The sequence below is a fragment of the Xanthobacter nonsaccharivorans genome (assembly GCF_043194755.2).
Lineage (GTDB): Bacteria > Pseudomonadota > Alphaproteobacteria > Rhizobiales > Xanthobacteraceae > Xanthobacter > Xanthobacter autotrophicus_G.
In genome coordinates, this window is record NZ_CM195526.1 from 4,828,134 (window position 1) to 4,938,357 (window position 110,224).

At 68.5% G+C, this 110,224-nt stretch carries 107 protein-coding genes, 1 tRNA gene and 3 riboswitches (2 of these 111 only partly in view); of the genes, 50 read left to right on the plus strand and 58 right to left on the minus strand.

The window, feature by feature from the left end; translation table 11 throughout:
- Window positions 1-989, plus strand: the 3' portion of a protein-coding gene (locus V5F59_RS22050; protein WP_393980749.1) for a hypothetical protein. The gene continues 88 nt to the left of window position 1, outside the view; only the last 989 of its 1,077 coding nucleotides appear in the window; its start codon lies off the left edge, out of view; its stop codon occupies window positions 987-989.
- Between the two features lie 205 nt (window positions 990-1,194).
- Here V5F59_RS22050 and V5F59_RS22055 read toward each other — a convergent pair whose 3' ends face one another.
- The 3 genes from V5F59_RS22055 to V5F59_RS22065 all read right to left on the minus strand — a co-directional run bounded on the left by V5F59_RS22055 (window position 1,195) and on the right by V5F59_RS22065 (window position 7,781).
- Complete coding sequence (locus V5F59_RS22055) at window positions 1,195-1,662, minus strand: hypothetical protein (RefSeq protein ID WP_393980747.1); 468 nt, start codon at window positions 1,660-1,662, stop codon at window positions 1,195-1,197.
- 310 nt (window positions 1,663-1,972) lie between these two features.
- Window positions 1,973-6,874 carry an NACHT domain-containing protein gene (locus tag V5F59_RS22060; protein WP_393980745.1) on the minus strand — a complete coding sequence of 1,634 codons (4,902 nt, stop codon included), beginning with the start codon at window positions 6,872-6,874 and terminating at the stop codon, window positions 1,973-1,975.
- Between the two features lie 541 nt (window positions 6,875-7,415).
- Window positions 7,416-7,781, minus strand: a complete 366-nt coding sequence (locus V5F59_RS22065) for a hypothetical protein (protein ID WP_393980743.1) — start codon at window positions 7,779-7,781, stop codon at window positions 7,416-7,418.
- 373 nt (window positions 7,782-8,154) lie between these two features.
- Here V5F59_RS22065 and V5F59_RS22070 point away from each other — a divergent pair, with 373 nt between their 5' ends.
- The gene (locus tag V5F59_RS22070; RefSeq protein ID WP_393980741.1) at window positions 8,155-8,562 is read left to right on the plus strand and encodes a hypothetical protein; all 408 of its coding nucleotides are present in this window, start codon (window positions 8,155-8,157) and stop codon (window positions 8,560-8,562) included.
- 141 nt (window positions 8,563-8,703) lie between these two features.
- Complete coding sequence (locus tag V5F59_RS22075; RefSeq protein WP_393980739.1) at window positions 8,704-8,925, plus strand: helix-turn-helix domain-containing protein; 222 nt, start codon at window positions 8,704-8,706, stop codon at window positions 8,923-8,925.
- Between the two features lie 330 nt (window positions 8,926-9,255).
- On the opposite strand, the gene V5F59_RS22080 is transcribed toward V5F59_RS22075, so the two are convergent.
- From V5F59_RS22080 to otsB, 3 genes are all read right to left on the minus strand, one after another.
- Window positions 9,256-9,342, minus strand: a tRNA-Leu gene (locus V5F59_RS22080).
- Window positions 9,343-9,627: 285 nt separating this feature from the next.
- A complete protein-coding gene (gene otsA, locus V5F59_RS22085; RefSeq protein WP_393980737.1) occupies window positions 9,628-11,103 on the minus strand; it encodes an alpha,alpha-trehalose-phosphate synthase (UDP-forming) in 1,476 nt (491 codons plus the stop codon).
- Between the two features lie 5 nt (window positions 11,104-11,108).
- Entirely contained in the window at window positions 11,109-11,828 is a 720-nt protein-coding gene (gene otsB / locus V5F59_RS22090; protein ID WP_393980735.1) for a trehalose-phosphatase, read from the minus strand.
- Between the two features lie 284 nt (window positions 11,829-12,112).
- Here otsB and V5F59_RS22095 point away from each other — a divergent pair, with 284 nt between their 5' ends.
- From V5F59_RS22095 to V5F59_RS22130, 8 genes are all read left to right on the plus strand, one after another.
- Window positions 12,113-12,484 carry a hypothetical protein gene (locus tag V5F59_RS22095; protein ID WP_393980733.1) on the plus strand — a complete coding sequence of 124 codons (372 nt, stop codon included), beginning with the start codon at window positions 12,113-12,115 and terminating at the stop codon, window positions 12,482-12,484.
- Between the two features lie 48 nt (window positions 12,485-12,532).
- Window positions 12,533-12,802: a YMGG-like glycine zipper-containing protein gene (locus V5F59_RS22100; RefSeq protein WP_393980731.1), complete on the plus strand. Its 270-nt coding sequence runs from the start codon at window positions 12,533-12,535 to the stop codon at window positions 12,800-12,802.
- A gap of 301 nt (window positions 12,803-13,103) precedes the next feature.
- Complete coding sequence (locus V5F59_RS22105; protein WP_393980729.1) at window positions 13,104-13,334, plus strand: hypothetical protein; 231 nt, start codon at window positions 13,104-13,106, stop codon at window positions 13,332-13,334.
- 142 nt (window positions 13,335-13,476) lie between these two features.
- Window positions 13,477-13,791, plus strand: a complete 315-nt coding sequence (locus tag V5F59_RS22110; RefSeq protein WP_393980727.1) for a hypothetical protein — start codon at window positions 13,477-13,479, stop codon at window positions 13,789-13,791.
- 193 nt (window positions 13,792-13,984) lie between these two features.
- The gene (locus V5F59_RS22115; RefSeq protein WP_393980725.1) at window positions 13,985-14,221 is read left to right on the plus strand and encodes a NepR family anti-sigma factor; all 237 of its coding nucleotides are present in this window, start codon (window positions 13,985-13,987) and stop codon (window positions 14,219-14,221) included.
- A 422-nt stretch (window positions 14,222-14,643) separates the two neighbouring features.
- A complete protein-coding gene (rpsA, locus tag V5F59_RS22120) occupies window positions 14,644-16,356 on the plus strand; it encodes a 30S ribosomal protein S1 (protein WP_393980723.1) in 1,713 nt (570 codons plus the stop codon).
- A gap of 259 nt (window positions 16,357-16,615) precedes the next feature.
- Complete coding sequence (locus V5F59_RS22125; RefSeq protein ID WP_393980721.1) at window positions 16,616-17,023, plus strand: EF-hand domain-containing protein; 408 nt, start codon at window positions 16,616-16,618, stop codon at window positions 17,021-17,023.
- Window positions 17,024-17,186: 163 nt separating this feature from the next.
- A complete protein-coding gene (locus tag V5F59_RS22130) occupies window positions 17,187-17,414 on the plus strand; it encodes a hypothetical protein (RefSeq protein WP_393980719.1) in 228 nt (75 codons plus the stop codon).
- A 10-nt stretch (window positions 17,415-17,424) separates the two neighbouring features.
- Here the strand turns inward: V5F59_RS22130 and V5F59_RS22135 are convergent, their stop codons facing one another.
- The 5 genes from V5F59_RS22135 to thiO all read right to left on the minus strand — a co-directional run bounded on the left by V5F59_RS22135 (window position 17,425) and on the right by thiO (window position 21,452).
- The gene (locus V5F59_RS22135; RefSeq protein ID WP_393980717.1) at window positions 17,425-18,177 is read right to left on the minus strand and encodes a carbonic anhydrase; all 753 of its coding nucleotides are present in this window, start codon (window positions 18,175-18,177) and stop codon (window positions 17,425-17,427) included.
- A gap of 245 nt (window positions 18,178-18,422) precedes the next feature.
- A complete protein-coding gene (locus V5F59_RS22140; protein ID WP_393980715.1) occupies window positions 18,423-19,070 on the minus strand; it encodes a thiamine phosphate synthase in 648 nt (215 codons plus the stop codon).
- A gap of 6 nt (window positions 19,071-19,076) precedes the next feature.
- A complete protein-coding gene (locus tag V5F59_RS22145) occupies window positions 19,077-19,856 on the minus strand; it encodes a thiazole synthase (RefSeq protein WP_393980713.1) in 780 nt (259 codons plus the stop codon).
- Window positions 19,857-20,010: 154 nt separating this feature from the next.
- Entirely contained in the window at window positions 20,011-20,244 is a 234-nt protein-coding gene (gene thiS, locus V5F59_RS22150) for a sulfur carrier protein ThiS (RefSeq protein ID WP_393980711.1), read from the minus strand.
- A 5-nt stretch (window positions 20,245-20,249) separates the two neighbouring features.
- Window positions 20,250-21,452 (minus strand): glycine oxidase ThiO, encoded by a 1,203-nt coding sequence (gene thiO / locus V5F59_RS22155; protein ID WP_393980709.1) that lies wholly within the window; start codon window positions 21,450-21,452, stop codon window positions 20,250-20,252.
- Window positions 21,441-21,540, minus strand: a riboswitch (TPP riboswitch). It overlaps the preceding gene by 12 nt.
- Window positions 21,541-21,656: 116 nt before the next feature.
- Between thiO and V5F59_RS22160 the strand changes: the two genes are divergently transcribed.
- The 5 genes from V5F59_RS22160 to V5F59_RS22180 all read left to right on the plus strand — a co-directional run bounded on the left by V5F59_RS22160 (window position 21,657) and on the right by V5F59_RS22180 (window position 24,759).
- A complete protein-coding gene (locus tag V5F59_RS22160; RefSeq protein WP_393980707.1) occupies window positions 21,657-22,265 on the plus strand; it encodes a glutathione S-transferase family protein in 609 nt (202 codons plus the stop codon).
- Window positions 22,266-22,298: 33 nt separating this feature from the next.
- Window positions 22,299-22,775 (plus strand): NUDIX domain-containing protein, encoded by a 477-nt coding sequence (locus V5F59_RS22165; RefSeq protein ID WP_393980705.1) that lies wholly within the window; start codon window positions 22,299-22,301, stop codon window positions 22,773-22,775.
- 156 nt (window positions 22,776-22,931) lie between these two features.
- The gene (gene sppA, locus V5F59_RS22170; RefSeq protein ID WP_393980703.1) at window positions 22,932-23,903 is read left to right on the plus strand and encodes a signal peptide peptidase SppA; all 972 of its coding nucleotides are present in this window, start codon (window positions 22,932-22,934) and stop codon (window positions 23,901-23,903) included.
- A 226-nt stretch (window positions 23,904-24,129) separates the two neighbouring features.
- Window positions 24,130-24,414 (plus strand): integration host factor subunit beta, encoded by a 285-nt coding sequence (ihfB, locus tag V5F59_RS22175; protein ID WP_024277130.1) that lies wholly within the window; start codon window positions 24,130-24,132, stop codon window positions 24,412-24,414.
- Between the two features lie 15 nt (window positions 24,415-24,429).
- The gene (locus V5F59_RS22180) at window positions 24,430-24,759 is read left to right on the plus strand and encodes a lipopolysaccharide assembly protein LapA domain-containing protein (RefSeq protein WP_393980700.1); all 330 of its coding nucleotides are present in this window, start codon (window positions 24,430-24,432) and stop codon (window positions 24,757-24,759) included.
- A 182-nt stretch (window positions 24,760-24,941) separates the two neighbouring features.
- Here V5F59_RS22180 and cysW read toward each other — a convergent pair whose 3' ends face one another.
- The 3 genes from cysW to V5F59_RS22195 form a co-directional block, all read right to left on the minus strand.
- Window positions 24,942-25,814 (minus strand): sulfate ABC transporter permease subunit CysW, encoded by an 873-nt coding sequence (gene cysW, locus V5F59_RS22185; protein ID WP_393980698.1) that lies wholly within the window; start codon window positions 25,812-25,814, stop codon window positions 24,942-24,944.
- 1 nt (window position 25,815) lies between these two features.
- Window positions 25,816-26,733 (minus strand): sulfate ABC transporter permease subunit CysT, encoded by a 918-nt coding sequence (gene cysT, locus V5F59_RS22190; RefSeq protein ID WP_393980696.1) that lies wholly within the window; start codon window positions 26,731-26,733, stop codon window positions 25,816-25,818.
- 187 nt (window positions 26,734-26,920) lie between these two features.
- Entirely contained in the window at window positions 26,921-27,256 is a 336-nt protein-coding gene (locus V5F59_RS22195) for a hypothetical protein (RefSeq protein ID WP_393980694.1), read from the minus strand.
- A 263-nt stretch (window positions 27,257-27,519) separates the two neighbouring features.
- Between V5F59_RS22195 and V5F59_RS22200 the strand changes: the two genes are divergently transcribed.
- A complete protein-coding gene (locus tag V5F59_RS22200; protein ID WP_393980692.1) occupies window positions 27,520-28,554 on the plus strand; it encodes an aspartate-semialdehyde dehydrogenase in 1,035 nt (344 codons plus the stop codon).
- Window positions 28,555-28,613: 59 nt separating this feature from the next.
- On the opposite strand, the gene V5F59_RS22205 is transcribed toward V5F59_RS22200, so the two are convergent.
- On the minus strand, window positions 28,614-29,513 hold the full coding sequence (locus V5F59_RS22205) for a DMT family transporter (protein WP_393980690.1): 900 nt from the start codon (window positions 29,511-29,513) through the stop codon (window positions 28,614-28,616).
- A 418-nt stretch (window positions 29,514-29,931) separates the two neighbouring features.
- Here V5F59_RS22205 and V5F59_RS22210 point away from each other — a divergent pair, with 418 nt between their 5' ends.
- The gene (locus V5F59_RS22210) at window positions 29,932-30,144 is read left to right on the plus strand and encodes a Trm112 family protein (protein ID WP_393980688.1); all 213 of its coding nucleotides are present in this window, start codon (window positions 29,932-29,934) and stop codon (window positions 30,142-30,144) included.
- Between the two features lie 36 nt (window positions 30,145-30,180).
- Here the strand turns inward: V5F59_RS22210 and V5F59_RS22215 are convergent, their stop codons facing one another.
- Window positions 30,181-31,473 (minus strand): ubiquinone biosynthesis hydroxylase, encoded by a 1,293-nt coding sequence (locus V5F59_RS22215; RefSeq protein ID WP_509211140.1) that lies wholly within the window; start codon window positions 31,471-31,473, stop codon window positions 30,181-30,183.
- 303 nt (window positions 31,474-31,776) lie between these two features.
- Between V5F59_RS22215 and tesB the strand changes: the two genes are divergently transcribed.
- The 9 genes from tesB to V5F59_RS22260 all read left to right on the plus strand — a co-directional run bounded on the left by tesB (window position 31,777) and on the right by V5F59_RS22260 (window position 43,876).
- Window positions 31,777-32,649: an acyl-CoA thioesterase II gene (gene tesB / locus V5F59_RS22220; RefSeq protein ID WP_393980684.1), complete on the plus strand. Its 873-nt coding sequence runs from the start codon at window positions 31,777-31,779 to the stop codon at window positions 32,647-32,649.
- Between the two features lie 318 nt (window positions 32,650-32,967).
- Window positions 32,968-33,306, plus strand: coding sequence for a P-II family nitrogen regulator (locus V5F59_RS22225; RefSeq protein WP_203195262.1), 339 nt, complete (start codon window positions 32,968-32,970; stop codon window positions 33,304-33,306).
- Window positions 33,307-33,335: 29 nt separating this feature from the next.
- Entirely contained in the window at window positions 33,336-34,832 is a 1,497-nt protein-coding gene (locus V5F59_RS22230) for an ammonium transporter (RefSeq protein WP_393980682.1), read from the plus strand.
- Window positions 34,833-35,183: 351 nt separating this feature from the next.
- Entirely contained in the window at window positions 35,184-38,225 is a 3,042-nt protein-coding gene (ileS, locus tag V5F59_RS22235) for an isoleucine--tRNA ligase (protein ID WP_393980680.1), read from the plus strand.
- 473 nt (window positions 38,226-38,698) lie between these two features.
- Window positions 38,699-39,229: a signal peptidase II gene (gene lspA, locus V5F59_RS22240; RefSeq protein ID WP_393980678.1), complete on the plus strand. Its 531-nt coding sequence runs from the start codon at window positions 38,699-38,701 to the stop codon at window positions 39,227-39,229.
- Between the two features lie 14 nt (window positions 39,230-39,243).
- Window positions 39,244-39,978: a hypothetical protein gene (locus V5F59_RS22245; RefSeq protein ID WP_393980676.1), complete on the plus strand. Its 735-nt coding sequence runs from the start codon at window positions 39,244-39,246 to the stop codon at window positions 39,976-39,978.
- A gap of 121 nt (window positions 39,979-40,099) precedes the next feature.
- Window positions 40,100-41,482 carry a M16 family metallopeptidase gene (locus tag V5F59_RS22250; protein ID WP_393980674.1) on the plus strand — a complete coding sequence of 461 codons (1,383 nt, stop codon included), beginning with the start codon at window positions 40,100-40,102 and terminating at the stop codon, window positions 41,480-41,482.
- A gap of 77 nt (window positions 41,483-41,559) precedes the next feature.
- Window positions 41,560-42,855 (plus strand): M16 family metallopeptidase, encoded by a 1,296-nt coding sequence (locus tag V5F59_RS22255; protein ID WP_393980672.1) that lies wholly within the window; start codon window positions 41,560-41,562, stop codon window positions 42,853-42,855.
- Window positions 42,856-43,036: 181 nt separating this feature from the next.
- The gene (locus V5F59_RS22260) at window positions 43,037-43,876 is read left to right on the plus strand and encodes a hypothetical protein (RefSeq protein WP_393980670.1); all 840 of its coding nucleotides are present in this window, start codon (window positions 43,037-43,039) and stop codon (window positions 43,874-43,876) included.
- Window positions 43,877-43,892: 16 nt separating this feature from the next.
- Here V5F59_RS22260 and V5F59_RS22265 read toward each other — a convergent pair whose 3' ends face one another.
- Both V5F59_RS22265 and V5F59_RS22270 read right to left on the minus strand, forming a co-directional pair.
- Window positions 43,893-44,543 carry a hypothetical protein gene (locus V5F59_RS22265; protein ID WP_393980668.1) on the minus strand — a complete coding sequence of 217 codons (651 nt, stop codon included), beginning with the start codon at window positions 44,541-44,543 and terminating at the stop codon, window positions 43,893-43,895.
- Complete coding sequence (locus V5F59_RS22270; protein WP_393980666.1) at window positions 44,540-44,722, minus strand: hypothetical protein; 183 nt, start codon at window positions 44,720-44,722, stop codon at window positions 44,540-44,542. The genes V5F59_RS22265 and V5F59_RS22270 overlap by 4 nt, the downstream gene beginning before the upstream one ends.
- A 341-nt stretch (window positions 44,723-45,063) precedes the next feature.
- Window positions 45,064-45,162, plus strand: a riboswitch (glycine riboswitch).
- A 3-nt stretch (window positions 45,163-45,165) separates the two neighbouring features.
- Window positions 45,166-45,281, plus strand: a riboswitch (glycine riboswitch).
- A gap of 70 nt (window positions 45,282-45,351) precedes the next feature.
- On the opposite strand from V5F59_RS22270, the gene gcvT reads away from it, so the two are divergent.
- The 6 genes from gcvT (at window position 45,352) to V5F59_RS22300 (ending at window position 52,241) form a co-directional block, all read left to right on the plus strand.
- Entirely contained in the window at window positions 45,352-46,497 is a 1,146-nt protein-coding gene (gene gcvT / locus V5F59_RS22275; RefSeq protein ID WP_393980664.1) for a glycine cleavage system aminomethyltransferase GcvT, read from the plus strand.
- A 3-nt stretch (window positions 46,498-46,500) separates the two neighbouring features.
- A complete protein-coding gene (gene gcvH, locus V5F59_RS22280; RefSeq protein ID WP_393980662.1) occupies window positions 46,501-46,878 on the plus strand; it encodes a glycine cleavage system protein GcvH in 378 nt (125 codons plus the stop codon).
- A gap of 13 nt (window positions 46,879-46,891) precedes the next feature.
- The gene (locus tag V5F59_RS22285; RefSeq protein WP_393980660.1) at window positions 46,892-47,365 is read left to right on the plus strand and encodes an OsmC family protein; all 474 of its coding nucleotides are present in this window, start codon (window positions 46,892-46,894) and stop codon (window positions 47,363-47,365) included.
- 18 nt (window positions 47,366-47,383) lie between these two features.
- Entirely contained in the window at window positions 47,384-48,724 is a 1,341-nt protein-coding gene (gene gcvPA, locus V5F59_RS22290; RefSeq protein WP_393980658.1) for an aminomethyl-transferring glycine dehydrogenase subunit GcvPA, read from the plus strand.
- Complete coding sequence (gcvPB, locus tag V5F59_RS22295) at window positions 48,724-50,289, plus strand: aminomethyl-transferring glycine dehydrogenase subunit GcvPB (protein ID WP_393980656.1); 1,566 nt, start codon at window positions 48,724-48,726, stop codon at window positions 50,287-50,289. The genes gcvPA and gcvPB overlap by 1 nt, the downstream gene beginning before the upstream one ends.
- A 71-nt stretch (window positions 50,290-50,360) precedes the next feature.
- Complete coding sequence (locus V5F59_RS22300; protein ID WP_393980654.1) at window positions 50,361-52,241, plus strand: ABC-F family ATP-binding cassette domain-containing protein; 1,881 nt, start codon at window positions 50,361-50,363, stop codon at window positions 52,239-52,241.
- Here V5F59_RS22300 and V5F59_RS22305 read toward each other — a convergent pair.
- From V5F59_RS22305 to V5F59_RS22405, 21 genes are all read right to left on the minus strand, one after another.
- Window positions 52,210-53,148 (minus strand): LysR family transcriptional regulator, encoded by a 939-nt coding sequence (locus V5F59_RS22305; protein WP_393980652.1) that lies wholly within the window; start codon window positions 53,146-53,148, stop codon window positions 52,210-52,212. The genes V5F59_RS22300 and V5F59_RS22305 overlap by 32 nt on opposite strands.
- A 104-nt stretch (window positions 53,149-53,252) precedes the next feature.
- Window positions 53,253-54,317, minus strand: coding sequence for a YeiH family protein (locus V5F59_RS22310; protein WP_393980650.1), 1,065 nt, complete (start codon window positions 54,315-54,317; stop codon window positions 53,253-53,255).
- Between the two features lie 419 nt (window positions 54,318-54,736).
- A complete protein-coding gene (locus V5F59_RS22315; protein ID WP_393980648.1) occupies window positions 54,737-55,510 on the minus strand; it encodes a ferredoxin--NADP reductase in 774 nt (257 codons plus the stop codon).
- Window positions 55,511-55,520: 10 nt separating this feature from the next.
- Window positions 55,521-55,856, minus strand: a complete 336-nt coding sequence (fdxA, locus tag V5F59_RS22320; RefSeq protein WP_393980646.1) for a ferredoxin FdxA — start codon at window positions 55,854-55,856, stop codon at window positions 55,521-55,523.
- A 243-nt stretch (window positions 55,857-56,099) separates the two neighbouring features.
- Window positions 56,100-56,975 carry an ABC transporter ATP-binding protein gene (locus V5F59_RS22325; RefSeq protein WP_393980644.1) on the minus strand — a complete coding sequence of 292 codons (876 nt, stop codon included), beginning with the start codon at window positions 56,973-56,975 and terminating at the stop codon, window positions 56,100-56,102.
- A 22-nt stretch (window positions 56,976-56,997) separates the two neighbouring features.
- Window positions 56,998-57,954, minus strand: a complete 957-nt coding sequence (locus V5F59_RS22330) for an ABC transporter permease (protein ID WP_393980642.1) — start codon at window positions 57,952-57,954, stop codon at window positions 56,998-57,000.
- A gap of 85 nt (window positions 57,955-58,039) precedes the next feature.
- Window positions 58,040-59,470 (minus strand): ABC transporter substrate-binding protein, encoded by a 1,431-nt coding sequence (locus tag V5F59_RS22335; protein WP_393980640.1) that lies wholly within the window; start codon window positions 59,468-59,470, stop codon window positions 58,040-58,042.
- A 177-nt stretch (window positions 59,471-59,647) separates the two neighbouring features.
- Window positions 59,648-60,424: a Crp/Fnr family transcriptional regulator gene (locus V5F59_RS22340; protein ID WP_393980638.1), complete on the minus strand. Its 777-nt coding sequence runs from the start codon at window positions 60,422-60,424 to the stop codon at window positions 59,648-59,650.
- 262 nt (window positions 60,425-60,686) lie between these two features.
- Window positions 60,687-61,109 carry a F0F1 ATP synthase subunit epsilon gene (locus V5F59_RS22345; protein ID WP_393980636.1) on the minus strand — a complete coding sequence of 141 codons (423 nt, stop codon included), beginning with the start codon at window positions 61,107-61,109 and terminating at the stop codon, window positions 60,687-60,689.
- Window positions 61,110-61,158: 49 nt separating this feature from the next.
- Complete coding sequence (locus tag V5F59_RS22350; RefSeq protein WP_393980634.1) at window positions 61,159-61,392, minus strand: hypothetical protein; 234 nt, start codon at window positions 61,390-61,392, stop codon at window positions 61,159-61,161.
- Window positions 61,393-61,426: 34 nt separating this feature from the next.
- Window positions 61,427-62,863 (minus strand): F0F1 ATP synthase subunit beta, encoded by a 1,437-nt coding sequence (gene atpD / locus V5F59_RS22355; RefSeq protein ID WP_393980632.1) that lies wholly within the window; start codon window positions 62,861-62,863, stop codon window positions 61,427-61,429.
- A 33-nt stretch (window positions 62,864-62,896) separates the two neighbouring features.
- The gene (locus V5F59_RS22360) at window positions 62,897-63,772 is read right to left on the minus strand and encodes a F0F1 ATP synthase subunit gamma (RefSeq protein ID WP_393980630.1); all 876 of its coding nucleotides are present in this window, start codon (window positions 63,770-63,772) and stop codon (window positions 62,897-62,899) included.
- A gap of 39 nt (window positions 63,773-63,811) precedes the next feature.
- Window positions 63,812-65,341 (minus strand): F0F1 ATP synthase subunit alpha, encoded by a 1,530-nt coding sequence (gene atpA, locus V5F59_RS22365; RefSeq protein ID WP_393980628.1) that lies wholly within the window; start codon window positions 65,339-65,341, stop codon window positions 63,812-63,814.
- A complete protein-coding gene (locus tag V5F59_RS22370) occupies window positions 65,341-65,871 on the minus strand; it encodes a F0F1 ATP synthase subunit delta (RefSeq protein ID WP_509211141.1) in 531 nt (176 codons plus the stop codon). Before V5F59_RS22370 ends, atpA begins: the two co-directional genes overlap by 1 nt.
- Before the next feature lie 499 nt (window positions 65,872-66,370).
- The gene (locus tag V5F59_RS22375; protein WP_393980626.1) at window positions 66,371-67,096 is read right to left on the minus strand and encodes an amino acid ABC transporter ATP-binding protein; all 726 of its coding nucleotides are present in this window, start codon (window positions 67,094-67,096) and stop codon (window positions 66,371-66,373) included.
- Window positions 67,074-67,733 carry an amino acid ABC transporter permease gene (locus V5F59_RS22380; RefSeq protein WP_393980624.1) on the minus strand — a complete coding sequence of 220 codons (660 nt, stop codon included), beginning with the start codon at window positions 67,731-67,733 and terminating at the stop codon, window positions 67,074-67,076. The genes V5F59_RS22375 and V5F59_RS22380 overlap by 23 nt, the downstream gene beginning before the upstream one ends.
- On the minus strand, window positions 67,730-68,404 hold the full coding sequence (locus tag V5F59_RS22385) for an amino acid ABC transporter permease (RefSeq protein WP_393980622.1): 675 nt from the start codon (window positions 68,402-68,404) through the stop codon (window positions 67,730-67,732). Before V5F59_RS22385 ends, V5F59_RS22380 begins: the two co-directional genes overlap by 4 nt.
- A gap of 128 nt (window positions 68,405-68,532) precedes the next feature.
- The gene (locus V5F59_RS22390) at window positions 68,533-69,351 is read right to left on the minus strand and encodes a transporter substrate-binding domain-containing protein (protein ID WP_393980620.1); all 819 of its coding nucleotides are present in this window, start codon (window positions 69,349-69,351) and stop codon (window positions 68,533-68,535) included.
- 239 nt (window positions 69,352-69,590) lie between these two features.
- A complete protein-coding gene (locus V5F59_RS22395; RefSeq protein ID WP_393980618.1) occupies window positions 69,591-70,949 on the minus strand; it encodes a S41 family peptidase in 1,359 nt (452 codons plus the stop codon).
- The gene (locus V5F59_RS22400) at window positions 70,946-72,313 is read right to left on the minus strand and encodes a murein hydrolase activator EnvC family protein (protein ID WP_393980616.1); all 1,368 of its coding nucleotides are present in this window, start codon (window positions 72,311-72,313) and stop codon (window positions 70,946-70,948) included. The genes V5F59_RS22395 and V5F59_RS22400 overlap by 4 nt, the downstream gene beginning before the upstream one ends.
- 110 nt (window positions 72,314-72,423) lie before the next feature.
- Window positions 72,424-74,286 (minus strand): M3 family oligoendopeptidase, encoded by a 1,863-nt coding sequence (locus tag V5F59_RS22405; RefSeq protein ID WP_393980614.1) that lies wholly within the window; start codon window positions 74,284-74,286, stop codon window positions 72,424-72,426.
- A gap of 309 nt (window positions 74,287-74,595) precedes the next feature.
- Between V5F59_RS22405 and V5F59_RS22410 the strand changes: the two genes are divergently transcribed.
- The 3 genes from V5F59_RS22410 (at window position 74,596) to mepK (ending at window position 79,238) form a co-directional block, all read left to right on the plus strand.
- The gene (locus V5F59_RS22410; protein ID WP_393980613.1) at window positions 74,596-75,294 is read left to right on the plus strand and encodes a response regulator; all 699 of its coding nucleotides are present in this window, start codon (window positions 74,596-74,598) and stop codon (window positions 75,292-75,294) included.
- Between the two features lie 120 nt (window positions 75,295-75,414).
- Window positions 75,415-77,349 carry a L,D-transpeptidase family protein gene (locus tag V5F59_RS22415; RefSeq protein ID WP_393980611.1) on the plus strand — a complete coding sequence of 645 codons (1,935 nt, stop codon included), beginning with the start codon at window positions 75,415-75,417 and terminating at the stop codon, window positions 77,347-77,349.
- A gap of 395 nt (window positions 77,350-77,744) precedes the next feature.
- A complete protein-coding gene (gene mepK / locus V5F59_RS22420; RefSeq protein WP_393980609.1) occupies window positions 77,745-79,238 on the plus strand; it encodes a peptidoglycan L,D-endopeptidase MepK in 1,494 nt (497 codons plus the stop codon).
- Window positions 79,239-79,281: 43 nt separating this feature from the next.
- Here the strand turns inward: mepK and V5F59_RS22425 are convergent, their stop codons facing one another.
- Window positions 79,282-79,542, minus strand: coding sequence for a DUF2312 domain-containing protein (locus V5F59_RS22425; RefSeq protein ID WP_393980607.1), 261 nt, complete (start codon window positions 79,540-79,542; stop codon window positions 79,282-79,284).
- 246 nt (window positions 79,543-79,788) lie between these two features.
- On the opposite strand from V5F59_RS22425, the gene V5F59_RS22430 reads away from it, so the two are divergent.
- Together V5F59_RS22430 and V5F59_RS22435 are read left to right on the plus strand one after the other, a co-directional pair.
- Entirely contained in the window at window positions 79,789-80,763 is a 975-nt protein-coding gene (locus V5F59_RS22430) for a DMT family transporter (RefSeq protein ID WP_393980605.1), read from the plus strand.
- A 19-nt stretch (window positions 80,764-80,782) separates the two neighbouring features.
- A complete protein-coding gene (locus V5F59_RS22435; protein ID WP_393980603.1) occupies window positions 80,783-81,307 on the plus strand; it encodes a DUF1036 domain-containing protein in 525 nt (174 codons plus the stop codon).
- Between the two features lie 153 nt (window positions 81,308-81,460).
- On the opposite strand, the gene V5F59_RS22440 is transcribed toward V5F59_RS22435, so the two are convergent.
- The 6 genes from V5F59_RS22440 to V5F59_RS22465 form a co-directional block, all read right to left on the minus strand.
- The gene (locus tag V5F59_RS22440) at window positions 81,461-82,114 is read right to left on the minus strand and encodes a tetratricopeptide repeat protein (RefSeq protein WP_393980601.1); all 654 of its coding nucleotides are present in this window, start codon (window positions 82,112-82,114) and stop codon (window positions 81,461-81,463) included.
- Window positions 82,115-82,412: 298 nt separating this feature from the next.
- Entirely contained in the window at window positions 82,413-82,538 is a 126-nt protein-coding gene (ykgO, locus tag V5F59_RS22445) for a type B 50S ribosomal protein L36 (protein ID WP_012114086.1), read from the minus strand.
- A gap of 171 nt (window positions 82,539-82,709) precedes the next feature.
- Window positions 82,710-83,192 carry a 23S rRNA (pseudouridine(1915)-N(3))-methyltransferase RlmH gene (gene rlmH, locus V5F59_RS22450; protein WP_393980598.1) on the minus strand — a complete coding sequence of 161 codons (483 nt, stop codon included), beginning with the start codon at window positions 83,190-83,192 and terminating at the stop codon, window positions 82,710-82,712.
- Between the two features lie 44 nt (window positions 83,193-83,236).
- The gene (gene rsfS / locus V5F59_RS22455; RefSeq protein ID WP_393980596.1) at window positions 83,237-83,599 is read right to left on the minus strand and encodes a ribosome silencing factor; all 363 of its coding nucleotides are present in this window, start codon (window positions 83,597-83,599) and stop codon (window positions 83,237-83,239) included.
- A gap of 110 nt (window positions 83,600-83,709) precedes the next feature.
- Entirely contained in the window at window positions 83,710-84,336 is a 627-nt protein-coding gene (locus V5F59_RS22460) for a nicotinate-nucleotide adenylyltransferase (RefSeq protein ID WP_393980594.1), read from the minus strand.
- 62 nt (window positions 84,337-84,398) lie between these two features.
- Window positions 84,399-85,640 (minus strand): glutamate-5-semialdehyde dehydrogenase, encoded by a 1,242-nt coding sequence (locus V5F59_RS22465; protein ID WP_393981171.1) that lies wholly within the window; start codon window positions 85,638-85,640, stop codon window positions 84,399-84,401.
- 400 nt (window positions 85,641-86,040) lie between these two features.
- Between V5F59_RS22465 and V5F59_RS22470 the strand changes: the two genes are divergently transcribed.
- Window positions 86,041-86,892 (plus strand): FG-GAP repeat domain-containing protein, encoded by an 852-nt coding sequence (locus V5F59_RS22470; protein WP_393980592.1) that lies wholly within the window; start codon window positions 86,041-86,043, stop codon window positions 86,890-86,892.
- A gap of 193 nt (window positions 86,893-87,085) precedes the next feature.
- Here the strand turns inward: V5F59_RS22470 and V5F59_RS22475 are convergent, their stop codons facing one another.
- The 3 genes from V5F59_RS22475 to obgE form a co-directional block, all read right to left on the minus strand.
- On the minus strand, window positions 87,086-87,511 hold the full coding sequence (locus V5F59_RS22475; RefSeq protein ID WP_393980590.1) for a hypothetical protein: 426 nt from the start codon (window positions 87,509-87,511) through the stop codon (window positions 87,086-87,088).
- A gap of 608 nt (window positions 87,512-88,119) precedes the next feature.
- Window positions 88,120-89,280, minus strand: coding sequence for a glutamate 5-kinase (gene proB / locus V5F59_RS22480; RefSeq protein ID WP_393980588.1), 1,161 nt, complete (start codon window positions 89,278-89,280; stop codon window positions 88,120-88,122).
- Between the two features lie 173 nt (window positions 89,281-89,453).
- Window positions 89,454-90,488, minus strand: a complete 1,035-nt coding sequence (gene obgE / locus V5F59_RS22485; RefSeq protein ID WP_393980586.1) for a GTPase ObgE — start codon at window positions 90,486-90,488, stop codon at window positions 89,454-89,456.
- Window positions 90,489-90,591: 103 nt separating this feature from the next.
- Here obgE and V5F59_RS22490 point away from each other — a divergent pair, with 103 nt between their 5' ends.
- From V5F59_RS22490 to pdeM, 3 genes are all read left to right on the plus strand, one after another.
- On the plus strand, window positions 90,592-92,766 hold the full coding sequence (locus V5F59_RS22490) for a primosomal protein N' (protein ID WP_393980584.1): 2,175 nt from the start codon (window positions 90,592-90,594) through the stop codon (window positions 92,764-92,766).
- A gap of 11 nt (window positions 92,767-92,777) precedes the next feature.
- Window positions 92,778-93,287 (plus strand): NUDIX hydrolase, encoded by a 510-nt coding sequence (locus V5F59_RS22495; RefSeq protein WP_393980582.1) that lies wholly within the window; start codon window positions 92,778-92,780, stop codon window positions 93,285-93,287.
- A gap of 64 nt (window positions 93,288-93,351) precedes the next feature.
- Complete coding sequence (gene pdeM, locus V5F59_RS22500) at window positions 93,352-94,059, plus strand: ligase-associated DNA damage response endonuclease PdeM (RefSeq protein WP_393980580.1); 708 nt, start codon at window positions 93,352-93,354, stop codon at window positions 94,057-94,059.
- A 6-nt stretch (window positions 94,060-94,065) separates the two neighbouring features.
- On the opposite strand, the gene V5F59_RS22505 is transcribed toward pdeM, so the two are convergent.
- The 3 genes from V5F59_RS22505 to V5F59_RS22515 all read right to left on the minus strand — a co-directional run bounded on the left by V5F59_RS22505 (window position 94,066) and on the right by V5F59_RS22515 (window position 96,676).
- Window positions 94,066-94,659 (minus strand): Smr/MutS family protein, encoded by a 594-nt coding sequence (locus V5F59_RS22505; RefSeq protein ID WP_393980578.1) that lies wholly within the window; start codon window positions 94,657-94,659, stop codon window positions 94,066-94,068.
- Entirely contained in the window at window positions 94,656-95,840 is a 1,185-nt protein-coding gene (mltA, locus tag V5F59_RS22510) for a murein transglycosylase A (RefSeq protein ID WP_393980576.1), read from the minus strand. Before mltA ends, V5F59_RS22505 begins: the two co-directional genes overlap by 4 nt.
- Before the next feature lie 116 nt (window positions 95,841-95,956).
- Complete coding sequence (locus V5F59_RS22515; protein ID WP_393980574.1) at window positions 95,957-96,676, minus strand: Tim44/TimA family putative adaptor protein; 720 nt, start codon at window positions 96,674-96,676, stop codon at window positions 95,957-95,959.
- Window positions 96,677-97,118: 442 nt separating this feature from the next.
- Between V5F59_RS22515 and V5F59_RS22520 the strand changes: the two genes are divergently transcribed.
- Window positions 97,119-98,060 (plus strand): glucokinase, encoded by a 942-nt coding sequence (locus tag V5F59_RS22520; RefSeq protein WP_393980572.1) that lies wholly within the window; start codon window positions 97,119-97,121, stop codon window positions 98,058-98,060.
- 100 nt (window positions 98,061-98,160) lie between these two features.
- On the opposite strand, the gene V5F59_RS22525 is transcribed toward V5F59_RS22520, so the two are convergent.
- Window positions 98,161-99,024: a LysR substrate-binding domain-containing protein gene (locus V5F59_RS22525; protein ID WP_393980570.1), complete on the minus strand. Its 864-nt coding sequence runs from the start codon at window positions 99,022-99,024 to the stop codon at window positions 98,161-98,163.
- Window positions 99,025-99,109: 85 nt separating this feature from the next.
- Between V5F59_RS22525 and V5F59_RS22530 the strand changes: the two genes are divergently transcribed.
- Entirely contained in the window at window positions 99,110-100,066 is a 957-nt protein-coding gene (locus tag V5F59_RS22530) for a DMT family transporter (protein ID WP_393980568.1), read from the plus strand.
- Here V5F59_RS22530 and V5F59_RS22535 read toward each other — a convergent pair.
- Window positions 100,054-100,851: a hypothetical protein gene (locus V5F59_RS22535; RefSeq protein ID WP_393980566.1), complete on the minus strand. Its 798-nt coding sequence runs from the start codon at window positions 100,849-100,851 to the stop codon at window positions 100,054-100,056. The genes V5F59_RS22530 and V5F59_RS22535 overlap by 13 nt on opposite strands.
- A 248-nt stretch (window positions 100,852-101,099) precedes the next feature.
- Between V5F59_RS22535 and V5F59_RS22540 the strand changes: the two genes are divergently transcribed.
- Both V5F59_RS22540 and V5F59_RS22545 read left to right on the plus strand, forming a co-directional pair.
- The gene (locus V5F59_RS22540; protein ID WP_393980564.1) at window positions 101,100-101,882 is read left to right on the plus strand and encodes a Bax inhibitor-1/YccA family protein; all 783 of its coding nucleotides are present in this window, start codon (window positions 101,100-101,102) and stop codon (window positions 101,880-101,882) included.
- 120 nt (window positions 101,883-102,002) lie between these two features.
- Entirely contained in the window at window positions 102,003-102,545 is a 543-nt protein-coding gene (locus V5F59_RS22545; RefSeq protein WP_393980562.1) for a GNAT family N-acetyltransferase, read from the plus strand.
- 133 nt (window positions 102,546-102,678) lie between these two features.
- Here the strand turns inward: V5F59_RS22545 and argB are convergent, their stop codons facing one another.
- Window positions 102,679-103,584, minus strand: a complete 906-nt coding sequence (gene argB, locus V5F59_RS22550; protein WP_393980560.1) for an acetylglutamate kinase — start codon at window positions 103,582-103,584, stop codon at window positions 102,679-102,681.
- A 290-nt stretch (window positions 103,585-103,874) separates the two neighbouring features.
- Between argB and V5F59_RS22555 the strand changes: the two genes are divergently transcribed.
- The 3 genes from V5F59_RS22555 (at window position 103,875) to V5F59_RS22565 (ending at window position 107,081) form a co-directional block, all read left to right on the plus strand.
- The gene (locus V5F59_RS22555; protein ID WP_393980558.1) at window positions 103,875-105,446 is read left to right on the plus strand and encodes a hypothetical protein; all 1,572 of its coding nucleotides are present in this window, start codon (window positions 103,875-103,877) and stop codon (window positions 105,444-105,446) included.
- Between the two features lie 77 nt (window positions 105,447-105,523).
- Window positions 105,524-106,654 carry an alpha-D-ribose 1-methylphosphonate 5-triphosphate diphosphatase gene (locus V5F59_RS22560; RefSeq protein WP_393980556.1) on the plus strand — a complete coding sequence of 377 codons (1,131 nt, stop codon included), beginning with the start codon at window positions 105,524-105,526 and terminating at the stop codon, window positions 106,652-106,654.
- 31 nt (window positions 106,655-106,685) lie between these two features.
- Window positions 106,686-107,081 (plus strand): SH3 domain-containing protein, encoded by a 396-nt coding sequence (locus tag V5F59_RS22565; RefSeq protein WP_393980554.1) that lies wholly within the window; start codon window positions 106,686-106,688, stop codon window positions 107,079-107,081.
- A 19-nt stretch (window positions 107,082-107,100) separates the two neighbouring features.
- Here V5F59_RS22565 and V5F59_RS22570 read toward each other — a convergent pair whose 3' ends face one another.
- On the minus strand, window positions 107,101-108,165 hold the full coding sequence (locus V5F59_RS22570; protein ID WP_393980552.1) for a DUF2125 domain-containing protein: 1,065 nt from the start codon (window positions 108,163-108,165) through the stop codon (window positions 107,101-107,103).
- A gap of 112 nt (window positions 108,166-108,277) precedes the next feature.
- Here V5F59_RS22570 and V5F59_RS22575 point away from each other — a divergent pair, with 112 nt between their 5' ends.
- Window positions 108,278-108,967 carry a gamma-glutamylcyclotransferase gene (locus tag V5F59_RS22575; RefSeq protein WP_393980550.1) on the plus strand — a complete coding sequence of 230 codons (690 nt, stop codon included), beginning with the start codon at window positions 108,278-108,280 and terminating at the stop codon, window positions 108,965-108,967.
- Between the two features lie 13 nt (window positions 108,968-108,980).
- Here V5F59_RS22575 and V5F59_RS22580 read toward each other — a convergent pair whose 3' ends face one another.
- Together V5F59_RS22580 and V5F59_RS22585 are read right to left on the minus strand one after the other, a co-directional pair.
- The gene (locus tag V5F59_RS22580; protein ID WP_393980548.1) at window positions 108,981-109,391 is read right to left on the minus strand and encodes a hypothetical protein; all 411 of its coding nucleotides are present in this window, start codon (window positions 109,389-109,391) and stop codon (window positions 108,981-108,983) included.
- A gap of 33 nt (window positions 109,392-109,424) precedes the next feature.
- A protein-coding gene (locus tag V5F59_RS22585) for a lysophospholipid acyltransferase family protein (protein ID WP_393980546.1) crosses the window boundary here: on the minus strand, window positions 109,425-110,224 show its 3' portion. The gene runs 28 nt beyond the window's last position; the window shows 800 of its 828 coding nt (coding positions 29-828); its start codon lies beyond the right edge, outside the window — the gene reads right to left on this strand; it ends in the stop codon at window positions 109,425-109,427.

A 110,224-nucleotide genomic window follows, 5' to 3' on the forward strand; every position in this document is an offset into this window, starting at 1 on the left:
AGATTGTATACCTTGATCCCCGGGCCGTAGACGGCCGCTCTCTATTGATGATGCCCCTCTGGGATGGGTTCACATGGCATCTGTGGACCGAGGCACCTCCCGGTTCGATCATCAAACTTCAGGTCGTCGATGCCATTCATTCCAACTACGTTGCCAAACAGCCTGCTCACGAGACGGATATTTGGATAGAATTCGTCGATCATATGTGGCAGCGGGCAAGTTGGCCTGAGGTCAGTCAGATCATCCTTGGCATTCAAGATGACTTCCATCTGCTCGCAACAAGTGTTGCAAAGCTTCGCCACTTCTTCGACACCCGGGACAAAATCGGCCAGACGCTTATCAGTTCGTTCGTTAAGACCGAACTGGAATATCTCATTACGGTCGCGAGATCAGTGTTCGATTTGCTTCAGGAAGCTCTAGCCGCCATTTGGAACAACCGGGTCAACTTGCTCGACGCGGCGCAAGAAGCGATCAGAAAACGGCACAAGCTACCCGATAAGTTTACGAAGATGGCTATTCAGGGACGTGAAACAGCTAGGCCGATCGAGGAACTGACAGGCCAATATGCGATACCGCCTGTCCTGGCGGAGCAATATCATCGCTTTGCGCCATTCTACGTATCTCTCCTGAAGGCGCGCGACAAGATCATTCACGGTGGCGGGAGTGTTGAAACAATTTTCGTCACCGAAAAGGGCTTTTGCGTTGATCGTAATGCAAAGACCTTCGCGGATTTCGAATGGAAGCCTGACCATAATTACAATGACACGCTGGTATCGTTGCTGCCATGGGTCGCTCACGTTGTATTTGGGACCATCCAAGCCTGCAACCACGTTATGGGCGCTTTCGCCTCCGTGATCTCGATGCCGCCTGAAATTGCGCCGGGTTATCACGTCTTCATTCGCGATCCGGCGAATGGTGCGCTCAGCCAACTCGCCAATGCCGTCAATGGAAACCTTGTCTGGTGGTCAGACACGATGCCAAGCTCGTAGATGACTGTTGACCTAACGAGAGCGCTTGCCTGATCCCTATGTCAAACCGGCCTTTCCGCTCCCGGCCCCAAGTCGGACGCTCGCCAGCGCGCAGCCAACATAACTGGAAGCGGACGCTCCCGATGTCCACCTTGGGTCGTCCGCACGGGCGCTGCGGCCGCCTGCGCCAATCGCGGAACTTGGATTCGCTCCAGATTCCGCACCTTCAGACCGAGGCTTCGGCTACACCCAGCTTTCTTCTCCACCACTCGTTCGCGCTCTCGACGAGCTCCGTCACGAGCCACAACGTGCCGTCGGGCGATGTTTCCACCATCACCTCGACTCCGTTTATTGGCCACCCACAACGAAGGTTCCCCACCTCGACCTCTTGAGTACCGAGGTCTTCGTACCTGATGCCCGGACCACTGCGGATGACGTGCTTGGTCGCGTTAGCGATGTCGTTCACTTGACCAACCGCCCAATTTTCCCTGCGCGAACTGAGCCTGAGCTCTTTGACGCTCGACTTGGTCTCCGACGCCTCTGCCGTCGCGTGCACATAGTGTTCGGCTAACGCCGAAAGGCAGAGACAAGCCAAACATGCGAGCCGTTTGTCGCTCGGATCAGCGAAGAATTCGGTCACGGTTGGTTCGACTATCTGCTGGTAAAACTCGATTGCTACCGCTGGTGAGTCCATGAGCCCTCCTACTCGCTATTCATTTTATAATATCGACCCGATCTGTGACCGCTGCCAAGTGGGTTCGCTCATACGCCATGCGGGCTTCGGCGAAGGCCCATGAGTCGAGCTCACTGGCCTTTGGTATAATTTGCGTGGTGGGAGGTGGTACGGCTCGCGTCAGTTGTGAAAGTTGGCCGCCGTCCGAAGAGCAGACCTTTGCAGCGAACCAAAAGGACATGCGTGATTGGGGGAGTTGCAATACATCCAGGGCGCGCGCACCCATGATGCAGCACGACTTGTATGCGGTCACCCCTGCGGCAGAATGAGATCAGGCTTCGTCCCTGAGCAGTTCTAGCAAGCGCGACCGGACCGGCACCGTGGCGCCCATCCAGACGTCGAAAGCAAAGGGGCTGATCGGCGCATCCTGGGATTTCCTCAACTCTTGTCGACACCAGGCGGACAATTCGCCGCCTATGCCACGCGAGCCGGCGAGCAGCGAGGCAAAGCTCATGCGGACTGGCGGAACGCTTGCGTCGCTCGAAAGCTGAGACATAAGCGCGGCGGCGACCTCGTCGTCACCCCGGATCCGACGGCTCATCGTCGGGAGCCAGAAAGGGATGGCGTCCCAATATCCGCCGCGCATTTCGGTTGCTGCCGCGCCGAGATTGCGCAGGACGGCGGCACACTTCGATTTCGTCGCGACCACCTTGAAGATCGATGCGTGGTCGAGGTGCCGCTGATGCTGCTCGGGATCGTTCACAAGCTTCTGGAAGATTTCTTCCAGCAAGTCTGAATCGGGCCAGCCGTCGCAAAGGGCGGCAAGAGGGCCGGACCAAATCCCGTGTTCGAGCATTCGCGCAAGTTCATCCAGAACCCCAGGATCGCCGGTGAACGCGTTGGCCAGCAGTTCGGCGGCGGTGAGTTCCATTTGTCGGGTCGTCCAGTTATCACCGTGTCCGGCGATCACCATGAGGCATCGGTCCATCAGCGACCGTGACTTCGGCTGGTTGGTGGCCATGAAGCGCAACGAAGCGGACGTCTGTTTTCCCGCCGCCCAGGCCTGAGCATCGACGATCTCAAGTGCTTTGCGAAGGCTGGGCGTCCGGTCTGCGTACTCTGAGAAGCGCTCGATGAATTGGCCCGGCTCAAAACTAAGGGCTTCCTGGATCTGCTCGATGGAAAAGGCCTGCTCGACGCGGTTCCAGTTGGCCGCTAGAGCCTCATAGGCGAGCCTGTTTTCCTGCAGCCGATCGGTCATCCCGATGTGAAAGAACGTTTCCCCCGCCATCACTTCAGCGGGCAGATGGGGCCAACCCGCGATGATCGACGCCGTGAAGGCGCCCAGCCGGCGACCGTCCATCCGTGGGCCAATGGCCCTGAGTTCACGGCCAAGATACGCCTTGTATTGGGGCGTGAGTTCGTCCCGGGCCGCACGAGTTCGAGCTATTGCGATCGCCGACGCCACGACGACGCCCCGGGCGACCTCATCTTGTCCGGCGGCCAAGAGGTCGCGGGCGAATGCGTCGTCGACTGCCCGCGCCTGCAATAGTGGCGTCAAGACGACACGCAGGGGAGTGGAAAGCGGCGCCACGACCTCCAGGATCGCTCTTCGGACCGGCTCGTGGTGCCCCATTAAGAGGGTGATCACGCTGGTGAGGCCGATGGCGTGGCGGAGCGCTTTCACGGCAAACGCCACGACTCTCGGGTCATTCGGTGCCGCTTCGATGAGGCGCATGGCCGTCAGGCTGTTCACGAAGAAGTCGCCAAAGAGGTCCATCTTCAGGATATCCCCGAGGATGCTCGAGTCCTCGTCAATGGCGTCGATCGCCTTCAGGCCCTTTAGGGCCATGTCGCCCCGCATTCGGACGTTGGTGGCGGCCTCGGAGACCATCTGGCGCAAGAGGGGCTTGGCGGCTTCCGCGCCGAGGATCTCGGGCAACCGGTCGGCCACGCCGCTCATCGTCTCCAAGTCCCAGTCCGCGACGCGGCGCAATGCGGTTGCGATATCAGGGTCGTCCATGCCCCAGAGATCGAGCAGCGCATCGACGGTCCAGAAGATCAGGTATTCAGGCTTCTTGAGGGTGGCGGTCAGCGCGGCCTTCAGGGCCGGTGTTGGGAAAATGGCGGCCGCGCGGGCCAGTTCGTAGGGTTGATCCCGTTCTTGCGCCCACGTATCGACCAATGCCGCCATCTCAGGATGACCTCGGAAATTCCGGGCCAGATCCTCGAAGAACTCATGCCGGTCCAACCCGCCGAAGCGATCCGGCAAGTCCTGGCGCAGCTGGGCGGCAACCTCATCGTCTTGTGGATACATCGCGGCTAGAGCGCGCAGCACCGCTTGACCGTTTCCCTCTCCGTTCCGCTGCGCCGACAATAGGATTTGCTTGACCGTTTCGTTGCCAGACCACCCGAGTGCAAGCACGGCCAAGTAGTCATCGAGCGCAACCCATTCCCGAGCTGTGACCTGCTCCAACAAGCGATCACGATCAGAATCACGGACGTCTCTGAGAACGACACGCGCGCGAATACCGATTAGGAACAAGACCGGATCGTCCGCTTCAGCGCAGGCGTCGACCGCCGCCTTGGTCGATGGCGTCTTCGGCCAACCGTTCGCCAGCGCCCAGACCGCCGCGGCGGCCACTCCCGGCGCGGACGTGGTCTGCGCGAGCTTGAGGATACGCGCGCGCCAATCGTCGTTGCCGGCGCACCGCGCAGCGAGTCCAGCGGCCGCGTTCATGCGCAGGTTGGCATCATCATCCTGCAACACGCGCCAGAGCACCTGATCGACGGCAGGATCCTCAGGCCATGCCGCGATCAGCTTGATGGCGTCACGGCGATTGAAGTCTGACCAGGCCGGGAACCAGGTGGAGAGGCGCGGCCGCACCAGGTTGGCGGTCTGCTCGTTCGAGAGCCCGGCGACCACGCGCCGGAGAATTTCCGCTCGCTCGGAAAGGTCGGGTCCCGTCTCCACCAGCTCGCAGAACGACTCGGCCAAACGTTGCGTAAGGGCGATCGGGCGGCGTGCGTCACTGAAGGTGATATCGGCCAGCAGTAGCGTCACGGACCAATCGGCCGGGGTCGCGGCATCGCGCGCGGCTTCCAGCGCCTCCACTAAGATCTGGACTTCGGTAGCCCGGGGTGCCGCTTCCACCACGAAGAGGAGGACGTCTCGCCAGCGCGGATCTGTGGCCCACGCGCCCATAATGGCGACCTGCTCGTCCAGAGAGAGGCCAGTGATATGCTGGGCGGCTAGAAACTCCTGGAAGGCACGATGCAGGAAACCGATCTCCTCCGGCGACTTCCGAACCAAGATGCCCAACGCTTCCTCGCCGACTGCTAGGAGCCTCCGGGCGCGAGCCTCCGCGTCGTGGGGCTGAAGAGCAAGGTCCGCAACCAGGAAGTTGTGACAAATCTGGCGGGCAGCCCCAAGCCGAACCGCATCCAGGCTGCTGTCCGACGTCGGGTTGGCCTGTACGGCATAGGCGAGACCAGCGAGGACTTTCTCCCGCGTCGCCGGATCGAGATCGTCGGCCTGCTCTGCGGCCATCGCGGCGCGCCCGCGCGCCATCGGATGGCTCTCCAGCATGCGGCTACAGAGCTCCCGATACGACCGGTAGCGGCTTCGGGGGAGCGCCGCGCCGGAAATCGAGAGCGCCAGCAATCCGGCCAGCAGCAAGGGCACTTCTGCAAGGGGCACGATCTGTGGCGACCGATGGATATCGGCGACGAGAGTCTCTGCACGTTCGCGGGCCCGGGCTGGTGCTGCGGTCAGATCGGTGGGGGCTGGCAGCAGGTGTTGCAGCCAGGCCGACACGAAATCGACCTGTTGCGAGATCGAGAAAGGGGCCATCTCGAAGCGTGCCCAGGTCGTGTCCAGGCTGGCGAGCAATCGCGCGCCATAGGGCCGGCTGGTGACGACGACCGGTAGCTTGCGCACGCCCACGAAGGTCTGCAGTAAGGTGACTGCCGTGGCGGCCGAAGTCTCGTCCACCCATTCGTCAATGCCGTCGACTAACAACAAGGTTCGCTGGTCTTCGATCGCGCGCAGGAGCAGCGGAACGAGCTCTGGCTCGCCGTGGGCCTCAAGCCAGTCCGTGACCACCCCCTGAACCGAAACCTGCGCACCGGCCTGCACACGCTTGATCTGACGGGTCCAGAACGGAAACGAGATCCACACCGGCAGGGCCGCGGGGAACTGTTCGCGCAGGCCGCCGAGGCGCGGCGAGTCCGAGAGCATGTCAAGGGCGAGGAACCGCAACAGTGTGCTTTTCCCGGCGCCGGGTGGGCCGACGACGACAGCTCGGTCAAGATCCCGCGACCAAGTCTCCAACGACACCGTGCGGGGATCGCGACGCTGGGTCAGGATGATGCTCGGTGCGGAAGGGTCGGCGAACCATGAGGAGCCGGATTTTGTGTCTGTCTTCGGCGCCTGAATGACTGTCGTCGTCCAGCCCTCGCTACCCTGTTCGGCCGAGGACACAAGATCTGGCGGGATGAACCGAGCGGCCAGGGCCAATGGCGGCCGCAACGCTACCGTCGTTGCCGCAGCGGCTCGGATGACTCCCGGATCGACGGCCGCGAAGTGCTCGGCATAGAGGCGCCCCAGCCGTTGCTTCAGATCGCTGAACTCATGGCCGTCGAGTCGCTCGCCTAACTTGCTCGCCGCGTCCTCGCCGCAGAAGGCCGTCACCCATCCACGCCCGAAGAAGTCATCGACCAGGTCAGAATGGTCCTTCATTGCCTCGGACAGCTTGGCTTCATCGCGCGTGTCGAAGACGATGTTCTTCTCGCGCAGACGGGCCGCCTGCGCCTCAATCGCATCGGTGACGTCCGTCTCGGTCAGCGATGCGGAAGTGCACAGCACGAAGCGCGTTGACCGTTGGGCCCAGCTCCCCGCGAGGAATTTGTCGACCGCCTGCTTCACCTTCGCGGGGCTGAAGGTCCTGTGGCGCTTCGACTGCCAGACTACATAGCCGTCCGGCGCAGCTTGCCGCACCAGGATGTCGATGCCGCCCTGGGATTGGCCGGCCGTCCCATACAGCTGCCAATGTTCTGGATCGCCATCCAACCGGGCCAACCGCAGGCAGAGGCGCTCGAAGTCCTGCCAGGACAGTTCGCCGAAAGGCAGCAGCTGACGACGCGTCACCACCGGGGGCGCGACCTTCGGCTCAGGGGCGTCGAGCAGCCAAAGCGGCTTGTCGACGACGGTTAGCAGCGCAGCGGAGGGCATGTTCGGACCCAGACTACCATAGGGGAAACGCCGCGACAGTTCGGAGTCTTAGGACCGGCGCCGCGGGCTTAGACACAGTCGCGGAGAACAAGTCGGCGTGGACGGACGTCAGGTCAAGCCGACACTCGCTGCCGGAGCGATGAATGGTAGACGCGGTGAATTCAGAATTTAACGGGCGCGGAAATGGACCTTCTCAAAGCCGCTGTAGAGTCAGCCCTCTGCTCACGGCGGAGTTTGAGTGGACGCCTGAAAGCGGAACGTCTGAGAGTCCGCTATGGGTCATTTCGACAATTTCGGCGAGGATTGTTGGTTGGTTGATGTCCACTCCTGTCCGTATGCGCCGTACCAGGACCGGGCCAGGAGCGTTGCGGTTAGCCCGGCGCCGTGATTCAAGCTCCAAACTGGGGGCTCGAATCGTGCGCTACGAACTCCCCGATCATGAATGGACTGCCATTAAGCCGATGCCGCCGAACAAGCCGCGTGGCGTTCCTCGTGTAACTTGCATCGATTGGGCTGCGGCTGCGCGTTAATGAGCCGCGTCCTAGCTTGCAAACCGACGCGCCCGCCGATCGTAAATACGGCTTACAACGTACATAATAGATGCAATCCCGATACCAATTAGACCAAAATCGATAGCCATTTCCAAAAAGAAATCCAGAGCAGCTCCGGGATTTTTATATATTGCGCGCAACACACCGTCGCCGCCTGACCACAAACTCAACCAAACTAGCACATTGATCGCTGACAATAATGTAGATATGAAAATTATAAATGGGAACCCCAGGATTCCGACCACCCATCCAGGCGACAATATTCTTGCAAACCGCCAAGCCGCGACGCCAGCGACGAATGCCAACAGGGCATTCATCATTAACAAATTGCTAACAAGATATTGATCATACGTCATAAGTCCCCCCCAGCAATAATTTGCGTGAACTCAGGCAACGCAGTGCCCGCGCGAATAGCCAGTGCGCTCTACACCTACAATTCAATGCATGGCTGTTTTCCCGGCCATTGAGTCCAGACGCTATCGGGGGGCTGACCTGCGAACCCATCCAGAGGCATCCCATGATATCGCTATAGTTGCCGTCCGAGCGCCGTGCGTTCGGCTCCAGCAGCTCTGTACGCAGTCCCGTTTAGACGAGCGCCGATGACGTGTTGAGATAATCACATCGCCGACATGAAAACAGAAATGTTGCAAAATTCGCAACAAAATCAGGTATTTACATTGGTGGATCGGCATGGCATTTAGGGAATAAGAATTGGGATTTCAAATGTAGATGCCGGACGATCGGAAACGCGGGGGAAAACGCGAAGGTGCGGGGCGTCCGAAGGGTAGCCTCAACAAGCGCTCGATCGAGGCGATAGAAGCCGTTGTCGCGAAGTACCCGGATTGGACGCCGTTGCTCCACTTTGCAACAGTCGCAAATGACACGTCGATGCCCGCTGATATTCGCCTTGATGCAGCAAAGGCGGCAGCTCCATTTTTCCATCCGCGTCCCAAGAGTGTCGAGCTTGATCCTGATGCCCTTGTGACGCTGGAAGGCCGTATTGCGGCCGCTCGCGCCTCGGCCACGTTGAAGGAGACGGGTGAGCATTTGGGTGGCCTGGGAGATCGGCTGCTTAGAGCGATGGCGCGCGCTGATGATCTCTTGCCGTCCGTCACCGTGGTAGATCGCGGCGATTAAGCCAAGCACCCGATTTGCGGATATCGTCATCAGCATCGCCCTCTCTCGAACTACGGCACGCGGCTCCGCTTTTGGCGGATCTGCGAGAATACATATTATAGTTGATAATCCAAGCCACGGCGAATTGCCATCCCTGTCCGCATGGATATGCGGAAGCTGGTTGGCCGGAATTTCGCGCGCCTGCGTCATGAGAGGGGTCTCACCCAGGAGGACGTTGAGGCCCGTTCTGGATTCAGTCAGCAATATCTGAGCGGGCTTGAACAAGGTCGGCGCAATCCAACCGTCATCACCCTGTACGAGCTATCTCAAGCGCTGGGTGTCACGCCCATGGATTTGATTCGCTCTGACGACTGCACAGGGTAGAGCGGCCGTGGGTCACGATAGAGTGGCCAGAAATCATTGAGCTGGCTATCGCGCCCCCTGGCTCCCCACCTTCGCTTTGATGAAATAGCCCCTAAACAGCTAGGTATGCCCGGGCCATTTTCGACAGTCTGCCCCTACCGCTGATGGCCATGGTGGCGGCAGCGGGCTGAACCCTAACGACCCGCCCCGTCCCCTACAATGTATGACGACCTGCTCGGCCCTCGCCATAAGACGAGGCTCCAACGCCCTTGCAAATGTGGATGCAGGTGTGGATTGCGACCTCTCCGAATCCGCTAACTATATGATAAAAAATAGATATTTTTATAAGAATGGTGCGGGCGGTCGGACTCGAACCGACATATCCGTAAGGACGGCGGATTTTGAATCCGCTGCGTCTACCAATTCCGCCACGCCCGCACATGGCCGCCAATTCTAACCTCCACGCTCTGCACCTATTCTGCACCTAGCGTTCTTTGAGGTTTCCTCGGCAACCTTCCTCGTACCCCATCAACCAATTGGCCTAAAACAGACTTTAAACACGTCGCGATATTCCGTCGCATGGTAGACAAACCACTTTTTGAGTCCGCTGCGTCTACCAATTCCGCCACGCCCGCATTCCGGCGGATTGCTATAGCCGCAAAGGGCCGTCGGCAGCAACGGGGGAATGGCGCTGTCCCCGGCCGCCAGGGCAGCAGCCCGGCCTCAGGCCCCGCGGAGCAGAAGATCGCGCGCCCAGGTCGCCGGCAGGCGGACCACGCTGCGGATGGCGGCGCGCGGCAAGGCGATTGCCCGGCGGGCGGATGTTTCCTCCGGCACGAGGGCTTCGAGGAAGGCCTCCGCCCAGTGGTCGATGTCCCTGGCCTCGAGCACCCGCATCATGCGGGAATGCCGCTCGCGCCGCTCGGCGAGGGGCATCTCCAGGGCGCGCTTGAGGGCAGCAGCCATGCTTTCCGTGTCGTGCGGGTTCACCAGCAGGGCGCCAGCCCCCAGCTCCGCCGCAGCCCCGGCGAATTGCGACAGCACCAGCACGCCGGGATCACAGGGGTCCTGCGCCGCCACGAACTCCTTCGCGACGAGGTTCATGCCGTCGCGCAGGGGTGTCACCATCGCCGCGTCCGCCACCCGGTAGAAACCGGCCAGCGCCGAACGGGAATAGGTGCGGTTCACATAGCGCAGGGGCGTCCAGGTCACGTCGCTGTAGGCGCCGTTGATCTGGCCCGCCTTGTGGGACACGTCGCGGTCCATCTCCTGATATTCGGGCACGTCGGTGCGGCTCTTGGGCGTGATCTGCACGTAGGAGACGCGATCATGCCACTCGGGCACGGTGCGCAGGAAATGCTCGTAGGCATCGAACCGGTTGGGGATGCCCTTGGAATAATCGAGCCGGTCGACACCGATGATCAGCTTGCGGTCCGACAGGCTCTCGCGGAAGGCCTTGACGTAGCGGGTCCGGTGCGCGTGCCGGGCCCGCCGCGCAAAGGCCGCCGTTTCGATGGCGACCGGGAAGGTGCCGAGCGTCACCTGTCGCCCGCCGATGTCGCAGCCGGTGCCGTCCGGGGTGATCCTGCCGCCCGAGAATTCGAGATAGCGGGCGAAATTGTCCCGGTCGCCGTCGGTCTGGAAGCCGACCAGATCGTAATGGGCGAGCGCGCCCACCGTCTGCGCATGCTGCGGCACCGCCTGGATGATGTCCGCCGGCGGCATGGGAATGTGCAGGAAGAAGCCCATGCGGTTCATGTGCCCGCGCTCGCGCAGGTGCCGGGCGAGCGGCATCATGTGATAGTCGTGGATCCACACGATGTCGTCCGGCTTCAGGATGCGGGCGAGATGATCGGCGAACATCCGGTTGACACGCATGTAGCCGGAGAGGTCCGCCCGGCTGAATTCCGCGAGGTCCGCCCGATAATGCAGCACCGGCCACAGCACCCGGTTGGCGAAGCCATTGTAATATTCCTGGTAGTCCTCGCCGGTGAGGTCGATCACGGCATAGGTAATGCCGGCCCGGTGCGTCACCTCCGGCGCATCGGACGGCTCGGGCGCCACCCGGCCGCTCCAGCCGAACCAGATCCCGCCTTTGTCCTTCAGCGCCGCATTGACCGCCACCGCCAGCCCGCCGGCGCTGCCGCCGGACTTCTGCGGCAGCGCCACCCTGTTGGATACGACCACGATGCGAGACACGAGGGTCACCTCCCGCGTTGGTGCGGCTGCGCCGCGAGGTGGGTGAGAAAACGGCGCACATCGGATGGGTCGGGCAGAACCGCCGCCGCACCGGCGCGGGGCGCGCCCACGGCGATGGCGAGGCCTCCCGCCGCGAGGACCGCGCGGAAGGCCGCTTCGTCCGTGACGTCGTCGCCGATGAACACCGGCGTGCGTCCGGCGAAGGGAGGATGCCGCATCAGGGCCTCCACCGCCGACCCCTTGTCGTAGCCCGCGCGCTTCGCCTCGAAGACGAAGTGACCGGGCAGGAGCACGAGGTCCGGAGCGGCCGCGGCGACCTCTTCAAGGGCGAGGCGCAGGTGCGGCGCCTGCGCCGGGCAGGCGCGATAGTGGATGGCGAGCGACGGGCCCTTGTCCTCCACGAACACGCCGGCGAAGGCGAGGGCCGCCCGCTTCAGCGCTTGGGCGACCTCGGGATCGAGGTCGGGCACCGCCTCGACATCGTGCCCCGGAGCGTGGCGCAACTGGGCGCCGTGGCTGCCGGCGGCGGCGAACCGGGCCACGCCGAACAGGCCGTCGAGCCGCTCGATCGTCCGCCCGCTCACCAGCGCCAGCGCGCCGGACGCAGCCTCGGCGAGGCGGGCAAGGGTGCGCGGTAGATCGTCGGGCACCACCACCGCATCCGGGTGCGCAGCGAGATCGATGAGGGTGCCGTCGACATCGAGGAAAAAGGCATGCGCCCCCACGCGGACCGCCCGCAGCGCTGCCGGCCAGGGCGCGTGCGGGTGAGGTCCGCGCGAAGGCGCATGTTCCGTTTCGGCACAGATGTCCGGAAGGGCAGACGGCACGTGGATCTCCCTGGGATCTGGGTCGGTTCTCCGTATCCTTTTACAGCCGGACAACGCAGCAGCACTGTCGTGGTTCCCCGGCGGCAGTGTCTCATTCCTGCCACGGTGGCGGCATTCCGAGGCGTTTGCCGGAACCGGAGGCGTTGCCGGGCGTTCGACCCACCGTGAGGGAGATGCCACGCATGCTCGAAACGGAAACGCAGGTCGCGACGGCGGCAGTCTCACGCCGCATCGCGGCGCTGAAGGACCAGCTGGAGGAGCTCCAGGCGACGCTCGCCCCGCGGGAGGCCACGCTGGAACGCCTCGCCACGGATGCGCGGGATTGGATCTCCAGCCGCGCCGCATCCTTGCCCCTTCCGTTCCTTGCCTCCCCCGCGAAGCGCGCACCGCTTTCCGTGCCCGGCGGACCGCTGGCAGTGGCTGCCGCGGCAGTGGTGGTGGGCGTCGGGGTGGGCTGCGTGCTATATGCCCTAACGTCGGGCTGCAGATCGCACCCGGCTCCGACCTCGTCGAAGGGCGGCGTGCGCCGGCCGTCGACAAAAATTTCGGATTGATGGTTTTGCGAAGCCGGCCCCGCCGGACGCAGGGCAAGGGAGAACATTATGAAAGCGGCTCTCATTGTGTGCGCGATGGCTCTCGCGCTGGGCGGTTGCAGTGAGTATTCCCGCCAGGACCGCGCCGTGGGCGGCGCGGCCATTGGTGCCGGCACGGGTGCGCTCATCGGCGCCGCTGCAACGGGAACCGGCACGGGCGCTCTGGTGGGTGGCCTCATCGGCGCCGGCACCGGCGCCATCATCGGTGCCGAGACCACCCCGCGCGCCTGCTGGGCCCGCGACGCCTACGGCAACCGCTACCGGGTGCAGTGCCCCTGAGGCCCTGACCGCCTGACGACAAAAGGGCGCCGCATGGCGCCCTTTTTTTGTGCCCGGACGATTGCCCCCGTTTTCCACTGCGGCGGTTCCTGGCACGGCGAATAAACCAGAGGTTTACCCTGAGTGGCGAGGATCACCCCATCTCCAAGCAACTGGGGCCGGGCGCTTCGCGCGTCCCGGCCCCTCCTTTTTTCCGGCCGCACGATGCCGCCGATCATCACGGAAGCGTGAGCGAAAGCCCGCGACCCGGCCCGCCACCCATCACGGTACCGACCGGCCGCCCCCACGCCGCATGACCCCCATGACGGCGAGGATCAGAAAAAAGGATGATCGCAACGAAGAAAATGATCTTCGCGATCTCGATGCCGTTCCGGTGATGCCGCCGAACCCGAGCGCCGCCGTGATCAGATCGATGACAGGGAAGGTCAGAGCCCGGATCAACATCAAGGCCTCCTTTCCATCGACCGCAGATCCTCTGGATATTCCCGGGATAACGTCATCCACGCATCGATCGATGACTGCGATCTATTAGTCACATGAACGATGTTGGAGCACGGCCGGGTCCCCAGGCGACGGCAAAAGTCCTCCTGCCATCGGCTACCGGAACAAATCCGGCGAACCCGCGTTCTGAAAGTCAATCGGATCACCATCGACGCATCGCGCGGAGAATCAGCATGACCGGACCGCGAGAAGGCGAGCCGCGAAGCGGCACACACGGCGACACGCCGCCCACCACCGCGGCGCGCGCGACACCCCATGGCTATGATCGCGCGGAGTTTTCTCCGGGTGAAAGCCGGCGCGATTTTCCCCGCCGGCGCCGCCCGGGACCGGACGAGGAGCGCCGCCTGCTGCGGGAAGCGGAAGCAGCCTTCGAGGGCCCCGATCGTCGTCACGATGCGGATGTCCCCCGCCCCGCCCGCTGGGACCGCGACGCCGGCGAGCACCTCGGCAGCGGCAAGGAGGCCTCCCGACGGCTCTATCGCGAATGACCCGTGCCCCATCCCATGCGCCGGCGCCGGTTCGGTCCGGGGTGGAGCATTTACCTTGTTGCAACGCACGCGGCGGAGTGCGACACCTCATCTTCGCCCGCGCCGGTATCGAAGAACAGCCATGCGAACGGCACGCCCTGAAGGCCCCCCTGACACGTCCGTGACGACCCAGCACCAGAAAGAGGCAGGCGGCATGCGAACGCCTCATCGTCGTGACATCTCCGCGCGTCAGGACCTGCTCGGGCGGGAGCTGCGCAAGCTGTTCGACGATTTCACCCAGGAGGATGTGCCGGACGAGCTGATGAAGCTTGCCGCGCAGCTCCAGTCCGCTTTCGCGGAGCGCAAGGATGAGGAGGCGCCGGAGAGCGAAGGCGCCGGGACCACCAGCGTCCTTGCGGAAAAGCGCGAGAACGAGGGCGAAAAGGCCTGACATCGCACCGATCCGGCCAACTCCGGGGGTGATCCCGGGCGCGTGATGCCTCCGCCTTGGCCGACGGCCGGCGGCGGGACCGTGAAAGAGCCGCCAGCCCTTGCCTTCCGGGGCTTCTTGCACTATTTGAGCTGCGTCCGAGGCCGCGCTCCCTTCAAAGCAGGGAGCCGCCTGGGCGGGCAGGGGCCAGCGGGATACGCGGCTCCGTTCGACGGAGGCAGCCCGCCCTGGCTTTCGCTGAGCGCGCATCGGGACGCCCGTTTCATCGGGATATTCAGAATCATCGTCCGTGCCGCCCGGCTTTCGCGCCGGCCCGCCAGTCTTCTGGCGGCCGTCCGTCTTTCCTTCATGGAAGGCCGGACATCCCGAGCGGTTCGGGCATCGCAACTCGTGATGCCGGCGCAAAGAAGTCTGGAGCGTGAATGTCCGCTGTAGAAACCACCCGTGAGGATTTCGCCGCCCTGCTCGACGAGAGCTTCGGCCGCGCCGATGTGAACGAAGGTGCCGTCGTCAAGGGCATCGTGGTCGCCATCGAGAAGGACCTCGCGATCATCGACATCGGTCTGAAGACCGAAGGCCGCGTGGCCCTGCGCGAGTTCGCCGGCCCCGGCCGCGAGAGCGCCATCAAGGTGGGCGACGAGGTCGAGGTCTATCTCGAGCGCGTCGAGAACGCCATGGGCGAAGCCGTCCTCTCGCGCGACAAGGCGCGCCGCGAAGAGAGCTGGGTCAAGCTCGAGAAGGCCTTCACGGCCAACGAGAAGGTCTTCGGCGTGATCTTCAACCAGGTGAAGGGCGGCTTCACCGTCGATCTCGACGGCGCCGTGGCCTTCCTGCCGCGCTCCCAGGTGGACATCCGCCCGATCCGCGACGTCGGCCCGCTGATGCACAATCAGCAGCCCTTCCAGATCCTCAAGATGGACCGCCGCCGCGGCAACATCGTGGTCTCCCGCCGCACCGTGCTGGAAGAGACCCGCGCCGAGCAGCGCCACGAGCTGGTCCAGAACCTCGAGGAAGGCCAGGCCATCGACGGCGTGGTCAAGAACATCACCGATTACGGTGCGTTCGTTGACCTCGGCGGCATCGACGGCCTGCTGCACGTCACCGACATCGCCTGGCGCCGCGTGAACCACCCCACCGAAGTGCTGAACATCGGCCAGACGGTGAAGGTGAAGATCATCAAGATCAACCACGAGACCCACCGCATCTCGCTCGGCATGAAGCAGCTCCTGGGCGATCCCTGGGAGGGCATCGAGGCCAAGTATCCGGTGGAGGCCCGCTTCAAGGGTCGCGTCACCAACATCACCGACTACGGCGCGTTCGTGGAGCTGGAGCCCGGCATCGAGGGCCTCATCCACGTCTCCGAGATGTCGTGGACCAAGAAGAACGTCCACCCCGGCAAGATCGTCTCCACCTCCCAGGAGGTCGAGGTTCAGGTGCTGGAAGTGGATTCGGCCAAGCGCCGCATCTCCCTCGGCCTCAAGCAGACCCTCCAGAACCCCTGGGAGGCCTTCGCCGAGAAGTATGCGCCGGGCGCCGTGGTGGAAGGCGAGGTCAAGAACAAGACCGAGTTCGGCCTGTTCCTCGGCCTCGACGGCGACGTGGACGGCATGGTCCACCTCTCCGACCTCGACTGGAACCGTCCGGGCGAGCAGGTGATCGACGAATACCGCAAGGGCGACATGGTGAAGGCCGTGGTGCTCGACGTGGACGTCGAGAAGGAGCGCATCTCCCTCGGCATCAAGCAGCTCGCCGGCGATCCCTTCGCCGAGGCTGGCGAAGTGAAGAAGGGCGCCATCGTCACCTGCGAAGTCACCGACGTGAAGGACGGCGGCATCGAGGTGAAGCTCACCGGCACCGACCTCTCGGCCTTCATCAAGCGCTCCGAGCTTGCCCGCGACCGCAACGACCAGCGCCCCGAGCGCTTCTCGGTGGGCGACAAGCTGGATGCCCGCGTCACCCTGTTCGACCGCAAGGCGCGCAAGGTGCAGGTGTCCGTCAAGGCGCTCGAGATCGCCGAGGAGAAGGAGGCCGTGGCCGCCTACGGGTCGCAGGACTCGGGTGCGTCGCTCGGCGACATCCTGGGCGCCGCCCTGAAGCAGCGCGCGGCCGCCGACGAGGGCGAGAAGGAAGACTGATCGCCCCTCGCGGTCATCAGCGAATGGAAAGGGCCGGCCATGTGCCGGCCCTTTTTCTTTTCCGGCGCGCCGACGCCCCGCACGGCTCGTCCATTGCCCTGCGCGAGAGCGAAGGAGTACACAACCAGGGGAGCCGGATCCGATCGGCCTGTGTCGGTCGGAGCGTGCTCTTTCCCGAGGTCCGGGGCGGTGTCACCGGCCGGCTTGCTGCCATCTGGCTGCTCCCCGCTCCGGCGCGAGAACACAGGGAGGTCATTCCATGGTGCGTCAGCTGGCTCGCCTCGGCATCGTCGCCGCCGTTTCGCTCGCCGCGCTGGGACCCGCCTTCGCCGGCATGTCCGGCAAGGAGGCCCTCGCCAAGTTCAACAAGGACGGGGACAACACGCTGGAAATCGTCGAGGTGATCGACCTCGGCACCAAATTCTTCAAGACGATCAATACCGACAACGACAAGACCCTGGAGAAGTCCGAGACCAAGGACCGCCTCACGGACGAGGATTGGGCGGCCGTCAACAAGGACGGCGACCAGACGCTGGAGCTCGACGAGTGGCTGGTCATCGTCCGCAACCGCTTCAACGATGCGGACGCCAACAAGGACGGCAAGCTGACCGCTGCGGAGCTGGATGCGCCCGCCGGACAGAAGCTGCTGCTGCTCCTCGTCAAGTGATCCGAACGCGCAGGCAGGACCAGACCAGCGGCGCGCGCCGGAAGGATCGACGTGCGGCGCGCGGTCGACAGAACATCCAAGGGCCGGTGGAGGCGCCGGCCCTTGCATTTGCGTGAAGACGGGTGAAGCTCCACACCTCAACCTGTAATTGTGGAGCTTTCCCATGTTCGACCGCTACACCAAGGCCATCCTCACGATCATTGCCGCAGCCCTCGTGGCTGGGGTCGTTCAGCGGGCGGTGACCCCCGCAGACGCCGAGCCCGCGCAGTGCGGGGACGTAAAGACCCCCTGCGTCGTGGTGCTCGGCGTCTGGGACAAATTCGCCGCCCAGGCCAAGCTGTGCGGTACGGACCTGCGCATTCCCTGCATGGCCGTTGTCACCCAGCCTTGACTGCGCCGCCTTAGTTGAGCCGGAGCAGGAATCGCCGGTTCACCGCCTGCAGCGGGCGGGCGTTCATGGGGAAGATGGCGCGGAAGGCATCGATATCCGCCTGCGCCACCTCAAGCGGGCTGGCGAGAACGTTCCAGTCCACGATCTCGGAGCACGGCGGCGTGGTCAGCGAGCCCTCGTAGCGATAGGTGCCCCGCGCCGCCGGCAACAGGCCGGCCGGATCGACCGGCGCGCCCATCACCTTCTCGCCGGGCTTGCGCGGCGCCGCCGCCATCACGGACGAGAAGGCGGCATTGGCCGCGCCCGGCTTCATGAACACGCCCACCACCAGCAGCCCGCCCTCGGGGGCGGCATGGACGAAGTGCGCCTCCATGGCCGTGCGCTGGCCATCGATGGCGTGCTCGCTGGGGGCATGGAAATGGAACTGCTTGAGCGCGTACGTCTTGCCGCCCTGGGTCGCGGTGCCGCCGTCGCCGGTCACGTCGGCCTGGATGGTGTGGCCGTTATTGACCACCTTGTAGGCGAGGGGCTTCCAGGCGAGCACGGGGCCCGCGCTTTCCGCCCTCACGGCGCCTTCGAGATTGATGGGTGATTGCTGGGTCCCCACCGCGCAGGCGGCGAAGCCTTGCTCCAGCTTGCCCCACTCCTGCGGCCCGCCGTGTCCCTCATAGGTCCAGTGGGCCTGGTCGGCGGCACGGGCGGCTCCGGCGCAGACCGGGCACGCTGCAAGGCCCGCGAGCAACGTGCGACGATTGATCTTCATGTTACCCCCCTAGCTTGCGGAGCCGGGGCCGGCTCCGGATGCGGCGGTTTCCCCGCCTTGCCCAAGCCTAGAACGCAATCCAGCAAGGTGGAAACAGCTTTTGCTTCCACCTGCGGCTGAAACACCTCTCTCTAACTTGAGGAATAGAACGCTTTATCCGATCAGATGACCGTGCAATCCGATCGGCGCGCGCGGACGGAGGCGCGTGATGCGGGCGAAGACCGGACAGATCCCGCTGGCCGGGCTCAGCGCGCGGGCCGGGCCAATGCGCCCCGCAGCTCCTGGATTGCCGCAGCCGCATCCTCGGCCCGCATCACCCCGCCCATGACGGCGATGCCGTGCGCCCCTGCCCTGAGGCACAAAGGCACCGTCTTCGCCTCGATCCCGCCGAGCCCGATGACCGGCACGGGGGATGCCGCGACGAAGGCGGCGAGGCCCTCCGCGCCGAGGGCCGGGCCGTAGCCGGGCTTCGACGCGGTAAGAAAGACAGGGCTCGCGGAGATATAGTCCACCAGCGCCGGGTCCGTCGCCGCCGCATCCTGCGGACGATGCACGGAAATCCCCACCAGCGTGCCCGGCCCGAGCAGTTCCCGCGCGGCGGCCGGATCGCCGCCATCGGGCAGGTGCGCCCCATCCGCTCCGGCCGCCAAAGCGAGAGCCGGTGCGCCGTGCAGGGTCAGCCGGGCGCCGAACGGGCGCGTGACCTCCCTGAGCCGGGCGAACAGGGCCAGCTGCTCCGTCTCGGGAAGGTCCTTCTCCCGCAGGCTGACCCATCGACAGCCACCGGCGCAGGCGCGCGCCACCACGTCCGCCAACGCGCCCCGCGCCTGCGCCCGGTCGGTGATGAGCAGCAGCGGCGGCACGGGCAAAGGCAACGCGGATCGCGCCGGCACCGGCCGTCAGCTCCCGACGAGGCCGAACTCGGGGCTGGAGGCCTCGGCATGCAGCTTCTTGGGAATGCGGCCGGACAGGCGGGCAAGCCGACCGCCTTCCACCGCGTAACGGAAGGCAGTGGCCATCCGCACCGGATCGAGCGCCTTGGACACCGCCGTGTTCAGCAGCACCGCTGAGCAACCCAGCTCCATGGCGAGCGCGGCGTCGGAGGCGGTGCCGATGCCCGCGTCCAGCACCACCGGCACCGGCGAGCGGGCGCAGATCAGCTCGATCATGTGCGGATTGGCGATGCCGAGGCCGGTGCCGATCATGGAGCCGAGCGGCATCACCGTCGCCGCGCCGAGATCGGCGAGCTTCTGGCAGGTGACGGGATCGTCGTTGCAATAGGGCAGCACCACGAAGCCGCGGGAGACCAGTTCCTCCGTCGCCTTCAGAAGCTCTTCCACATTGGGATAGAGCAGCTCGCGGTCGCCGATGACCTCCAGCTTCACCCAGTCCGTCTCCAGCGCCTCGCGGGCGAGCTCGGCGGTCAGCACCGCGTCCTTCGCCGTCTGGCAGCCGGCGGTGTTGGGCAGGATGTGCACGCGGCCGGTGAGGAGGTCCGTCAGGCTCTCCTCATAGCCGGCGAGGCTGATGCGGCGGATGGAGGCGGTGGCCATCTGCGCGCCGGAGGCCTCCAGCGCATCGAGGAAGATCTTCTGGTTGGGATAGCCCGCCGTGCCGAGGAACAGGCGCGACTGGAAGGTGCGCCCGGCGATGACGAGGGGATCGGAAAATGTGGTCATTCTGCTTCATCCCGGCGCCGCTGGCGGCGCCTCCCGGTGTTTCATCCCGGGCGCCGCGCAGGCGCCTTATGGTTATGCCGGGGCATCGGGCGCCCCGGATGCTTTCGATTGCGGGGCGGTTAGCCGCCCTCATTGGCCTTTCATTGCAGGGCGGCTAGCCGCCCTGCTTGGCCTCGATGATCTCCACGGCGTCGCCGGCGGCAAGGGTGGCCTGCGCCCAGATGCGGCGCGGCACCACCGACCCGTTCACCGCCACGGCGATGCCCTTGCGCTCGGGATCGAGGCCCTTGGCGCGCAGCAGGTCGGCCACGGTCGTGGCTTCCAGCGCCTCGGGCAGGCCGTTGACCTTGAGGGGCAGGGTGCGCGCGGCGGCGGTCGCGGTCTGCATCGGGCTCACTCCGCCGCCTGCCGCGGCCGGAAGCGCTCGGCGCCGAACGGCACCGCCACCTCGGCCATGCGGCCCTCGAGCACGAAATCGGCGATGACCTGCGTGGTCACGGGCAGGAGCAGGATGCCGTTGCGGTGATGGCCGGTGGCATAGACGAGCCCCTCCACCTCCGCGCTCGGACCGAGGATGGGGGCATCATCCCGGCTGCCGGGGCGGAAGCCCACCCATTGCTCGTCGATGGAGAGTTCCTCCAGCGTCGGCAGGGCGCGCCAGGCGTGGGTCAGCAGGGCCAATTGGCCGCCGGCGGTGAGATCGGGATCGAAGCCCTTCTCCTCCGTGGTGGCGCCGAGGATGAGCCGCCCGTCGCGCCGCGGCACGAGGTAGGAGCCCGGCGCCCACAGCACGTGGGAGAGGATGGGCGCGGCCGGATCCATCCGCAGGGCCAGCATCTGCCCCTTGATGGGACGCACCGGCAGCGGCGCGGCGGGGCTGATGTCCACGCCCCGGCTCCATGCGCCGGCCGCCAGCACCACCACGTCGGCGGGATGGAGCGCCCCGCCGCAGATGACGCCGGCGACGTGGCCGCCCACGGTCTCCACCTTCGCCACGGCGGACCGCTCGTGGATGCGTACGCCTGCCTTGAGGGCCGCCACCTTCAGCGCGGCGGCGACCTTGCGATTGTCCACTTGGTGGTCCTCGCGGGTCAGGATGCCGCCGGCGAGCTTCGGCGAGAGATAGGGCTCGCGCCGCCGCACCTCCGCCGCCGAGAGCCACTCCACCGGCAGGCCGAGGGAGGTCTGGAAGGCGAAGAGGTGGCGCAGCCGCGCCAGGTCGTCGGCGGTGAGCGCGATGGTGATGGTGCCTTCCGTGCGCAGGTCCACGCCTGTGCCGGATGCCGCCTCCAGCTCGGCCGCGAAGGCCGGCCAATAGGTCTGGCTGGCGCGGTTGAGGGTGAGCAGGCCCTCCTCCCCCGGCTCCGCCTCGGCGCAGGCGGCGAGCATGCCGGCGGCGGCGCGGCTGGCCCCCTGCCCGGTCTCGCCGGCGTCGAACAGCTCCACGGGGCAGCCCGCGGCGGCGAGCCGCCAGGCGATGGCAAGGCCGATGACGCCGCCACCGACAACGGCGACGCGCGGACGCGCCTTGCCCGCCGATGGCGAGCCGGCTGAAGAGGAAACGGATGAATTGACAGTCGACAAGCTCTCGCTCATCGGCATCTCCCTACGCTGGCATGATCCAGACAGGTTCGATGGGTGTGATCTCAGCCGCGCATGATGCACGGCACCCCAGGCCGTCCTGGTATTATCCATGCCTCGCACCGAACCGCAAGGCCCGCCCCCTTTGCCCGCCGCCCCGAGCGGCTGGACTCGCATGAATGTTCACTTTATGTTCCATCTCAAAACCGGGAGAAGAGCATGCTGAAGCTGTACTGGGCGCCCCACACCCGCGCCTTCCGCATTGTGTGGATGCTGGAGGAGACGGGCCTTCCCTACACGCTCGAACATGTGGACATCCGCAGCGGCGCGCAGGACGATCCCGCCTATCGCGCCCTCAATCCCATGGGCAAGGTTCCGACCCTGGTGGACGGTGCGGCGATCCTCTCGGAGAGCGGCGCCATCTGCGCCTGGCTGGCCGAACGGGCCCCGGACGCCAGGCTCGCGCCTGCGGTGGGTGATCCGCTGCGCGCGCGATACCTCCAAACGCTGTTCTTCTCCGTGGCCTGCATGGAGCCCGCCTTCCTGCAGAAGATGAAGGCCATCGAGATTCCCAAGTCCGCCGCCGGCTGGGGCAGCTTCGACCTCGTGATGGAGACGGTGGAGAAGGCCGTGGCGGAAGGGCCCTATCTCCTCGGCGCGTCGTTCAGCGCCGCCGACGTGATGCTGGGCACGGACCTGTGGTACGGGATCAACCTGCTCAAGGTCATCGCCCCCACGCCCGCCGTCGCGGCCTATGTGGAGCGCGTGACATCGCGCCCCGCCTTCAAGCGGGCGGAGGCGGCGGAGGCCGCCCGCCTGCCGGCCTGAGGCGCCGCGCATCCCGGCGCATGCGGCACCGGGATGCGCTATGCTCGCGGCATGGCGCCTCTCAACCTGCAGTCTCTCCTCAATGTGGTGCGCCGGGTGCACCACGGCATGACCCTTGGCGTGCGCGTGATGGCTCGCGACGGGGAGGGGCGCCTGCTGCTGGTGCGGCACACCTATATCGCCGGCTGGCATTTTCCCGGCGGCGGCGTGGACCTCGGCGAGACGGCGGAGGCCGCCGCCCGGCGGGAGCTGCGCGAGGAGGCCAATGTGGAGGCGGAGGGGGCGCTCGCCCTCGCCGGACTCTTCTTCAATCCCCGCGTGGGCGGGCGCGACCACGTGGCCCTGTTCCATGCGGAGCGGCTCGCCATCGGCCCCCGCCCCGCTCGCAACACCGAGATCGTCGCCGCCGACTTCTTCCCCCTCGACGCCTTGCCGGACGGGGTTTCCCCCGCCACGGCGCGGCGCATCGCCGAATGGCGGCAGGGCCTGCCGCCCGCCGACCGGTGGTGACGCCCCCCGCCTGCGCACGTCGGGCCGAGGCTCTGCCGGCGCGCCGCCCGCTCCTGCCCTCCCGGCCTTGCGCGAGCGCCTTGCCAAGCGGGCCGCAGCCCGCTTAAGTCCCGCCGTCGCACCCGCCGCACGCGGCGCGTGAACAGGAGAATTCAGATGTCCATCGACGCCGACCAGATCGTCGAGCGCCGCCGCCTGAGGCGGAAGGTCACCTTCTGGCGGACGCTCGGCATCCTCGCGGCGGTCGCCGCCGTGGCGGTGGGCGTCGCCACGGTGCTCGGGCGCACCATCCCCGCCTCCTCCCCCCATGTGGCCCGGGTCATGATCGGCGGCCTCATCCGCAACGACCGGGAACGGGTGGAGATGCTGGAGGAGATCGGCCGCTCGCGGGCGAGCGCGGTGATCCTCTCCATCGACAGCCCCGGCGGCACCGTCACCGGCTCCGAGCAGCTCTACGACGCGCTGCGCCGCCTCGCCCAGAAGAAGCCGGTGGTGGCGGTGGTGGAGGGGGTCGCGGCCTCCGGCGCCTATATCGCCGCTTTGGGTGCCGACCATATCGTCGCCCGGCGCAACGCGCTGGTGGGCTCGGTGGGCGTCATCTACCAGTATCCCAACTTCACCGAGCTCATGAAGACCCTCGGCGTCGCCATGGAGGACATCAAGTCCTCGCCGCTGAAGGCCTCGCCCAACCCCTTCAGCCCAACCACCCCCGAGGCCCGCGCCGCCGTGGATTCGCTGGTGAAGGACAGCTACGCCTGGTTCAAGGGCCTCGTCTCCGAGCGGCGCAAGATCTCCGATCCGCGGCTCGCCGAGGTGTCGGACGGGCGCGTCTTCACCGGCCACCAGGGCCTCGACCTCCAGCTGGTGGACGAACTGGGCGACGAGCGCACCGCCCGCGCCTGGCTCGCCAAGGAGAAGGGCGTGCCGCCGACGCTCAAGGTCCGCAACTGGCGCAGCGGGCAGGTGGGGGACGAATTCGGCTGGCTGCTCGGCGCCGCGCGCGGGGTGGTGAGCGCGCTCGGCTTCCCCCAGGCGGCCGCCCTCTTCGGCGACACCGCGCGCAGCGCTCTGGAACGCAGCCAGCTTGACGGCCTTCTGGCCCTCTGGCACCCTCGATCCGATGGGTGACAAGGGCTTGCCGATCAAGCAATAACGCCAGTTCGACGCAACCGGTCGACACCAAGGCGAGGTCCGTCCGCGGGGCGTTCAGCGGATCGGTTCCAGAGTGCGATCCGGTCAGATTGAATCAATCTGACCGGTGAATCGCCCTCTAAACGCAAGGAAGAGAACGCGTGACCCGATCCGATTGCGGAGCAATCAGGTCGGCGCGTACTCCAAAGGAAGTGCGGCCACGATGATCAAGTCCGAGCTCGTCCAGAAAATCGCCGAAGCCAACCCGCATCTCTACCAGCGGGACGTGGAGAACATCGTCAACGCCATCCTGGAGCAGATCGCCTCCGCCTTGGAGCGCGGCGACCGGGTGGAGCTGCGCGGCTTCGGCGCCTTCTCGGTGAAGAAGCGCGACGCCCGCGTCGGCCGCAACCCGCGCACCGGCAAGCAGGTGGACGTCTCCGAGAAGACCGTGCCCTATTTCAAGACCGGCAAGGAGATGCGCGAGCGTCTCAACACCGGCAAGTAGGGCCGGGCGACCGCCGTGTCCCGCCTTCTCGCCATCCTCATCGGGCTGCCGCTCTCGGTCCTCGCCGTCGCGCTGGCGGTGGCGAACCGCAAGCCGGTGACGCTCTCCCTCGATCTCTTCTCGCCGGACGCGCCCGCCCTGTCGGTGACGCTGCCCCTGTTCGCCATCGTCTTCGCGGCGCTGATCGTCGGCGTCGCGGCCGGGGGGCTCGTCACCTGGCTGCGGCAGGGCCGGTTCCGCAAGGAAGCGCGCCGCGCCCGCCGCGAGCTCGACCGCGTGGCTGCGACCCGGCCCGCCGAGCGGGCCACCTCCGGGGGCCTCAGCCTGCCCGCCCCGCGCGGCTGACCGTCCGCCCGGCTTCATCCTGCCTCGAACCACCGAACGCCAGGCCACGCCGGGCGTTTTCGTTTCCTGGCTTTCGTTACCGCACGCCCAAGGCCAGCGCGCGCGACCCCGGGCCCCTGGTCGAGCCCGCGCGGCAGCTGGACGAAGCCACCTGACATCTTAAGCGCCCCGGCCCGGTCGGATCAGTGCCCCGGCCGGCGGACGGGCACGATCTCCTCGCGCTTCCTCTGCGCCCGCTCGATGAGAAACTTCGCCACCAGCGTGAACAAGGCGACGCCGGCCAGCAGGGTGGCGGCCGCAAAGGCCGCGAGCACGTGGCTGTCCTGGTAGAGCAGCTCGATCTGCAGGGGCAGGGTCGAGGTCTTGCCGCGGATGTTGCCCGAGACCACCGAGACGGCGCCGAACTCGCCCATCACCCGCGCGTTGCACAGGGCCGCGCCGTAGAGCAGAGCAAAGCGCACGTTGGGCAAGGTCACCAGCCGCAGCACGTCGAAGCCCGAGGCGCCGAGGCTCACCGCCGCCTCTTCCTCCTCGCGGCCCTGGGCCATCATCAGCGGCACCAGCTCGCGCACCACGAAGGGCGCGGTGACGAACAGGCTGGCGAGGAGGATGCCCGGCACGGCGAACATGATCTTGATGTCGTGCGCCTCGAGAAAGGGGCCGAGCAGCCCCTGCCCGCCATAGACGAACAGATAGGCGACGCCGGCCACGATGGGTGAGACGGAGAAGGGCAGCTCCACCACCGCCAGCAGCAGGTTGCGGCCAGGAAAGCTGAATTTGGTGACCGCCCAGGCGGCGGCGATGCCGAAGGCGACGTTCACCGGCACGCAGACCACCGCCGCCAGCACGGTGAGGCCCACGGCGTGGAGCGTGTCGGGCCGCGCCAGGGCCTCCAGATAGGCGGGCACGCCCCGCGCGAACGCCTCGGTGAAGATGACGGCCAGCGGCGCGATGAGGGCGACAGCCGTGAGGGCGAGCACAAGGGTGAGGATGACCAAACGGGTCAGCACCCCGTCCCCCACCCGGATGCGGTTGCGATTGAGCGAGGCCGCCATCTCACCCCTCTCCCAGGGCGTGACGCTGGTGCCAGGCCTGGACGGCGTTGACCACCAACAGCATGAGGAAGGCGATGGCGAGCATGGTCACGGCGATGGCCGCGGCGGCGGCATAGTCATATTCCTCCAGCCGGATGAAGGTGAGCAGCGCCACGATCTCGGTGCGGAACGGCTGGTTGCCGGCGATGAACACCACCGCCCCGAACTCGCCCAGCGAGCGCGCGAAGGCGAGGGAGGTGCCGGCGAGGAAGGCGGGGAACAGGGTCGGGAAGATCACCTTGCGGAAGATGGTGAGGTCCGAGGCCCCCAGCGTCGCCGCCGCCTCCTCCAGCTCCGGCTCCATGTCCTCCAGCACCGGCTGCACCGTGCGCACCACGAAGGGGATGGAGGTGAAGGCCATGGCGCAGACGATGCCCGCCGGCGCATAGGCCACCTGGATGCCCCACAGCGCGAGCGGGGCGCCAAACCAGCCGTTCTTCGCGAACAGGGCGGTGAGGGCGAGACCGGCGACGGCGGTGGGCAAAGCGAAGGGCACGTCCACCATGGCATCCAGCAGGCGCTTGCCGGGAAACTCGTAGCGCACCAGCACCCAGGCGAGGCCCAGGCCGTAAACCGCGTTGAACAGCGCCGCGATGGCCGCGGTGGTCAGCGTGACCTGAAAGGAGGCGAGGGTCCGCGGCGACGTGAGGATGGCGATGTAGCCGAGAAAGCCCACGTCCGCCGCCTTCAGCAGCAGCGCCCCGATGGGCAGGAGCACGATCAGCGCCAGATAGAGGAGGGTCACGCCCAGGGACAGGCGGAAGCCGGGAATGACGCTGCGCCGCGCCCGCCGTTGGGGGCGCGACGGGCGGCCCGGTGGGGCGTCGCTCTGGGCTTCGCCGCCGGATGCCGGGGCAGCGAAGGTCGAAAGGCGGGGCATGGCACGGACCTTAGAGGGTCTTGCGGCGGCTCCGCCGCCGGTGGAGCGCCCTTATGCCGGCAATTCCACCTAAAGTCATGTCCTTTGCGGAAGACCCGCAGAACAACAAAATATAGATGTTATATAGGCAGCCAAAAAAGGGCCGCGGCGAGCGGCCCTTTGCCTTGCGCTGTGCTGCGGCGCAGCCTCAGTAGCCCGGCAGGTCGAACTGGCCCGGCAGCGGCCAGCGGATGCCGGTGATGGGGCCGGGGCCAGCGGCGCCGCCCTGGCCGTAGCCCGGATAGAACCAGCCCGGCGGGAGCGCGTAGTCGAGATAGGACTTGGAGCCCGGCTTCACCACCGTGCCGGCATCCAGGTACGAGCGCTTGGAAAGCTCGATGCGGGTGCGCTTCTTGGTGGTCTGCTGAGCCTGGGCGCTGTCCGCCCCGAGGAGGGAGACGGCGCCGGTCAGCGCCACCGCGGACGTCACCGCGAGCGCCACCCGAAAGGCAGCGGCGATGGTGAAGGACGGCGCGACACGCATGGAAACCTCCCGAGGCGGCCGGAGCGTCCCGCAAGTCACCGGGGCGGTCACGGGGCCGACTGTGACTGGATTAGGGCACTCTGGCGCCCCGTGCAAGGAAACGAGTGGCACGGGCGGCATGTTCCCCTCTTCTGGACCCGCCTGCGTTGCGCTGGCGCAACAGTTTTGGGGCGACCTCGCGAATCAGCGATTTGCATGCCTGCGCCGTTCGGCCTAAAAGCTGCGTTCCCGGCCAGCAGGGCCGGCAGATCCCGAGGAATGACATGGGTTACAAGGTCGCCGTCGTCGGCGCCACGGGCAACGTGGGCCGGGAGATTCTCTCGATCCTCGACGAGCGGGGCTTCCCCGCGGACGAGGTTGTTGCACTCGCCTCGCGCAAGTCGCAGGGCGTCGAGGTCTCCTACGGTGACAAAACCCTGAAGGTGAAGGCGCTCGAGACCTACGACTTCTCCGATACCGACATCTGCCTCATGTCGGCCGGCGGCGCCGTGTCCAAGGAATGGTCGCCGAAGATCGGCGCGCAGGGCTGCGTCGTCATCGACAATTCGTCCCAGTGGCGGACCGATCCGGACGTGCCGCTGATCGTTCCCGAGGTGAACGCCGATGCCATCGTCGGCTTCACCAAGAAGAACATCATCGCCAATCCCAACTGCTCCACGGCGCAGCTGGTGGTGGCGCTGAAGCCCCTGCACGACGCCGCCACCATCAAGCGCGTGGTGGTCTCCACCTACCAGTCCGTCTCCGGCGCCGGCAAGGACGCCATGGACGAGCTGTTCTCGCAGACCCGCGCCGTGTTCGTCTCCGATCCGGTGGAGCCGAAGAAGTTCCCGAAGCGCATCGCCTTCAACCTCATTCCGCAGATCGACGTCTTCATGGACGACGGTTTCACCAAGGAAGAGTGGAAGATGGTGGTGGAGACCAAGAAGATCCTCGATCCGAAGATCAAGCTGGTGGCCACCTGCGTGCGCGTTCCGGTCTTCATCTCCCATGCGGAATCGGTGAACGTGGAGTTCGAGAAGGAGCTCTCGGCGGAGGACGCGCGCAAGATCCTGCGCGAGGCCCCGGGCATCCTGGTGGTCGATACCCGCGAGCCGGGCGGCTACACCACCCCGCACGAGGCGGCGGGCGAGGATGCCACCTACATCTCGCGCCTGCGCGACGACCCGACCGTGGAGAACGGCATCGCCTTCTGGTGCGTGTCGGACAACCTGCGCAAGGGCGCGGCGCTCAATGCCGTGCAGATCGCCGAGGTGCTGGTCAACCGCAAGCTCATCACCGCCCGCTCCAAGGCGGCCTGAGCCCGGATCATCGCAAACGTGGAAACGGCCCTCCCCGGAGGGCCGTTTTCGTTTGTGCCTCACCCGCCCCCCGGCGGGCGGGGGCGGCGGACGGCCACACGCTGGGCGATGGCCACCACCAGCACCACCGCCACGGCGAAGCCGATGGTCTCCGGGTCCGGCTTCTCGCCGTTCACCGGCCAGGCCAGCGCCACCGTCACGAAGGTCTGCAGCAGCTGCATCTGGCCGACACGGGCGATGCCCCCCATGGCAAGGCCGGCGTTCCAGAAGAAGAAGCCGATGAGCTGGCTGAACAGGCCGAGATAGGCGAAGGCCCCCCACACCGGCACGGAAACGCTCGCCCCCCAGGGAAAGGTGAGGAGCGCGAGGGGCAGCGTCACCGGCAGGCAGAGGATGAGCATGAAGGCGATCACCTCCCAGCCCGCCATCCGCCGGGCGAGGCGGCCGGAGATGCCGTAGCCCGCCGCGCACACCACCACGCCGAGGAACAGCAGGGTATCCCCCGTGCCGAGCCCGCCTGCTCCGCCGTTGCGCAAGGCGAAGGTCGCCACCAGCCCGGCCCCCACCGCGCTCGCCGCGAACAGGGGAAGGCCTGGCCGCTCCCCGGCCACCACCACCGCGGCGATGGCGGTGAACAGCGGCAGCAGCCCGAGCACGATGCCCCCGTGGGAAGCCGGCACCGTCCGCGTCGCGATGGCGATGAAGATGGGAAAGCCGAAGATGAGCGCGACGCTCGACAAGGCAAGGTCCCGCACCGTGGCCGGGGCGCTGAACGGCCACGGCCGGCGCATCACCAGGACGAGAGCCAGGGCGGCGATCCCGGCCAGGGCCGCCCGGCCGAAGGTGATGAACCACGGATTGAGCTCCCCCAGGGCGAACCGGGTCATGGGCAACGTGCCGCCGAACATGAGCACCGCCACGAAGCCGAGGAAAAGCCCGAGGGACAAGCGACGATCCATGACGGCCTTCGGGGGTTCCAACTGTCGTCCGCGCCCGGAGATGGCGCCTTCGGGGCGGAGATGAGAGGGGACATGGGGAGGGACGGGCGCCCGGCCTGCTTACGGCAAACGGCCCGGTTCGCGACAATGAAATCGGGTGATGGGCGCGAAATGGATCGTGATGGGACGGCCCCGGCGGCCCGGACGCTTCCCCGCTTCACGGCATCGGGGAAGCGCTCCGCCTCGTTGTGCAGACGCGCTTTCTTCACGCGCGCCGGCTTCCGCCGCGCCGTTCGGGCTGCTGAAGAGAGGCGGATCCGGCTCAAGGGTGGACGCGGCGGCGGCGGTCGCTATGGTGCGCCCGGAACAGGAGCGGCACCGCCGGCCGGCGGCGGCTCCGGAAGATGGCCCAGCAAAACGGCCCTTGGAGGTTGACGCGATGATCCAGTCCCAGCGCCCCGGCCACGAGGTGGACCCGAAGCTGCTCGAAATCCTGGTGTGCCCGCTCACCAAGGCGCCGCTGGAATACGACCGCGACCGCCAGGAGCTGATCTCCCGCGCGGCCCGTCTCGCCTATCCGATCCGCGACGGCATTCCGATCATGCTCGCCGACGAGGCCCGCAAGCTCGACGAGAGCGAGCTCAACCGCTGAGCGGGGTGCGCCGGCCCGGCGGCCGGCGCCGCGCCCTCAAAGCGCCTCGCCGCGCATCAGCTTGGGCACGGCACCGGTGAGGCCGGCGGCATCGCGGATGAACAGGCCCTTGAGGCGCGGCAGCCGGTCCACGAGGCCGAGGCCGACGTCGCGGATCGCCCTCAACGCATCCGAATGGTTGGAGAACAGGCGGTTGAGCCCGTCCGTCGCCACTCCCATGGCCAGGGTGTCGAACCGCCGCCAGCGCTGGTAGCGCTCCAGCACCGTGGGCGAGGCGAAGTCGAGGCCCACCCGCGCTGCGTCGGTCACGCATTCGGCCAGCGCCGCCACGTCGCGCAGGCCCATGTTCAGCCCCTGCCCGGCGATGGGGTGGATGAGGTGGGCGGCATCGCCCACCAGCGCCAGGCGATCGCCGATGAAGGAGCGGGCCATGGCGAAGCCCAGCGGATAGGCCTTCGGCTGCGTCGCCACCTTCACCCAGCCGTAGCGATGGCCGAAGCGCTGCTCCAGCTCCTCCTGGAACACCACGGAAGGCAGCGCGAGGAGTCGCTCGGCATCCGCCGTCCGCTCGGTCCACACCACGCAGCAGCGGTTGCCCGGCAACGGCAGGGTGGCAAACGGGCCGGCGGGCAGGAAATGCTCCTCCGCCCGGCCCTCGTGCGGGCGCTCGTGCTCGGCCACGAAGGTGATGCCGCTCTGCCCATAGCCCCAGGCCACGTTGCCGATGCCGGCCATGGAGCGGATGCGCGAGCGCGCCCCGTCGCAGGCGACGAGGAGCTGCGTCCGGAGCGGCCTGCCCGTCCCGGAGGCGAGGGTCACGCCGCCGCGATCGGCCTCGAAGCTGTCCACCGCCGCAGCCCGCAGGTCGATGCCCGCCTCCCGCGCCGTGTCGATCAGCGCCTGCTGGAGGGCGGCGTTGGGCACCATGTGGGCAAAGGCCTCGCCGGGCTCCACGTCGCCGTCGAAGGTGAGGAAGGTGGGCCGCGCCACGTCCTTGGTGCGGCTGTCGGTGATGACCATGGAGCGGATGGGCTCGGCCTCGCGGCTGATGCGCTCCCAGGCGCCGATGGTGGTGAGCAGGCGCCGCGCGCCGGCGGCGATGGCCGAGGCCCGGCCGTCGTCGATGAAGTCCTTCGCCAGCGCCGGGTCGTACAGGACGATGTCGGCGTCCGGCCCGAGCCCCTGGCGGAGCGCGAGGGCGAGGCTGAGGCCGGCGAGGCCGCCGCCGACGATGGCGACATCCGCGCGCTCGGCAGCCGCCGCGGCGGCAAAGCCGGCGCCGGCCTCCGGCCTGGTGGCATCGAGCGTGGCCATGACATGACCTTCCATGGACCCGACTCCCATGACGTTACACCCCTTGCACCCTCGGAGGCGTCCCATGCCGCAGCGGCGGGAGCCTCGCCATGTGGGCGCCGCGAGGCGCCCGGCCTTGATCACGTTGCGGAATCGGCCCGCAGCGCCTTCTACGTAGCACGACCCGGAGCCGATGGGCGGGGGCACGCCCCATCGTCCTATAGGAGAGGGCACTACCGTAAAGGGGGTTGACCTTTGCGGCGGCACCGTGGCGTGTTCGACCCATCCCCCTTCCGCCCGAGCGCGCCGCGCGCGACGGCGTTCCGCGAGCAACGCCGCATGACCGGATCATCGTCCGACGTGAACACCCTTCTTGGCATCCTCGATCTCGAACCTTTGGAGATCAACCTGTTCCGCGGTCGCACCCTGACCCCCGACGGCGGGCGCGTGTTCGGCGGGCAGGTGGTGGCGCAGGCCCTGGTGGCGGCGCGCCGCACCGTGGACGCCGACCGCGTGACCCACTCGCTGCACGGCTATTTCCTGCTGGGCGGCGACCCGCGCGTGCCCATCATCTTCGACGTGGACCGCATCCGCGACGGCCGCTCCTTCACCACCCGGCGGGTGGTGGCCATCCAGCACGGCAAGGCCATCTTCAGCATGTCCGTGTCGTTCCAGGTGGATGAGGGGGGCCTGGCCCACCAGGGCGTCATGCCCGACGTGCCGAAGCCGGAGGACCTGCCCGACGACACCGCCTGGCGCGAACGCCTGCTCGCCCGCTTCCCCGGCGCCGCCAAGCGCGACTGGATGGCCCTGCGCCCGCTGGAGGTGAAGCCCACGACCCTCGACCCCGCCTATCTCGGCGCGCCCGGCGCCCGGCCCAGCATGTGGGTGCGCGCCCGCGGCCGCCTGCCGGACGATCTGCCTACGCATCAGGCGGTTCTTGCCTATGCGTCGGACCTGTCGCTGCTCCAGGCCGCGCTGCTGCCCCACGGCCGATCGGTGTTCGACCGCGACCTGCAGGTGGCGAGCCTCGACCACGCGCTGTGGTTCCACCGGTCGTTCCGGGCCGACGAATGGCTGCTTTACACGCAGGAAAGCCCTGCCGCCTTCGGGGCGCGCGGCTTCTGCCGCGGCGAGCTCTACACGCAGGACGGCGTGCTGGTCGCTTCCGCGGCGCAAGAAGGCCTGATGCGGCAGGTGGAGCCGCGCTGAGGCCGCGGTTCCGCACCCGGCCACCAGCTCCCGCATCCATTCCCCATGGTTATGGCTGGCGAATGGGCGGAGAGATTATTTTTTAGGCACGAAAAGCGGCGACCTGGGGGCAAAGCCCGGGTCGCACGCCGCATGGCGTAAAAATAAGCACCAGACTCTCGCATGTGCGAAGTCTTGGCACGGTACTTGATTCCCCTCCAGGCAGGCTTGCCAGCCGCGGCGCGGATCTCCCCGACCCGCTCGGCGAAGCCGCCGCGAGAAAACACCGCGTGAAGCCCGTTCCGGGCGGCAGCGGCATCAGGGGACAGGGACCGATCCATGAAGATCGTCATGGCCATCATCAAGCCATTCAAGCTGGAGGAGGTGCGCGACGCCCTCACCGGTATCGGTGTCCACGGTCTGACCGTGACCGAGGTGAAGGGATATGGGCGGCAGAAGGGCCACACCGAAATCTACCGCGGCGCCGAATATGCCGTGAGCTTCCTGCCGAAGCTCAAGATCGAGGTCGCCGTGGCCGCCGACCAGGTCGCCAAGGTGGTGGAGGCGATCACCGCTTCCGCGAAGACCGGGCAGATCGGCGACGGCAAGATCTTCGTTTTCCCGATCGATCACGCCGTGCGCATCCGCACCGGCGAGACCGACGCCGACGCCCTTTGAGCCATCCTCATTCGACGGAGCTTTCATCCATGACGTCCAAGACGTGGTCCCGCGTGGGGCTTCCCGCGCTACTCCTGGCGACGGCATTCGCCGTGCCGGCGCTGGCGCAGACGGCTGCCCCCGCCGCCGACGCCACCACCACTGCCGCCGCGGCCGCCGCCGCCCCCACCGTGAACAAGGGCGACGTGGCGTGGATGCTCACGTCCTCCCTGCTCGTGCTGATGATGTCGGTGCCGGGCCTGTTCCTGTTCTACGGCGGCCTCGTGCGTGCCAAGAACATGCTCTCCGTGCTCATGCAGGTCGCCTACTGCGTGTGCGCCGTCGGCCTCATCTGGGTGCTGTACGGCTACTCCCTCGCCTTCACCGGCGGCTCGCCCTTCGTCGGCGGCTTCTCCAAGGCGTTCCTCTCGGGCGTGACCGGCGATTCGCTGGCGGCCACCTTCTCGGTGGGCGTCGCCATTCCGGAGTTCGTGTACATCGCGTTCCAGATGACCTTCGCGATGATCACGCCGGCGCTCATCTTCGGCGCGTTCGCGGAGCGCACCAAGTTCATCGCCGTGGTGCTGTTCGTGCCGCTCTGGGTGACCTTCGTGTACTTCCCGATCGCCCACATGGTCTGGTACTGGGCCGGCCCGGACGCCATCGACGCCGCCGCCAAGGCGCTTGCCGCCGCCGCTGACGGCACCGCCAAGACCGCCGCCCAGACCGCCCTCGACGCGGTCCTCGCCGACGCCGGCTACATCTTCTCCCTCGGCGCCATCGACTTCGCGGGCGGCACCGTGGTGCACATCAACGCCGGCATCGCCGGCCTCGTGGCCTGCATCATGGTGGGCAAGCGCCTCGGCTACGGCAAGGAAGCGCTCTCCCCCCACTCCCTCACCCTCACCATGGTCGGCGCCTCCCTCCTGTGGGTCGGCTGGTTCGGCTTCAACGCTGGCTCGAACCTCGAAGCCAACGCTGTGACCGCCCTCGCCATGATGAACACCTTCATCGCCACCTGCGCCGCCGCCATCTCCTGGATGTTCGTGGAATGGCTGGTGAAGGGTAAGCCCTCCATGCTGGGCCTCGCCTCGGGCATCGTCGCCGGCCTCGTCGCCGTCACGCCGCCGTCGGGCTTCGCCGGCATCATGGGCTCGCTGGTGCTGGGCCTGATCGTCTCCCCGATCTGCTTCTTCTTCTGCACCGCCATCAAGAACGCGCTCGGCTATGACGACGCGCTCGACGTGTTCGGCGTGCATGGCATCGGCGGCATCGTCGGCGCCATCGCCACCGGCATCTTGGTCAGCCCCGCCCTCGGCGGCACGGGCATCTTCGACTACACCACCGGCAAGGTCGCCGATTACGACATGGCCACCCAGGTCATCGCCCAGATCAAGGCGGTGGGCGTCACCGTCGTGTGGTCCGGCGTCGGCACCGCGGTGATCCTGTTCATCATCTCGGTCATCGTCGGCCTGCGTCCCTCCACCGACGTGGAGCGCGAGGGTCTCGACATCAACGAGCACGGCGAGCGCGCCTACCACTCGTGATCCTGGCGGGGCGGCCTCGCCGCCGCCCCGTGGTTCCTTAAAAGAGGGGAACCAAGAAGAGCCCCGGCACCTCGGTGCCGGGGCCTTTTTGTATCTGCGCCCCGCCCCGCATCTTCCATGGGCGGGCCCCGGCGGCCCGGCGGTGCGCCGATCTGCGGGCTTTTCCCGGCTCCCCGCGCCTGCTAGAAGCCGCTCCATGAGCGGATTTCCTCAGTTTCGCGGGTCCCTGCCCCGCCGCGCCCGCCCCCTCGCGGCGCGAATTATCGGCCCGGCCCCCCGCCGGCGCAGCTGAGCGCGCGGGGGCTGCCGGGATTTTTCCGCCCGATCCTGCCTTTATCCCCCGAGCGTTCCATGACCGAGAAGCCCGAGACAAAGCCGTCCGCCGAAGCGTCCGCCCCGGATTATTCCAAGACCCTGTTCCTGCCGCAGACCCAGTTCCCCATGCGTGGCGGCCTGCCCCAGAAGGAGCCGGAGCTGCTGGAGCGCTGGGCGCGCCTCAAGCTTTATGAGCGCCTGCGCGAGACGGGGCGGGGCCGCGACCGCTTCGTGCTGCACGACGGCCCGCCCTATGCCAACGGCAACATCCACATCGGCCATGCGCTCAACAAGATCCTGAAGGACGTGGTGACGCGCTCCCAGCAGATGCTGGGCTACGATTCCAACTATGTGCCCGGCTGGGACTGCCACGGCCTCCCCATCGAATGGAAGATCGAGGAGGAGCACTACCGCAAGAAGGGCAAGGCCAAGCCCGACTTCTCGGACGCCGCCGCCATGGTCGCCTTCCGGCAGGAATGCCGCGCCTATGCCGAGCACTGGCTGAACGAGCAGCGCAAGGAGTTCAAGCGCCTCGGCGTCGAGGCCGACTGGGACCACCCCTATTCCACCATGGCGTTCACGGCCGAGGCGCACATCGCCCGCGAGATCATGAAGTTCGCGGAGAACGGCCTGCTCTACCGCGGCTCGAAGCCGGTGATGTGGTCGGTGGTGGAGAAGACCGCGCTGGCCGAGGCCGAGGTGGAGTACCAGGACTTCACCAGCGATACGGTGTGGGTGAAGTTTCCGGTGCAACGGGCGGGAGCCGAGACCTCTGAGGCGGTCGCGGATCTGATGCATGCCTGCGTCGTCATCTGGACGACCACACCCTGGACGCTGCCCGGCAACCGGGCGATCTCCTATTCGTCGAAGATCGCCTATGGCCTCTATGAGGTCACGGACGCTCCCGCCGATAATTGGGCCAAGGCCGGCGACACGCTCATCCTCGCCGACAAGCTGGCGGAAGACGTGTTCAAGCAGGCGCGCGTCACGAGCTTCAAGCGGCTGCGCGACGTCCCTGCCGACGACCTCGCCATCACCATCTGCGCCCACCCCCTCGCTCCCCTCGGCTACACCTTCCCCGTCCCGCTCCTGGACGGCGACCACGTGACCGACGATGCCGGCACCGGCTTCGTGCACACCGCGCCCAGCCATGGCCGCGAGGATTTCGAGATCTGGACCCACAACCGCCGCTGGCTGGAGGAGCGCGGCATCAGCCCGGCGATCCCCTACCCGGTGGACGCGGACTCGTTCTACACCGCGCAGGCGCCCGGCTTCGAGGGCCGGCGCGTCATCACCGAGAAGGGCGAGAAGGGCGATGCCAACCAGGCCGTCATCGATGCCCTCATCGCGCAGGGCAAGCTGCTCGCCCGCGGGCGGGTGAAGCACCAGTATCCGCACTCCTGGCGCTCCAAGAAGCCGGTCATCTTCCGCAACACGCCGCAATGGTTCATCGCCATGGACCAGGACATCCGCGCGGCGGACGGCAAGGCGGCGCCGCGTCCGGCGACCCTCGCCGGCAACGAGCCGGACACCCTGCGCGCCCGCGCGCTTGCCGGCATCAGGACCGTGGAATGGGTGCCGGCGGCGGGCGAGAACCGCATCACCGGCATGATCGAGAACCGGCCCGACTGGGTGGTCTCGCGCCAGCGCGCCTGGGGCGTGCCCATCGCCGTGTTCGTGAAGGAGGTGGGGGACGGCACCGTCGAGATCCTCAAGGATCCGGACGTGAACGCCCGCATCGCCGACGCCTTCGCCGCCGAGGGCGCCGACGCCTGGTTCAAGGACGGCGCCGCCACCCGCTTCCTGGGCGCGCGCGCCGCCGAGGGCTGGGTGAAGGTGGACGACGTGCTGGACGTTTGGTTCGACTCGGGCTCCACCCACACCTTCACGCTGGAGGTGCGGCCCGACCTCAAGGTCGTGCGCCCGCCCCAGGGCCAGGACAAGGTGATGTATCTGGAGGGCTCGGACCAGCACCGCGGCTGGTTCCATTCCTCCCTGCTGGAGAGCTGCGGCACCCGCGGCCGGCCGCCCTTCGACGTGGTGCTGACCCACGGCTTCGTCCTCGACGAGGACGGGCGCAAGATGTCCAAGTCGCTGGGCAACGTCACCTCCCCGCAGGACGTGATCAAGCAGTCGGGCGCCGACATCCTGCGCCTGTGGGTGTGCGCCTCCGACTATGCGGACGATTTGCGCATCGGCCCGGAGATCCTGAAGACCACGGCCGACACCTACCGCAAGCTGCGCAACACCCTCCGCTGGCTGCTGGGCTCGCTGCACCACTACCGGCCCGAGGAGCGCGTCGCCTTCGCGGACATGCCGTCCCTGGAGCGCTTCATCCTCCACCGCCTCGCCGAGCTGGACGGAGAGATCCGGGCCGCGTATCGCGCCTTCGACACCAAGAAGGTGCACGCGGCGCTCACCCAGTTCATGAACATCGAGCTTTCCGCCTTCTATTTCGACGTGCGCAAGGACGCGCTCTATTGCGATCCCATCTCCTCGGTGACGCGGCGCGCCTGCCTCACCGTGCTGGACGAGGTGTTCAACCGCCTCGTCACCTGGCTCGCGCCCATCCTCGCCTTCACCTGCGAGGAGGCCTACATCGCCCGCACCGGGGATGAGGAAGGCTCCGTGCACCTCCTCGCCTTCCCCGACACGCCGGCGGAATGGCGCGACGAGGCGCTGGCCGAGCAGTGGCGCCAGGTGCGGCTGATCCGCCGCGTGGTGCTGGGGGCGCTGGAGGTGGAGCGTTCCGCCAAGCGCATGGGCTCCTCCCTGGAGGCGGCGCCGGAGGTCCATGTGGCCGACCCGGCGCTGGCCGACGCGCTGGACGGGCTCGACCTCGCGGAAATCTCCATCACCTCCGACGCGAAACTCATCCGCGACGAGGGGCCGGCGGAGGCCTTCCGCCTCGCCGAGGTGCCGGGGGTGGCCGTGGTGCCGGCCCGCGCCGAAGGCCGGAAGTGCGCCCGCTCGTGGAAGATCTCGCCGGAGGTGGGGACCGATCCGGACTATCCGGACGTGACCCCGCGCGACGCGGCGGCCCTGCGCGAGCTCGCCGCCCGCGCCGCGGCGGCGTGAGGCCCGGCCGGGCAAAAGGACCCGGCACCGGCCGCTTGCAAGACCAAAGGCCCGTGGAACGCCTTCCGGGCCTTCGGTCGAGCCGGGCCTTGGGGCAAGCCCTCGCGGCACCCAAGCGACGGGCACCTGAGGGACTCGGCGCACACCGCACACCGGGGGTGATGGCATAAATCCTTGTCATGGCTCGTGCCGTCATGCCCCGGCGTGTCCGGGGCATCCACCCGCCCGCTCGCTTTGCGAAGTGCCGAGTGAACCCCAGCCGGGCCGCAGAGCCCCCCCGGACACCCCGGGGGATGACGGCTGGATATGAGCCTCCTCGCCAACGCTGAAGGCACGCGGGGTCATGATGGCCCCGGGGCGCGTCCGGGGCCTGACGCTGCGCCCCCACGGCCGGGGAATGCGGCGGCGTTGCCGGCGGTCGCGCCGTCCTCTATGACCGGGCCATCCGCGTCCGGTCAGCCGTGAGAGGCCCCTTGCAGCGACGTCACATCCCCCTCGGCCTCCTGGTGGCGCTCCTCGCCCTCGCGGCGGACCAGGTGTCGAAGCGCCTCGTCCTCGAATGGTCGCGCAGCTGGACGGAGCAGCTCAACCCGGTCGCGCCCTTCCTCGATTTCGTCGCCCTGTGGAACAGCGGCATCAGCTACGGCCTGTTTCCGCAGGGGGAGACGGGGCGCTGGGTGCTGGTGGCCATCAAGGTGGCGGCGGCCCTGCTCTTCTCGGTCTGGCTGACCCGCTCGCGCGGCCGTCTGGAGGCGGTGGCGCTGGGCCTGCTCATCGGCGGCGCCATCGGCAATGCGGTGGACCGGGTGGTCTACGGCGCTGTGTTCGACTTCGTTTCCCTGCACGCCTTCGGCTATCGCTGGTATGTGTTCAACATCGCCGACGTGGCGGTGGTTGTGGGCGTTGGCCTGCTTCTTTACGATGCGTTTTTCGGGCGTGCCTCAAAATTGCCGCCCTCGGTCACGCCAATGGCGCCGAAATCGGAACCGGAGCGCGAGCCTTGAGAGGGGGAGCCCCCATGCCCATGAACGACCTGTCGCGCGAGAGCCCGCTGCCGACGCCCGCAGCCGCGGGGCGCGTCAGCTCCTTCCGCCGGCCCCTCAGCGCCCGCACCGCGTGCGCCGGCCTCGTCGCCTTCGGCCTCGCGGCGGCGGTGCTGCCGTCGGCTGCCGCGGCGCAGTCCTTCTCGGGCGGCGGCGACCTCATGGAATCGGCCATGCAGCTGTTCGGCCTGAAGGACGAGGAAGCGAAGCCGGACATCGACTATCGCGAGCGCGCGCCCCTCGTGGTGCCGCCCAAGGTCCCCGATGCGCTCCCCGCCCCCCAGGCCAGCGCCGCCGACGCCAACCCCAACTGGCCGAAGGATCCCGACATCGCCCGCCGCAAGCGCGAGGCGGAAGACGCCAAGAAGCCGATCGTCCGCGACGATCCCGGCCGGCCGCTGCTGCCCTCCGAGCTGAAGGGCGGCAAGCGCAAGTATGTGGGCAATTCCTCCCAGGCGCCCACCGAGCCCGTGGGCGCGGGCTCCCAGCGCGACGTGCTCCCGGCCGACCAGCTCGGGCCCTCCAACAACAGCTTCTGGAGCGGCCTGACCGGCAAGCAGGAGAAGATGACCTTCAACGGCGAGCCGGAGCGGGAAAACCTCATCCAGCCGCCGTCCGGCTACCAGACCCCGGCGCCCAACGCGCCCTATGGCGTCGTGGAGCCGAAGAAGGAAACCTTCAAGTTCCCGACCCTGTTCGACAGGGAGTGACAGGCCGGCGCGCCGGCGCTCTTTGGTCCGGCGGCCCCTTTTCCGCGCGGCGGCGCTGCCTATCTTTCCTTGACGCGCGTGCCGTTCGGCGCGTCGAATGCCGGAAGATTGCCTCGTGCATATGAGCCGCCTTGCCATGATCGCCATTCTCGCCGCCGGAGCGGCCGCCGCCTCCCCCCGCATCGCCGACGCGGCGGGCCCCGAGGTCTCCCAGTTCTCCCTTCCCAACGGCCTTCAGGTCATGGTCATCCCCGACCACCGCACCCCGGTGGTCACCCACATGGTGTGGTACAAGGTGGGATCGGCCGACGAGCAGCCGGGCAAGTCCGGCATCGCCCATTTCCTCGAGCATCTGATGTTCAAGGGCACCGAGGCCCACCCGCAGGGCCAGTTCTCGGCCGAGGTGGCGCGCCTCGGCGGCCAGGAGAACGCCTTCACCTCGCAGGACTACACCGCCTATTTCCAGCGCGTCGCCAAGGAGCACCTCGGAACCGTGATGGGCTTCGAGGCCGACCGCATGACCGGGCTGAAGCTCTCCGACGAGGTGGTGCTGCCCGAGCGCGACGTGGTGCTGGAGGAGCGCCGGATGCGCACGGACAACGATCCCGGCGCCCGCCTCTCCGAGGTGCTGCAGGCCACCACTTACGTCAACCACCCCTACCAGCACCCCATCATCGGCTGGGAGCATGAGATCAAGCATCTCAACCGGGAGGACGCCCTCGCCTTCTACCGCCGCTTCTACGCGCCCAACAACGCGCTGCTGGTGGTGGCCGGCGACGTGGACCCCACCGAGGTGAAGGTGCTGGCGGAAAAGACCTACGGCAAGGTGGCCCGCGCCGACACGCCGCCCCGCGCCCGCCCGCAGGAGCCCGAGCCCCGCGCCCACCGCCGCGTGGCGCTGGCCGATCCGCGGGTGGCCCAGCCGAGCCTGCAGCGGGGCTACCTCGTGCCCTCCACCCGCACCGCCGAGCCCGGCGAATCCGAGGCGCTGGAGGTGCTCTCCCACATCCTCGGCGGCGGGCAGACCGGCCGGCTGTATCGCGCCCTGGTGGCGGAGAAGGGCCTCGCGGCCGGCGCCGGCGCCTGGTATCAGAGCACGGCCTACGACGCCACGCGCTTCGTCGCCTATGCCTCGCCCCGCCCCGGGGTGAGCCTGGAGGAGCTGGAGGCGGCGGTGGATGCCGTCATCGCCGAGCTGCAGGAGAAGGGGGTGGACGAGCTGGAGCTCAGCCGTGCCAAGACCCGCCTCACCGCCGACGCCATCTATTCCCAGGACAACCAGGCGACGCTGGCCCGCATCTATGGCGCGGCCTGGGCCACCGGCATGTCCGCCGACGACGTGCGCGCCTGGCCCGACCGGGTGAAGGCGGTGACCGCCGATGAGGTGAAGCAGGCGGCCCGCCGCTACCTGAAGCCCGAGCGCGCCGTCACCGGCCACCTGAAGCAGGCCGAGGCGCCCAAGGACCCGGCCAGGGACGCGCCGAAGAAGGACGACCGCTCGTGAGGGCTTTCCTCCCGGTGTCCGCTCCTGGGGCCGGCCGCCCGTCCGGCGCCGGCCGTTTCCTGATTGCGATGGTTTTCATGGCCCTCTCCCTCATTTCCAATACCGCGGCGCAGTCCCAGTCCAGCCGCATCACCGAGGTGACGAGCCCCGGCGGCATCAAGGCATGGCTGGTGCACGACACCACCCTTCCCCTCATCGCCGTGGAGTTCGCCTTCCTTGGCGGCGCCTCGCAGGACGGGGCGGAGCTGGCGGGCCTTGCCAATTTCACCGCCTCCCTGCTGGACGAGGGCGCCGGCCCGCTCGATGCCGCCCAGTTCCAGAGCACCCTGGCCGACCATGCGGTGGAGCTGCACTTCGACGCCGGGCGCGACGACGTGCGCGGTTCCCTGCGCACCCTGTCCGAGAACAAGGACAAGGCGTTCGAGCTGCTGCGCCTCGCGGTGGCCGAGCCGCGCTTCGACCCCGAGGCGGTGGAGCGCATCCGCGCCGCCCACATGGCCATGCTGCGCCGCCGCTCCACCGATCCCAGCTCCATGGCCAACGACCGCTGGTTCGCCCTCGCCTTCCCCGATCATCCCTATGGCCGGCCGGCGGACGGCACGCTGGAGAGCATGGCGCGCATCACCCGCGACGACATCGCCGGCTTCGCGAAGAAGACCCTCGCCCGCTCCAACCTGCGGGTGGCGGTGGTGGGCGACATCAGCGCCGAGGAGCTGGGCCAGCGGCTCGACGCCGTCTTCGGCGCCCTGCCGGCCACGGCGACCCTCGTTCCGGTGGCCCATGTGGAGCCGCAGAAGATCGGCACGGTGGACGTCATCGCCCTCGACGTGCCCCAGTCGGTGGTGGTGATGGGCACCGGCGGCCTGGAGCGGCGCGATCCGGACTTCATGCCCGCCTACGTGCTCAACCACATCCTCGGCGGCAGCGCCTTCTCCTCGCGCCTGTTCAAGGAAGTGCGCGAGGCGCGGGGCCTCGCCTATTCGGTCTATTCCTACCAGGTGGCCCTTGCCCACACCGGCCTGTGGTTCGCCGGCACCGCCACCAAGAACGAGCGGGCGGGCGAATCCATCGCCATCATCACCGACGAATTCCGCAAGATCCTGAAGGACGGCCCCTCCCAGACCGAGCTGGACGAGGCCAAGAGCTACCTCACCGGCAGCTACGCCCTGCGCTTCGACACCTCCTCCAAGGTGGCGGGCCAGCTCCTGCAGATCCAGCTGGACCAGCTCGGCATCGACTATATCGACAAGCGCAACGCCCTCGTCGATGCGGTGACGCTGGACGACCTGAAGCGCGTGGCCGGGCGCCTCGCCACCGCGAAGGATGCGCTGACGGTGGTGGTGGGCAAGCCGCAGGGCCTCTCGGGCGGCTGAGCCTGGGATCCCCGCCGGCCGCCGGCGCGGCGGGTAACCATGCCATGCGAAATCCACCGTCCCGGCTCCGGGCCGGAACGGCGGATGGTTCCGCGTGGCGCATTCGCTTTGGTATAAGGCTCCCTGCCGGGGGTGGCGAGCGGCATCGGGAGACCGAAACAGAAGACGGGAGTCGAGCGACATGGCTCATGCAGATGACGGCTTCGCGCAGCGCTGCCGCGAGGCCGCCCGGAGCGAAGGCTTGAACAGTCGCGCGCCCATGCTGCGCACGTCCCTGCCGCACGTTCCCGCCGCCTCCCGGTCCCGCGCGCTCTTCCTCTCCGCCGCCCTGGCGCTCGGCCTCGCGGGCTGTGCCAGCGGTGAGAATCTCGACGGCGCCTTCGGCGCCCAGGACACCGGCGTCGCCTCCCGGCCCGGCACCACCTCGGCCGGCGTGGTGAACAGCGCCACCACCGGCGCGCTCACCGTGGGCGCGGGGCCGGAGGCCGTCACCTACGATTGCCCGCCCGTCACCGTGCGCACCGGCGCCGGCAGCTGGCAGGTGACCGACAAGCCCGGTGGCACCCTGCGTTATCAAGGCACCATCGGCCGCCTCGCCCGCGAATGCTCCATCTCCGGCGGCACCATGTTCGTGAAGGTGGGCATCGAAGGCCGCGTGCTCACCGGCGAGAAGGGCACGCCGGGCGCGGTGAAGGTGCCGATCCGCGTCGCCGTGGTGCAGGAGGGCCCCACCCCCAGGACGGTCACCACCAAATTCTTCTTCGTGCAGGTGAACGTGCCGGCCGACCCCGGCCATGCCGCCTTCACCGCGGTGGAGGACCAGATCTCCTTCCCGCTGCTGAAGCCGGCGGAGATGGAACGCTTCGTGATCTATGTGGGCTTCGACCCGCAGGGCACCGAAAGCCGCGAGAAGCCCAAGCCCGCCGCCAAGCCCAAGCCCCGCAAGCCGGCCTCCTCCGGCGGCGGCGCGCCGGCGGACAGCAGCACCCCGGAAGTCTTCGGCCCGCCCCCGGCGCAGTGAGGGGGCGGACGGCCCCTCAGCTTGCTTCCGTGCCGCCTGGAAAGACAGACGCATTCAATTGCGGATAGGGCCTCGGCCAAAAGAAGCCGAGGATGCAGGACGGGTTGCGCACCGCGATCTGCACATGGCTCTTCGCCGCGAAGCCCGCCCCCTCATAGAGGGGACCACCTTCGGTGAACATGCCGCGGACGGTATCGAAGGGCTCGCGCTGCAAAGCCTCACGGACATCTTCGTCCCTGAGCATCTCGTGCAGATGCCTGATGACGGCGCAGTCGAGATAGCGAAGAACGCGATCCTCATCCGGCTGCCGGCGGGGACTCAGATTCCTCGGGATTTCCAGCTTCGCCTTCGTCTGCATCTCGACGAAGCTGAGGTGCGCAAACCGAACCAGTTCGAGGTCATCTCGCGAAATGAGATCGAGGCAATTCCTCAGATCGATGATCGCGCCCACCACGGTGGGGTTGTTGTATTCACCCCGATCCTTCTTCCAATGGGCCCATTCCAACGCTCGTAGGGGATCGGATTCCCAAAAATAGGCGCCGGGGCCCAGCCAATCGATATCCTTTGCGCTGTCGGTAATGTGCGCCCCACCAACGACGAGATCATCCGCGACCGCCTGATCGCAGCCATGATAGCCAAGGACGAAGGAGGTCGCGAGGCGGCTCAAGCGGCGGTTTCAGCCTTGCGGCGCTTGCCGCCACCGAACTCGGCGCGCAGCTTTCCCTTCTGGGTGTAGATGCCTTCCGCGATCAGCGTTTCACGCGCGACTTTCCTGCTGACCGTGTGCTTGGCTGTGTACGCCTCAATCGCCTTCTTAATCGCCATCCGGCGTTGTTCGTCGACCATGTCGCGCCTCCGTACAGCCGCGAATCATACACACGTCGCCATCTGGTGTCATTTTGACAGATGCCAAGCATCGCGCTGCGTCTTCAGGTTGTCATGGCACACATGCCTGTTGGATAGTCGTCGTGGAACGCTGAAACAGCGATGTCCGCAACTTACAACGGTCATTCACCTCATAGCGTAGCGTCACAATGTGAAGCTGTGGTCCAGCGCCCCGCGCCGGGCATGCCCCATGCGCGCCCATCCCTATCACTCGATTGAATATCACTATCGCCCGCATTGACGACGCCGCGCGAACGCCTATGCTGCACGCGCGTTCGGGCGGCCACGTCCAAGCGTATCGGAAGATCCCTGCGGGAGAGACCGGCGGCCGGAAACGGTGCGTCGGCGCCGAAGGCGCAACCGCCCCGGAACCGCTCAGGCAAAAGGACCGCAGGGGGACGAATCTCTGGAAAGCAGCGCCGGTGCCGTGCCGTGATGGTGCACGCCGGGCGCTCACCGAAGGAGTAAGCCGCGCCCTTCCACGAGGCGTGGTGAAATCTCTCAGGTTCCTGCGACAGAGGGGGCGCCGCGCGGATCTTGCAGGATAACCCTGCCGGATCCGGAAATTGGCGCTGTTCCGGGAGCCCCTCGTGGACCATACCGAGCCCCTGCTCGACACCCCGCTCACCTCCACCCATGCCGCCCTCGGCGCGCGCATCGTGCCGTTCGCCGGCTATCGCATGCCGGTGCAATATCCGGACGGCATCCTCGCCGAGCATGCCTGGACGCGCACCCACGCGGGCCTGTTCGACGTCTCCCACATGGGCCAGGCCCTGCTGAAGGGGCCCGACCACGCCACCACCGCGCGGGCGCTCGAAGCCCTCGCGCCGGCGGATTTCGTGAACCTCGCCCCCGGCCGGCAGCGCTATTCCCAGTTGCTCGCCCAGGACGGCGGCATCATCGACGACTTCATGGTGACGCGCCCCCTCGCCCCCGAGGCGGACGGCACGCTCATCCTGGTGGTGAACGCCGCCTGCAAGACGGGCGACTTCGCCCATATCCGCGCCGGCCTGCCCGAAGGCGTCGTGCTGATCGAGCGGCCGGAGCGCGCCCTCGTCGCCCTGCAGGGCCCCGAGGCCGCCCAGGTGATGGCGCGCCACGCCCCCGCGGCCGTGGCGCTCGACTTCATGGCCGCCGCTCCCACCACCTTCGACGGCCTGCCGGTGGAGGTCTCCCGCTCCGGCTATACCGGCGAGGACGGCTTCGAGATCTCGGTGGCCGCGGACGACGTCGCCACCCTCTGGGCGGCGCTGCTGGCGGAGGAGGAGGTGAAGCCCATCGGCCTCGGCGCCCGCGACAGCCTGCGCCTGGAGGCCGGCCTGTGCCTCTATGGCCACGACATCGACCTGACCACCTCCCCGGTGGAGGCGGCGCTCCTCTGGTCCATCCAGAAGCGGCGGCGCGAGGAGGGGGGCTTCCCCGGCGCGGACCGCATCCGGCGCGAGATCGCCGACGGCCCCGCCCGCGTCCGCGTGGGCCTGCGTCTGGACGGCCGCGCCCCCGCCCGCGAGGGGGCCGAGATCGCCCATCAGGGGCAGGTGGTGGGCCGCATCACGTCCGGCGGCTTCGCCCCGACCCTCCAGGCGCCGATCGCCATGGGCTACGTGCCGCCCGCCCTGGCTACCCCGGGGACGAAGCTCGACATCCTGGTGCGCGGCAAGGAACTGCCTGCCACCGTCACCGCTCTTCCGTTCGTGCCGACGCGCTATGCGCGCAAATCCAAGATGGGGGCCTGATCCATGACGACCGTGCGCTACACGCAGGACCATGAATACGTGCGCATCGACGGCGACGTGGCCGTGGTCGGCATCTCCGACTATGCCCAGGGCCAGCTCGGCGATGTCGTATTCGTCGAACTTCCCGAAGTCGGCAAGGCGGTGGAGAAGGGTAAGGAAGCCGCCGTGGTCGAGAGCGTGAAGGCGGCGAGCGAGGTCTATGCCCCCCTCAGCGGCGAGGTGGTCGAGGTCAACACCGAGCTCGAGGGTGCCCCCGGCCTGGTCAACGAGGACCCGGAGGGCAAGGGCTGGTTCCTGAAGCTGAAGCTGTCGAATCCGGCGGAGGTCGAGAACCTCATGAGCGAGGCCGACTACAAGGCCTTCCTCGACACGCTGGCCTGAGCGGGAGGCCGCCGTGAGCCACGATTATCGCGCCACCATCCGCTGGTCGCGGGGCGATGCCGCCTTCACCGACGGCCGCTATTCCCGCGGCCACGTCTGGGCATTCGACGGCATCGAGGTGCCCGGCTCCTCGGCGCCGGCCTCCGTGCGGGTGCCCCTTTCCCGCGAGGACGCGGTGGACCCGGAGGAGGCGCTGGTGGCCGCGGCCGCCAGCTGCCACATGCTGTTCGCCCTCGATTTCGCCCGGCGCGGCGGCTTCCGCGTGGACTCCTACGAGGATGCCGCGGTCGGCGAGATGACGCCGAACGAGAAGGGAAAGCTCTTCGTCTCGAAGATCACGCTTGCCCCCGCTTTGGTCTTCTCCGGCGACAAGCTCCCCTCCGCCGAGGAGGTGGAGGCCATCCATCATCGGGCGCACGAGGAATGCTACGTCGCCCATTCGCTGCGCGCGGAGATCGTCATCGTTCCGCGCTTCACCATCGCCTGACACGAGAAGGCGGAGCCTATGCGTTATCTTCCTCTCACCCCGGACGACCGCGCCGAGATGCTGGCGCGCATCGGGGTTCCCTCGGTCGCCGAGCTTTTTGCCGATATCCCTGAGGACAAAAGGGAAATCGAGCTGCCGCGCCTGCCTCTCGCCAAGGGCGAGCAGGAGGTGGAGCGCGCCCTGTCCCGCCTTGCGGCGCGGAACGTGACGGCGGGCTCGGTGCCATTCTTCGTCGGCGCGGGGGCCTATCGTCACCACGTGCCGGCAAGCGTGGACCATCTGATCCAGCGCTCGGAATTCCTCACCTCCTACACCCCCTACCAGCCGGAGATCGCCCAGGGCACCCTGCAGTATCTCTTTGAATTCCAGACACAAGTCGCGGAATTGACCGGCATGGAGGTGGCCAACGCCTCCATGTACGACGGCTCCACCGCCACCGCCGAGGCGGTGCTGATGGCCCACCGCATCACCAGGCGCCGCAAGGCCCTGCTGGCAGGGAACCTGCACCCCCACTATCGCGCGACGGTGGAGACCATCTCCCGTTATGCGGGGGACGAGGTGGTGTCCCTGCCGCCCTTTCCCCATGGGGGCGAGGACCTTTTTTCCGCCATCGACGAGACGGTTTCCTGCGTGGTGGTGCAGTCGCCGGACGTGTTCGGAAACCTCATAGACCTCAAGCCCATAGCCGAGGCCGCGCACAAGGCGGGCGCCCTGCTGGTCGCGGTCTTCACGGAAGCCGTGGCCCTGGGCCTCATCGAGCCGCCGGGCGCGCAGGGCGCCGACATCGTGGTGGGCGAGGGCCAGTCCATCGGCAATGCGCTGAACTTCGGCGGGCCCTATGTGGGCCTGTTCGCCACCCGGCAGAAGTTCGTGCGGCAGATGCCCGGCCGTCTCGCCGGCGAGACGGTGGACGCGGAAGGCCGCCGCGGCTTCGTGCTCACCCTCTCCACCCGCGAGCAGCACATCCGCCGCGAGAAGGCCACCTCCAACATCTGCACAAATTCGGGGCTGTGCGCGCTGGCCTTCACCATCCATTTGAGCCTGCTCGGAAAAACCGGCCTCACCCGGCTCGCCCGCCTCAACCATGCCGGCGCCTGCGACCTTGCCGACCGGCTGGCGGCGGTGAAGGGGGTGGAGGTGCTCAACGACACCTTCTTCAACGAATTCACCCTCCGCGTGCCGGGCTCCGCGACCGAATTGGTGGAGAAGCTGGCGGCGCGGGGCATCCTCGCCGGCGTGCCCTATTCCCGCCTCGCGCCGACGGCCGGACTCGACGACCTGATCCTCGTCGCCGCCACCGAGGTGACCACCGAGGACGACCGCGCCGCTTTTGCCGCAACCCTGAAGGAGGTGCTGTGATGAACCGCGAAGGCCGCGGCGCCACCACGCCGCAGATCGCTTCCCGCGCCGCGCCCCCAACCTTCACCGGCAACCGTGCGCTGGACCTGGAGGAGGGCCTGCTGTTCGAGGTCGGCCGCACCGAAGTGACCGGCGTCGATATTCCCGAGCCCGCCCCGTTCCGCGACCGGCTCGGCGGCCATGCCCGCACCGCGCCGCTGGAGCTGCCGGGCCTCTCCGAACCGGAGGCCATGCGCCATTACGTGCGCCTGTCACGCATGAACTACGGCATCGACAGCGGCCTGTTTCCGCTGGGGTCGTGCACCATGAAGCACAACCCGCGCCTCAACGAGAAGATGGCCCGGCTGCCCGGCTTTGCCGACGTGCATCCCCTCCAGCCCCAATCCACGGTGCAGGGGGCACTGGATCTCATGGCCGAGCTGTCGCGCTATCTGCTGGAGCTCACCGGCATGGCGGCGGTGGCCCTCAGCCCCAAGGCCGGCGCCCACGGCGAATTGTGCGGCATGATGGCCATCAAGGCCGCGCATGCGGCGAAGGGCCAGAAGCGCCATGTGGTGCTGGTGCCTGAGAGCGCCCACGGCACCAACCCCGCCACCGCCGCCCTCATCGGCTATGAGGTGCGCTCCATCCCCGCCCGTGCCGACGGCACGGTGGACCCGGAGGCGGTGAAGGCCGCTCTGGGGCCGGAGGTGGCCGCCCTCATGCTCACCAATCCCAACACCTGTGGGCTGTTCGAGCGGGACGTGGTGGCCATCGCCGATGCGGTGCACGGCGCCGGGGCCTATTTCTATTCGGATGGCGCCAATTTCAACGCCATCCTCGGCAAGGTGCGCGTCGCCGATCTCGGCGTCGACGCCATGCACATCAACCTGCACAAGACCTTCTCCACGCCCCATGGCGGCGGCGGGCCGGGCGCGGGGCCGGTGGTGCTCTCCGCCGCCCTCGCGCCCTTCGCCCCGGTGCCGGCGCTGGTGGCCACCGCGGACGGGCTGGTGCTGGTGGAGGAGGAAGGCGCCGCCGGCGTGGAGCAAGCCCTCGGCCGCATGAGCGCCTTCCACGGGCAGATGGGCATGTTCGTGCGGGCACTCGCCTGGATGCTCTCCCACGGCGCCGACGGCATGCGACAGGCCTCGGAGGACGCGGTTCTCTCCGCCAACTACATCCGCGCCTGTCTGATGGATGTGATGAGCGCCCCCTTCGCCGAGCGGCCGGCCATGCACGAGGCCCTGTTCGACGACGCCTGGCTCGCCGGCACCGGCATCTCGACGTTGGACGTGGCCAAGGCCCTCATCGACGAGGGCTACCACCCCATGACGGTCTATTTCCCGCTGGTGGTGCACGGCGCCATGCTCATCGAGCCCACCGAGAGCGAGTCGAAGGCGTCGCTGGACCTGTTCATCGCCGCATTGCGCGACCTCGCCATGGCGGCGAAGGCGGGGGATACGGCGCGCTTTCTCGGCGCGCCGTATTATGCCCCGCGCCGCCGCCTGGACGAGACCCGCGCGGCCCGCACGCCCGTGCTGCGCTGGACCAAGCCGGAGCCGATCCCCGACGCGGCGGAATAACACCGTCGCCCGGCGAGGGACGGCAGCGCCGCCCCTTGCCCCGCCCCGCAGTTGTTGCGAAAAGCGCCGGCATGATCGTTCTCGACGATATTTCCCTGCGCCTCGCCGGCCGCCTGCTCATCGACCATGCCTCGGTCGCCATTCCGGAGAATGCGCGGGTCGGCGTGGTCGGCCGCAACGGCTCGGGCAAGACCACCTTGTTCAAGGCCATCGTGGGCGAGCTGGAGCTGGAGAGCGGCGCCGTCCGCCTGCCCAGCCGCACCCGCATCGGCCGCGTGGCGCAGGAGGCTCCCGCGGGCCCCGACAGCCTCCTCGAGCGCGTGCTTTCCGCCGATACCGAGCGGGCGGCGCTGCTGAAGGAGCGGGAGACGACGCAGGACCCCATGCGCATGGGCGAGATCGAGATGCGCCTCCTCGACATCGGTGCCCATGCGGCGCCGGCGCGGGCCGCCACCATCCTCGCCGGCCTCGGCTTCGACGAAAGCGCGCAGAAGCGGCCCTGCTCGGAATTCTCCGGCGGCTGGCGCATGCGCGTGGCGCTTGCGGCCCTGCTCTTCACCGAGCCGGACCTGCTGCTGCTCGACGAGCCCACCAACTATCTCGACCTCGAAGGCACCCTGTGGCTGCAGGACTATCTGGCGCACTATCCGCGCACGGTGATCCTCATCAGCCACGACCGCGACCTCTTGGACGAGAGCGTGGATCACATCCTCCACCTCACCGGCCAGAAGCTCACCCTCTACAAGGGTGGCTTCTCGGGCTTCGACCGGCAGCGCCGCGAACGGCTGCTGCTGGACCAGAAGGCCCGGCGGAAGCAGGAGATGCAGCGCGCCCACATGGAATCCTTCGTGGCCCGCTTCCGCGCCAAGGCCACCAAGGCGAAGCAGGCCCAGTCGCGCCTCAAGGCGCTGGCCCGCATGGAGCCGCTGGCGGCCCAGGTGAGCGAGGAGGCGGCGGCCATCTCCATCCGCCATCCGGAGAAGCTGCTTTCCCCGCCCATCGTGGTGATGGAGCGCGTGGCGGTGGGCTATGTGCCGGGCAAGCCCATCCTCAAGGGCATCGACCTGCGCATCGACGAGGACGACCGCATCGCCCTGCTGGGGCCCAACGGCAACGGCAAGTCCACCTTCGCCAAGCTCCTCGCCGGCCGGCTGGAGGCGGAGACGGGCAATGTGGTGAAGGCCGACAAGCTGGAGGTGGCCTATCTCGCCCAGCACCAGATCGACGAGCTGGTGCCCGGCGACAGTCCCGCCCAGCACGTGCGCCGGCTGATGCCCGACGCACCGGAGGCCCGCGTGCGCGCCCGCGCGGCGGAGATGGGCTTCTCCGGCGGCGCGGGAGACACGAAGGTGTCCGCCCTCTCGGGCGGCGAGAAGGCCCGGCTGCTGCTCGGCCTCGCCACCTTCCACGGGCCGCACCTCCTCATCCTGGACGAGCCGACGAACCACCTCGACATCGAGGCGCGCGCCGCCCTCATCGAGGCGCTGAACGACTTTCCCGGCGCGGTCATCCTCGTCTCCCACGACAGGCATCTGCTGGAAGCCTGCGCCGAGCGGCTGTGGCGCGTCTCGGGCGGCACGGTGAAGCCCTATGAGGGCGACCTCGACCAGTACCGCACGGAAGTGCTCTCCCGCTCCGACGGCGACCGCATGACCGATGCCGGCCGCAAGGACCGCGCCGAGACGAAAAAGGAGGCGGCTCCCGCAGCGCCCCGGCGCATCGCCACCGGTCCCCTCAAGAAGCGCATCCGCGAGCTGGAAAGCGCCGTGGAGAAGCTCACGAAGGAGATCGAGGGCCTCGACGCCAGGCTCGCCGACCCGGACCTCCACGCCAGGAAGCCCATGGACGCCGCCCGCTTTGCGAAAACGCGCGCCGAGGCGGCGGAGAAGCTCGTCACGGCGGAGGAGGAGTGGCTCTCCGTCAGCGCCGAGCTCGAGGCCGCGGGCGGCTGACCGGCCCCACGGGAACCGGCGCCGCCTCCGGCTCGCGGATCAAGGCCATCAGCGCCTGCGCGGCCCGGGAGTGGTAGCGGTCGGCGTGGCGAAGGGCATAGAAGCGCCGGGCCGGAAAGCTCAGGGGCAGCTGCCTCAGCGTGCCGGTGGCAAGGCCCGCCGCCGCGACCAGATCGGAGATCACCGTCGCGCCCGCCCCCGCCGCCACCGCGCTGATGACCGCCTCGTTGGACGGCAGCTCCAGCGCCACCTTGAGGCCGGCGGGATCAAGGCCCGAGGCCCGCAGCGCATCCTCGAACACCTGCCGCGTGCCCGACCCCGGCTCGCGCAGCACGAAGGTGAGCTCGAGCAGATCTCCGGCTGCCAAGGTCCTGCGCGCGGCGAAAGGGTGATCGGCCGCCACCACCAGCACCAGCCGGTCGCCCGGCACCGCGGTCCTGGCGAGCAGCGTCTCCTCCACCTCGCCTTCCACGAAGCCGAGGTCCGCCTCGCCTTCGCGCACGGCGGCGGCCACCTGCGTGGTGTTGCCGATGATGACCGACAGGGCGATATCCGGATAGAGCTGGTGGAAGCGGTTGAGCAGCGGTCCAAGCCAGTAGTTGGCGATGGTCTGGCTGGCCTGAAGGACAAGGTGCCCGCGTCTCAGCCCCGAGAGATCGGCGAGCACGGTCTCCGCCGCGGCCGCCCGCGCGAGCACCGCTTCCGCCTCCGGCACGAAGGCACGGCCGGCCTCGGTCAGCTCGATCCGCCGTCCCACCCGATGGAACAGCGCCACCCCGCAGGAGGCCTCCAGCGCCGCCACTGAGGCGCTCACCGCCGACTGGGTCATGTGGAGGTCGGAGGCCGCGCGCGTCATGTGCAGGGCGCGGGCGACGGCCACGAACACCCTCAGCTGCTCCAGCGTCATCGCCCGTTCCGCTCCCGCCCGCCGGACGGCCCCGGACGGGCCGATGCCGGCGAGTCTCCCCACCGGCATCGTGGCTGCGCCGGGGCCTCCCGGCACAGGCTATATCACATCAGCGCCTTGATCAGGCCGAAGCTGAGCAGCGAGACGAAGGCCCAGGCGGCGGCGCCGAGCATCAGGGGCTTGATGCCCTTGAGGCGCAGCTTGGCGATGTCGGTCTCCAGACCCATAGCGCCCAGGGCCACCGCGAGCAGGAAGGTGGTGGTGGTGGCCACCGGCATCTTCACCTCAGCCGGAACCCATCCGCTGGACGCCAGCATCACCATGGCGATGAAGCCGAACACGAACCACGGCATGGGCGGGCTGGCATGGCCGGCGGCGCGGTCGCCGCGGGCCCGCATGACGGCAGCGGCGCCAAGGCCGATGACGAGCGGGGCGAGCAGCATCACCCGCGAGAGCTTCGCCACGGTACCGAACTCGCCGGCCTGCTGGCCGCCCTGGAAGGCGGCGGCCACCACCTGCGCCACCTCGTGGATGGAGGCGCCGGTCCACAGGCCGAAATCATGGGCGCTGAAGCCGGTGTAGGGCAGGAGCGCGGGCATCAGCAGCATGGACAGCGAGCCGAAGACGGTGACGCACGCCACCGCATAGGCCACGTCCTCGTCCGAACCGCGGGTGACCGTGTTCGTCGCGATCACCGCCGAAGCGCCGCAGATGGCGGTGCCGGCGGCGATCAGCTCAGAGAGCTGCTTGTCCACGCCCATCAGCCGGCCGAACCAGCGGGTGGCGAAGAAGGTGGCGAACAAGGTGAAGGCGACGATGGAGAAGCCCACCAGCCCCACCGAGCGCACCTGCTCGAAGGTGAGCTGGAGGCCCAGCAGCACGATGGCGAAGCGCAGGATGCGGCGGAGCGCGAACTTCACGCCCGGCTTGATGGCAGCCGCCGTCCCGAACACATTATGCAGCGCCATGCCGATGGCGATGGCGATGATGAGGGGGCTGACGAGGCCCATGCCCGGGATCTGCCGCAGCGCATAAGCGGCGGCGGCGATCAGCACCGTATAGGCAAGGCCGGGGAGAATGCCGCCGAACGCGTTGGTGAGCGGCCCGCCTGCGGCGCGCACCGGCGCACTCGGGATAAGGGCAGGATCGGAAAGGTGCTTCTCGGTCATGGCGGGGCTCCTCGAACGCGGCGAGGATGGCCCCGGCAAACCAATCGATCAAATGAGTTGTATTTCTACAATTGATCGATTTTTATGTTTATCTCACATTCGCCCCCGGTGCGCTACCGTGCCGCCGACAGAACCACGGGTGACACCCCCAATGCCGGCAGGTGCCGCGATGGCGGCATCTCGCACCGGCATGGCACATCACGCGGCGGGCAGGTGGATCGAAACAGCGGTTCCACCTGCCACACCGGAGGCAACCCGCTAAGGGGATCCAGCAGGACGGGTTGAGGGCAGCGGCGGCGGCCGATCGTCATGCCGGCACCGGCTCTTCCCGTGGCGGACGGGGCCGGAGACCGACGGCAGAGCCTTACGAAGGCCTGTCCGGCCTGGGCAGCGGACGCAACCCCTTGTGACGCCGGCCTTCAGCGTTCCGCGAAGGCCTTCTCCACCACGAAGGTCTCCGGCCGGTGGCCGGCGCCTTCCGCAAAGCGCCGGCTCTCCAGAAGGGCGCGGGTATCGGCGATCATCTGCGGCGAGCCGCACAGCATCACCCGGTCGTGGGCGGGGTCGAGGTCCGGCAGGCCGAGATCGGCGAAGAGCCGGCCGCTTTCCATGAGGTCGGTGACGCGGCCGCGGTTGCGGAACGGCTCGCGCGTCACGGTGGGATAGTGTAGCAGCTGGGTGGACGCATATTCGCCGAGGACATCGTGGGCCTTGAGGCTCGCCACCACGTCCTCGCCATAGGCGAGCTCCGCCACCTCGCGGCAGCCATGCACCAGGACGATGTGCTCGAACCGCTCGTAGGCCTCCGGGTCCCGCGCGATGGAGACGAAGGGCGCAAGGCCCGTGCCCGTGGCGAGCAGGTAGAGGCGCTTGCCGGGCTTCAGATTGTCGAGGAGCAGCGTCCCCGTGGGCCGGCGACCGACGAGGATGGGGTCGCCCGGCCTCAGCATCTGCAGCCGCGAGGTCAGCGGGCCCTCCGGCACCTTGATGGAGAAGAACTCCAGCGTCTCCTCATAGGGCGCGCAGGCCAGCGAATAGGCCCGCAGGAGCGGCTTCTCGTTCACGTCGAGCCCGATCATGGTGAATTGGCCGCTCTTGAAGCGGAAGGCGGCGTCCCGCGTGGCGGTGAAGGAGAAAAGCCGGTCGGTCCAGTGGCGGACCTCCAGCACGGTCTCGGTGTTGAGATTGCTCATGGCCGGTGCCTCACGCCTGACCAGGAGCGGCCGAGAAGGCGCTCTCGAACTTGCCGTCCACCTCCATCCAGTCCGCGGCGTCCGCCGGCGGCTCCTTCTTCTCGGCGATGTTGGGCCACCTAGCGGCATATTCGGCGTTGAGCGCGATCCAGGGCTGAGCCGCCGGGTCAGTGTCGGCGGAGATGGCGGCGGCGGGGCATTCGGGCTCGCACACGCCGCAGTCGATGCATTCGTCCGGATTGATGACGAGCATGTTCTCGCCCTCGTAGAAGCAGTCCACGGGGCAGACGGCGACGCAATCCATGAATTTGCAGCGGATGCACTTGTCGGTGACGACGTAGGCCATGGGGCAGATCCGGTTGTTTTGATGCAACGAGACTAGCCGGCCACGCCCCAGGGCCTGAGTATTAAGGCCTTGAGGGGTCAATTAATTGCGGATTTTCTATCGGCTCTCAAGCCACGGGGGCCCGTCATGCCGGGCCTGTCCGTGGCATCCCCCGCCCGGCCCCTGCCATCTGAACCGAAGGGCCAACGGAACGGCAGGGCGGGGCCCCGTGGGCCGCGGCGGAAGGTCGTGACCGGCGACGCCTCACACCACTTGGGCGAGGTTTGATCCGTTGAGGTTCACGGCGAGGCCCTTCAGCGCGTCCTCGTTCAGCTCGCCGCCCATGGCCTTCAGGCTCTCCTCGCGGATGAGGGCGCCAAGCTCGGCCCGCAGCTGCACGAATTCCGGCGACATCTGCAACGCCGCGTCGCGCGGGCGTGGGAGCGGCACCGTCACCTCGGCCTTGATGCAGCCGGGGCGCGCCGTCATCACGTAGATGCGGTCGGAGAGGAAGATGGCCTCGTCGATGTCGTGGGTCACGAACAGCACCGAGATGCCGAGCCGCTGCCACAGGTTGGTGAGGATCTGCTGCATGATGACCCGCGTCTGCGCGTCGAGGGCGCCGAATGGCTCATCGAGCAGCAGCACCTTGGGGCCCGTCGCCAGCGCCCGCACGATGCCGACGCGCTGCTTCATGCCGCCGGACAGCCGGTCCGGATAGTGATCCTCGAAGGCCGAGAGCCCGGCGAGGCCGAGCAGCGTGCGCGCCGCCACGGCCCGCTCCGACCTGCCCATGCCGCGCATCTTCAGGCCGAACTCCACGTTCTCCCGCACCGTCTTCCAGGGAAAGAGCGAATATTGCTGGAACACCATGCCCCGGTCGGCGGAGGGGCCCTTCACCGGCTCGCCGTCCACCGTGACGCGCCCGGCCGTGGGCTTCAGGAAGCCTGCCACCGCATTCAGCAGCGTGGACTTGCCGCAGCCCGACGGGCCGATGATGGAGACGAACTCGCCCGGGTTCACCACGAGGTCGGCATCGCTCACCGCGATGACGGCACCATCCACGGTGTCGTAGGCGAGCTCGAAGCCCGAGACCTCGATGAGGCCCGTCTTGGCCGGAGGAATGGGGGGAACCGCCATGGCGCGCCTCACTTGAAGGGGTTCACTTGGCCCGGGACCAGGGCGTGACGAGCCGCCCGGCGAGCCGGATGAGGAAGGACGAGGCGAGGCCGAGCACGCCGATGGTGATCATGCCCAGGGCGATGTCCGGATACTGCACCAGGGAATAGGCCTCCCAGGTGAAATAGCCGATGCCGAACTGGCCGGAGATCATCTCCGCCGCGATCAGCGACACCCAGGCCACCCCCATGCCCACGGTGAGGCCGGTGAAGACCTGCGGCAGCACCGCCGGGAAATAGACCTCGCGAAACGTGGCCCGCTCGTTCGCCCCGAGGCAGCGAGCGGCGCGCACCAGCACCTCGTCCACGTTCGCCATGCCGTGCAGCGTATTGATGAGGATGGGGAAGAACGAGCCGAGGAAGGTGATGAAGACGATGCTCTCCTCGTTGGTGGGCCACAGCATGATGGCCATGGGCACCCAAGCGATGGCCGGGATGGGTCGCAGCACCTCCGACACCGGGAAGACGAACTCCTTCAGCAGCGTGAAGCGCCCCATAAGCAGCCCCAGCGGCACGGCGACCACGGCCGCGATGGCGAAGCCGAGGAAGATGCGCCGGCAGGAGATGTAGATGTGGTCGAAGAAGGCGCCGGTGGAAAAGGCGGTGCGGGCGCTCTCCAGCACCTGCGCCGGCGAGGGCACGTTCAGGAAGCGCACGTAGAGCACCATGTGATGGGTGGTGACCACGTGCCAGGCCAGGATGAAGAGGCCGAGGGCGAGCGCCCCGAGGGCGGTGGCCCGGATGCCCTGCGCATTCAGCTTCAACCAGCGCTTTGCCTTGCCCCCCGGGGAGCGGTCGGGCGCCGGCGGCGCCGCCCGCACCCGCCGCTCCGGCCGCAACACCACGGCGCCGGGCACGGCACGGGCCGCGTCCCCCGCCGGAGCGGCGAGGGGGAAGGCCATGGCGGGGGGAGACGCGGCGGACAGGGTGGTTGCAGTCATGGCGAGAGCTTGCCTGGAGGTCGCGGGCGTCGGTGTCGCCTGGGTGGGGGTCGCCTGCGTTTTGGCAGCGGCGCGCGTCATGGCCTCACCCGCGGGCCGATGTGGCCACCTTCAGCGCATCGCTGAAGGGCATCACCTTGCCGCCGCCCCTGGCCGCCGCGGCCTCCGCGTCGGCCTTTAGGAGGAAAGGCAGGATCTCGGTTTTCCCATCCTTGGTGGACACCGCATAGAAGGCCTCGGTGGCGAACAGCTTGATGCCGCGGGCGGTATCGAACAGATAGGTCATGTTCGCCGTCTTGCCCTGGGCGGTCAGCTCGGCGAGGGCGCCCAGGGTGCAGGCCGGGCTGGAATAGGGCTTGATGCCCTCGCCCTCGATCCAGATCTCGCCGGCCTTTCGCGGCTCGGCAATCTTCACCTTGCAGAAGGCATCGTCGCCGGCGACCTCATAATTGTCATGGCTCTTGAGCTGAGCCTCATAGTCGAGGCCGAGTTCCTTGTAGGCTTGGCGGATATAGCTGTCGTTCACCCAGGCCTTGACGTCGAATTCCTTCATGCGGCCGAGCTTCTGCAGCACACCGGCGTCCTCGGCCGCGTCGGCGACGAGCTCAGGCTTGATGGTGGGATCCATGGTCATAATGCCGCCCGGGCCGAGGAAGATGTAGACCACTTCCTTGTCGATGCCGGTCCACTTGGCGATGCTCTCGGCGGCGGTCCTGGGGTCCTTGCGCACCCAGTCGTTGGCCGCGATCACCGCCTTGAGATAGCCGACCACCACTTCCGGATACTTCTCGGCAAAGTCGGTGCGCACCACCACGCCGTGCCAGGTGGGGGCGTTGGTCTCCACCCCGTCGAAGATCTTGCGGGCAAAGCCGCGGAAGGGCAGCAGCTCGGCGAAGGGCACGAAATCCGCGTGGGCTTCGATCTTCTTTTCCTGAAGGTTGGTGGAGCCCACCTCCGGCGACTGGCTCACCAGCTTGAAGTAGTCGTTGGGCCAGCCCTTGTCCTGCATGGCCTTCAGGATCATGCCATGGGCCGCCGAGCCGAACGGGACGGAGAGCACCTTCCCCTTGAGATCGGAGAGCTCGTAATAAGGGGAGTCCTTGTGCACCACCACGCCGTTGCCGGAGCCGAAGAGGTTGTAGGCGGCGACGCCAATCAGCTGTGACTTGGACTGCGGATTTGACTGGAAGGTATAGCCGTTCACCACCAGCGGAAAGTCCCCCATGCCGCCGAACTGAAGCTTGTCGGCCATCATGCCGTTGGTCACGGGTGGGCCGGAAGTGAAGTTCTGCCAGTCGATCTTGTAGGCCACATCCTTGTACTTGCCGTCCGTCGGCAGATACTTTTCAAGGAGCTTCAACTCCTTGATGACCACGCCCGTGGTGACCGTGTTGGTGGTGGTGTCCTGGGTGCCGATGCCGATGTTGATGATCTCGGCGGCGCGCGCGGGAACAACGCAGCTGGCGGTGAGGGCGACGGCAACGGCGCAAGGAAGGGGCGAGCGAAATGGGGTCATGAGATCACCTCCCGGGGCAAAGACGGATCGTGAGGGTGATCTTCGGGCCCGGCCTTGGATCCGTTCAAAGGAAGATGCGCCGCTGCTGTCGATTAGTTGCCTCCTTTGCGCCCGCGCTCTTTTTTTCAGCAGCGACTGCCCGACATGCCGGCGCGGCGGCCCGCCACGGCCACTCCGTCACCGGTCGCCGCGCATGGCGTGAAGCGCCTCCAGGTCATAGACCACAATCTTCGCCTTCTCCGCCTTCAGCACCCCCTGCTCCTGCAAACGCTTGAGGCTGATGGTGACCCATTGGCGCGTGGCGCCGACCATGTGGGCAAGGTCCGCGTGGGTGAAGGAGGAGCCGATGGCGATGCCGTCTTCCTCCTTTACCCCGTAGGTGTCGGCGAGGTGGAGCAGCAGGTGCGCCAGCCGTTCGGTGACGGAGCGGGTGCCCAGCATCTGGGCAAGGGCCGAATAGCACTTCCCCTTGAAGGTAAGTCCCTCGATGAGGCCGATGGCAAAGGCGGGGATCTGGGCGATCAGGCGCCGCAGCGTCTTGCCGGTGAGGTGGACCACCACCGAATTGGTGGCAGCCACCCCCGACCATACGTGCTGGCCCTGGCCGAACAGCTCCGGCCCGCCCACGAAATTTCCGGCGCTCCAGTAAGCGAGCGTGATCTCCCGGCCTGAGGGGGCGATGTAGAAGACGCGGATGCGGCCGCTCTCGATCAGGAAGATGCCGTCGTGGGGCATGCCCTGGGAGAACAGCATCTTGCCCCGGTAGACCACCCGCTTCTGCCCCTCGCGCAGCACCTCCTCCCGCTCCTTCGCGGTGAGGCGCTGGAACAGCAGAGGCGGCCCGTTGGTCAGGGAGACGTTCTCGGTGAGGAGCAGGGCTTGCGCCGGGTTGGTGCCGGCCAGCAGCGGCGATCCCGCCGTCGGAAGCTGTCCCTGGGGCGGGGCGATCAGCATCTCTTCTCTCCGGGTTGGACGTGTTCCAGTCCGGCAAGAAGCGTACCAACTAAATAGTAATTATATCTATTGTTTTTATAAAATAAAACAGAGATCAGCCGTCGCCCAGATCCTCAGGTCCCGGTGCCGGCAGGACCAACCGGAGCGCGCCCAAAGCCGGCGGACGGTCTAATCCCCTTGGCGGGCGGTCACTAGGTGCCGGCCAAATGCAAACGGCGGCCAGATGGCCGCCGTTTGTCGTTCCAATCGGTATTTTGAGACGTCAGTGGGCGGCGGCGCCGGACCGGCCGCGCTCGAGCGCTTCGTAGACCTGCTGCAGGTCGGAGAGGTGCCGCGAGGCGCGCTGGCGCGCTTCGTCGCTGGTGGCGTCGGCCACGTCTTCCCTGGCGTCCTGGATCTGCTGCTGCATCGCGCCGAGATCCAGCTCCTCCACCGGCTTCGCCTCTTCGGCAAGGATGGTGAGGCCGGTCGGGTTCACCTCGGCGAAGCCCCCGCGCACGAAATAGCTCTTGGGCGCGCCGTCGCCCTTGATGGTGAGGATGCCCGCCTTCAGCATGCCGATGAAGGGCGCATGACCCGCCAGCACGCCGAACTCGCCTTCCGCGCCGGGCACGATCACCTCGGTCACGGCACCGGAAAACACGAGCCGCTCGGGGGAGACCAGCTCAAAGGGTAAGGTCGCCATTCTTCTCGTCTCCGGGTCGGGCCCTGGACCTTAAGCGGCCGCGGGACCTTCAGCGCCGGCGCTCGGCCACGAAGCCGACGCCCAGGCCGATGATCGCGCCCACCACGGCGGCAAGGCCGATGTGGCGGGACTGCTCCGAGGTCAGGCCGCCGCGCGGCCCTTCCCCCTGCAGCTTGATATCGATGCCCGGCAGGCGGATTTCCGCCACCTGCGGGCGCGTCAGCCAGCCGACGATGCCGCCGGCCAGCAGGCCGAGGACGAGGCAGAGGATCTTCACGTTCATGATGTCCCCCTCACCCCGTTGATCGGCTGAAGGATCAGGCCGCCTCGGCGGCCAGCTTCTTGCCCTTCTCGATGGCTTCGTCGATGGAGCCCACCATGTAGAAGGCCTGCTCGGGCAGGTAGTCGTACTTGCCTTCCACCAGGCCCTTGAAGCCGGCGATGGTGTCCTTCAGGTCCACGAGCTTGCCCGGGGAGCCGGTGAACACTTCCGCGACGTGGAAGGGCTGGGAGAGGAAGCGCTCGATCTTGCGGGCGCGGGCCACGGTGAGCTTGTCCTCTTCGGAGAGCTCGTCCATGCCCAGGATCGCGATGATGTCCTGGAGCGCCTTGTAGCGCTGCAAGGTCTGCTGCACCTGGCGCGCTGTGTTGTAGTGCTCCTCGCCGATCACCAGCGGGGAGAGGATGCGCGAGGTGGAGTCGAGCGGGTCCACCGCCGGGTAGATGCCCTTTTCCGCGATGGAACGGGACAGCACCGTGGTGGCGTCCAGATGGGCGAAGGACGCGGCGGGCGCCGGGTCGGTCAGATCGTCGGCGGGCACATAGATGGCCTGCACCGAGGTGATCGAACCCTTGGTGGTGGTGGTGATACGCTCCTGCAGGGCGCCCATGTCGGTGGCCAGCGTCGGCTGGTAGCCCACCGCCGAGGGGATGCGGCCGAGCAGAGCCGACACTTCCGAGCCGGCCTGGGTGAAGCGGAAGATGTTGTCCACGAAGAACAGCACGTCCTGGCCCTGGTCGCGGAAGTGCTCGGCCACCGTGAGGCCGGTGAGCGCCACGCGGGCGCGGGCGCCCGGAGGCTCGTTCATCTGGCCGTACACGAGGGCGCACTTGGAGCCGGCGGCGGAGCCGTCATGCTCGTGCGGGTCCACGTTCACCTTGGACTCGATCATCTCGTGATAGAGATCGTTGCCCTCACGGGTGCGCTCGCCGACGCCGGCGAACACGGAATAGCCGCCGTGCGCCTTGGCGATGTTGTTGATCAGCTCCATGATCAGCACGGTCTTGCCCACGCCGGCGCCGCCGAACAGGCCGATCTTGCCGCCCTTGGAGTAAGGCGCCAGCAGATCCACCACCTTGATGCCGGTGACGAGGATTTCCGCTTCCGTGGACTGGTCCGCGTAGGAAGGGGCGGACTGGTGGATGGCGCGCTTGGCATCGCCGACCACCGGGCCGAGCTCGTCCACCGGCTCGCCGATCACGTTCATGATGCGGCCAAGGGTGGCTTCGCCCACGGGCACGAGGATGGGGGAGCCCGTGTCGGTGACGGGCTGGCCGCGCACCAGGCCCTCGGTCGCGTCCATCGCGATGGTGCGAACGGTGTTCTCGCCGAGATGCTGGGCCACCTCGAGCACCAGGCGGTTGCCGTGGTTGGTGGTCTCCAGGGCGTTCAGGATTTCCGGCAGATGGCCGTCGAACTGCACGTCGACAACGGCGCCGATGACCTGGGTGATGCGTCCGGTGGGATTCGCCATGTTCGTCGTCCTTTGTCCTCGTCCACGCCGCGGTCAGAGCGCTTCGGCGCCGGAGATGATTTCGATAAGTTCCTTCGTGATCATGGCCTGACGCGTCCGGTTGTAGATCAGCGTCTGCTTCCTGATCATGTCGCCCGCATTGCGGGTCGCGTTGTCCATGGCGCTCATCTGCGAGCCGTAGAAGGACGCCTGGTTTTCCAGGAGCGCGCGGAAGATCTGCACCGCGATGTTGCGCGGCAGGAGATCCGTGAGGATCTCCTCCTCCGTCGGCTCATACTCGTAGACCGGCCCCTCGTCCCCGGCATCCCGCTCGGGGAAGCTCGCGGGGATGATCTGCTGGGCGGTGGGGACCTGCGAGATCACGCTCTTGAAGTTCGAATAGAACAGCGTGCACACGTCGAACGCGCCCTGGTCGAGCAGCGCCAGGATCTTGCTGGCGATGTCGTCGGCGTTCTTGAAGCCGAGCGTGCGCACCGAGCGCAGGTCCACCAGCTCGACGATGCGGCTCGGATAGGTCCGGCGCAGCTGGTCGTAGCCCTTGCGGCCGACGCAGAAGAACTTCACGTCCTTGCCTTCGCCGAGGAGCTGCTGGGCCTTCTCGCGGGCCAGGCGGACGATGGAGGTGTTGAAAGCGCCGCACAGACCGCGCTCGCCGGTGCAGACCAGCAGAAGATGCGTCTGCGTCTGGCCGGTTCCGGCGATCAGCACAGGCGCCTGCCCGCCCCCGACGATCCCCGCCGCGAGGTTGCTCAGCACCGTCTCCATGCGCTCGGCATAGGGACGGGCCGCTTCCGCCGCCATCTGGGCGCGACGCAGCTTCGCCGCGGCGACCATCTGCATCGCCTTGGTGATCTTCTGCGTCGCCTTCACAGAGGCAATGCGGTTTCTAAGGTCTTTCAGGCTCGCCATCGCGCCCGTCCGTCAGGTTCGAGGAACGAAGGGCGACGCTCAGGCGAAGCTCTTGGCGAAGGCGTCGAGCGCCGCCGTCAGCTTCGCCGTGGTGTCCTTGCTGAGTTCCTTGGACGTGCGGATCGCTTCCAGGATCTCCGGATGCTGGGAGCGCAGCGCCAGCAGGACGCCCTGCTCGAACTCGCGCACCTTGGAGACCGGGAGCTGATCGAGGTAGCCGTTGGTGCCGGCATAGATCACCGCCACCTGCTCTTCCACCTTGAGGGGGGAGAACTGGCTCTGCTTCAGCAGCTCGGTGAGGCGGGCGCCGCGGTTCAGCAGCTTCTGCGTGGAGGCGTCGAGGTCCGAGCCGAACTGGGCGAAGGCCGCGAGCTCGCGATACTGGGCGAGCTCGCCCTTGATCTTGCCCGCCACCTGCTTCATCGCCTTGATCTGGGCCGAGGAGCCCACGCGCGACACCGACAGGCCGACGTTCACCGCCGGGCGGATGCCCTGGTAGAACAGGTCGGACTCGAGGAAGATCTGGCCGTCGGTGATGGAGATCACGTTGGTCGGGATGTAGGCCGACACGTCGTTGGCCTGGGTCTCGATCACCGGCAAAGCGGTCAGCGAGCCGGCGCCGTTGGCGTCGTTCAGCTTCGCCGCGCGCTCCAGCAGGCGGGAGTGCAGGTAGAACACGTCGCCGGGATAGGCCTCGCGGCCCGGCGGGCGGCGCAGCAGCAGCGACATCTGGCGATAGGCCACGGCCTGCTTGGACAGGTCGTCATGGATGATGAGCGCGTGCATGCCGTTGTCACGGAAATACTCGCCCATGGCGGTGCCGGTGAACGGCGCCAGGAACTGCATCGGCGCCGCGTCCGAAGCGGTGGCGGCCACGATGATCGAATATTCGAGCGCGCCCTGCTCTTCCAGCACCTTCACGAACTGGGCGACGGTGGAGCGCTTCTGGCCCACCGCGACGTACACGCAGTAGAGCTTGGCCTTCTCGTCCGTGCCCTGGTTGATGGGCTTCTGGTTGAGGATCGAGTCGAGCGCTACGGCGGTCTTGCCGGTCTGGCGGTCGCCGATGATGAGCTCGCGCTGGCCGCGGCCGATCGGGATGAGCGCGTCGATCGCCTTGAGGCCCGTCTGCATGGGCTCGTGCACGGACTTGCGCGGAATGATGCCGGGGGCCTTCACGTCGACGCGGCGACGCTCGGTGTAGACGATGGGGCCCTTGCCGTCGATCGGGTTGCCGAGGGCGTCGACGACGCGGCCGAGCAGGCCCTTGCCGACGGGGGCGTCCACGATGGCGCCGGTGCGCTTGACGGTCTGGCCTTCCTTGATCTCGCGGTCGGAACCGAAGATCACGATGCCGACGTTGTCGATTTCGAGGTTCAGCGCCATGCCGCGCGTGCCGTTCTCGAACTCGACCATCTCGCCGGCCTGGACATTGTCGAGGCCGTAGACGCGGGCAATGCCGTCGCCGACGGAGAGGACCTGGCCTACCTCCGAAACTTCGGCTTCCTGGCCGAAGTTCTGGATCTGCTCCTTGAGGATGGCGGAGATTTCAGCGGCTCGAATGTCCATCAGCGGACCTCTTTCATCGCATGCCGGATAGAATTGAGTTTGGTCTTGAGCGAGGCGTCGACCATGCGGGAGCCGAGCTTCACGATGAGACCACCGAGGATGGACGGATCGACGGTGACGTCGAGGTTCACGTCCTTGCCGGTCTTTTCAGCCAGCGTCGCCTTCAGCGTGGCGAAGTGCGCGTCGCTCAGGGGCGCGGCCACCGTCACCTGCGCCGTCGTCTCGCCCCGTTGGGCGGCCACGAGCGCTGCAAAATCGGAAATCATGCCGGGCAGCGCGAACAGGCGGCGGTTCTGCGCCACCAGCTTCACGAAATTCCCGGCGAGGCCGGTGATGCCCACGCTTTCAAGAATTGCGGAAACGGCCGTCAGCTGCTCCTCGGCCGAAAAGACCGGGCTTTTCACCAGCCGCGCCAGATCCGCGCTTTCCGCAATGAGGGCCGCCAGACGATCGAGATCCGCCTTCACGGAATCGACGGCGCCGGCCTCTGTCGCCAGTTCGAACAGCGCGGTCGCGTAGCGCCCCGCCATGCCTGACACGATCGTATCCGCCACCCCGCACCTCTCTCGGACTTGCAGCCTGATGGCGCCACACCGTGCGGCGTCAACGCCCAAGCCCTTGATCTGTTGGGAATATTCCTGTGTGACCTCGCGAGAGGGCTGAACCCGCCCCTCGAAATCCCGGTGTGCCTAACACAGGCCGATCAAGGCGGCAACATGACCGAAGAGTGGCTGATAGGCCGCATTGCCGCACCAGCACCTCGCCACCAGCTGCCTTTTACGCCCCCGAAGGTGGCGGAAAACCACCGCCGAGGACCCGCCTGCCCCACCGGGAACCTTTGTCCGGCGCGGCCTTGCGCACGATGAAGGGAAGCCGGGCAAGAACCGCGCCGACCACCGCCACTTCCTGCGCAGGCGTCAAACGGAAAATGCTCTTTCAATGCGGCGCAGCAAAGGCGGCGGGGACGATGCCGCCGGATCCGCGGCACGGGCTTGTGGAAACCGGCGGGCCGCGTGGCCGAGGGGAGCGTCAACCAACACCGAGGAACTGCTTCAGCTCCGGCGTCTTCGGATGGGCGAAGACCTCCTCCGGCGGTCCGATCTCGTGCACCCGGCCCTGGTGCATGAACACCACGCGGTCGCACACCTCGCGGGCGAAGCGCATCTCGTGGGTCACCATGAGCAGGGTCATGCCCTGCTCGGCCAGCGTCTTCACCACCGCCAGCACCTCGTTCACCAGCTCCGGGTCGAGGGCGGAGGTGATCTCGTCGCACAGCAGGGCGAGGGGCTTCATGGCCAGCGCGCGGGCGATGGCGACGCGCTGCTGCTGGCCGCCGGACAGCTGGTCGGGATAGGCCTCGAACTTGTGGCCGAGGCCCACCTGCTCCAGCCGCACCCGCGCCTCGGCCTCCGCCTCCTTCTGCGACACCTTCTTCACCACCATGGGCGAGAGCATCACGTTGCGCCCGGCCGAGAGGTGGGGGAACAGGTTGAAGCCCTGGAAGATCATGCCGACCTTGAGGCGCAGCGCCCGCAGGTGCACCTCGTCCGGCGCCAGCTGGGCGCCGGCGACCATGATGGAGCCCTCGTCGATGGTCTCCAGCCCGTTGATGCAGCGCAGGAGCGTCGACTTGCCGGAGCCGGACTTGCCGATGATGGCGATCACCTCGCCCGGCTCCACGTCCAGGTTGATGCCCTTCAGCACCTCGTTCTGGCCGAAGCGCTTGCGCACCTCAGTGATGGTGATGAGCGACATTCAGCTTCCTCTCCAGGATCTGGCTCGACTTCGACAGGGGCCAGCAGAGCGCGAAATAGATGAGGGCGGCGAAGCCGTAGACGGTGAACGGCTCGAACGTGGCGTTGGTGATGATGGTGGAGGCCTTGGACAGCTCCACGAAGCCGATGATGGAGGTGAGCGCCGTGCCCTTCACCACCTGCACCGAGAAGCCCACCGTGGGCGGCAGCCCGATGCGCATGGCCTGCGGCAGGACCACGTGGCGCAATTGCTCGAAGAAGCTCATGGCGAGGGAGGAGGAAGCCTCCCACTGCCCCCTGGGGATCGCCTCCACGCAGCCGCGCCAGATCTCCGCCAGGAAGGCCGAGCTCCACAGGGTGAGCGAGACGAAGGCCGCCGCCCAGGGCGAGACGTCGAGGCCGAGCAGCGGCAGGCCGAAGAAGAGGAGGAACAGCTGCATCAGCAGCGGGGTGCCCTGAAACAGCTCGATATAGAGGGTCGCCGCCCGGTTCAGCCACCGGTGCCGCGCGATGCGGGCATAGAGCACCACCAGTCCCACCGCCCCGCCGCCGGCGAAGGCGAGGAGGGAGAGCAGCACCGTCCAGCGCGCGGCGAGCAGCAGGTTGGAGACGATGTCCCAGGTGGAGAATTGCATCATCGCGCGGCCCTCCGCCGGGGGAACACCAAAGCGCCGATGCCCCGCATCACCTGCCGCAACAGCACCGCCAGCAGCAGATAGAGGAGGGTGGCGACGATATAGGCCTCGAAGGCGCGGAAGGTGCGGGACTGGATGAAGTTGGCGGCGAACGTCAGCTCCTCCACCGAGATCTGCGAGCAGACCGCGGAGCCGAACATGACGATGACCATCTGCGAGGTCAGCGCCGGCCAGATCTTCTGCAGGGCCGGCACCAGCACCACGTGGCGGAAGGTCTGGATCGGGCTCATGGCGAGGGAGGCGCCGGCCTCGAACTGGCCGCGCGGGGTGGCCTCGATGCCGGCGCGGATGATCTCGCAGGCATAGGCGCCGAGGTTGATCACCATGGCGAGGATGGCCGCCTGCATCTCCGTCAGCGAGAAGCCGGCCGCCGGCAGGCCGAAGAAGATGAAGAACAGCTGGATCAGGAACGGCGTGTTGCGGATCAGCTCCACATAAGCGGAGACGATGGGCCTCAGCCATCTGGGCCCCAGCGTGCGCGCCCAGGCGCAGCCGATGCCGAGGCCCACGCCCAGCACGCCGCCCACGGCGATGAGCTCCACGGTGACGGCGACGCCCTTGGCGATCACCGGCCCATAGTCGGCCAGGGCTGAGAAATCGAAGCTGTAGGCCATCTGTGCGCGCCCCCGATGGCGGCCGTGCCGCCTGCCCGCTGTGTTGCCGGGGCCTCCTCCCGGCTGGGAGGGAGGTCAGGCGGCGGCCCGAGGCGGCCGCCCGCTTGCCCCCATGGGGTGGTCGGGCCTCACAGATCCTTCGGCAGCGGCGCGCCCAGCCACTTCTCGGAGATCTTCTCCAATGACCCATCCGCCTTCGCCGTCGCGAGGATGGCGTTCACCTTCTCCAGCAGCTTGGGCTCGTCCTTGTTGAGGCCCACGTAGCAGGGGGAGTTCTTGATGAGCACCTTCACCTGCGGCTTCTTCGGCGGGTTGCGGGCGAGGATGGCGGCAGCCACCACGTTGCCGGTGGCCACCACCTTCACCTGGCCCGAGAGAAAGGCCGAGATGGTGGAGTTGTTGTCCTCGTAGCGCTTGATGTCGGCGGTGGGCGGGGCGACCTTGGTCAGCTCCAGGTCCTCCACCGAGCCGCGGGTGACGCCCACGGTCATGCCGGCGATGTCCTCCACCTTCTCCACCTTCACGTCGGCCGGGCCGAAGATGCCGTTGAAGAAGGGGGCGTAGGCCACCGAGAAGTCGATCACCTTCTCCCGGTCCGGATTCTTGCCCAGGCTGGAGATGACGAGGTCCACCTTCTTGGTCTGCAGGTAGGGAATGCGGTTGGCGCTGGTCACGGGAACCAGCTCCGCCTTCACGCCGAGGCCCTTGGCGATGAGGTTGGCCACGTCGATGTCGTAGCCGAGGGGCTTGAGGTCCGTGCCCACCGAGCCGAAGGGCGGGAAGTCCTGCGGCACGGCGATCTTGATGACGCCCGCCTTCAGGATGTCGTCCAGCGCCTCGGCGGCCGCGGGGCCGGCCGACAGGCCCAAGGCAACCGATGCGATAGCCCCCGCCAGCGCGCCGACAGCCAGCGCCCGGCCGAGGAAAGTCCTGCGATCAACACCCATCTGCCCTGCCTCCGCACAGATGCCCATCGCCACCGCATGGGCATCCCTTTGCAGGGAGATCAGCAAGGCGTGTGCCAAGGCTGGCGGTACACGCATGACTTACGGGCGTCTTGGATCGGCGACAGGGGGATGGGGAAAGCCTGAAACGGAAATGCCCCGTCCGAAGTCTCGGACGGGGCATTTGCCCAATTCATGGGCGCCCAGGTTCTGGGCAGTCGGGGCAAGGCCCCGGCTGCGGATCAGTTGGCCTGGGAGGTCTTGTTCGGCGTCGCCGGATAGGCGGCGTTCTTCACCGTGCCCTTCATCAGCTCGACGGCGAGCTTCAACTGGGTGTCGTCCTTCGGATCCGGCGGCACATAGGCCGGCGAGCCGGTCTGCTCGTCGTCGCCGTTCTTGAGATGGCCCTTCAGGGACGCCTCGCCGCGGGTGGAGTCGATGTTCGCGCCGAGCTTGATCTTCAGCTCGTCGGGCATGTCCTGCACCAGCACGATGTCCGGCTCGATGCCCTTGGCCTGGATGGAGCGGCCGGAGGGCGTGTAGTAGCGGGCGGTGGTGAGGCGCAGGGCGCCGTTCACCCCGTTCGGGCCGAGCGGGATGATGGTCTGCACCGAGGCCTTGCCGAAGGAGCGCGAGCCGAGCACCGTCGCGCGCTTGTGGTCCTGCAGGGCGCCGGCCACGATCTCGGAGGCCGAGGCGGAGCCGCCGTTCACCAGCACGATCACCGGCTTGCCCTTGGTCAGGTCGCTGCGGCGGGCGTTGTAGCGCTGGGTCTCGTCCGGGTTCCGGCCGCGGGTGGTCACCACCTCGCCACGGTTGAGGAAGGCGCTGGAGACGTCCACCGCCTGGTCGAGCAGGCCGCCGGGATTGTTGCGCAGGTCGATGACGTAGCCGCGCACCTTGTCCGCGCCGATCTTGGCGGTGAGGTCCTCGATGGCCTTCTTCAGCTCCTCGTAGGTCTGCTCGTTGGTGAAGGAGTTGATGCGGATGTAGGCGATGTCGTCCTGCTCGACGCGCGAGCGCACCGTCTGGATCTTGATGGTGTCGCGCACCACCTTCAGCTCGATGGGCTTGTCGATGCCCTTGCGGGCGATGGTGAGGGTGATGGGCGTGCCCACCGCGCCGCGCATCTTGTCCACGGCCTCGTTCAGGGTCAGGCCCTGGACCTGGTCGTTGTCGAGCTTGACGATGAGGTCGCCCGCCATGATGCCGGCACGGGCCGCGGGCGTTCCCTCCATGGGAGAGATCACCTTCACGAGGCCGTCTTCCATGATCACCTCGATGCCGAGGCCGCCGAACTCGCCGCGGGTCTGCACCTGCATGTCGCGATGATTCTTCACGTCCATGTAGGACGAGTGCGGATCGAGCGAGGAGAGCATGCCGTTGATGGCCGCCTCGATCAGCTTGCCGTCATCCGGCTTTTCCACGTAGTCGGCCCGCACCCGCTCGAACACTTCGCCGAACAGGTTGAGCTTCTGATAGAAATCGGACGATGCCGCCTCGGCCGTGGTGCCGAGGAAGGCACGCGGCTGTACCGCGGCGACGGCCACCAGGGCACCCGCCGCAACGCCGAAAAGGAATAAAGACGTACGACGCATCATCCACGTACCTTCTGACTGTCCGTTGCCGCCCACCAGGGCGTTGGATCGACCGGATTTCCGTCTTTGCGGAACTCGACATACAATTGGGGCTGTCCCGTGACCGGAACAGGGCCCTGCGCGGTCGCCCCGGCAAGGCGCGGCGCCGCCGGCCTCGGGGCACCGCCCATCACCGCCACCGGCTCGCCCGCGAGGACGAACTGGCCGAGCTCCACGGTGATCCGGTCCATGCCTGCCATCAGGACATGGTACCCGCCGCCCGCGTTGATGATCAAGAGTTGGCCGTAGCTGCGGAACGGCCCCGCATAGACCACCCAGCCGTCCGCCGGCGCGCTCACCGGGGCACCGGCGCGGGTGGCGATGGTGAGGCCCTTGTCGGTGCCGCCCACCCCGTCCCCCTGCCCGAAGGTGCGGAGCGGCACGCCGGCAACCGGCAGCGGCAGCAAGCCCTTAGCCTGAGCGAAAGAAATCGCCGGGGTGATGCGGGCGGTATTCTCCAGCGCGGCGAGGTCCGGCTTGCCGGGCTCGGCGGGGCGGGTGACGGCATTGGCCGCATCCGCCGCGCGGGCGGCAGGCCCCACTTCGCTCTCCAGCCGGGTCACGAGATCGTGCACGTCGGACGTGCCCTTCGCCACCTGGTCCGCCTGGGTTTTCTCCGCCGGCGGAAGGGGATGCTCCTCCGCCTGCCGGCGCTGACGCTCCGTCACCAGGGCGGAGATGCGGCGGCTGTCGTCGTCCAGCTCGGAGCGCAGGCGGGTGAGCGTCTCCTTGGCCGCGGCGAGCTCGCCGCGCACGCGGCCCAGCTCCGACAGGTCGGAGGCGAGGGTCTCCGCCTCCACCCGCAGCTCCGGCAGCAAGGCCCCGAGGAGGATGGCCGAGCGCACCGCGTCGAGGGCATCGTCCGGCCGCATGAGCAGGGCCGGCGGCGGCGTGCGGCCCATGCGCATGAGGGCGGCCAGCACCTCCGCCAGCACGCCGCGGCGCCGGGCAAGGGACACGCCGAGGTCGGAGGTGGAACGATCGAGCATCGCCATGCGCCCCTCCACCTCGGTGAGCTGCTGCTCCACGGAGCGGGCGCGGGCGGTGGTCTCCACCAGCATCTGGTTGAGGCGGCCGCGATTGTCCTTCGCAGCCTCCAGATCGGCGCGCAGGCGCTGCTGCGCCTCGTCGGCGCCGCGCACATCGCCCTTCAGCGCGTCGGTGTCGAGATGGGGACGGGCGCGGTCCGGGACCGGGGGCGGCAGCGGCGCGGAGGCCGGCGCGCCACCCTGCGGCGTCCCCTGCACCGCCTGCGCGAACGCCGACGGCGCCGCCGGGCCGAGGCCGAGCAGCGCGGCGGCGAGGAGCGGGCCGGCCTTGAAGGTCATGAGCCGATCCTGGCCGCGACAGGGTTGAGGAGCGGTAAAGCTTTCACCGATCCGCTCCCCAATCCAGAAGTATCGTCACGCCCGTCCCGCGACGGGCGCGACGCGGGGCCTCAGCCCTCCATGCTCTCCAGCTCGCCGATCATTCCCGAGATGAGGTTGAGGCCGGTCTGCCAGAAGGCCGGGTCGCGGGCGTCGAGGCCGAACGGGGCGAGCAGCTCCGAATGGTGCTTGGTGCCGCCGGCCGACAGCATCTCCAGATAGCGCTCGGCAAAGCCGTCGGACGCCTTCTCGTAGACCGCATAGAGCGAGTTCACGAGGCAGTCGCCGAAGGCATAGGCATAGACGTAGAAGGGCGAGTGGATGAAGTGCGGGATGTAGGTCCAGAAGCTCTCGTAGCCCGCCCCGAGGTGGATGGCCGGGCCGAGGCTCTCGCTTTGGACCTGCATCCAGATCTCGCCGATCTTCTCGGCCGTCAGCTCGCCCTGACGCCGCTCGGTGTGGACGTGGCGCTCGAAGGTGTAGAAGGCGGTCTGGCGCACCACCGTGTTGATCATGTCCTCCACCTTCTGGGCGAGCATGATTCTGCGGGCCTGCGGGCTCTCCGCCGCCTCCAGCAGCCGGCGGAAGGTGAGCATCTCGCCGAACACGGAGGCGGTCTCCGCCAGCGTCAGCGGGGTCGGCGCCATGAGCGCGCCCTGGCGGGCGGCGAGCACCTGGTGCACCCCGTGGCCCAGCTCGTGGGCCAGCGTCATCACGTCCCGCGGCTTGCCCTGGTAGTTGAGCAGCACATAGGGGTGGGCGGACGGCACGGTGGGATGCGCGAAGGCGCCGGGCGACTTGCCGGGGCGCACGGGCGCGTCGATCCAGGACTTGTCGAAGAAGGTGCGGGCGATGTCGGCCATCTTCGGCGAGAAGGTGCCGTAGGCGGACAGCACCGTGTCCTTGGCCTCGGCCCAGCCGATGTCGCGGCTCTCCACCTTGGGCAGGGGCGCGTTGCGGTCCCAGAACTCCAGCTTCTCCCTGCCGAACCAGCGCGCCTTCAGCGCGTAATAGCGGTGCGACAGGCGGGGATAGGCCTCGCGGATGGCGGCCACCATCGCGTCCACCACCTCCTTCTCCACCCGGTTGGCAAGGTGGCGGGAGGAGGCGACGTCCTCGAACCCGCGCCAGCGGTCGGAGATTTCCTTGTCCTTGGCCAGCGTGTTGGTGATGAGGGTGAACAGCCGCAGGTTCTTGCCGAAGGTGTCCGCCAGCGCCAGGCCGGCGGTCTTGCGCACCTCTTCCTTGGGGTCCTGCATCAGGTTCAGCGTGGGCTCGATGGCCAGCTCCTGCCCGTCCACCGTGAAGCGCAGGGAGGAGATGGTCTCGTCGAACAGGCGGCTCCAGGCGCTGCGCGAGGGGCTCGCCTTCTCGTGGAACAACTGCTCGATCTTGTCGTCGAGCTGGTAGGGCTTGTCCTTGCGCAGGTCCTCGATCCACGGCCGGTAATGGCCGAGGGCCGGATCGGCCATGGCCGTCTCCAGAGCCGCGTCGTCGAGCCGGTTCAGCTCCAGCGTGAAGAACAGGAGGTGGGTGGAGGCGTCCGTGAGGCGTTCCTGGATGTCGCCATAGAACTTGGCGCGCGCCGGGTCGGAGGTGTCGCCCGCATAGACGAGGCTGCCGTAGGAGGCGATCCGGCCGATGAGGTCGTCCACCGCCTCATAGCGCTTCACCGCCGCGGCCATCACGGTGCCGGCGTCGGGCTTTGCCAGGATGTCCGCCAGCTTGCCCTTGTAGGCCTCCTCGAACGCCTTGCACTCCACGTCGGCGGCCTTCATGTCCGCCTCCAGCAAAGGCGAATCCATGGCCGGATAGAGGTCCGCAAGGTTCCACTCGGGCAGCACCTCGGTTTTCGGTGCGGCAACGGCCGCCGCCGGGGCGGCACGGCAGGCGGAGGCGATGGCGCTCAGGAAATCCGGCGAACGAACGATCATCGAAAACGAATCGGCCAGCGACGAACGGGGCGGCAAACGGGACGATGAAAGGGTCATGGGACCTCCAGATACCGGGGCGGCGCAGGGGCGGCGGCCCGGTCGGCATCCGGAAGATGCGTGCCGGGACCGCCCGCGCCGGGCTCGACGGACAAAATCGCCGCAATGGGCCCGCGCCGCAAGCGCGCCGCCGCGCGGGGGCCGAAACACGGCGCGCCGGAACGGCAATGCGGCGGGTCCTCAGGTCTTGTTAACCATCGCCCGCCCAAGCTGCAGGCCGATTCTCCCGCCCGACGGTTTCCCCGCCCCGTGATGATGCGTTCCCTCCTTCTCGTCGAAGACGATCCCGTCGAGGCGGCGCGCCTCGAAGCCGCCTTGTCCCGCAAGGGCTACCGCTGCACCCTCGCCGCGGACGGCGACGCCGCGCTCGCGCGCCTGTCCGCCGAGCCGTTCGATGCGGTGCTGCTGGACATGGTGGTGCCGGGGCTTGATGGCATGGGTGTGCTCACCGCCATGGAGAAGCGCGGCATGGCCGTGCCGGTGGTGGTGCAGGTGACCGCGGCGGGCCTCGATGCCGCCGCCGACGCCATCCGCGCCGGCGCCCGGGATTTCGTGGTAAAGCCGGCCGGCGCGCTGAGGCTGGAGGTGGCCCTTGCCAACGCCATCACCCTCGCCCGCCTCACCGGGTCCGCCTGCGCGCCCGCAGCACCGGCGCCGTCGGGCACCGTGGTTCCCTTCCCCGCCGCGACGCGTCAGCGCGACGCGGCCCCGGACCTCCCCGCCATCACCCGGCTGGAGGATGCCGGGCACGTGCGGCGGCTGGAGCAGATCGAGGCGGAGGCGATCCAGTTCGCCCTCAGCCTCTACGGCGGCCGCCTCGCCGAGACAGCCCGCCGGCTGGGCATCGGCCGATCCACCCTTTACCGCAAGCTGGCGGAAATCGAGAGCTTGGCGGTAGGTTGCGACCTCCCCATGGAACCGGACGCGCCGCGGGTTGTTGCTGCCGAGTGACAGAAGCGTGAAAAGCCAGCATTCGCGCGCGTTTGTGAGTTGCGAAGGCGGGCCCGTCACGGCACGAAGCACCTTGCGGGGACCCAAAGCAGAAGCTTGAGGTGGGGCGAGGAGATGTCCATGCGTTTCTCACGGCGGGACCAGCCCGCCTCCGGCACTCTCGCCGATACGCTGGCCCGCCTGATGCGGGCGGGCGTCATCGGCCTGTCTGTGGCCACCATGGGCCTCGCACCCGGTCTTGCCCCCGCCTTCGCGGAGCAGCCGGACCCGCCGGCAGGTGCGCCCGTCACCAGCCATGCGGGCATGGGCACCGCCGATGTGCCGCTGACCACCCCGTTGCCGCCCCTGCCCGCCGCCCAGCCGGCCCCCGCCGCGCCGATGACGCAGCCGGCGACGCAGGCGAACGTTCCGGCGCGCGCGCCGGTGCGTGGCGGCGTCGATTCGGCAGGCGACGGCCCCGCCGTTCCCGCGGCGCCGCCCGTGGTGGCCCAGCCGGCCGATGCGGCGGCCGCCTCCCCCGTGGTGGCGGAGAACCCGCTCTCCCCCGTCGCCGAGGGCATCGCCACGCTGCTCGCCGCGCCGGAGCGGCTCACCGCCTCGAAGAAGGAGCAGGAGGCGCTCGTCACCTTCTACGGCGCCCGGCAGAACATGCCGGTGTTCGTGGACCTGAAGGGCGTCGACCCCCGCGGCAAGGCCGTCATCGCCCGGCTCGAGGCCGCCGGCGAGGATGGCCTCGACCCCACCGATTATGCCGTGCCGGCCCTGAAGGGCACGGACGCCGCCGACCTTGCCCGCACCGAGCTTCGGATCGCCGTGGCCGCCATGACCTATGCGCGGCACGCCCAGTCCGGCCGGTTCGATCCGGGCCGCATTTCCGCGCTGGTGACCCCGGTGCGGGAGATCCCCGATCCCCTCGGCATCCTCACCCGGATCGCCTATGCGCCGGAGGCGAACGCCGCCCTGGCGAGCTTCAACCCGCCCCACGCCGGCTACAAGGCGCTGAAGGCCCAGCTTGCCAAGGTTGCGGGCAAGACGGCGCCCGGCATCGTCGCCATTCCGGGCGGCCCGCAGGTCAAGCCGGGGGCGAGCGATGCCCGCATCCCGTCCCTGCGCACGCGCCTCGGCATCACCGGCGGCCGCGCCGACGACCTCGTCTACGACCCGCAGCTGGCGGAGGCCGTGAAGGCCTATCAGGAGACGGTCGGCATCAAGCCCACGGGCATCATCGGCCCCTCCACCCTCGCGGCGCTGAACGCGGCGGCGACCCCCGCCGGCGGCAGCCTGAAGGCGGACGTGATCGCCAACATGGAGCGCTGGCGCTGGCTGCCGCGCGACCTCGGCGAGAAATATGTGATGGTCAACATCCCGGAATTCATGGTCCGGGTGATGCAGAATGACCGCAAGGTCCACGAAACCCGCGTGGTGGTAGGCAAGCCCGAGACGCCGACCCCGCTTCTGACGCGGGACATGCAGTACATCGTGGTGAACCCGGCCTGGAACATCCCGCCGTCCATCGCCCGCAACGAGATGATGCCGCTGTTGCGCTCGGATCCCTCCGCCCTCAGCCGGCGCGGCATCGAGGTGGTGCGCAACGGCTCGGGCGGCTACTCGTTCCGCCAGGTGCCCAGCGAGCGCAACGCGCTGGGGCGCATCAAGTTCATGTTCCCCAACGACCACTCGGTCTATCTGCACGACACGCCGTCCAAGACGCTGTTCCAGAACGACCGGCGCGCCTACAGCCACGGCTGCGTGCGCGTTTATGAGCCGCTGAAGTTCGGCGAGGTGATCTTCAACCTCGGCCTGCCCGGCGACAACTGGACCGAGGGGCGCATCTCCAAGATGTTCGGCTCGTCCGAGCGCTACATCAACCTGAAGCAGCGCTTCCCCGTGCACATCGTCTATTTCAACGTGCTGATGGACGACGCCGGCCGGCTGGTGATGCGCGAGGACCTCTACGGCATCAATGCCCAGGTGAAGACCCTCTTGGGCATCGACGGCAAGCAGCGCATCGCCGAGGGCGCGGCCCCCGCCAGCCGGGCCCCGAAGACCCGGTAGGGCCCACTGATTCGCCGCGCTGATCCCCAGGAAACACGACAAGGCCGCCCCGACCCGCGAAGGTCGGGGCGGCCTTTTTCTTCAAGTCATTGATTTTACGAGCCTCACCTTCGCGCCACTCCCGCCTTCTGCGACTGCACGCCGCGCCTCTGCGGCGCCTTGAGCGGTACCTTGGGCTTGCCTGAGGCTTTCCAGGCACAGGTGGAGGCACGTTTTCGCCATACTCCGCCGATAGTCACGGTCGTGTGAGCGGCCCGAAGGTATCTGCGTGGATCCGCGCGCAAGGGGGCGAAGGGTGTCAACCCACCCTTAACCGAACCCGACAAGACTCTGTCTCCATAGCGTCGCGGCAACAGTTGCGGCGTCCTTGAAATCTGAGCCTCGGGTTCACGACATTGGTCTTCAGTTCCACGCTCGTCACCGTCCGATCCATGCGCCGGCGCTGCCTGCCGGTGCTGCGGATCGCGGCCGTCGGTACGAGCCTGCTCGTCGCCGGGACCTCCTCCCTGCAGAATGCGGTCGCCAATGGCGACACCCGCACCCTCACCTTCCACCACACCCATTCGGGCGAGGACGGCACCTTCACCTTCAAGAAGAACGGCCGCTACGACCCCGAGGCGCTGGCCAAGATCAACCATTTCCTGCGCGACTGGCGGAACCAGAAGGCGACGCAGATGGACCCGGCGCTGTTCGACATCGTGTGGGAGGTCTATCGCGAGGTGAACGCCTCGGCCCCCATCCAGATCGTGTCGTCCTACCGCTCGCCCGAGACCAATTCCATGCTGCGCTCGCGCTCCAGCGGCGTCGCCAAGTTCTCCCAGCACATGCTGGGCAAGGCCATGGACTTCTACATTCCCGGCGTGAGCCTCACCGACCTGCGCGTCGCCGGTCTTCGGCTGCAGCGCGGCGGCGTGGGCTTCTATCCCACCTCCGGCTCGCCCTTCGTGCACATGGACACGGGCAACGTGCGCCACTGGCCGCGCATGAGCCACGACCAGCTCGCCCGCGTGTTCCCGGACGGCAAGACCGTGCACGTGCCGTCCGACGGGCGGCCCCTCTCCGGCTACAACACGGCCCTGGCCGAGATCCAGGCCCGCGGCTCCAGGCCTGGCGTGCAGATGGCCTCGGCCGGCGGCAAGACGTTGTTCTCCCGGCTGTTCGGCAAGAAGGACGCGGACGACGAGGAGAGCGGCGGCGAAGCCACCACGGTCGCCGCGGCGCAGCCGGCCACCGACCCCGCGCCGGCGGAGCAGACCGCCCCCGCCCGCGGCGCGCCGGCGCGCCCGCTGGTGGCAGCCCTCGCGCCCCTGCCGCCCAACCGGCCGGCGGAGCTCGCGGCCGGTGCCATGCTGGCGCGCACGGCCACCAGCGTGCTGCCCATTCCCGTCCCGCGCCGGCCCGCCGAAGCGGACGCCGGACGCGCCCGGCAGGTCGCGAGCATGATGGCCGACGACGCGCCTCTTCCCCCCATCATCACCCGCGGCACGGATGCCGAGGATGCCCCGGCGCTTGGCTATGCGGCCGCGCCCGCCAGCGCGCGCTTCCTCGCGGGCGGGCTCATGGCGCACGTGCCGAATGCATCGGGAGAGATGGCGCAGCCCGCGTCCGGCCAGCCTCCGGCAGGCCGCGGCCGCAGCAGCAAGGCGGCGGAACCGAAGCCGGCGCCGGTGCGCACGGCGGACCTGTCCTATGGGCGGATGCTGATGGCGCCGCGCCTGTCGGCCCAGTCCTATCTGCGCACGCCGGAGGTGCGCAGCCTCGCCGACCTGATGGAGCCGGCCCACAGCGCCACCGCCTTCGCCATGGGCGGCGGGCTGTTCTTCGTGGATCGGCCGGGCGATGCGGGGCGTGGCGGCAAGCCGCCCGTCGCCCTGACGCAGCGCATGTGATCCTCTTCCAGGGGCGCGGGACCGGCCCGCGCCCGTCCTGCCCTCAGACGAAGATGCCCAGCGCCTGGAGATAGAGCTCGACGATGGCCTCGTGCTCCTTGCGCTCGTCCACATCCTCCTTGCGGATCTTCAGGATGGTGCGCAGCGCCTTCACGTCGAAGCCGTTGGCCTTGGCCTCGGCGAACACGTCCTTGATATCGTCGGCAATGGCCTTCTTCTCCTCCTCGAGCCGCTCGATGCGCTCGATGAAGGACTTCAGCTGTTCCTTGGCAAAGCCCGCGGGGGCATCTGACTCTTCCGCCACCTGGTCGCTCTCCTGGTCAGGGGGTCATCGGCGGGCGCGCGCGGCGGCGGGCAGGACCTGCCGCAAGACGCGCCCTCAAGGGCTCCGGGTGGCCTGCCGCACGCGGCCGGCGGGACCCGGCTCCGGGTTGGCCGACGATAGAGGCGCCCGCAAGGCCCTGCGTCAAGGATTCGTCCCCGCTTTCCACGCAGTGGCGCACCGTCGCGGTGCCGCAACCGGCGCGAGACCCGCCATCGGGGGTATGGGGTGACGGCACCTCGTGCCAATGGGCGGCTCGCCCTGGGCGTCGCCACCCTCACGCTGGGAGCCCTGGCCATGGGCGCCTCGGTGCTGTTCGTGCGGCAGGCGGATGTGGGGCCCTTCGCCAGCGCCTTCTGGCGCGTGGCCCTCGCCCTGCCGGTGCTCGCCACCTGGGCCGCCCTCGCCGAAGGGCGGCGCGCCTTCCGCATGGACGGAGCGTCCCTTGCCGCCGGGGCGTTCTTCGCCGGCGACCTCTTCTTCTGGCACCTCGCCATCCTCGGTACCACGGTGGCCAACGCCACCGCGCTCGCCACCACCTCGCCGGTGTGGGTCACCGCTTTCGCCGTGCTGGTGCTGCGCCAGAAGGTGACCGCCGCCGGCTGGACCGGGCTCGGCCTGTGCGTGGCCGGGGCCCTCGCCCTGGTGGGGCAGAGCTGGCAGTTCGACCCCCACCACCTGCCGGGAGACGCCGCCGGCCTCACCACCGCCGTGTTCTTCGCCTGCTATTTCCTGGCGGTGGGGCGGGCCCGGCGCTGGCGGGGCGCGGCCTCAGTGTCCTTCCTCTCCGCGCTGGTGACCACGGTCATCCTGTTGGCCGTGGCACTGGCGCTGGAGCCGACCCTGTGGCCCGCAAGCGGGCACGGCCTGGCCGCCCTTCTCGCCCTCGCCCTGGTGAGCCAGGTGGGCGGGCAGGGGCTGATGGCGGTGGGGCTCGCCAGCGTGCCTCCGGCTTTCGGGGCGCTGGTATTTTTCCTGGAGGTGGTCTCGGCGGCGGCGCTCGGCGCGCTGCTGCTGGAAGAGCCCCTCTTCGCGCTCCAGATCCTGGGCGGGGCCCTGATCGTCGCCGGGCTCGTGGTGGCACGGCCGAAGGCGGCCGCAGCGTCAACGGCCGGAACCGCCGGTGACGCCCGCATGTCGCCGCGATCTGGCCCGCAGATACCGCCAAACCCCGCAGCCGAGATTGACGGACCTTCGCCATGAGGGCACACACGCACCCGACATGTCCCGCTGCTTCGACGGCATGACCGTGACGATCCTCCCCCGACGCACCGCCGCGAGCCGCCTCCTGGGGGCGCTCGCGCTGCTGCTCCTCTGCGCGGCCGGCAGCATCGCCCTGCCCTCGCCCGCCGCCGCCGAGCTGCGCCTGTGCAACCGCACCCAGAGCCGGGTGGGCGTCGCCCTCGGCTATCGGGACGGGGAGATCTGGACCACCGAGGGCTGGTGGAACATCGCCGCCAACAGCTGCGAGACCCTGCTGCGCGGCGACCTCTCGGCCCGCTTCTATTATCTTTATGCGGTGGACTACGACCAGGGCGGCGAATGGGCCGGCAAGTCCTACATGTGCACGCGGGAAAAGGAATTCACCATCACCCGCGGCAACCAGGACTGCCTGGTGAACGGCTATGACCGCACCGGCTTCTTCGAGGTGGATACCCAGGAGCAGAAGAACTGGACGGTGCAGCTTACCGAGCCCGCCCGCCGTCCGGGCCCCGTGCCGCCCCCGCCGCCGCCCGCACGCAAGTAGCCGGAGCGCGCCAGGAGCTAGGAGCTCGGCTCCCGGGGCTTTGGCCACGTCCCCGCCGTCCGTGACACACCCGGGCGGCCTCGACCCGCTGGGCATCGATCGAAGGCCGAAGCCCATGAGATCGATCGGGCCCATCAGGTCCGATTGGCGGGATCAGATGGGCCGGCCTTCCACCTTGAGCGAGAGCTGGCGCTCCATGTCCGCCGCCCCTTCCAGGTGGGGGTTCACCGCCAGCGCCCGGCGCACCGCGTCCAGCGCGCGCTTCTCCTCGCCGATCTCGCGGAAGATGAGGGCGAGGCCGTAGAGCATGGCGTAATGACGCGGCTCGCGGGCCAGCACCTCGCGGATGTCGGCCAGGGCGGCAGCGTAATCGTCCCGCGCATAGAAGATGGTCGCGCGGCGGGAGAGGGCGCCGATATAGTCCGGCTCCAGCAGCAGCACCTGGTCGAGCAACAGCAAGGCAAGCTCGGTCTGCTTCGCCTCGGCGGCAGCATTGGCCCGCATCATCAGAAGGTCGGCGGTGGGGCTGCCGGACTCGGCGAAGATCTGGTCCAGCCGGTCGGCGATGATCTTGGCGCTGCGGTCGTCGGGGGCCACCTTCAGCGCGGCGAACAGCCCTTCGAGCTGGGTGCGCTTGTCCTTCGGCACCCGCGGCCGCGGCGCCTCGGGCCCGGGGGACGGCGGGTTCGCCTTGTCGAGATCGAAGGGGCCGAACGTGCCGTCGCCGCGCAGGGCCTGCGCATGGGCGGCGGGCGCGGCAACGAGAGGGGCGGCGAGGAGCAGGCCGAGAAGGGCGGCCGCAGGCACGCCGGCGCACAGCGCGCGGCGGAGCAACCGTGGAGGGGACGGGGCAACGGAAGGCCGAGGCATCTCGGCACGCGGCGGACGAGCACTCATGAAGGAAGTGTCGAGCCTGGCGCCGGCCACGTCAATGCACCCACCCGCCCGCAAAGGCACCGGCGCGCATCACGTTGCAGGGAAGGAAGCAACAGCCCGAGGCGGGCCGGCACGCTGCGGGCCGCGGCCCGCAAGCCGCCCCCGGATCCGATCCGGCGGCGAGCGCGACACATGGCACGGGCAGGGCGCCCGCGCCGGCCGGCGAACCTCAGCCCTGGCGGGCCTTGTAGCGCTTCTGGGTCTTGTTGATGATGTAGACGCGGCCCTTGCGGCGGACGAGACGGTTGTCGCGGTGGCGCCCGAGCAGCGACTTCAGGGAATTGCGGATCTTCATGACAAACTCGCTTGGTGCCAAATTTCTCGGGCCGACCGCGGCGCGCTGACGCGCGGCCCTATCGACACCGTGTGTATGGATCGAGCCGGGGTGATACGGGGCGGCGGCGCGGATGTCAACAAAGGCGGCGCTTGAAGCGACGGATAAGGGGCACCCGACGGTGCCCGCGCCTCACGCACGGTGGTAGGGGTGCCCGGAAAGGATGGTCACCGCCCGGTAGATCTGCTCCGCCAGCATCACCCGCACCAATTGGTGGGGGAAGGTGGCCGTGCCATAGGCGATGAGCAGGCCGGCGCGGGCGCGCACCGCATCCGAGAGCCCGTCCGCCCCGCCGATGACAAAGGCCAGCGCCGAAAGGCCGCCATCCCGGTCCGCGGCGATGCGCTGGGCGAAATCCTCACTCGATACATTGCGCCCGCGCGGGTCGAGGGCGAGGAGGCCGGCGCCCGGCGGCAGCGCCGCGAGCAGGGCGGTGCCCTCCTCCGCCATGCGGTCTTCCGCACGGCGGGCCGAGGATTCGGGGATTTCCAGCATGTCGCAGGCGCCGAGGCCCAACGGGCGGCCGGCAGGCCGGATGCGCTCCAGGTAGCGCGTGACAAGATCGCGCTCGGCCCCGGCTTTAAGCCGGCCGACACAGGCAAGGACGAGGCGCACGTGCGTCTTTCAGCCCGCCAGGGCCGCCCCTGAGGCAGAGCCCATCAGGCGCGGGTCCCGGACCACATCTTCTCGATGTTGTAGAAGGTGCGGACCTCGGGCTGGAAGACGTGCACGATCACGTCGTTCGCATCGATGAGCACCCAGTCGCAGGCCGGCTGGCCTTCCACCCGCACGTGCTTCACCCCGGCCTCCTTCAGCGCCTCGATGAGGTGCTCGGCGATGGCGCCCACGTGCCGCTGGGAGCGGCCGGAGGCGATCACCATGAAGTCGGCGATGGAGGTTTTGCCGCGCAGGTCGATGGAGACGATGTCCTCGGACTTGTCGTCTTCCAGCCGGGCTTGGACGAGGGCGAGAATCTCCTGCGCCTCGGGGAGCGCCTTGGAGACCGTGGCGGGCGCGCTCATCTCGGTCGCCGCCAGAAGTGCCGTCGTGGACAGGGGTCCAAATCCTCTTCGCTTGAGGCGACGGTCCAAACCGCCGCACCCGCACAGAATGGCTGAAAATCAACGGATTTTCAAGATGTATGCTGCCCGCCGCCCGGATTCGTCCCGGCAGGAGCGGCGCGGGCGGCGCGGATGCCCGTGGAGGAGACGGGGGATTTCAGCCCATGGAGGAACACCCAGGCCGGCGGGGCGAGGTCCGCCAGTACCCTGGCGTCGCTCTCGTCGATCCGGTAGCGGGCGAGCGCCTGGGCCGCCGGCGAGGCGGTGGCGGCAAGGCTGTTGCCCATGCGGTCAACCACCGCGAGGGGCACGAGGTCGGCGATGGCCCGCCAGCGTTGCCAGCGGTCGAAATGGGCAAGGTTGTCCGCCCCCATGATCCACACGAAGCGCACGGTGGGCAGGCGACGCCGGAGCCAGGCCACCGTCTCATAGCTGTAGCGCGTGCCGAGGGCCGCCTCGAAGCCGGTGACGTCGATGCGCGGGTGCCGGGCCACCCGCCGGGCGATGGCGATGCGCTCCTCCAGCGGCGGCAGGGCGCGGTTGTCCTTCAAGGGGTTGCCGGGGGTCACCAGCCACCACACCCGGTCGAGCCCGAGGCGCCGCATGGCGATGAGGCTCGCCGCGCGGTGCGCCCCGTGGGCCGGGTTGAAGCTACCGCCGAACAGGCCGACGCGCAGGCCATCGGTGACCCACGGCATGTGCCGGGCCGCGCGCGGGGAGACCGCGCGGACGTCGACAGCGCTCCCCTGCGACCCGCAGCTCACGGACGCGTCTGCCCCGAGCCGTGGATGCGATACTTGAAGGAGGTGAGCTGCTCGGCCCCCACCGGCCCGCGGGCGTGCATGCGCCCGGTGGCGATGCCGATCTCCGCGCCGAAGCCGAACTCGCCGCCATCGGCGAACTGGGTGGAGGCATTGTGCAGCACGATGGCCGAATCCACCTCGGCGAGGAAGCGGTCGGCAGCGGCCTCGTCCCGTGTCACGATGCTGTCCGTGTGGTGGGAGCCGTGGGCCTCGATGTGGGAAATGGCGTCGGCCACCCCGTCCACCACCTTCGCGGCGATGATGGCATCGAGATACTCGGTGTCCCAGTCCGCATCTGCGGCCGGCTTCACCCGGGGGTCCGCCGCCTGCACGGCGGCGTCGCCGCGCACCTCGCAGCCGGCGTCGATGAGCATCTCCACCAGCGGCTTCAGGTGGGAGGGCGCCACCGCCTTGTCCACCAGCAGGGTCTCGGCGGCGCCGCACACGCCGGTGCGGCGCATCTTGGCGTTCAGCACCACGCGCTTCGCCATGTCGAGGTCGGCGGCCCGGTCCACATAGACGTGGTTGATGCCGTCGAGATGGGCGAACACCGGCACCCGCGCGTCGCTCCGCACCCGGGCGACGAGGCTCTTGCCGCCGCGGGGCACGATCACGTCCACGGTGCCGTCGAGGCCCGAGAGCATGAGCCCCACCGCCGCCCGGTCGGCGACGCTGACGAACTGGACAGCATCCTCCGGCAGGTCCGCCGCCTTCAGCCCGGCGGCGAAGGCGCGATGGATGGCGCTGGACGACCTCAGGCTGTCCGAGCCGCCGCGCAGGATCACGGCGTTGCCGGCGCGCAGGCAGAGCGCGGCGGCATCCGCCGTCACGTTCGGCCGGCTTTCGTAAATCACGCCGATGACGCCCAAAGGCGTGCGCACGCGCTCGATGATCATGCCGTTGGGGCGGGTCCAGCGCTCGGTCACCTTGCCCACGGGATCGGGCAAAAGGGCCACCTGCTCCACGCCCTCGGCCATGGCCTCGATGCGGGCGGGGGTCAGCGTCAGGCGGTCGAGGAAGGAGCCGGCCATGCCGTCCGCCTTCGCCTTGGCCACGTCCTCGGCATTGGCGGCGAGGATCTCCCCCGCAGCCGCGCGGATGGCGGCGGCGGCGGCATTCAGCGCCTGCGTCTTGGCCTCGGGCGCGGCGAGGGCGAGCACGCGGGAGGCGGCGCGGGCGCGCCGGCCCATCTCACGCATCAGCGCGTCGAGGTCCGCCGGCGGCACGGGCCGGCCCGCATCGGCGGCGGCATCGGTGCGGACGACGGGCACGCTGGACATGAGACATCTCTCCGGCTGGAACATCAGGTCCCGCACCATGCGGGCGGTATTCAGTAGAGCGCGATCCGAGCAAATTGAAACACTTTGTTCGGTGAACCGCCCTCTCACTCCTCAAGAGAGAGAATGCGTTATCGCGCCAGCTTGCAACCCAAGCTGACCGGCGCGTGCTCTAGCACGGCGACGGGGCCATGCGACAGATGCGTGCGCCGGGGCCGTACCGGAAGGTTACCTCGCGTGATTGTCAGCGCAGGTGCATGCCGGCCGCGGGCGAGGCAGAATAGGCTTGCCACGCCCGCTTCCTCCCACGGCAAGAGGCCTCATGCGCACCCCCAGCCTTCTCCTTCTCGGCTGTCTCGCCTGCTCCGACGCCGCCGTGGCAGGCGGAGCGCCGCTGCCCCAATCGCCCTTGCCCCAATCAACCCTGCCCCAGGCCCGCACCGCCACCGGCAGCGGCACCATCGCCGAGGCGATGCTGGTGGGCCCCACCGACCGCTACCGGCATTTCGTGCTCGGCGCGACGGTGGAGGCCTCCGGCCTCAGGCTGCGCATGCGGGATGGGCGGGAACTGGAGCTGACCCTGCCCCGCCACGAGGTGTTCGAGGACCGCCGGCCGCGCATCGTCGACCTTGACGGCGACGGGCGCGACGAGGTGGTGCTGGTGCGCTCCTCCACCATGACCGGCTCGTCCGTCGTGGTGGTGGGCGAGCGCAACGGTGGCTGCGCCATCATTGCGGAAGGGCCGGAGACCGGCGCGCCGCGGCGCTGGCTGAACCCCGCCGGCATCGCCGACTTCGACGGCGACGGCCATCTCGACATCGCCTATGTGCAGCAGCCGCACGTGCTGGGGCGGCTCAAGGTATTGACCCTGCGCGACGGCGCGCTGGTCGAGATCGCCATGACCGACAACACCTCCAACCACGTGGCCGGCTCGCCCGAGATGGGCCTTGCCGCGGTGGCGGACTTCGACGGCGACGGCGTCCCCGACCTCGCCGTGCCGAGCTTCGACCGGAGCCGCCTGCGCTTCCTGTCCTTCAAGGGCGGCGTGCACGAGATCGCCTCCCGGCCCCTTCCGGCACCGGCGGTGGCCGATTTCACCCTCGCCACCGTGAACGGCAAGCCCGCCGTGGACGTCGCCCTCGCCGGCGGCCGGCATGAGAAGCTCACGCCCTGAGGCGCCCGGCCCCGGGCGAGTTCAACGCCAGCATGCGGGAGGCGACCCGGGCCGACCCGCCGGAGAGGCATCGGTGCGAACGGCAGAGGGCGTGAGAACGGGCAGGGCCGTTCTGAAGGCTGGCCCAAGGCCCTACCCCACACGGCGGACGCGCGCCCTCCCTGGCACATCGTGCGGCAGGTGGGCACGGGGATCAGTAGTCCTCGGGTGGCTCGTTGGGGTCCGAAGCAGGCGACATGGCACCCGGCTGGGAGGCCTGCCGAAGTTGTAGATAGGCAACCGAGAGAAACGAACAGAACAGGATAATCTCGATCGGACCGAGCACTCCCGCCACCAGCGACAGCAAGAGAGGCGGCTCGGGCATCGGCTCGCCCAGCTTCGGCCTCCACGCGCTGACGGTCGCCATCAAGGGCAGCGACGCCAGCGCAAGCGGAATGAAGAGTATGAGTGAGAGCAGGACATGGCCTCCGAACAAGCGCCAGGTGTTGCTGCGGCCCATGCGCCAGATGTCGCCCCAGGTCTCCGGATGGCCCAGGGCCCGGGAGGGCAGGCGCAGCAGCAGACGGCAGACGGCAGACGGCGCCGGCCACCCCGAAGATGCCAGCGAAAGCGACGACAAAGCCGAGCGCTCCCGCGGCCTGCCCGCCGGCGCTGCCGGCCGTCATCCAGATAGCGGCAGCCACGAGCGCAACCAGCAGCATGAGGCAGAGCATGGGAACGACCGTGGCGACCAGTCCGTCCACCACATAGCCCAGCGCACGCCCCGGTCCGCGGCCGAGGGTCGCTGCATCGAAGCCGGAAGGACCGCGCAGCACCTCGTTGTGGGTCAGGATGGCGAACAGGGCTCCGCCGACCATGTAAAACACGAACATGAGGAACTGGATCAGAGAGGAGGCCCAGCTCGACTCGAGCGGTTTTCCGATCACCGGCATGGCTGGCGGGGACGCCCATTCACCAAGGATGGGGACGACCGCGAAAAGACCAATGGCCCACCAGTGCCGTCGCACGATGGCGATGGTCCAGCGCAGCGCCAGCCCGACACTGTGAAAGACCGGCAGTTGGAAGGGGAAACCGGACGCGTCGCTCATGGCTACCTCGCGCGCGGCAAAGAGACAACCGGCCCCCGCCGTCCGGATGCAACCGCTATCGGGCTGCACACAACCTGTCGAGCGCGCTCAGGTGCGGCGTCTTGACCGCTACCGCAAGGGCAGGTTGCAGCCCCGCCCCTCACTCCACGCCGAGGGCCATGTCGTCCCGGTGCACCATCTCCGAGCGGCCCTGGACGCCGAGCAGGGCCTCGATCTCCGGGGTGGAGCGGCCCATGATGCGCTCGGCATGGGTGGAATCGTAGGCGACGAGGCCGCGCCCCACCTCGGCCCCGTCCGGGCCGCGCATCACCACCGCGTCGCCCCGGTCGAAGGTGCCCTCGATGCGTTTCACCCCGGCGGGCAAAAGGCTCGCCCCGCGCCGGAGCGCCGCCACCGCGCCCTCGTCCAGGTGCAGGGTGCCGCGCGGCTCCAGCGCCCCGGCGATCCAGCTCTTGCGGGCCCGCACGGGATTGGCGGAGGTGAGGAACCAGGTGCAGCGCCCGCCCTCGCGGATGCGCTTGAGCGGGTTCTTCACATGGCCGGAGGCGATCACCATGTGGGTGCCGGCGGAGGTGGCGATCTTGCCCGCCTCGATCTTGGTCCGCATGCCCCCGCGTGACAGCTCGGAGCCCGCGTCGCCGGCGATGGCCTCGATCTCGGCGCCGATGCGCGGCACCACGGGGATCAGCTTGGCGTTGGGGTCCTGCGCCGGCGGGGCGGTGTACAGCCCGTCGATATCCGAGAGCAGCACGAGCAGGTCCGCGCTCGCCATGGTGGCGACCCGGGCGGCGAGGCGGTCGTTGTCGCCGTAGCGGATCTCGGTGGTGGCCACCGTGTCGTTCTCGTTGATGATGGGCACCGCCTTGAGCTCCATCAGCCGGCCGAGGGTGGAGCGGGCGTTGAGATAGCGGCGGCGCTCCTCGGTGTCGCCCAGGGTCAGCAGCACCTGGCCGGCGGTCATCCCGTAGTGGCCCAGCGTCTCCGCCCAGGTCCGCGAGAGGGCGATCTGCCCCACGGCGGCGGCAGCCTGGCTGTCCTCCAGCTTCAGCGGGCCGGACGGCAGGCCCAGCACCGTGCGCCCGAGCGCGATGGCGCCGGAGGAGACCACCAGCACCTCGCAGCCCCGCCCGTGCAGGGTGGCGATGTCCTCCACCAGAGAGGTGAGCCAGGCGAGGCGCACACGCCCGTGCGCCCGGTCCACCAGGAGGGCCGAGCCCACCTTGATGACGATTCTGCGGAAGTCTTCGAAGGCAGGCGTCTTCAGCGCCGAAGCTTCGGGAGAGGACACGGTTGAACCCATGGAAGTTCTAGAAGCCGAAACGGGCGCCGGGGCGGGCCTTTGCGGCGGGCCGGCGCGGAAGGGATCGTCCCCGGAGGGCGGGCGCATGATGCGCCCTGGCGCGGGCATAGGCCATGCCCCCGGCCGAGTTCAAGGGCGCCGGATGCCGCGCCGGCTCCCGATCAAGGTCGCGGTCACGGTCGCCATTCGGCCCGGGGCGTCTCTTCCTTCTCCTCCACCCGCGCCTCCTCCACCACGGCGAGCAGGGCCCGGAGCGCCTCCTGGACCCCCTGGCCCGACTGGGCGGAGAGCAGCAGCGGCGTCTTCTTGGCGGCTCGCTTCAGGCGCTCCTTCTGCTGCTTGAGCAGCTCCGGGGAGAGCGCGTCCACCTTGGAAAGCGCAACGATCTCAGGCTTCTCGTCAAGGCCATTGCCATAAGCGGCAAGCTCCGCGCGCACCGTCTTGTAGGCCTTGCCCGCATGCTCGGATGTGCCATCCACGAGGTGCAGCAGCGCCCGGCAGCGTTCCACATGGCCGAGGAAGCGGTCGCCGATGCCCACCCCTTCATGCGCCCCCTCGATGAGGCCGGGGATGTCGGCCAGCACGAACTCCCGCCCGTCCACCCGCACCACGCCGAGGCCGGGGTGGAGGGTGGTGAAGGGATAGTCGGCGATCTTGGGCTTGGCCGCGGTGGTGGCGGCGAGAAACGTTGATTTTCCAGCGTTCGGCAGGCCCACGAGGCCGGCGTCGGCGATCAGCTTCAGGCGCAGCCAGATCCAGCGCTCCTGGCCCTCCAGGCCGGGATTGGCCCGGCGCGGGGCCTGGTTGGTGGAGGTCTTGAACTGGGCGTTGCCGAAGCCGCCGTTGCCCCCCTCCAGCAACCGGATGCGCTGGCCCACCTCGGTGAGGTCGGCGAGGATGGTCTCCTCGTCCTCGTCGAGGATCTGGGTGCCCGCGGGCACCTTCAGCACCACATCGGCGCCTTTGGCCCCGGTGCGGTTGGCGCCCTTGCCATGATCGCCCTTCTTGGCCTTGAAATGCTGCTGGTAGCGGTAGTCGATCAGCGTGTTGAGGCCGTCCACGCACTCGATCCATACGTCGCCGCCGCGTCCGCCGTCACCGCCATCGGGACCGCCGAACTCGATGAACTTCTCGCGCCGGAACGAGACGCACCCCGCCCCGCCATCGCCGGAGCGCACATAGACCTTGGCCTGATCGAGGAATTTCATGGGATCGAGGTAGACGCGCGCCAGCCGGAACGCAAGGGCCGGCGCGCATCGGGGCCCTCAGCACCCCTTTGACCTTTCCCGCCGCTCGGACCAAAAGAGGAACATGAGCCCCCGCACCGTCGTCGTCCTGCTCCCCCTCGGCCTCGACACCCCGTATTCCTACCTTGCACCCGAGGGCATGGCGCTTGCCCCCGGCGACCTCGTGCATGTCCCGCTCGGCACCAAGAGCGTGGTGGGCTGCGTCTGGCCGCGGGCCGGGGCCGAAAAGCCCGTGGATGCGGGAAAGCTCAAGGCGGTCAAGGCCCGGCTGGACTACGCGCCCCTGCCGCCGGAGCTCCTGAAGCTCATCGACTGGATGGCGGACTACACCCTTGCCCCGCGCGGCATGGTGCTGCGCATGGCCCTGCGCCACGGGGAGAGCCCCGGCGCGGCCCGCGAGCGGGTGGGGGTGCGCCTCGCCGGTCCCGTGCCCGGACGCATGACGGCGGCCCGCGCCCGCCTGATCGAGTTCCTCGGCGACGGCTTCGTGCGCGGCAAGACCGAGGCGGCGCGGGAGGCCGGCGTCTCCCCCTCCGTGGTGGACGGCCTGATCGACGACGGCACGCTGGAAACCGTCGTCCTGCCGCCCGAGCCCGCCGCCTATCCGCCCGATCCGGACCATGCGGTCCCCACCCTCTCCGAGGCGCAGGGCACGGCGGCGGAGGCGCTGAAGGAGGCGGTGAAGGCGCACGGCTTCGGCGTCTACCTGCTGGACGGCGTCACCGGCTCCGGCAAGACGGAGGTTTATTTCGAGGCGGTGGCGCAAACGATCCGCGCCGGCCGCCAGGCGCTGATCCTGCTGCCGGAAATCGCCCTCACCCAGGCGTTCCTCGATCGCTTCACCCTGCGCTTCGGCGTCCGCCCGGCCGAATGGCACTCGGGCGTCTCCACCCGCCGGCGCGCCAAGGTGCTGAACGAGGTGGCCTCGGGCGACGTGAAGGTGGTGGCCGGCGCGCGCTCGGCCCTGTTCCTGCCGTTCCGCGACCTCGGCCTCCTCATCGTCGATGAGGAGCATGACCCCGCCTACAAGCAGGAGGACGGCGTCGCCTACCACGCCCGCGACATGGCGGTGGTGCGGGCGCGGCTTGCCGGCGCGCCCATCATTCTCGCCTCCGCCACCCCGTCCATCGAGACCGAGGTGAACGCCCGGCGCGGTCGCTACAAGCGCCTCGCCCTGCCGGTGCGGTTCGGCGGGGCGAAGGTGCCCGGCCTCTCGCCCATCGATCTCAGGAAGGACGGCCCGCCCAGGGGCCGCTGGATCGCCCCCCGGCTGGAGGCGGAGATCAACGACACCCTGGAGGCGGGGGGGCAGGCGCTGCTGTTCCTCAACCGGAGGGGCTACGCGCCGCTGACGCTCTGCCGCTCCTGCGGGCATCGCATGCGCTGCCCGTCCTGCACCGCCTGGCTGGTGGAGCACCGCTACCGGCGCCGCCTCACCTGCCACCACTGCGGCTACCAGGCTCCGGTGCCGGAGGAATGCCCCTCCTGCCACGCCAAGGACAGCCTGGTGCCCGTCGGCCCCGGCGTCGAACGGCTGCAGGAGGAGGTGCAGGCGCTGTTTCCCGCCGCGCGCTCCCTCGTTCTGTCCTCCGACCTGCTCGGCGGGGTGGAGCGGATGCGGGCGGAGCTCGACGCCGTCGCGAAGGGCGAGGTGGACGTGGTGGTGGGCACCCAGCTGGTGGCCAAGGGCCACAATTTCCCTGGCCTGGCCCTTGTGGGCGTGGTGGATGCGGACGTGGGTCTCGGCCATGGCGACCCGCGCGCCGCCGAGCGCACCTTCCAGCTGGTGCACCAGGTGGCGGGGCGCGCCGGGCGCGGCAAGTCGGAGGGGCGGGGCTTCATCCAGACCCACATGCCCGAGCATCCAGTGATGCGGGCGCTGGTGACCGGCGACCGGGACGCCTTCTACGACACCGAGATCGCCGCCCGTGAGGAGGCCCACCTGCCGCCCTTCGGCCGCATGGCGGGCCTCATCGTCTCTGCGAGCGAGGGCCATGCGGCGGAAGCCCACGCCCGGCGGCTCGTCGCCGCCGCGCCCATGGTGCCCGAGGTCCGCATCCTCGGCCCGGCGGAAGCCCCCCTCGCCATCCTGCGCGGCCGCCACCGCTGGCGACTGCTGGTGCGGTCGCCGCGCAATTTCGATCTCTCGCGCTATCTGAGGGAATGGCGCGCGGTGGCCCCCAAGGTGACGGGCAACGTGAAGGTGGCCATCGACGTGGACCCCCAGAGCTTCTTTTGAGAGCGGCAGGCATGGACACGGATGCGGAAAGGGAGACGGACATCGGCGCGGTCGATCGCCCCGCCTCCCGCCTGCTGCTGCTCGATGCCGACAGCCGGCTCCTGCTGTTCCGCTTCGCCCATGAGGAGGGCGCCCTGGCCGGCAATGTCTATTGGGCGCCGCCCGGAGGCGGGCTTGAGGCGGGCGAGACCTATGAGGCCGCCGCGTGCCGGGAACTGCTGGAGGAGACGGGGATCGTGATCAGCCACCCCGGCCCCGAGGTCGCCCGGCGCCTCGTCTCCTTCGTGATGCCCGACGGGGTGCGGGTCCGATCCGACGAGCGTTACTTCCTCATCCGCGTCCCGGAGCCGGCGCTTTCCACCGCCGGCTGGTCCGCCGTGGAACGCAGGACCCTGGTGGCGCACCGCTGGTGGGCGCAGGCGGAGCTTGTCCAGCTGCGCGAACAGGTGTGGCCGCAGGACATGGAGAAGATGCTCACGGAGGTCGGGGCCTGGACGACACCGGGCCCGGCGCGTGGATAGAGCCTTGCCGCTCCTCCCCACCGCTCCGCTTGCCCGGAAAAGCGCATCCGGCACAAACTCCGCCATGCTCGCACGCGCCGAATCAGCTCCCCCGTCCCTTGCCACCGTCGCCCTTGGTGGCGCGGAACTGGTGCTCGACCCGTCCGGCGCCCTCGTCTGGCCAGAACGGCGGCTGATGGTGGTGGCGGACCTGCATCTGGAGAAGGGCTCCGCCTTCGCCCGTCGCGGCCAGATGCTGCCCCCCTACGACACGCTCGACACCCTGAGGCGCCTGGCTGCCGCCATCGCCGCCCATCACCCGCGCATGGTGGTGGCGCTGGGCGACAGCCTGCACGACCGCTGGGCGGGGGAGCGCATGGCGGATTCCCTCCGCGAGGAAATCCGCCGCCTCCAGGCCGGACGCACCTTCGTCTGGATTGCTGGCAACCACGATCCCCTCCCCCACGAGCTCGGCGGGGAAGGCGCGACCACCCTCGACATCGGCCCCCTGCTGTTCCGGCACGAGCCGGCAGAAGGGCCGGCCCCTGGCGAGGTGTGCGGGCACCTCCATCCGGCGGCGCGCATCGTGGTGCGGGGGCGGGGCGTGCGGCGGCGCTGCTTCGTTACCGACGGCAGCCGCATGGTGCTGCCGGCCTTCGGCGCCTATGCGGGCGGGTTGAGCGTGCGCGATCCGGCCATCACCAGCCTGTTTCCGCCGCGGGGCTTCACCGCCCACCTGCTCGGCGCCGGTCGCACCTATGAGATGCCGGCGGCCGCCTGCCTCGGCGACTGAGGGGCGCTATCGCTGGCGGCGGATGCGCACGTAGAGCGCGCCTTCCCCGCCATGGCGGCGCCCGGCGGATTCGAAGCCCACCACCACCGCGCGCAGGTCCGGCTCCGCCAGCCAGAGCGGAACCGCGCGCTTGAGCACGCCGCGCCCTTCCCCGAAGGCGGGGCCGTGGCTCATGAGCCGCTCCGGATCACCCTTGCCGGTGATGACCAGCACCACCGAATGTCCCAGCGCCTGCGCCTCCATGAGGAACAGCCGCAGCCGGCGATGGGCGGCAGCCTGGGTCAGGCCATGGAGGTCGAGCCGGGCATCCACCTCCGCCCCGCGGGTGAGGCGGCGGCGCGTTTTCGGCTCCAGCGTGGCCAGCGGCGGAGCCGGCGGCGCGGTCACCGGCGCCTTCGTGCCGGAGCGGCGCGCCGGCGGCGGCACCGGGGTGGCCTCGGGAGGAACAGGTTCGGCCGGAGGGGGTGACGCAGTAGCCGGCTCCGGCGCCGCAATGGCCCGCAACGGCTTGACCGAGCGGACCACGTGGTCCCAGAGGGCCCGCTCTTCCGTGCTGAGATGGCGCCGCCGGCCACGCCGGCCCGGGGGGCGGGCGGTCATGGCGCGCCCGGCGCAATACGGGCGAGGCGCGGGACCAACAGGATGAAACGACCCGGATGGCGGATGCGCCCCGCCACCGCGCCGGCCTCGTCCCCCGCGCCGAAATAAAGGTCCGCCCGCGCCGGACCGACGATGGCGGAGCCCGTATCCTGCGCGATCATCAGCCGCCGGAACGGGTCGGCGGCACCGGGCGCAGACAGCGGAAGGTCCGCCTCCACGAACACCGGCACGCCATAGGTGTGGATCCTGCGGTCCACCGCCATGGAGCGGCCGGCGGTGAGCGACACGCCCTGCGCGCCCATCGCCCCGTCCCCGGCGCCGAGGTCCAGGGCCTTGAAGAAGACGTATGAGCGGTTCTCCCGCCGCAGCGCCCGTCCCGCTTGCGGGTCCTGCTCCATGAAGGCGCGGATGCGGGCCATGGACATTTCCTCGCGCGGCACCAGCCCGCGCTGGATCAGGAGCCGGGCCACGGGCAGATAGGGATGGCCATTGTAGCCGTCATAGTTCAGCCGCAGCACCCGCCCGTCCGGCAGGCGCACGCGGGCCGAGCCCTGGATCTGCATGAAGAACAGGTCAATGGGGTCCTTCAGCCACGCGACCTCCAGCCCCCGGCCCGCCAGCGCCCCGTCCTCGATGGCGGCGCGGTCGAAATAGGGCACCATCCGCCCATCGGCATCCCGCCGCTGGACCGGTCCGGAATTGGGGGTGGGTCCGCCGCCGCTCATCACCAGATCGTCCGGACGGCGGTAGACCGGCACGTCGAACCCGCCGCCGGGCGTCAGCGCGCCTGCCACCTCGGGCTCGTAATAGCCGGTGAAGAAGCCGGCCCCGCCCTTGTCGGGCACCACCCGCCAGGGGGCGAAGTTCACCTCGAAGAACAGGCGCGCCACCAGGTCGGACGGCTCGGCGGTGCCCAGCCGGGTGGCATTGGCGCAGGCTTGGCGCAGGCCCTCGCGCAGGGTGGGGGCATCGATCGGGCCCACCTCGCGCGGGGGTGCGCGCAAGGCGGCGCAGCTCGCAAGAAAGGTGGCAAAGGCCGCGCGGTGGTCGTCGGCCCGCCAGCCATCGAGGTCCGGGAAGACGAGAGGCTCCAGGCTGGCGCCGGGGAGCACGGGAGGCGGCACGAGGGACAGGCCCGGAAGCCGGGCTGCAGCCGCAGCCAACGCTCCCGGAAGACCCATGGCAAGGCCCCCGGCCACGAGAAGGCCTGAGATCGCGATACGCGCGGCACGCGCGCGCACGCGCGGCCAACGTCCTGCTCCGTCGATCGCTGGCCCGCGCCGCTCCACCGCGTGCCTCACTGGGCGGCTTCGGTGGCCACCAGCTTCCAGTTGGGATCGCGCGTGCCGAGTTCCCGTGCGAAAGTCCACACGTCGGTCACATCGGCCACGGTGTCCGGGCTGCCATCGACCACCGTTCCGTCCGGCCCGCGGGTGACGGAAATCAGCTTGGAAACGAAACGCACGGTGAGCTGCGCGGTACGGCTGCGCACGGTCACGTCCTGCAGGTCCGCCTGCTCGATGGAGACGAACTTGGAGTCCATGGTCTCGCGCCGGCTCTCGCGGTCGGCGATGGCGGCGACGAAGCCGTCATAGACATCCTTGGCGAGAAGGTCCTTCAGCGCCCGCCGATCCCCCGCCGCGAAAGCCGTCACGATCATCTCGTAGGCCGCACGGGCACCGGTAAGGAAGTGCTTGGCGTCGAAGTCCGGCTCCATGCGGGCGATCTCGTCGAGCGCCGCAGCCATGGCCGTGCCCTCCTGCGTCACCCCGGCCCAGCGGAAGGTCGGCGCGGGGGCCTCCTCGTCGTCCCGGGGGGCGGCGCCCGGCGGGTTGGGATTGCGCTCCGGCAGCGTCACCACGGTGTCGGCCGCGGGCTGGGGCGGGCGCGCGGTGTCGCGGGAATAGGGATCGTAGGGCGGGCGCTCGCGACCGGTGCGCTGCCCCAGCACGCTGCGCAGGCGCATGAAGATGAAGACCGCGAGGGCCAGGAAGATGATCGTATAGATATCAAGCACTGCGCTTCGCCATGCCTTTCGGGCGCCACCGACCCGATGGCGCCACTCCCCTTGCCTTGCGACCCCGCCCACCGGCGGCGGCGCATTACGGACCTGTCCTGCTTATGTACGTCGAAGCGGCGCTCCCGCCAGCCCCCACGCGCCAAAGATGCACATATTCACGGCGAGCTTACGGCACGTGAGCGCCGCGCGCCATATGGCCCAGCCCCCAGCGGTACGATGCAGCCAGCAAGGGAACCGGCTGCGGGCCCTGCGACTTGAGCTCTACGTCCACCTTGCGTCGGAGGCGCACATGGCGCACTAGAGCCAGAGCATAAAAACGAGAACCCTCCCGACCGGCGAAACGGTCTTAGAGCTCAGGACGAAGGCGCGCCCAGCCGACCGGACGCGGATCGAGGCGGACGGCGCACCCCGAGACGGCTCCCCACCTTGCGGACGGCTCATGGCATCCACCGTACTTCTCGCTGACATCGGCGGAACCACGACGCGGGTCGCCCGCGCGGGCGTCGACGGCATCCCGTTCGACATCCGCGTCGAGGCCAACGATTCCTATGGCTCGCTGCAGGAGCTGCTGAGGGCATACCTTACCTCCGTGGGCGGCGAGACGCCGCGGTGCGGGGCCCTGGCGGTGGCCGGCCCCATCGACGGAGACGCGGTGCGCCTGACCAATCGCGAGTGGCGCTTCTCCATGGAAGGGCTCGCCCAGGAACTCAATTTCCTGCGCCTTGAGGTGCTCAACGATTTCGAGGCCTTCGCCCACGGCCTGCCGCTCCTCACCCGCGACGACCTGCTGGAGGTGGGAACCGGGCGGGCGGTGCCTGGCGCCCCCATGCTGCTGTCCGGCCCGGGCACCGGCCTCGGCACCGCCTTCATCCTGCCCCGCGAGGAGGGGTACGAAGTCATCCCCAGCGAGGCGGGCCACATGCGCCTCGGGGCGGTCACCACCGACGAGGCGCGCATCGTCGCCCATCTGGTGCGCGACGTCGGTCCGGTGTCGGTGGAGCACGTGCTTTCCGGCCCCGGCCTCGTGCGATTGCACCGCATCCTGTCCGGCGAGACCCTCTCCTCCCACGCCATCATCAAAGCGGCGCTGGGCGGCCAGCGGCAGGAGAAGGAGAGCTGTCACGTGTTCCTGCGCCTGCTCGGCCGGGTGCTGGGCGACCTCGCCCTCGCCTTCGAGGCGAAGGGCGGCGTGTTCGTGGGCGGCGGCATCGGCCGCGCCATGGCGCATCTGTTCGCCGAAAGCCCCTTCCGGACCGCCTTCGAGGAGCACCCGCCCTATACGGACCGCCTGTCGCTCATCCCCATCCATGTTGTGATGCATGCCACCCCTGGCCTTGTCGGCATCGGCGAGATCGGCCGGCGGCTCCTGGTGGACGAATAGGGCAATTCCGGCAGATGCGCGTGGTTCGCGCAAAGAGTTGCGGTCATTCAACGAGCTGGAGCCTTTCCGGCGAACCGGCGCTCGCCGGAAATCCTTCAGGTCACGCCGCCGCGCGCTGACCCGCCTCCCGGTCACAGAAGGCGGCGACAAGGCCGGCGAGGTCCCGTGTCGCGGCGCAGGCGTTGCGATCCACCATCAGGGCCAGCTCGGTGGGCGGGATCGGGGGCCAGCGGTCCGGATCGGTGAGCAGGCGCAGGCGAGGGCCCACCGCCCAGCCGCTCAGCACGGCGACGCCCAGTCCCCCGGCCAGGGCCGCCTCGATGCCGATGAGGTTCGCGCATTCATAGGCGATGCGCCAGGAACGGCCCGCCTTCTCCAGCGCGTGGACCGCCCGGTTGCGGTAGAGGCACCCCTGCCGGAAGGCGACGAGGCCGACACCCTCCTCGTCCGGCTCCACGTCGCGGCCCGTAACCCAGGCCAGGCGCTCCGGCCACACCGCCGCGGCGAGGCCCGAGCCCGGCTCACGCTTCAGCAAGGCGAGATCCAGATCCCCGCGGGCAAAGGCGGAGCCGAGGTCGCAGCTCAGCCCGCACTCGACGGCGAGCCTCACCCCCGGCCGGGCGCGGGCGAAATCTGCAATCACCCCAGTCAGGGCCGCCAGGGCGAAATCGTCGGGAATGCCGAGCCGGACCACCTGCGCGGGGGCGGCGCCTGCCATCGCCGCCTGCGCCTCCGCCCCCAGGGCCAGGATCCGGCGGGCGTAGCCGAGCAGGCGCTCCCCTTCGGCAGTGAGGGCCACGCCGCGGGCCTCGCGCAGCAGCAGCTGGTGGCCCGCCTGCTCCTCCAGGCGACGGATCTGCTGGCTGACGGTGGACTGGGTGCGGTGGACGCGCGCGCCCGCCCGGGTGAATCCGCCGGCATCCACCACGCTGACGAACGCCTTCAGAAGATCCATGTCGAGCATGGGAGCCTCATTCGATTTTTCACTAACAAACATCGAAACATTGAATTTTTCAATTGATCTGGCCTGTGCTTTCTGAAGGCGTGACATGTGCGCCGAAGGAGCGCTTGAGGACTTGCCCGCTTTGGATGCCCCCCTCGCCGCACGCCGGATGGATGCGCTTCCGCTCTGCATCGGCCTGTTCTGCATCATCTGGTCCTCCGCCTTCGCGGTGGCCAAGGTGGCGCTGGCCGATTGCCCGCCGCTCCTGCTGCTCTCCGCGCGCTTCCTGACGGCCGGCGGCGCCATCCTCGCCGTCGCCGCGGTGGTGCTGCCGCGCGAGCGCTTCTCCCGCCTTGGTGCGCGCGACGTGGCGGCGCTGGCCCTGATGGGCATCCTCAACAATGCCTGCTACCTCGGCCTGAGCTATGTGGGGATGACGCACGTCTCCTCCGGCTTCACCGCCGTGCTGATCTCGGCCAATCCGCTGCTCACCGCATTGGTGGCGGCGCCGCTGCTGGGGGAGCGTTTGTCCGGCCGGAAGGTGGCTGGCCTCCTTCTGGGAATGGCCGGCGTCGCGCTGGTGGTTCGCTCCCGCATCGCTTCCGGGCACGAGGACCCCACCGGTACTCTCTATGTTCTGGGCGCTCTGGTGACGCTGTCGGCGGCGACGCTCCTGTTCAAGCGGATCCGCACCTCTGCCACCCTGTGGATCGGCAGCGGCATCCAGTCACTCGCCGGCGGGCTGGCGCTGCTGCCGGTGGCCCTGTGGCGGGAGGACATGGCGGACGTGCACCTCACGCTGCCGCTCACCCTCGCCTTCAGCTACCTGACATTCGCGGGCTCGGTGGGCGCTTTCAGCCTGTGGTTCTTCATCCTCGGGCGGACCAGCGCCACCCGGGCGAGCGCGCTGCACTTCCTCATGCCACCGCTGGGTCTCATGTTCGGCTGGCTGCTGCTGGGCGAGAAGGTGCCGCTGCTCGATCTCGCGGGGGTCGTTCCCATCGCCCTGGGCATCCGCCTGGTGACCACGGCGCCGGACGGGCGCAAGCCTCAGAAGCGGTAGAGGGCGCTCAGCACCACGCCGTTCTCCTGCGGCGCGTTGCGAGCGAACCAGGTGCCCACCACCGCCAGCTGGAGCGTGAGGGCGGCGCTCCAGTCATAGGCGGCCCCCATCTGCACCTTGTAATATTCGTAGGAGTCGCCGAAAAACGGCCCCTCCCCGGCCCCCTGCGAGATCACGTTGAAGGATTGCAGCAGCATCTGCCAGCGCTCCGCCACGCGAACGCCCAGCGTCGCGTCGAAACGGAACTCGTCCGGCGGCGGGCCGAAGCGCAGACGCTGCGCCACCTCCACATCGAGGTAGGAGGCCTTGCCGAACAAGGTGAAGGAGGCTCCGGCGAGAAGCCGCAGGTCCACCTCCGCATCCTCATAGCCCACCGCCGCCGCACTCGCCGAATTGCCGGTGCCGGGGAAGCGCCCCACCGCCTGCGCCGACACCACATAGGTCTCGTTGGAGAAGAGGCGCACCCGCGCGCCCACATCCGAATAGCCGGGCCCGGCATAAGAGGAGGGGTAGGGATCACCGAGGTCCACCGCCAGGAATTGCGGCGCGGCGATCAGCGTCAGCCAGTCGGTGGCGCCATATTCGAGGACGAGCGTCACCTCCACCTTGCTGTACGGGCGGCTGGCATAAAGGTCGTAGGAAGGGCCGAACTCGCTGTTGGAATAATAGGCGCCGGTCTGGAGGATCACCTGACCGTGGCTCTCCTCCAGGGTCCAGGCGCCGGCCCGCGCCTCACCGGTGGAGCCAAACCCCAGGGCAAGCGCCAGCACGGCGCACCACGCCATCGCGCGGTCCACCCCCCTCGCATCCCCTCGCTGGCAAGCCCCCGCCCCCATGCAACCCGCCCCAGACCCGGCTGCAACTATACGCCAACCTGCCGCAGAAGCAGCCCCCTGACGTAAAGTGACCTTGCGTAAATTTCATGTTCTCTCGTCTTGCCCCCCCTTGGCGAACCCACCATATTGAGCCCCGGATCGCCAAGGTTCCGGCAGGTGCCGGAGGGCGGTCACGCTTTTCTCAAAGGGGATCGACGATGTCCGATTATGATCGCAACGTCGCCGGGCGTTTGAACCCGTCGGTTGCACGCTCGCAGGCCGCGATCGACCAGGGGCTGCGGGCTTACATGCTCGGCGTGTACAATTACATGGTGCTCGGCCTCGCCATCACCGGCGCGGCAGCGCTGGGTGTGTACATGCTGTCCGTGGGCAGCACGCCGTCGCAGTACGCGCTCGGCAACGGGCAGTATCTCACCCAGTTCGGCTACACGCTGTTCGTGAGCCCGCTGAAGTATGTGGTGATGTTCGCCCCGCTCGCCGCGGTGTTTTTCCTGAGCTTCCGCATCGAGCGCATGAGCGTCTCGGCGGCCCAGCTCACCTTCTGGATCTACGCCGCGCTGGTGGGCATCTCCCTGTCCACGATCTTCCTCGTGTATGCGCATGGAAGCATCGTTCGGGTGTTCTTCATCACCGCCGCCTCGTTCGGCGCGCTAAGCCTCTACGGCTACACCACGCAGCGTGACCTGTCCGCGATGGGATCCTTCCTCATCATGGGCCTGTTCGGCATCATCATCGCCTCGCTGGTGAACATTTTCCTCGGCTCGACGATGCTCCAGTTCATCGTCTCCGTGGTGGGCGTTCTGGTGTTCGCGGGCCTCACCGCCTACGACACCCAGCGCATCAAGGAGATGTATTTCGCCGGCGACGACACCGCGGTCATGGGCAAGAAGGCCATCATGGGTGCGCTGGCGCTCTACCTGGACTTCATCAACCTGTTCATGATGCTGCTCCAGCTGTTCGGCAACCGCAGCAACGACTGACGCAGCCGACGGCCTGACCCAGGCCGTTGAGCGGATACGAAGACCCCGGCATCCGCCGGGGTCTTTTCGTTTTGGGCCCGCCCTTTTCAGCACCGCCTCCGGTGCCGTAGAAGGCGGGTCATGCCGATCCGCTCCGTCCTCCCCTCCGACATCCCCGCCATCGCCGCCATCTATGACGAGGCCGTGCGCACCGGAACCGCCTCCTTCGAGCTGACGCCGCCGGGCGCCGCGGAGATGGGCCGCCGGCACGCCGCGATCACCGAGGGCGGCTTTCCCTATCTGGTGATGGAGGAAGAGGGCGTGCTGCTGGGCTATGCCTATGCCAGCGCCTTCCGGCCGCGCATCGCCTATCGCCACACGGTGGAGAACTCCATCTACGTGGCCCCCAGGGCGCAGGGCCGCGGCATTGGCCGCGCGCTGCTCGAAGCGCTCATCGCAGCATGCGAGGCGAAGGGCTTCCGGCAGATGGTGGCGGTGATCGGCGACAGCGGCAATGCCGGCTCCATCGCCCTGCACCGGGCATGCGACTTCGCGCACATCGGCATCCTGCCGTCCACCGGCCTCAAGTTCGGCCGGTGGATCGACACGGTGCTCATGCAGCGTGCCCTCGGGCCAGGCGATGCGACCGTGCCGGAGGAAGCCGAGCTCGGCTTCTCCTCCTGAGGCCGCACGGAACGGCCCGCCGGCCTCAGGACCGAACAGCCCTGAAGCCGGTTCCGATTCTCTTCAGCGCACTGGAGCGCAATTCACCGATCACGGGGAACCGCGGCGCGGCCCCCCATGATCGGATCGCGCGCTAGCGGGTGATCAGCGTGCCCGCGCCATGGTCCGTGAGGAGTTCCAGCAGGACCGCGTGGGGCACCTTTCCGTCGAGGATGACCACCCCCTCCACGCCCTTCTCCAGCGCGTAGATGCAGGTTTCCACCTTGGGGATCATGCCGCCGGAAATGGTGCCATCGGCGATCAGCGCCCGCGCCTCGGTCACGGTGAGGCGGGGAATGAGCTGCTTGTTCTTGTCGAGCACGCCCGGCACGTCCGTAAGCAGCAGGAAGCGCTTGGCGCCGAGCGCGCCGGCGATGGCGCCGGCGAAGGTGTCGGCGTTCACATTGTAGGTTCCGCCATCCACCGCCGCGGCCACCGGGGCCAGGACGGGAATCAGCTCGCGGCCGAGGATCTGGTCGAGCACCGTGGTGTCCACCGTGTCCGGCTCGCCCACGAAGCCGAGGTCCACCTCATGCTCGTCATTGCTGCCGGGGGCGATGACGACACGGTTCGCCTTCCTGGCGCGAACCATGTTGCCGTCCTTGCCGCACAGGCCGATGGCCGTGCCGCCCGCCTCGTTGATGAAGCCGACGATCTGCTTGTTGATGGAGCCGGCGAGCACCATCTCCACGATTTCGACCGTGGCCTTGTCGGTGATGCGCAGGCCGGCCGCGAACTCGGACTTGATGCCGAGCTTCTGCAGCATGGCGCCGATCTGCGGTCCGCCGCCGTGCACCACCACCGGGTTCACGCCGGACTGCTCCAGAAGCACGATGTCCTGGGCGAAGGTGCGCGCGCCCTCCTCACCGCTGATGGCGTGGCCGCCGTACTTCACCACGACGATGGCGTCGTCGTAGCGCTGCATGTGGGGCAGCGCCTTGGCCAGCACCTCGGCCTGCAGCTGGGCTTCCGACGCGGGAGAGGGATTGGGCTCGGTCATGAAGGCTCGCTCGTGGTCCGCCACCGGGCGGCCGGGCGGCCGCCGCGCGCCCCGGCTTCTCCGGGCGGCGCCCTTCTAGCCGGTTCCGGAGCGCGGTGAAAGGGCGGCTTGCAGGCGGAGGTCCGCACCATTTACCTTGCGTCAGACTTTCTTCGGTCGCGGAAAGGTGATCTGAAGCAGCCGCTGGACCACCACATTCACAGGGTCAACCGCGCCATGCGCGGCGTCCCTGCCGATCCGGCCTCCCCGCCCCGCGCCCCTCGAGCCTTCGCCAGAGCAAAGCCCGGCCCATGACCAGCCATCCGACCCCACCGGCCCGCCGGCCGCACGATCTGCGCCGCAGCATGATCGTCTTCCTGTTCGCAGCCTGCTTCGTGCTGGTCTCGGTGCCGATCCTCACGCATCCGATTCCCCCCCTGTCGGATTATGTGAACCACCTGGCGCGCATGGACATCATCGCGCAGCTGTCGCGCGACCCGGACCTGTCCCGCTTCTATTACCTCTCCTGGACGATCCTTCCGAACCTGATGATGGACCTCATCGTCCCGGTCATCGACAGGTTCGTGAACATCTATGTGGCCGGCGAGATCTATACGCTGATGTGCTTCGCCTTGATCGCGGCGGGCACGCTCACGCTCAACCGCTCCCTGTTCGGGGTGTGGTCGGCGCTGCCGCTGGTGGCCTTCCCGCTCCTGTATAACGGCATCTTCCTGATCGGGGTGATGAACTATTACTTCGGCATCGGGCTCGCGCTGTTTGCGCTCGCGGCCTGGAGCTTCCTGCGCGACAAGCCCTGGCCGTGGCGCTACGCCGTCTCCACCGCGTTCGTGATCGCCCTGTTCTTCTGCCATCTGTTCGCGGCCGGCGTGTACGGGCTCGGCCTGCTGGCCTTCGAGCTCGACCGTCTGCGCCAGACGCGCGGCACGCCTCTGAAGCCGCGCCTTCTCCTGTTCGTTTCCGCCGGCCTGCCGTTCCTGCCCATCATTCCCATGCTGATCGCCAGCCCCACGTGGGGCCTCACCGGCGACAATTACTGGGAGCCGCAGGGCAAGATCGAAGGCATCGAAATGGTCGTGAACGTCTATTTCGATTACGTCGCGATCCTGCTGTCGGCGGTGGTGGGCATCGCCCTGGTCTGGGCGGCGCGGCACCGCCTGCTGCAGGTGCACTCGCTGATGCTCCCGCTGCTGCTGGTGGCCGGCGTCGTCTATCTCGCCATGCCGCGCGTCATCTTCGCCACCTACATGGCGGACCAGCGCCTCCCCGTGGCCGTCGCCTTCCTCGTGCTCGGAGCAATGCGGGTGGACCTGCGCAACCGGCTCGCGCGGCGCGGCTTCGCGGTGGTGCTGCTCCTGCTGCTCGTGGTCCGGGTCGGCGAGGTGCAGGTGGTGTGGAACCGTCTGACCCAGTGGACGGTCGCCTTCGGCCAGTCGGTCAACGAGATCAAGCGCGGCTCCCGCATCCTCGTCGCCTATGCCGACGTGCAGGGCGGCAACGACCCGCGTGACCTCGGCCTCGTGCATGCGGCGTGCCTCGCCATCATCGAGAAGTCGTCCCTCGTCACCACGGCCTTCACGGTGAAGGGCAAGCAGATCCTGCGCGTCCACAAGCCCTACCGCGACCACGTGGACACGGAGGACGGGACCCCGCCGTTGACCGAGCAGCTGCTGGTCACGGAGGAGGAGCCGAGCGCCGACGGACCGCGCTACTGGGACCTCTGGCCGCAGAATTTCGACTATGTCTATCTGCTCTTCACGGAGCGCGGCGCCCCCAACCCGGACAGCGACCGCCTGCAACTGGTGTCCGAGGGAGAACGCTTCCAGCTCTACAAGGTGATCCCGCCCTCGGCCCCGCCGTCCTGACCCCGCCGATCGCGGCGGCGTCATTCCCCCGTCATCGTCCGGTGCAAGGCACACGCCTCCGCGCCTCCGGAGGTCCCATGGAAACCGTCCTCACCAACGTCCGCCTTGTCCTCGACGATGCCGTCGTCACTGGCACGCTGGTGGTGCGGGACGGACGCATTGCGACGGTGGACGAGGGCGCCAGCACGTTGCCGGTGGCGCTGGACTGCGAGGGCGACTTCCTCTCGCCCGGCATCGTCGACCTGCACACCGACGCGCTCGAAGGCCATTTCGTGCCGCGGCCCAAGGTGTTCTGGCCCGATGCGCGGGCCGCCGCCCTCGCCCATGACGGGCAGACGGTGGCAAGCGGCATCACCACCGTGTTCGATGCCATCTGCGCCGGCGGCTTCGACCAGGCGAAGGCGGAGCGGCGCGACCTGTTCCAGGTGATGCTGGACGCGGTGGAGGACACTGCGGGCCTGTTCCGCGCCGACCACCGCATCCACCTGCGCTGCGAGATGACGGACCCTGACCTTCTCGATCTCGTGGAGCCGGCGCTCAAGCGCTCGGCCCTGTCCTTCGCCTCGCTCATGGACCACACCCCCGGCGCCCGACAGTGGCGGAACGTGGAGGTGCTGCGCACCTTCCTGCTGGGCATCGGCAAGGAGGCGGCGGAGGCCGAGGCGGAGATCACGGCGCGCTCTGCCCGCGGTCGCACCAATGTGGAGCGGAACTTTGCGCCGCTGGCGCAGATGCTGGCCGCAAGCGGCGTCATCCGCGCCAGCCATGACGACACCACCGAGGATCACGTTGCCCTCGCCCGCGAGGCCGGCTGCACGGTAAGCGAGTTCCCCACCACGCGGGAGGCGGCCGAGGCCGCTCGCCGCGCAGGCCTCGCGACCATCGGCGGGGCGCCCAACGTGGTGCGCGGGGGCTCCCATTCCGGCGGCGTCGCCATGGGCGCGCTGGCGGCAGACGGGCTTGTGGACGCCCTCGCCTCCGATTACGTGCCCGCGAGCCTGCTCCAGGCGGCCATCGGCCTTCACCGGGCGGGCATGACGCTTCCCGGCGCCATGGCCCTAGTGACGCGCAATCCGGCGCAGATGGCGGGGCTCGACGATCGCGGCAGGCTCGCCGAGGGCCGGCGCGCCGACCTCCTGCGCTTCCGCATCGTGGACGGCACGCCCGTCGTCCGTCAGGTTATGGTCGAGGGAGAGCGGGTGTTCTGAAGCAGATCCCGCGGAGGCTGAGGGGCACAGGATGAAACGACGCGCAACGCTCTGCCTCGCAGGGCTGGTCACGACGCTGGTGCTGGCCGGTGCGGCCGTGGCCGGCGAGTCCGCCGACAGCGAGACGGGAGGCCCGGACTTCTGGTCCGTCTCCGGCCTGCCGAAGGGTACCACCCTCACCCTCAAGACGGAGCCGGGCGAGGCACAGAAGACCCTCGGCGCGGTGCCCGCTGGGGCGCGCCTCGCCAATCTCGGCTGCAAGCGGCTCAGCTCCGAGCGCCGCTGGTGCAAGGTGCGCACCGATGGCGGCGACACGGGCTGGGTGATCGGCGCCTTCCTGCGCGAATGGGCCGACGCCCCCAAGGAGGCGGCCAAGGACGCCGCCAAGGATGCTCCGGACAAGGAGCCGCCGAAGCCCGCCAAATAGCCGGCCGGCGCGCCCCGCCTCAGAACAGGCTGGGCACGACGCCCACCGGGAAGCCGGCGAGCTTCAGCGTGCCGGTTTCAAAGCCCAGGGCGAAGGTGGTGCCCTTGCGGCCTTCCACCGTCCCCGGCTTCCCCACCATGGCGAGGGCCCCGACGATGGGCGCCACTTCCTTCGGAATCGCCCCGGCCTTGTTCAGCCCCTGCACCAGCTCGTTGATCCCCGCGAAGCCAAGATCGAGCTTGCCGTTGAGGCGGCCCTGGGGATCGAGCGCCACGATCCCGGTTGCGGACGTGGCCACCTTCGGCGCGGTGATGACGAAGCGGTCGAGCCGGGCCACCCCGCCTGCGTCGGCCCACGCCTTCAGCCGCTGGGCGACCGGCATGGGACGCAGGTCCGCCGAGGCGGTGACGGTGCCCTGGAGCGACATGTCCACCGGTCCGGAAATGCCGAAGGCGGCGAGCAGCGCGCTCTCCCCGCCGAGCAGGCCGGAGGCGTAGTCCACCCCGTCCGGCTTGCCATCGGTGGCGGGCGCACGGCGGGCATGGAACTCGAACAGGCGGGCGGAAACCAGGGACGTGGCCGGCGCGCCACCGGCCTGGGGCTGCTCCAGCTTCAGGTCGTGGGCCTGCAGCGAGAAGCGCTCCGGGCGGCCGGAGAGATCGCCCACGCCGCTCATCTGCAGCAGAGACCAGTTGGCCGCGTAGGCAGTACCGGTATTGAGGTCCTCCACCCGCGCCGGGGCCTGGAACTCCGCCACCAGATGGTTGGGAGCCCACACCTGCGCCACCGCATGGGCGGAAACGGCGGTGAAGCGCATGGCGTCGCCTCCGCGCGTCTCCAGCGTCGCCTTGGCGCAGCGCAGCTCGAAGCGGAAGGGGAAGCCGCCGAGGCTGCGTTCGCCGCAGCTCCATATCCGGCCGAGTCGCGCCTCGCGCCCCATCCAGGCGTCGATCTCGCGCTCCGCCCGGTTGGCCGCATAGAACCAGAGCCCGCTCCAGACCACGCCGAGGATCACCAGCAGGGACAGGGGAACGATGACGAGCCAGGGTTTGGGGCGGGGCGAGGGGGCGGCTGGAGCAGTCATGCGCGTCCTTGAGGCTTGTGTCCGAACCCGCCTTGAGCTTGCGGTGGACCGTTCCGGCTGTTAGGCGACGGACACGCGCATCTGTCAACGCTGAGGAGCGTCGGGCTCCGCCATGGTCGAGGAAGAAGGCACCGGTTCCGGCCTCGCCGCTGCAGACCTGCCAGGATCGGCCGCAAACGCGACCGAAGCGGGGGCGAGGGGTCACGCGGCCCAGGGCGATGCGGACGGCGACAGGTGGGTTTTCGCCTACGGCTCCCTCATGTGGAACCCGGGCTTTGCCTTTGCCGAGCGCTGCGAGGCACAGCTCGTGGGCGCGCACCGCTCCTTGTGCATCTATTCCTTCCACCACCGCGGCACACCCGAGAAGCCGGGGCTCGTGCTGGGGCTGGACCTCGGCGGCTCCTGTCGGGGCATCGCCTATCGGGTGGCGGCTGCGGAGTGGCCGCAGACCCATGCCTATCTCATCGCCCGCGAGCAGATTTCAGGCGTCTATCGCGAGGTGGTCCGGCGCCTCCAGTTGCGGGACGGCTCGGGACGGGTCGTTCCGGCGGTGGCCTACATCGCCAATCGCGGCCATGTGCAATATGCGCGGGGCCTCTCGCGGGACGACCAGCTTCACCTCGTCCGCCGCTCACACGGCAAGTCCGGCCCGAACGGGGATTATGTACTTGCCACCGTCGCGGCCCTCGAGACCCTGGGCATCACCGATGGGGACCTCAGCTGGATCGCGCGGCATCTCCACCAGGAGCACGCGCTGCCCCACGACGCCCCTTCCGGCGAGGACGAGACCCCGCCGGTTTAAGCGGGGTGCTCCATCAGGCGGCGTGACGCTTGCTGAAGCAGGGTGCCGGCAGGGCCGGAACCAGCGGCAGGGGCGGGACGCAGGCCGGCCGCGCGAACAGGCGCCGCAGCGCGGGGGCGGCCTCCTCCTCGCCGAACACATGGATGTGGACTTCATCGGCCCGGAGGCGGGCGGCGGCAGCCTGCGCCGCCTCCCCGGTCGGGCCGGCCCACATGGCGATGGAACCGGCCGGGGTGCGGCGAGCCACCACCGCAAGGGCGTGTGGATAATCAGGGGCAGCATCCGCCGGATAGACGGAAAACACATGGCGCACGCCGTCTTCGTCGCGCCAGAAGCGGTAGCGCGCACCGAGGGCACCGTGCTTGAGGCCGTTGAGGCCACCGGCATCCACAAGGGGAACGAGGAGCGAATCAGTTGCGTTCATGAGAACGAAACTAGAACGATCCCTGCCCCTCGATCAAGAGTTTTCCACAGGGGTGGACAGCGGGGATGAATCGGCCCTCGCGCGACGCTCCGCCAGATGCCGCGGGGCGCGCTCGCCGAGCTCGTCGAGCCCCTCTTCCAGCAGCCGGTCGCTGGCGGTCTCGATGTCCCGTTCGAGGCGGGCGAGGAAGGCCGCCCGGCCGAGGCCGGGGGGGATGGGCGGCAGGATCTCCACCCGGATCGTGCCCGGCTGGAGCAACGTGGCGCGGCGCGACCAGTAGAGCCCGGAATTGAGCGCGACCGGCAGGCACGGCGCCTTCAGGCTGGAATAAAGGTGCGCCACGCCGAACTTGTAGGCCGGCGGCGCACCGGGGGCGCGGCGCGTGCCTTCGGGGAAGATCAGGATCTGCCGCCCCTCGGCAAGGTCCGCCACGGCGCGACGGGTCATGTCCTTCAGCGCCGAGGCACCGGCCCTGCGGTCAATGGGGATCATCCGCGCCTTGGCGGCGAACCAGCCGAAGACCGGGATGCGCATCAGCTCCTTCTTCAGGATGAAGGCCGGATCGGAGAACAGCGGCAGGAGCGCGAAGGTCTCCCACGCCGACTGGTGCTTGGCGGCGATGAGGAGCGGGCCCGGCGGAATGTTCTCCACCCCGCGAAACTCGACCCTGACCCCGGCGATGACGCGCAACAGCCAATTGTTCGTCCTGACCCACGACAACACTCCCGCACGCCAGAGGGCGCGGCGGGAGATGAACGGCAGGGCCGGTAGCAGGACGAGGAGATAGAGCGTCGTCGCCACGTAGAAGGCGATCTGGAAGAGGAGGGAACGCA

What these genes read in the sequence shown, in the direction of transcription:
- V5F59_RS22145 (WP_393980713.1), bottom strand. Translation starts at nt 19,856, where the DNA reads ATGACCACATTTTCCGATCCCCTCGTCATCGCCGGGCGCACCTTCCAG.
- V5F59_RS22335 (WP_393980640.1), bottom strand. Translation starts at nt 59,470, where the DNA reads ATGACCCCATTTCGCTCGCCCCTTCCTTGCGCCGTTGCCGTCGCCCTC.
- V5F59_RS22560 (WP_393980556.1), top strand. Translation starts at nt 105,524, where the DNA reads ATGGAAACCGTCCTCACCAACGTCCGCCTTGTCCTCGACGATGCCGTC.
- obgE (WP_393980586.1), bottom strand. Translation starts at nt 90,488, where the DNA reads ATGAAATTCCTCGATCAGGCCAAGGTCTATGTGCGCTCCGGCGATGGC.
- V5F59_RS22385 (WP_393980622.1), bottom strand. Translation starts at nt 68,404, where the DNA reads ATGGCCTACAGCTTCGATTTCTCAGCCCTGGCCGACTATGGGCCGGTG.
- V5F59_RS22310 (WP_393980650.1), bottom strand. Translation starts at nt 54,317, where the DNA reads ATGACCGAGAAGCACCTTTCCGATCCTGCCCTTATCCCGAGTGCGCCG.
- V5F59_RS22380 (WP_393980624.1), bottom strand. Translation starts at nt 67,733, where the DNA reads ATGATGCAATTCTCCACCTGGGACATCGTCTCCAACCTGCTGCTCGCC.
- V5F59_RS22060 (WP_393980745.1), bottom strand. Translation starts at nt 6,874, where the DNA reads ATGCCCTCCGCTGCGCTGCTAACCGTCGTCGACAAGCCGCTTTGGCTG.
- gcvPA (WP_393980658.1), top strand. Translation starts at nt 47,384, where the DNA reads ATGCGTTATCTTCCTCTCACCCCGGACGACCGCGCCGAGATGCTGGCG.
- V5F59_RS22225 (WP_203195262.1), top strand. Translation starts at nt 32,968, where the DNA reads ATGAAGATCGTCATGGCCATCATCAAGCCATTCAAGCTGGAGGAGGTG.
- V5F59_RS22400 (WP_393980616.1), bottom strand. Translation starts at nt 72,313, where the DNA reads ATGACCTTCAAGGCCGGCCCGCTCCTCGCCGCCGCGCTGCTCGGCCTC.
- argB (WP_393980560.1), bottom strand. Translation starts at nt 103,584, where the DNA reads ATGACCGAGCCCAATCCCTCTCCCGCGTCGGAAGCCCAGCTGCAGGCC.
- V5F59_RS22095 (WP_393980733.1), top strand. Translation starts at nt 12,113, where the DNA reads ATGCTCGAAACGGAAACGCAGGTCGCGACGGCGGCAGTCTCACGCCGC.
- V5F59_RS22540 (WP_393980564.1), top strand. Translation starts at nt 101,100, where the DNA reads ATGTCCGATTATGATCGCAACGTCGCCGGGCGTTTGAACCCGTCGGTT.
- gcvH (WP_393980662.1), top strand. Translation starts at nt 46,501, where the DNA reads ATGACGACCGTGCGCTACACGCAGGACCATGAATACGTGCGCATCGAC.
- V5F59_RS22415 (WP_393980611.1), top strand. Translation starts at nt 75,415, where the DNA reads ATGCGTTTCTCACGGCGGGACCAGCCCGCCTCCGGCACTCTCGCCGAT.
- V5F59_RS22065 (WP_393980743.1), bottom strand. Translation starts at nt 7,781, where the DNA reads ATGACGTATGATCAATATCTTGTTAGCAATTTGTTAATGATGAATGCC.
- V5F59_RS22580 (WP_393980548.1), bottom strand. Translation starts at nt 109,391, where the DNA reads ATGAACGCAACTGATTCGCTCCTCGTTCCCCTTGTGGATGCCGGTGGC.
- V5F59_RS22370 (WP_509211141.1), bottom strand. Translation starts at nt 65,871, where the DNA reads ATGGCGGGGCGCTACGCGACCGCGCTGTTCGAACTGGCGACAGAGGCC.
- V5F59_RS22535 (WP_393980566.1), bottom strand. Translation starts at nt 100,851, where the DNA reads ATGGCGTGGTGCGCCGTGCTGGCGCTTGCCCTGGGGTTTGGCTCCACC.
- fdxA (WP_393980646.1), bottom strand. Translation starts at nt 55,856, where the DNA reads ATGGCCTACGTCGTCACCGACAAGTGCATCCGCTGCAAATTCATGGAT.
- V5F59_RS22305 (WP_393980652.1), bottom strand. Translation starts at nt 53,148, where the DNA reads ATGACGCTGGAGCAGCTGAGGGTGTTCGTGGCCGTCGCCCGCGCCCTG.
- V5F59_RS22555 (WP_393980558.1), top strand. Translation starts at nt 103,875, where the DNA reads ATGACCAGCCATCCGACCCCACCGGCCCGCCGGCCGCACGATCTGCGC.
- cysW (WP_393980698.1), bottom strand. Translation starts at nt 25,814, where the DNA reads ATGGCGGCCTCGCTCAATCGCAACCGCATCCGGGTGGGGGACGGGGTG.
- V5F59_RS22340 (WP_393980638.1), bottom strand. Translation starts at nt 60,424, where the DNA reads ATGCTGATCGCCCCGCCCCAGGGACAGCTTCCGACGGCGGGATCGCCG.
- V5F59_RS22250 (WP_393980674.1), top strand. Translation starts at nt 40,100, where the DNA reads ATGAGCCGCCTTGCCATGATCGCCATTCTCGCCGCCGGAGCGGCCGCC.
- V5F59_RS22570 (WP_393980552.1), bottom strand. Translation starts at nt 108,165, where the DNA reads ATGACTGCTCCAGCCGCCCCCTCGCCCCGCCCCAAACCCTGGCTCGTC.
- V5F59_RS22360 (WP_393980630.1), bottom strand. Translation starts at nt 63,772, where the DNA reads ATGGCGAGCCTGAAAGACCTTAGAAACCGCATTGCCTCTGTGAAGGCG.
- thiO (WP_393980709.1), bottom strand. Translation starts at nt 21,452, where the DNA reads ATGAGCGAGAGCTTGTCGACTGTCAATTCATCCGTTTCCTCTTCAGCC.
- V5F59_RS22100 (WP_393980731.1), top strand. Translation starts at nt 12,533, where the DNA reads ATGAAAGCGGCTCTCATTGTGTGCGCGATGGCTCTCGCGCTGGGCGGT.
- V5F59_RS22325 (WP_393980644.1), bottom strand. Translation starts at nt 56,975, where the DNA reads ATGGCGGTTCCCCCCATTCCTCCGGCCAAGACGGGCCTCATCGAGGTC.
- V5F59_RS22470 (WP_393980592.1), top strand. Translation starts at nt 86,041, where the DNA reads ATGCGCACCCCCAGCCTTCTCCTTCTCGGCTGTCTCGCCTGCTCCGAC.
- V5F59_RS22130 (WP_393980719.1), top strand. Translation starts at nt 17,187, where the DNA reads ATGTTCGACCGCTACACCAAGGCCATCCTCACGATCATTGCCGCAGCC.
- V5F59_RS22110 (WP_393980727.1), top strand. Translation starts at nt 13,477, where the DNA reads ATGACCGGACCGCGAGAAGGCGAGCCGCGAAGCGGCACACACGGCGAC.
- V5F59_RS22075 (WP_393980739.1), top strand. Translation starts at nt 8,704, where the DNA reads ATGGATATGCGGAAGCTGGTTGGCCGGAATTTCGCGCGCCTGCGTCAT.
- rpsA (WP_393980723.1), top strand. Translation starts at nt 14,644, where the DNA reads ATGTCCGCTGTAGAAACCACCCGTGAGGATTTCGCCGCCCTGCTCGAC.
- cysT (WP_393980696.1), bottom strand. Translation starts at nt 26,733, where the DNA reads ATGCCCCGCCTTTCGACCTTCGCTGCCCCGGCATCCGGCGGCGAAGCC.
- V5F59_RS22530 (WP_393980568.1), top strand. Translation starts at nt 99,110, where the DNA reads ATGTGCGCCGAAGGAGCGCTTGAGGACTTGCCCGCTTTGGATGCCCCC.
- V5F59_RS22520 (WP_393980572.1), top strand. Translation starts at nt 97,119, where the DNA reads ATGGCATCCACCGTACTTCTCGCTGACATCGGCGGAACCACGACGCGG.
- V5F59_RS22505 (WP_393980578.1), bottom strand. Translation starts at nt 94,659, where the DNA reads ATGACCGCCCGCCCCCCGGGCCGGCGTGGCCGGCGGCGCCATCTCAGC.
- atpD (WP_393980632.1), bottom strand. Translation starts at nt 62,863, where the DNA reads ATGGCGAATCCCACCGGACGCATCACCCAGGTCATCGGCGCCGTTGTC.
- tesB (WP_393980684.1), top strand. Translation starts at nt 31,777, where the DNA reads ATGACCGGATCATCGTCCGACGTGAACACCCTTCTTGGCATCCTCGAT.
- mltA (WP_393980576.1), bottom strand. Translation starts at nt 95,840, where the DNA reads ATGGGTCTTCCGGGAGCGTTGGCTGCGGCTGCAGCCCGGCTTCCGGGC.
- V5F59_RS22070 (WP_393980741.1), top strand. Translation starts at nt 8,155, where the DNA reads ATGCCGGACGATCGGAAACGCGGGGGAAAACGCGAAGGTGCGGGGCGT.
- pdeM (WP_393980580.1), top strand. Translation starts at nt 93,352, where the DNA reads ATGCTCGCACGCGCCGAATCAGCTCCCCCGTCCCTTGCCACCGTCGCC.
- atpA (WP_393980628.1), bottom strand. Translation starts at nt 65,341, where the DNA reads ATGGACATTCGAGCCGCTGAAATCTCCGCCATCCTCAAGGAGCAGATC.
- V5F59_RS22055 (WP_393980747.1), bottom strand. Translation starts at nt 1,662, where the DNA reads ATGGACTCACCAGCGGTAGCAATCGAGTTTTACCAGCAGATAGTCGAA.
- V5F59_RS22115 (WP_393980725.1), top strand. Translation starts at nt 13,985, where the DNA reads ATGCGAACGCCTCATCGTCGTGACATCTCCGCGCGTCAGGACCTGCTC.
- V5F59_RS22350 (WP_393980634.1), bottom strand. Translation starts at nt 61,392, where the DNA reads ATGAACGTGAAGATCCTCTGCCTCGTCCTCGGCCTGCTGGCCGGCGGC.
- V5F59_RS22575 (WP_393980550.1), top strand. Translation starts at nt 108,278, where the DNA reads ATGGTCGAGGAAGAAGGCACCGGTTCCGGCCTCGCCGCTGCAGACCTG.
- sppA (WP_393980703.1), top strand. Translation starts at nt 22,932, where the DNA reads ATGTCCATCGACGCCGACCAGATCGTCGAGCGCCGCCGCCTGAGGCGG.
- V5F59_RS22200 (WP_393980692.1), top strand. Translation starts at nt 27,520, where the DNA reads ATGGGTTACAAGGTCGCCGTCGTCGGCGCCACGGGCAACGTGGGCCGG.
- V5F59_RS22410 (WP_393980613.1), top strand. Translation starts at nt 74,596, where the DNA reads ATGATGCGTTCCCTCCTTCTCGTCGAAGACGATCCCGTCGAGGCGGCG.
- V5F59_RS22245 (WP_393980676.1), top strand. Translation starts at nt 39,244, where the DNA reads ATGCCCATGAACGACCTGTCGCGCGAGAGCCCGCTGCCGACGCCCGCA.
- V5F59_RS22315 (WP_393980648.1), bottom strand. Translation starts at nt 55,510, where the DNA reads ATGAGCAATCTCAACACCGAGACCGTGCTGGAGGTCCGCCACTGGACC.
- V5F59_RS22495 (WP_393980582.1), top strand. Translation starts at nt 92,778, where the DNA reads ATGGACACGGATGCGGAAAGGGAGACGGACATCGGCGCGGTCGATCGC.
- V5F59_RS22345 (WP_393980636.1), bottom strand. Translation starts at nt 61,109, where the DNA reads ATGGCGACCTTACCCTTTGAGCTGGTCTCCCCCGAGCGGCTCGTGTTT.
- V5F59_RS22375 (WP_393980626.1), bottom strand. Translation starts at nt 67,096, where the DNA reads ATGTCGCTCATCACCATCACTGAGGTGCGCAAGCGCTTCGGCCAGAAC.
- V5F59_RS22165 (WP_393980705.1), top strand. Translation starts at nt 22,299, where the DNA reads ATGCGCTATGCTCGCGGCATGGCGCCTCTCAACCTGCAGTCTCTCCTC.
- V5F59_RS22160 (WP_393980707.1), top strand. Translation starts at nt 21,657, where the DNA reads ATGCTGAAGCTGTACTGGGCGCCCCACACCCGCGCCTTCCGCATTGTG.
- V5F59_RS22465 (WP_393981171.1), bottom strand. Translation starts at nt 85,640, where the DNA reads ATGCGTGAGATGGGCCGGCGCGCCCGCGCCGCCTCCCGCGTGCTCGCC.
- V5F59_RS22270 (WP_393980666.1), bottom strand. Translation starts at nt 44,722, where the DNA reads ATGGTCGACGAACAACGCCGGATGGCGATTAAGAAGGCGATTGAGGCG.
- V5F59_RS22105 (WP_393980729.1), top strand. Translation starts at nt 13,104, where the DNA reads ATGACGGCGAGGATCAGAAAAAAGGATGATCGCAACGAAGAAAATGAT.
- V5F59_RS22205 (WP_393980690.1), bottom strand. Translation starts at nt 29,513, where the DNA reads ATGGATCGTCGCTTGTCCCTCGGGCTTTTCCTCGGCTTCGTGGCGGTG.
- V5F59_RS22210 (WP_393980688.1), top strand. Translation starts at nt 29,932, where the DNA reads ATGATCCAGTCCCAGCGCCCCGGCCACGAGGTGGACCCGAAGCTGCTC.
- rsfS (WP_393980596.1), bottom strand. Translation starts at nt 83,599, where the DNA reads ATGAGCGCGCCCGCCACGGTCTCCAAGGCGCTCCCCGAGGCGCAGGAG.
- V5F59_RS22545 (WP_393980562.1), top strand. Translation starts at nt 102,003, where the DNA reads ATGCCGATCCGCTCCGTCCTCCCCTCCGACATCCCCGCCATCGCCGCC.
- V5F59_RS22230 (WP_393980682.1), top strand. Translation starts at nt 33,336, where the DNA reads ATGACGTCCAAGACGTGGTCCCGCGTGGGGCTTCCCGCGCTACTCCTG.
- thiS (WP_393980711.1), bottom strand. Translation starts at nt 20,244, where the DNA reads ATGCAGACCGCGACCGCCGCCGCGCGCACCCTGCCCCTCAAGGTCAAC.
- ileS (WP_393980680.1), top strand. Translation starts at nt 35,184, where the DNA reads ATGACCGAGAAGCCCGAGACAAAGCCGTCCGCCGAAGCGTCCGCCCCG.
- V5F59_RS22525 (WP_393980570.1), bottom strand. Translation starts at nt 99,024, where the DNA reads ATGCTCGACATGGATCTTCTGAAGGCGTTCGTCAGCGTGGTGGATGCC.
- ihfB (WP_024277130.1), top strand. Translation starts at nt 24,130, where the DNA reads ATGATCAAGTCCGAGCTCGTCCAGAAAATCGCCGAAGCCAACCCGCAT.
- V5F59_RS22330 (WP_393980642.1), bottom strand. Translation starts at nt 57,954, where the DNA reads ATGACTGCAACCACCCTGTCCGCCGCGTCTCCCCCCGCCATGGCCTTC.
- V5F59_RS22215 (WP_509211140.1), bottom strand. Translation starts at nt 31,473, where the DNA reads ATGGAAGGTCATGTCATGGCCACGCTCGATGCCACCAGGCCGGAGGCC.
- V5F59_RS22195 (WP_393980694.1), bottom strand. Translation starts at nt 27,256, where the DNA reads ATGCGTGTCGCGCCGTCCTTCACCATCGCCGCTGCCTTTCGGGTGGCG.
- V5F59_RS22395 (WP_393980618.1), bottom strand. Translation starts at nt 70,949, where the DNA reads ATGATGCGTCGTACGTCTTTATTCCTTTTCGGCGTTGCGGCGGGTGCC.
- V5F59_RS22135 (WP_393980717.1), bottom strand. Translation starts at nt 18,177, where the DNA reads ATGAAGATCAATCGTCGCACGTTGCTCGCGGGCCTTGCAGCGTGCCCG.
- V5F59_RS22255 (WP_393980672.1), top strand. Translation starts at nt 41,560, where the DNA reads ATGGCCCTCTCCCTCATTTCCAATACCGCGGCGCAGTCCCAGTCCAGC.
- ykgO (WP_012114086.1), bottom strand. Translation starts at nt 82,538, where the DNA reads ATGAAGATCCGCAATTCCCTGAAGTCGCTGCTCGGGCGCCACCGCGAC.
- V5F59_RS22490 (WP_393980584.1), top strand. Translation starts at nt 90,592, where the DNA reads ATGAGCCCCCGCACCGTCGTCGTCCTGCTCCCCCTCGGCCTCGACACC.
- V5F59_RS22390 (WP_393980620.1), bottom strand. Translation starts at nt 69,351, where the DNA reads ATGGGTGTTGATCGCAGGACTTTCCTCGGCCGGGCGCTGGCTGTCGGC.
- V5F59_RS22460 (WP_393980594.1), bottom strand. Translation starts at nt 84,336, where the DNA reads ATGCCGTGGGTCACCGATGGCCTGCGCGTCGGCCTGTTCGGCGGTAGC.
- gcvPB (WP_393980656.1), top strand. Translation starts at nt 48,724, where the DNA reads ATGAACCGCGAAGGCCGCGGCGCCACCACGCCGCAGATCGCTTCCCGC.
- V5F59_RS22565 (WP_393980554.1), top strand. Translation starts at nt 106,686, where the DNA reads ATGAAACGACGCGCAACGCTCTGCCTCGCAGGGCTGGTCACGACGCTG.
- V5F59_RS22405 (WP_393980614.1), bottom strand. Translation starts at nt 74,286, where the DNA reads ATGATCGTTCGTTCGCCGGATTTCCTGAGCGCCATCGCCTCCGCCTGC.
- proB (WP_393980588.1), bottom strand. Translation starts at nt 89,280, where the DNA reads ATGGGTTCAACCGTGTCCTCTCCCGAAGCTTCGGCGCTGAAGACGCCT.
- V5F59_RS22260 (WP_393980670.1), top strand. Translation starts at nt 43,037, where the DNA reads ATGGCTCATGCAGATGACGGCTTCGCGCAGCGCTGCCGCGAGGCCGCC.
- V5F59_RS22300 (WP_393980654.1), top strand. Translation starts at nt 50,361, where the DNA reads ATGATCGTTCTCGACGATATTTCCCTGCGCCTCGCCGGCCGCCTGCTC.
- V5F59_RS22125 (WP_393980721.1), top strand. Translation starts at nt 16,616, where the DNA reads ATGGTGCGTCAGCTGGCTCGCCTCGGCATCGTCGCCGCCGTTTCGCTC.
- V5F59_RS22435 (WP_393980603.1), top strand. Translation starts at nt 80,783, where the DNA reads ATGTCCCGCTGCTTCGACGGCATGACCGTGACGATCCTCCCCCGACGC.